We start from the raw sequence: 115,343 nt of genomic DNA on the forward strand, positions 1-115,343 counted from the left end.
CGGGTGCCGTTTCTGTTGTAAAAGTGGCAGAATTAACCGAGCAGCCTAACTCAAACCTTGCCAACCAGTTACAGGGACGTGCTTCCGGGGTAACCGTTTTGACGTCAGGACAACCAGGACAGGCGCCTCAGGTTCGTATCCGCGGTATTAACTCATTTGGAAATAATACACCTCTTTACGTAGTCGACGGTGTACCTACACAGGATATCAACAATCTTAACCCAAATGACGTTGCAACCATGCAGGTGTTGAAAGATGCGGGTTCTGCTTCTATTTATGGTTCTCGTGCATCCAATGGTGTTGTGGTTATCACTACAAAACGTGGTTCAGGTAAAGTGAAGGTGAACTACGACATGTATTATGGTACGCAGGTTGTAAGAAAAGGGAATGTATACGACATCCTTTCCTCTCAGGGAATGGCCGATCTTAAATTTCTTGCGCTTAAAAACTCCGGCGTTACCATCAACGATCCACAATACGGAAATGGCGCAACACCAGTTTTGCCAGACTACATCGTACCAACAGGTATGAAAGAAGGATCCGTTGATCTTTCCAAATATTATGTAAACCCGAATTACACCGATAAAGCCGATATGGATTCGTTTTACCGTATCGTAAAAGCGAACAAGCAAGGAACAGACTGGTTTCATGAAGTATTCAAAAATGCTCCTACGCAAAGTCATAATCTTTCTGTAAGTGGCGGTGGTGCTGACGGTGGATATTTCTTCTCTTTCAGCCATTTCAACCAGCAGGGAAACTTGAAGAATACTTACCTGAAACGTTATACCCTTCGTTCCAACAGCCAGTACAATGTAAGCAAACACATCCGCGTGGGTGAAAATGTCATTTTGCAATTGGTTGATAACCCAAGAACTGACATTTTGCAGGAAGGCGGCGGAATCGGGATGGCTTATCGTATGCAGCCGATTATTCCGGTTTACGACGTTCAGGGAAACTATGCAGGCTCCTTCGGAAGCGGGTTGGGTAACGCAAAAAACCCGGTTGCGATCCGTGACCGCGCCCGTAACAACAAAGGTCTTTCCAACGGTGTTTTCGGAAATATGTTTGCCGAAATCGACTTCCTGAAAGACTTCACAGTTCGCTCTAATTTCGGAGGTAGTTATTACTCTCAAAGAGGAAACTCTTTCAGCTATCCTGAATGGGAAAATGCGGAAAACACAACCACAAACTCCTACACAGAGTATACCAACACGGGTTTTAACTGGACATGGACCAACACGATTTCTTACGAACATTCTTTCAACGATAAACACTCTATCAAAGTCCTTGCAGGAACGGAGGCCTATAACAATTCAGGCAGAGAAGTGGGTGGTACCTCTCAGAGTTATTTCTCTTTTGATCCTAACTACACAATTCTTTCTACGGGATCAGGTACGCCAACAAATTACAGCGCCAAATTTGCGGATGCTTTATTCTCTTACATCGGACGCGTTGACTACAATTTCAGAGATCGTTATTTGTTAAGTGGTACAATCCGTCGTGATGGTTCTTCCCGTTTCACGAATCAGTTCGGATGGTTCCCGGCTGTCAGTGCAGGATGGAGAATCAAGGAAGAAAACTTCATGAAAGGTATTGACTGGATTACTGACTTGAAAATTCGCGGGGGTTATGGTATCATGGGAAACCAGTTTAACGTAAACCCATCTAACGCTTTCACTACTTTCGGATTAAACAGAAGCAATTCTTTCTATGATATCAAAGGAACTGGCAACAGCACCGTACAAGGATTTCAGAGAACCCGTGTAGGAAACCCGAATGCAAAATGGGAAAGTAACATCAACTCGAATATCGGTATTGATGCGACGTTATTTAACGGTGCGGTTGACCTTACTATTGACTACTACCAGAAAAATATCAACGACCTGCTATTCTCTCCTGAACTTGCCGGAACAGTTGGACAAGGAACTGCACCAGCCGTTAATATTGGAAAAATGGCCAACAAGGGTATTGACATGTCAGTTTACGCAGAGAAAAACATTACGAAAAATTTCAAGCTAAATGCGACTGTTACCCTGACGACCTACAACAACGAAATCAAAAAAATCACCGACGGTGCCACTTATTTTGATCAGGAAGGCCGTCGATTTAATGGTAGCAACATTATCCGTAATGCAGTGGGCCACTCGATCGGTCAGTTCTTTGGCTACAAAATCGATGGTTTCTGGAACTCGCAACAGGATATCGACAAAGCTAACGCAAGCGCTATCGAAAGATCAGGCAACGCTGATGCGGTATACCAAAATGAAGTTAAAGTGGGTCGTTTCCGTTATGCAGACATCAACGGCGACGGAATTATCACATCTGATGACAGAACTTTCCTTGGCAATCCTAGTCCAAAATTCAGCTACGGCTTGAATATCGGAGGTAACTACAAAAACTTCGATTTTGGTATTTTCTTCTACGGTGTGCAGGGTAACGAAATCTGGAACAACCTTAAATGGTGGAATGACTTCTATACCAACTTCCAGGGTGCAAAAAGCAACACAGCGTTGTATGATTCATGGAGACCTGATCACATGAACGCTACTGCTCCGATTCAGGAGAATACTGGTTCATTCAGTACCACCAACGTTCCAAACTCTTACTATGTAGAAAAAGGATCATACCTGCGTGCAAAGAATGCTCAGCTGGGTTATACATTACCAAAAAGCTTGACGCACAGCCTAAAAATCGAGAAACTGCGTGTTTACGTACAAACTGCGAACCTGTTTACAATCACAAAATACTCAGGTCCGGATCCGGAAGTTGGACAAAGCCAGGTTGATGGTTCCACAGCATTTGGTCTTGATGAAGGTGTTTATCCTAACACACGTCAATTCATCATTGGCCTAAATCTGACATTCTAATAACTGTATCCTTAAACAGAAAAGAGATGAAAAAATTAAGATTTTCCAAAATAGCTTTAGTAGTTGCTTTCGGTCTGCTTTCGTACGCATGTCAGGACAGTTTTTTAGAAAAACCAGCGTTAGGCGCGCTTAGTGACGCACAATTAAGTACAAAAGCGGGTGTTGATGGGCTTCTCATCGGCGCATATGCCGCACTGGACGGAAACGGAGTGGGCGCAGCAAGCGCATGGGACGCAGCGGCAGACAACTGGATTTACGGAAGTATTGCCGGTGGTGATGCAAAAAAAGGCAGTGATGGTGCCGATCAGCCAGGTATCAACTCGATTATGATTTACAGTCATGGCCCTAGTAATGGTTTCTTTAACAGTAAATGGAAAGCCGTTTATGAGGGAATTAACCGGGCAAACACCGTTTTGAAATTCGTTCCGCTTGTTACTTCAGGTATTACCGATGCCGAAAAAGTAAGCTTCACGGCTCAGGCACGTTTCCTGCGTGGACATTATTATTTCGAATTGAAAAAAATGTTCAACATGGTGCCCTGGGTTGATGAAAAGACAGTGGACCCTGCGGCTGTTAAAAACGATGTAGACATTTGGCCAAATATTGAAGCAGACTTTAAATTTGCGATGGAAAACCTTCCTGCGACGCAGGCCGAGGTTGGAAGGGTGAATAAGTGGGCTGCCGCTACTTACCTGGGCAAGGCCTATCTGTTTGAGAAAAAATTCACAGAAGCAAAAGGAATTTTTGATCAGGTGATCAGTTCAGGTACTACCAGCAATGGACTTAAATATGAGTTGCTGCCACAGTATCAGGATAATTTTGACGCCGCCAAGAAAAACCTTGCAGAATCGGTTTTTGCAGTACAAATGGCTGCCAATGATGGAACAAACACGATCGACAACGCCAACACCGGAGGTATGCTGAATTTTCCGTATAACTCCCCTTTCCGTTGCTGTGGATTTTATCAGCCAAGTCTTGACCTGGCCAATTCTTTCCAGACAGACGCAAGCGGACTTCCTTTGGTTGATAACTACAATGCTTCAACGTTGAAAAACGATATGGGTATCAAATCTGATGCAACCTACACGCCGGACGGAACCGTTGCCCTGGATCCACGTATCGACTGGACAGTTGGACGCCGTGGCATTCCTTTCCTTGATTGGGGAAATCACCCGGGTCAGGCATGGATTCGTGACCAGGGATATGCCGGTCCGTATTCTCCAAAGAAAAACATGTACTATCAGGCAACACAGGACAAATACTCAGATCAGCACTCCTGGGCACCCGGAACGGCAATTAACGTTCAGGTTATTCGTTTTGCTGATGTTTTGCTGATGGCGGCAGAAGCTGAGGCTCAGGCTGGAAGTCTTGAAAAAGCACAGGAATATGTAAACAAGGTTCGTGCGCGTGCTGCAAAACCAGAAAGCTGGGTTTACACTTATGCTGACCCTTCAAAACCAATGGCAGGGTACACTAAAACACCCGCCAGCAATTACAAAATTGCGATTTATCCTGCGGGAGCTTTTGCTGCAAAAGGTAAGGACGGAGCACTTAAAGCAATCTATTTTGAGCGCAAAATTGAACTTGCAATGGAAGGACACCGTTTCTTCGACTTATCGCGTTGGGGCGTTGCTGAGCAAACACTTAATGCTTACGTGACTTTCGAAAGCAAAATCACACCTGATGTCAGTGGTGGAAAGTTTCTTAAAAACAGAAACGAATATTTCCCGATTCCACAAACACAGATTGATTTAAGTACCAGAAACGGCGTTTCTTCACTGAAACAAAATCCAGGATATCAATAACAAACTATAATCCGCAAAAAAGAGGCAGTTTCGCGACTGCCTCTTTTTGTTTATCATTGACGAAATAACCCAAGTTATGCGCCCGAAAAACCGACATTTTAAACACATCGGGGTATTTTTTTCTCTCATTTGCTGCGTCTCATTCATTAGCTGTAATGCTAAAACCGGAGATGAACCAAATGAATTGACCGGCGAACTGGCAGAAGGACAAAAACTGGCGGGCAAATATTGCAGTACCTGCCATTTACCGGTTGAACCTGAACTCTTGGATAAGGAAACCTGGAAAAATCAGGTTTTACCTGCCATGGCCAAACAACTGGGATTAGAAGTCTGGCAAAATAATCACTATTTCCAAAATGAGCGGTCGGCAATTTCACAAAGCGACTGGTTTAAAATCGTAGCCTATTACGATTCTCTGGCACCTGTTAGTCTCCCGCAAACGGTTGCACCAGTGAAACCGATTCATGACTGGTCAATATTTTCATTAAAAACACCTCCGAAAGACACTGATTTTATTGCTACTACTACGCTCGTTGCCATTAACAAAACCGATCAGCACATTTATACCAGCAGTGCCGAAAACCCGGATTTGGTTAAATGGGATAAGAACTTCAAATCATCGGTCGCGGCAAAACTGCCATCACCAGCCGTAGATATCCATTTTTCAGACACACACCACCTCATCACCTCCATAGGCGAAATGAAAGCGGTTGATTTGGCTGGCGGGGCATTGTTACAATTCGATAAACAAAAGGGGGAAATTCCAACGAAACCCATCACTTCTGACCTGATCCGGCCTATACAAACTGCAACCGGAGATTTTAACAAGGATGGTCTGGCTGACTACATAGTTTGCAGCTTCGGCCACAACAAAGGCGGGCTTTATCTGATCAAACAATTGGCTGATAAAACATTCGAAAAAACAGCCATCAGAGAGGTTGCCGGCGCAACGCAGGCTATCACCGGCGATTTTAACCACGATGGCTGGACCGACATCATGGCTTTATTTGCCCATGCCGATGAAGGAATCTGGTTATTTCTCAATAATCAGAAAGGTGGATTTGAAACAAAAAACATACTGCGTTTTCCACCTGTGTACGGATCAAGCAGCTTTCAGCTGGTTGATGTAAACAAAGACGGCAAACCGGATATTGTGTATACGGCCGGCGACAACAGCGACTATTCCAGAATCCTGAAACCTTACCACGGCTTGTATATTTTCCTCAACAAGGGGGATTTAATTAACGCAGATTTTCGGTTTGAAAAGACCTTCTTCTACCCCATCAACGGTGCTACCAAAGTTATCGCAAAGGATTTCGATCTCGATGGTGATATTGATTTTGCAACCATCGCATTCTTCGCTGATTTTGAAAAAAATTCCTCTGAGAGTTTCCTCTACTTTGAGCAAAACAATGCAAAACCATTCCCAAACTTCATTCCTCACGCTATTCCTGTCAGCCAATACGGACGCTGGATCTGCATGGATGCAAATGATCTCGATGGAGACGGGGATACAGATATCGTGTTGGGAAATTATGCCAAAGGCTTTTTAAATCAGGATTATTTCAAACCCAGCTGGAATATGCATCTACCTTTCTTGATTTTAGAAAACAAGAAAATAATGGTTAATTATTAATGGTAAATGGTGAAGCCTGAGAGAGAAGTAAGCTTTTCAAAAGTTGACTTCTCTTGCAAATTACGACTACTGGCAACGCCGATTGACTATTGACTATTGACCATTAACAACTGACAATTACCCATTAAAAATCCCCCTTTTTCCAGTCAGCCGGAAGCAGTGTTGAATAGCGATCATTGCCCAGGTAACCGGCAATTTCGAAGCCCATTGGCATTACCACCCAGCCTTGCGGCGTGATCACGCAATAACCCTGCGGGAATTTTAGCTGGGTATAAACATAGGGCATATCCGAATACGGCGAACTTCCCCTTTTTTTCGTATAAAAAACTTCCAGCATCGTTTTGGACACAACCAGCCGTTCTGTCATCAGTTCTCCCGGACGGATCAGTCTGTTTCCAAGAATCGGTTCTATCCGGTTGTGGACATTATTGGCAATGCTGTTATAGCCATTCATGCTTCGTACAGATCGGAACATCCGCATAGAATCAGGAATCTCCTGATAAACCTTAAATCCTTCTTCCTGCAAACTATCCGCAACCATACTGGCAAGCAAATGTTTTAAAGAACCCTGATAAGCGATCTTCTGGTTAGTCCTCCATTGCTTTTTCTGAACGCTGTCTTTGGGTGTCAGCAATTCGAAACGCGTACTTCCACCGTATAAAACCCTTCCCTGATAATAATCGAAATCATCCAGGTCCTGATGAATTTTATACCCCAGCGCATTATTCTCAATGATCAGAGGCGCGGATGTTTGCGCACTCAAATGCCCGTTATCATCCAGTGAAATGCGTAATACTTCCGGGTTCAGGATACGGCATTGTTTTGAAAAAGGTGTTTTTCCAAGTAATTCTCTCGTAATGATCGCCAGATGTTTTTCCCGTTTTTTATTCTTTTTGGAATAAATGGTAACTCCCGTCAATTGCATCCCTTCGATAAGCTTGAAATGCACCGTTTTTGCACCGGGCTGTTCAAACCGTAACGTTTGCTTCACCGTTTCATAACCCAAAAATGACACGGCCATTTCAATCGTACCGATCGTCAATCCGGATAATTTATAATTTCCGTTTTCATCGGCATTGGTTCCAATTGTAGAGTTATTGACAAATACGTTAGCAAAAGGAAGCGGTTTGCCGGTTTTTCCGTCTGTTACTTTCCCCGAAAGCACCACTGCACCACCTTGCTGCCCAAAAGAAAAAGAGGCGGTACCGACTAAAATACAGACTGAAAAAAGAAATTTCCGGAAAAAATTGGCGTAACGAAACATTATTTGACGGATAACTAAGGGGTTAAAGGCTTTCAGCCTCAAAGATAAATGAGGAGTTTGGAATCTTCACCCTGATACTGCTAATGTTGCGGGTCTGTTGCAAAAGAAAATTCCGACCGGAAAATATTTCTCCGATCGGAACGTCATCGTAGGTTGCCAGGAATTAATGATCGTTTCCGAGCTGATGCTCAGATTATTTATTTGTTGTCAGCGTCGCCGATTTTTGGAGCGATACCAGTCCGTTATCCGTTGTTATGGCAGCAAAGAAAATCCGGGTTGTCCCTTTGGTGTCCTGCGCCTGAACCGGAACCGTAAGCACATAACTTCTGAGCGTTGCATCATATTTTTGCGTCCCGGCCGGAATAGTAGCTACCAGCGTTTGGGTGCCGGTGGCCGTAGCCGCCCAATAAACTTTAAATTCTTTTACCGGAATTTCTGAGTTAAACTCGATATTAAATGTCGTTGCAGCGCCTGCATCGACCGTTTGCCCGGTTACCACCGCACTGCTCGAAGTAGTCTGCCTGACGGTCCCCAGCCAGACGATCGAAACCTGGGCCACCTTTCCGACGCTTGTTGAAATGTCGCTGATCAGATCCGGCTCGTCATAACAGCCGGTCAGAAAAATGCTCATGGATAAAACCAGGGAAACCAGTACTTTATATATCTTCTTTTTCATGATAATTTGTCTTAAAACTTTCTGAAAACTATTTGGCGATGTACCACATCGATGTTTCGGGTGTCTTTGAATTAGCCTCCGCATTCCCCGAATTCCTGGTCAGTTCGGAAGACGGATATTTCATGCGCTGAATCCGTTTTCCTCCCAATTCCACGTTCATATTTTGCGGTAATGGAAAATCCCAATAGTCGTATTTTCTAAGGTCCGTCCAAATATCCCCGATCAGGAACATCGCCTTGTATTTTTCACGGAGGATATGCAACAGTGTCAGTTGAGAAGCACCTACATTCACAGCGGCAGATGTCAGATAGGTGGTGATATCCGCGTCAGCTACCCCAAGTTTTACCATGTTAGCCCGGGCAATTTCCAGATAGGCCAAATGCGCGTTTTCGGTACTTCCTTTGGAGGTAAATGTTCCGTTGCCCGATAAAAATCTTGCCTCCGCCTCTATCGCCTTTACTTCTGCATAGGTCATCAGCAATACCGGCGACGTAATGGACGAGTGCCATGATTTCACCGTAAAGTCAACCGTTGAACCTGCGTTTGAACCAGGAAAAACGCCGTTGTAAGCAGTCTGACCGGTTTTCAGCGTCACTACTTTGGATAATCGCGGATCTGTGATACCCTGCACTTTTCCATTCATCAGGTCTACAAAAGTGCTTCCATAGGTTACCGAAAGATTTCCGGTGCTATTCGCCAACGCCACACGGCTGTACCAGGGACTCAAATTTTTAGTATTGTATGGCATTTGAAAATCATCCGCGTTGCTTTTCATACCGTTCTGTAAAGCCAGCAATGCGTTATCCGCCGTCTGTTTAGGATTTTTCGCGGACAGATGCATGAGATATCTTGCCTTCAAAGAATAAGCGAGACGCGTCCATTTGCCTAGATCGCCTCCATAAATCAAATCGTCGGTACCCGGTTTTGCTCCTGTATTTTTCGCCAGATCCGTAATACCTTCATCAAGGAGTTTCTGAATGCTGTTATAAATTTCCTGTTGCGAATCATATCCAGGCTGGAAGTTTTTTGGTTCCTGGTCCGCTTGCGAAAACGGAATATTTTCCCAGTTTGCCGTCGCCAGTCCCAAGCCATAAGCCATCAGCGTCTTCGCGATTCCGGTGTAAGCCGGTATATCGTCCGTCTTACCTTTGAGAATGATGGTATTTAACTGCGGCACTACGTACAAATAGAAATTCGACCAGCCAATTGCATTTTCTGATTCCGCATAGGTATCGGTCCCGTTCGTCCCCAGATTACTGCTGATCTGCTGCGCATACTGACACGCATAATAGGCCTGCTGATAACTCGCTTCGCTGACATAAAACTGCGCCGTAGGCAGTAACTCCTGCACGGTTGCATCCGGCTTCAAAGTCGGGTCGACGTTCACATCCAGATAATTGTCACAGCCGAAAGTCAGTGTGCCCAGTATCAGGAAAAAATATATCTTTTTAATCTTATTCATAATCATACAAATTGAAATGATGGCTCTGTTGATGATCTGTTAAAAATTAAGGTTGACGCCAAACTGAAAACTACGGGTGGAAGGATTATTTCTTCCGACAAAACCGATCAGGTTGGTACCAGAGCCAAATGTGAGCGCTTCCGGATCATATCCGCGGAAAGGCGTGCTCAGGAAAAGATTGGTAGCCGTTAAACTAAGCCTCACACCACCCTTGAAAACCGAATTTCCCAGCATCTTTTTTGGCAATGAATAATTCAGGCTCACCGTCCTGATCCTTATCCAGGAAGCATCCTGAATGTTCAGTTGCGACCAGCCATTAAACCGCGTCGAAGTGGAAGGATTGTATAAAAGATCATCAAGATAAACGGCCTTGGTATTCGGAGTGTAGGAATTATCCGCCTGATTGAGCACCACGCCTTTGAAAATCACCTGCTCATTGCGTCGTTCCGTCAGTTTGATCGAACCGCTTCGGAGGGCATTCCGCTCTCCCAGATCGATCGCATCACCTCCGTGCCGCCATTCTGCTAAGATGGACAATGACAGCCCTTTGTAATTGAATGTATTGGTAAGGCCGCCAATCCAGTCCGGTTGCGCATTGCCATATTGCGTCAGGGTGGTACTGGTTTCAGGAAATCCCGTGGTGGCGTTGATCAGCATCTGGCCATCGGGAGCCCTTTTGTAATCATAACCCCACAAATCTCCTATTTTACTTCCTTCCCGGACTTTCAGCGAACCAACGGTATTGTCGTAATACGAAATCTCCTGCAAAGCATCAGGCATGTCAATAACCCTGCCGGTTAATTTTGACCAGTTTACAGCAATATCCCAGGAGAAATTCCTGACCTGAACAGGTTTCACATTTACCAGCAATTCCACACCCTTATTCCTGATTAAACCAATGTTGGTGAAATAGGTCGAGAATCCCGACGCATTGGAAACGGGTGCCTGTACAATCTGGTTTTTGCTGTCCATGGTAAAGTAGGTCGCGTCAACCATCAGCCGGTTTTTGAAAAAGCGGAGCTCCGTTCCAATTTCAATTGATGTGGTTCTTTCCGGTTTCAGGTTCTGATCAGCGGCGGCCAGTTTTCTAATATAACCGGGGGTAGTATTTCCATAGGGAAAATTGTCCGTGATGTCATAGTAAGTCCCCACCAGATAAGGCGTCGTCGCTTTTCCCACCTGTGCCCAGGAAGCTCTCAGTTTTCCATAGGACAGGATATCATTCTTCGGCAACTGTTCCGTGAAAACGTAGCCAGCGCTAAACGAAGGATATACAAAGGACCGGTTTGCGACCGGAAGTACGGAAACAATATCGTTTCTGACCGTAGCATTTAAATATAAAATATCACGGTAGCTGAGTTTCGCATCTGCAAAAAAGCTGACGATCCTGAACTGCGCCGGTGAATAAAATCTTTTTTGCTGATTCTGATAACTGGATAGATCGTTGGTAAAAGGGGCATTCCAGTTTTCTCCGCGCTCGTAATAGCTATCCGGCCTTTTGCTGTCAACCACGGCATTACCGACCATTAACGAACCGGCCCAGTTTTCACCGAAATTCTTTTGCGCTGTTACGTATAAATTGGAATTAAGCTCACGATAATTCAACTTTTCATTGATCAGAAAGCCTTTTACCTGTATCCCCACGTCAAAGGTGCTGTCGACCTGACGATGCCTGGTTTCACGATACGTATCGTAAGTAATCTGGTACTTCGCAGAAAGCCAATCGGTGAATTTATAATTTAAAGTAATGTCTGAAATATAACGGTTGATCTTGTCGACGCGCGGGCTTTTTTCAACGAGGTAACGCGGGTTGTCCGTAAACCCGGGAAGAATGTTCTTTTGCGTACCATCCGGGTTGAGATAATCATTGACATCATACGTATTCGGCCAATAACCCAACGCACTAAAAATAGACTTGTCGCCTGCTGGCGGCCGCTTCCCGCCCGAATTGATGTAATTGAACGATCCCGAAATATTGAAGTTTTTTGTCAGGTTATAAGCTCCCGCAACTTTTGCTGAGGTCCTGTTAAAATTGGTATTAGGGACAATCCCGCTCTGCGTATTTCTACCGAAAGAAACGTAGATATTCCCCTTCTCATTGCCCTTCGTCAGTGTCAGATTATTATTGTTACGATAACCTGTCCGGTAAAATCCCCGGAAATTATCATAAATCCTGTCCGTTGAATTCTGCGGGTCCAGCACCGGGCCAAAAGACTGATAAGGGGTTCGCCCCGGACCGAGCGGAATAAATTCGCCGAGCCTGCCCTGCAAAAACGTTGTTTGAATATCCGGCGACTTGCCAAGTACATCCATACCTACCGACGAAGAAACCGAAATATTCAGCTTCCCGGCTTTGCCTCTTTTGGTCGTAATAATAATGGCCCCATTAGATGCTCGCAGCCCATAAAGCGCCGTAGCCGCAGGGCCTTTTAATACAGAAACACTTTCGATATCGTCCGGATTGATATCTGCCGCGCGGTTCGTATTAGCAAACTGCTCGGAAGCTCCCGGAGAATTGCTGCCTGCGCTTGGAAGTGGATTTCCGGCACTGGTAGAGTTACTGATAATGATACCGTCAATCACAAATAAAGGCTGGTTATCTGCCCCGGAACTCAGTGAAGTTACACCCCGGAGAACAATGTTAACCCCCGCCCCAGGTGCTCCACCGGATCCTGTAATAATGGCACCTGCAATTTTTCCCTGCAAAGCACCAACCACATTCGAGTTACCGGAATTTCGGATTTCCTCCGATTTGACCGACTGAACCGAGTAACCAATGGCTCTTTTTTCCTGTGTCTGTCCCAAAGCGGTAACCACGACCTCGTTCAATTCAGAAACCTCGGATTCCAGCCTGACGTTAACGACTTTCTGATTTCCAATCTGTACTTCAATCCGTTTGAAACCGATAAAACTGAAAACCAATGTTCCGCCGGAATTAACTAAGATGCTGTATTCGCCCTTCTCGTTGGTGGTGGTCCCGAGCGAACTGCCTTTGACGGCCACGTTTGCTCCGGGAATTTCAGAACCGGCTTCATCCGTGACCTTTCCGGAGACAGAAATATTTTGGGCCATTAGTGCCTGACAGCAGAAACAGGCCAGAAAAAGCAAAATGAAGAATTTGTTGTGAAGTATTTTTTTCATCATAAGTGGAAGTTAGGTTATAATGACCAGAGCCAATAAAAAATATTCGCCCCAATGAATATAATATTTTATTTATTAAATATAAATAAATGAATTAAAGTATACTAACGACGAACCAATAAAACACCCTTGCTTCTAAAATCCGATCATCGAATGATTATAAAAATTAAGTTTTTATTTTAATTACTATAAAAATAGTTTGTTAACTACAAAAATAGTTTTAACTTTATTGCATGGAATCAGAGAAGCTCACCAACAAGGAAGAAGAAGTCATGCAGGTGCTTTGGACCTTACAGCATGCTTTTGTAAAAGATATGTTGCCGCTTTTTACAGAACCCCGGCTTCATTACAACACGCTGTCGACGATCATCCGCAACCTGGAAGAAAAGGGTTATGTGGCGCACCGGCAATTTGGCAATACCTACGAGTATTTCCCCGCCATCAGCAAGGAAGATTATCAGAACAATTTTGTATTGAAAAAGGTCGTCGGAAACTATTTCAATGACTCTTACAGGGATCTTGTCGCGTATTTTGCCAAAAACGAAAAAGTAAGTCCTGACGAGTTGAGAGAAATTATCAGGATGATTGAAGAAGGAGAGTAAAAACGATGTCTTAAAATTTAAATTAAAGACCAATGCTCATCACTTATCTGCTTAAAGTCAGCCTCTTGCTTGCTGTCCTCACGCTCGGATATCGCTGGCTTATCCAATTTGAAACTTTCTCAAAAATCAACCGGGCCCTGTTATGGCTTAATGTCGTCGCGGCCTGGTCGCTCCCTTTCATGCCGCTTCCCAACTGGGGACCGGTGACAGTGCAGCAGGAATTCCACCACAGGATTCCGGAAATCGTAAAGGCAGCTCCGGTAATACAGGAGAAAATAGTCCAGGCGGGTTTTCCGGTTTCCACTGTTCAAAATCTGCAATCGACAAACTGGCATTGGATGGACTGGATTATGGCTCTATACCTTTTGGGGGTCATCGTCCTGACTGCACGGTTTTTATTTCAGGTAGGAAAACTGCTGTTTGCTTTATGGAAACTGCCATCGGAACGACTGGAAAACGGTATTATTTTAATCCGAAATGCTGATAACTCCGCGCCTTATTCCTTTTTTCGCTGGATCATCTGTAATCCTGAAAAACACGCCCCGGATGAAATGGATCATATTTTAGCCCATGAGACAGAACACGTGCATCAATGGCATAGTCTGGATCTTTTGCTTGCGGAAACCCAGCGAATACTGCTTTGGTTTAACCCGGTTTCTTGGTTTCATCAGCAACTAGTCCAGGAAAACCTGGAATATCTGGCTGACCGTGCGGTACTTGAAAATGGTTTTCACAAAAAGCAGTACCAGTTCAGTTTACTCAAAGCGGTCATGCAACAGCATGAATTACCGCTAACCAATTCCTTTGCCCAGTCACTATTAAAAAAACGCATTAAAATGATGAACAGAAAGCCATCTGCCGTTTGGGTTTTGGGAAAATACGGAGTTTTGATCGCTTTGATCTATCTATCCTCTGCGTTTGTGGCGCCTTACAAAAATAAGCTGATAAGTACTTTCCCGAAGGCCTTGCAACCTGTGTTAACTTCTTTCAGCCAGACTTCCCATTTTTCCGACAACGCTCAAAACCAGGGAGAGACAGCTGTTAATAGTCCGCAAAATGTTCCCGTGGTAAAACCGAAAATTACCTTAACTCCTATTATCGACAGTTCTGAAATCAGTTCTGTTGCCAGTAAGTGGGTTATAAAAACCGACAAAAGTCTTCATTGGGCCATTTCTCCGCTTGCCACAATAACCGACATTGCAGCAGTCAAAAGTGCAATCGAGGATTTTGGCGGTTCCTTTTCGGTTTACACGTTACAGTACGATGCGGAGCAATCATTTATAACAAATCTCGTTGCAGCCGTCACCTATCAACGAGGCATGGGCGTCACCGACATTCCAAAAGAGGTGGCATTAAATGAACCTATGAAAGGAATTGCCGGGGTACTTTACAAGGATTCAGGATTAAGTATGGGTTACAATTCCGTTGAAGGACAAAAATCACTTTCCAATATGCTGAAAGAAGATTACGAAAAGGCACTCCACAGAAAAAAGCTTCACAAAGCAACGTACATCCGAAACGCCATATTGGAAAAATTTGATAAGGAAAACACAGGAATTGAGCGTGAAGTAAGTATCGGTTTCCCGCAGAGTTCCTTTGGATACGGCCCCTCGCGTCAGCCGTTGGAGGAATTGGGAATTGATAAGACAAAGGAAAATCTTCTACTGATCAGGAAAGAAAATTGGAACACTCATTATTATCGAAACGACCAAGCTTCGAGTATGGAAGCCCTGAACTCCATATCGGTCAGCGATATCCATGAAGTACACTATGTTAAATACAAAAATGGGAAAGAATATTATCTGGTGATCACAAAACAATAAAGGACCATCCTTTCGGGACAGTCCTTTATTGTATGACTTAAAATCTAATCGTTATTTCAACCCCAACTCCTCACCAATTGCAGTCACTTTTTCCTTCAAACCAGCATAAACACTGTCGAACTCTGCTTTGCCCTGAAGCTCCGCGCGGACACCGACATAGAATTTAATCTTAGGCTCGGTTCCGGAAGGACGGCAGGTAAACTTGGTGCCATCCACCGTAAAGAATTGCAATACATTCGATGATTCGATACCCATTTCTCCCGAAGGAATAGCGGTTGTAGTTCCGGTTGTGAAATCGGTTGTGGTTAATGCCTTGTAATCATCCATGCGGATAACATCAGAACCGGCCAATGTCTTAGGCGGGTTGGCACGGAAATCAGCCATCATCTGCTGAATTTCCTCTGCACCGGTTTTTCCTTTTTTCGTCAACGAAATCAGCCCTTCGTAATAGAATCCGAATTGCTTGTAGATTTCGATCAGCATATCAAAAAGGCTCAAACCTTTATCCTTCGCATAGGCCGTCAACTCGGCGATCATCGCACAGGAAGCAATGGCGTCCTTATCGCGAACAGCATCCCCGATCAGATAACCGTAACTTTCTTCACCACCGCCGATAAACTGCTCAACCCCTTCTTTTTCACGGATTACCTGCGCAATGTATTTGAAACCGGTAAGCGTATTATAACATTGCACGCCATAAGAGGCAGCCATTTTATCGATCAGATCGGTTGTAACAATGGTCTTACAAACAAACTGGGTACCCGTCAGTTTCCCTGCATCTTTCCAGGCGTTCAACAGATAATAGATCAAAACGCTGGCGGTCTGGTTACCATTCAAAAGCTGAATTTCGCCATGGTGGTTTTTTGCAGCAATACCCACGCGGTCCGCGTCCGGGTCTGTACCCAAAACAAGGTCAGCATCAATTTCCTTCGCTTTATCAACCGCTTTGGACATCGCTTCACTCTCTTCCGGGTTTGGATAAACAACCGTCGGGAACTGACCGTTTCCATTGGGTTCAGCCTGCTCCTCGATCACCGTCACCGACTCAAAACCCATTTTCTTTAACAATGGCGGCACGAGCGTTACACCCGTTCCGTGCAAAGGCGTGTATACAATTTTCAAATCCTTCTGGCGCGCAATCGCATCTTTCGAGATTGAAAGAGAAAGGATATGATCAAGATATTTTTCGTCAATATCCGCACCGATCTTAATTACTTTTGAAGGATCACCTTCAAACTTGATATCGTCGATCGATTTTATTGCGTTTACTTCGTCAATAATATTAGCGTCATGCGGTGCAACAACCTGAGATCCGTCGGTCCAATAAGCCTTGTAACCGTTATATTCCTTCGGGTTGTGAGAAGCGGTAACCACTACCCCACTGTGACAGTTCAACTGACGGATCGCAAAAGACAATTCCGGGGTCGGACGTAATGCTTCGAAAAGATAAACGGTAATGCCACTGGCTGAGAAAATATCCGCGATGATCTGAGAAAATTCGTCAGACTTGATGCGGCTATCGTATGCAATCGCTACTTTAATTTCTTCATTCGGGAATGCCTTGTTCAGGTAATTGGCCAAACCTTGCGTAGCCGTTCCAACAGTGTAACGGTTCATGCGGTTTGAACCTACACCAATTAATCCACGTAAACCACCCGTTCCAAATTCCAGATCCTTGTAAAATGCATCAGTAAGTTCAGTATCATTTCCTTCGTCAATCAATTTCTGGATTGATTGTTTGGTATCGATATCATAATCGCCTTCAAGCCATGTGTTTACTTTGGCCAGGACATTCGGATCTAATTGTGCGGTCATAATTAATTGAAAGATGGTTTTCAGAAACAGTTAGTTTTAAAAATTCAGCCTCGTTGCTGTAAAATCTTTTTACGGATCTTAGCAGCAAAAAGACTAAAAATATCGTTCTCGTTGAGTTATTAATTTTATAAAAGTAAAAATATACGGCAATTATTTACCTACCGGCAGTTCTTCTTTTGCAAAATCTTTCATTTTTTCCTGTGCGGTTTTATGAATAAGTTCTGCCACAAGGCCTGTCCAGCCCGTTTGGTGATTTGCTCCGCAACCCCTGCCATTATCTCCATGGAAATATTCATAAAATAAAATATGTTCGCTGAAATTCGGGTCGTTTTGCATTTTTTCATCATCACCGTTAAATGCCCTTCTTCCCTCGGCATCCTTTTTGAAGATGTTGATCAGACGGTTTGCAATCGCAATCGCTGCGTCTTTGATCGTAACCAGGTTGCCTGAATTCGTCGGATATTCGATCTGGAAATCCTCGCCATAATATGCGTGAAATTTCATCAGTGAGTCAAAAATCAGGTAATTCAACGGGAACCAGATCGGTCCGCGCCAGTTCGAATTACCGCCCATGATATCAGTCAAAGCTTCCCCAGGCGTATAATCTACCTGTAAAACCTCGCCGTTGATATAAAACTTGTATGGATTTTCCTTATGGTATTTTGACAAGGCACGCACGCCGAAATCAGACAGGAATTCATTTTCATCCAGCATCCGTTTCATGATCATTTTCATCCGGTGACCGCGCAGAATCGAAAGCAAACGATTTTCGCCTTTACCGGATTCAAACCAACGTGAGATCAAACGCGCCAGATCGGGCCGGTTTGCCAAAACCCACTCGACACGTCGCTTGAAAATTGGCATTTTATCAAGATTCTGAGGATCAAGAATTTCCACGGCAAAAAGTGGAATAAGCCCTACAATCGAGCGAACTTTCAAGAGTATGCTCTGTCCGTTCGGAATATGGATCACATCATAATAAAACTGATCCTCCTCGTCCCATAAACTGATCGAAGAATTTTTACCGCCGATGGATTCCATAGCGCCTGCAATATGCAGGAAGTGCTCGAAAAATTTCGATGCCATATCCTGATAAACCGGGTGTACGAGCGCAATCTCAACAGAAATTCGAAGCATGTTCAGCGTATACATAGCCATCCAGCCGGTTGCATCGGCCTGTTGCAGTTTTCCGCCAAAAGGCATAGGCGTCGACCGGTCGAATACACCGATGTTATCCAAACCGAGGAATCCGCCGCTGAAAATATTATTTCCGGTATCATCCTTCTGGTTCACCCACCACGTGAAATTAAGCAGCAATTTGTGGAATATCTTTTCCAGGAATTCGATATCGCCGACGCCGTTATTCTGCTCCCGGTCTATCTCATACACCTTCCAGGTAGCCCAGCCATGAACAGGCGGATTTACATCCGAAAAATTCCACTCATAGGCCGGAATCTGACCGTTTGGATGCATGTAATATTCCCGAAGTAAAATTTCCAGCTGCCGCTTTGCAAAATCTGCATCAACCCTTGCCAGCGGCACACAGTGGAAAGCAAGGTCCCAGGCAGCAAACCACGGGTACTCCCACTTATCGGGCATGGAGATAATGTTGGCCGAATACAAATGTTTCCAACCCGAATTCCTGCCCCACTTTCGTCCCTGATTCGGTTCCGGCTGGGCGGGATCGCCTTTCAGCCATTCGTACACATTGTAGTAATAAAACTGCTTACTCCACAGCATACCGGCATAAGACTGGCGCTGGATCGAGCGAAGGTCCGCATCGGTAACATCTTTTTGGATATCGTCATAAAACTCATCTGCTTCACGAATTCGTTTTGCAAAAAGGTCCTCAAATCCACCAAAAGGCTCAGAAATGGAGTGATTCACAAAACGAAGACGGAAGGTAGCACTTTCCCCGGCCTTGATCGTTTTGGTGAACCTGCCTGAGGCTTTGGTACCAATGTTGTTCGGATTAACCGTTGCGCTTTTCCGATCGCTTACGATGTAGTCGTTGATACCGTCTTTTGGATAAGCCGTACTGTTGGCCGTTCCATATAACTTTTTAAGATTCGACTCATTCTCACAGAATAAAAGCTCGTCTGCGTCATCCAGATAGAGATTATACTTTCCGTGTTTACGATGCGTTACCTCGATCAAACGGTTGGAAATCCCGTTCATCATCGGTTTGTAATTGAAGGCTTCATATCCCCACGACCAGGTATTTCTGAACATGATCGTCGGAAGTACCGTGATCGGAGCATCTTTCGGGCCACGGTTATGCACCGTAACTTTCATCATGATATCCTGTTCATCTGCCTTCGCATGCTCAATAAAAATGTCGAAATACTCATTGTTATCGAACACACCCGTATCCATGATCTCGTATTCCGGGTCCTCTTTCCCTCTTCTGCCATTTTCCTGACGTAATTTGTCATAGGGAAATGCCTGCTGGGGATATTTATAAAGCATTTTGGTATAAGAGTGCGTCGGCGTACTATCGAGATAATAATACATCTCCTTGACATCCTCACCATGATTGGATTCCCGGTTTGTAAGCCCGAAAATTCTTTCCTTCAAAAACTTATCACGATGATTCCAAAAAGCAAAGGATAAACAAATATGCTGTTTGTTATCAGAAAACCCTCCGATTCCGTCTTCTCCCCAGCGGTAAGTTTTGGATAACGCCATTTCATGGGTTATATAATTCCAGGCATCACCATTACCGCTGTAATCTTCCCGTACAGTTCCCCACTGACGTTCAGAGAGATATGGACCCCACTTTTTCCAACCTTTGTTTTCTTTCTGAAGGCTTAACCGTACTTTTTCTGCGCCATGTACCATTGGTTCGTCAAATTATCGGGGTCAAAAAATTCAATTAAAAGTTTGCATTGTCCCTAAATCCGGTTTTTTAAGGCCGGCGGGAAAATGCAGAAAATGAAATTTACTAAAAAAGAGCTTTACACAAGCTCTTTTTTATCCTTAAAAATGTGAAATTTATTAATTGTTAATTTTGACTACGAACCACTCTCGAATAAATTCGATTGATTCTATGTCGTTGAAAATGTGTACCTGATCGTCTACTTCCCCGGCAAAAAAATCGGTTAGTGACCGTGCTTTCTCAGCAGTTTCTAACAGTAAAGGATGCCTTCCCTCACTCAGCAAAATTTCAACATCGGCAATATATTCCTTGAACATAAACGGGTTTGGCAACTGGTAATATTTGCCATCAGCTCCATGTAAAACCGGAACAGGTTTTACAATACCTTCGGCATTTAAACGGCCGTATTGCTGCCTGGCCAGAACATATTGTTCATCGGTAGCTTCAAAAAGAATTCCTGTAACCGGCTTGGGAGTTGTTTTAGCCGAGGTAATTTTATCGTCCAGGCGTTCCAGTAAATGTCTGAGATTCCAGGTATCTTTCCCTAAACGAATTCTCTCACGAATTGACTGTCGGATAAAATAAGTCAATGCCTGAGTAACATTCAGCCCGATTTCAGCCATTTGTTTAAAAATGAAAGAAGTAGGCGACATACCAGGAATGGTGTTAGGGTCATGCAATAAAATAGTACCATCCGGTGTCAGGAATCCATCGATACGGACACATACCGTAATACCCAGCTGCTGGAAAACCTCAGCGATCACTTTCTGAATTTCCTGATTTTTTTCAAGTGAAGCATCCACAGGAATTCTTTTACGGCTTGCTCCCGGCTTGTATTTAGCATTGAAGTCAAACACGTCCACCATCTTGATCACTTCGCTTGGTGGCAGCGCCAGTGGCTTTCCGTTGTCAAACTGTATACAGCCGCAAGAAAACTCCTGACCTTCGATAAACTCTTCCAGCAAGACCTGATCCTCGGCATTTGAACTGCTTAAAACGATAATCTCATCCTGCGTTGCGAAGATATTGTCCAGCTGTTCGATCAAATCTTTTGGATGGTTAATGATTTTTTCGCCGTTTACAACAACAGGAAAACCAATACCTTCATCCAGATTAGCGATACGCTGTGCATAAGTGTGCTTACCGGCAGCGTCCAGTGCTTTCCATGTTTTACTTTCAAGTTCAACCTGGAAAAAACATTGGTTAATAGCGGCCACAAAAGCATCAAGCGAATCTTCCTTTACAATCGCAACGCCGATAGAAGAGCCCTGATGCGGCGCCTTCACCACCAATGGCAAGCCCAGATGTTTTTTCAGCACCTGGAAAAGAATGGAGTATTCACGCGGGACCCACTGTTCATGGCGTAAAGTCCAGCTTTTCTTTTGCTGGTTATTCACCAAAGCGATCATTTCATTTTGGAGGATTTTGTCAATTCCTACCGCAGAACCCATTAGTCCCGGTCCACTGTATGGAATTTTAAACCATTCAAGCAAACCCTGGATGGCTCCATCCTCACAGTCGGGCCCGTGCATGGCAAGGAAAGCGAACTCAAAATGATCCTTAAACTGATCCGGCGATAACAGGGTACCGATTTCCGGCGAAACGGTCTCCTTTGCCAAATGTGGAAATGACTCTATATAAGTATTAAAATCACCTGTCTGATTACTTTTTGCAGGATAAAAATCTCTGATTTCCTTTGAATACATCAGAGCATGTTCCAGTTTTATAAAGCGACCGAAGCTGTCAACAAAAATCGGAACGGGGGTGAAAAGTGATTTATCTAAGTATTCGAAAGCGGTTTTCCCACCCGCAAATGAAATTTCCCTTTCGCGGGAGGGACCTCCAAAAAAAACTCCTATGCGCATATTATTGCCTGATTAATGCATTTAAAACGTACCTGCAATATAAGCAGTATTTAAAATGAATCAATTGCAACGAATGGTGCATAGGAAATATTTATTTCAATTAAGCCTGATACAGCCCGATTGAATTGCGTTTGTTTACCGGATAAACAAACGGTTATGCTAATGATGGCACGTTGGACGCTACCACACGGTTGATATGAGGAACCGCTTTACGAATCGATTCTTCAAGTCCGGCACGGAAAGTCATTGCGCTCATCGGGCAGCTTTGGCATGAACCCATCAATTCAAGTCTCACAGTAAGGTCATCTGTCAATTCCACCAGCTTCACATCACCGCCGTCTGCATGAAGATACGGACGAACAGTTTCCAACGCCTGCTCAATTAGTTCTAATGTTTTTTCTCTTGAATCCATTATTAAAAAAGTCTATTCGGTAATATGCAAGAATTTATTGATAAAGTCAAACTAAGTTCAATATCTAAGCCTGAATTTCTACCATTTGCGTCTTTTCCTTTGTCGCATTCCGGATAGCAACCTGTTGTGCCAATCCTTCCGCAGCATTACGAAACGCCTCATTTACAATAGAATTTGTATCCATAACAGCCGGACGTCCTCCATCACCAGCCTCGCGAATGCCTTGTACCAAAGGAATTTGTCCTAACAAAGGTACGTCAAATTTGTCAGCCAACGATTGTCCGCCGCCTTTTCCAAAAATATGGTATTTGCTTTCAGGAAGTTCTTCCGGCGTAAACCATGCCATGTTTTCAATAACACCTAAAATCGGCACATTGATCTGCGGCTGCCTGAACATCGACATCCCTTTTACTGCATCTGCCAGTGCTACTTTTTGTGGTGTCGTTACAATAATTGCGCCGGTTACCGGCACCGTTTGTACCAAAGTTAAGTGAATATCACTCGTTCCCGGCGGTAGATCGATCAAAAGATAATCCAGATCGCCCCAGTCTGTATCACCAAAGAATTGCTTCAAAGCCTGGCTCGCCATCGGGCCGCGCCAAACCACTGCACTATCAGGAGGCGTTAAAAAACCGATGGATATCATTTTTATTCCGTACTGACGAATCGGATTGATATAGTTCTTTCCGTCTCTCGGCGTGATGGTCGGCTGCATATTTTCAGCACCAAACATCAGAGGAATGGAGGGTCCCGAAATATCGGCATCGATGATACCTACCGACGCTCCCGAACGATGCAGAGCCATCGCAAGGTTGGCCGTAACGGTAGATTTCCCCACCCCACCTTTACCCGAAGAGATGGCAATAACATTTTTCACACCCGGGATCAAAGCAGCCCCCAAAGGCCTGATACTTGTTACGTTAGCTGTCAGGTTGATGTTAACTTCAACGTCAGGATTAAGATGTGTGTGAATTGCCTCAACACACATTCTGCGTATTAATTCTTTCAAAGGGCAAGCAGGTGTTGTCAATACAACCGTAAATTTCACCTGGTTTACACCAATTTCGATGTCCTGAATCATGTTCAGCGTCACCAGGTCCTGTTTTAGGTCCGGTTCCTGAACAGTACTCAAAGCCTGAAGTACTTTTTCTTTGTTAATTGTAAATTCGCCCATTGTTATTATTTCGCACGAAAACCCGTAGCGGTACTGGATATGGACCGGGAAAATATCCCAGGCCTTGTATTTAATTACCTGATACAACTGAACACCAATTACGGTGAATGAGTTTATCAATTGGCAGGAAATTCGTTAATTCTTCTTTTTATCTCCGCAAGTTCAGCCGACACGTCCGTGACAACCGACAATGCCGCTAATTTATTTTGAAGTGTATTGAGCAATGCAAAATGACTCTCTGTCAATCCATGTTGCGGTCTGTGGTTTATCATTTTCAAAACCCCATCCCACTCTTTCATGAATTCAAGTGCCGGCGTATCAATCAATTCATCCGCAAAAGTACGAAAGATATAGTCCTCTGCCATACTGTTTGGGTGAATAAGGTCAGATTTGTAAAAACGGTAATCCCGCAATTCGTCAATCATGATTTCGTAGGACGGAAAATATTCAACCTGGCGAAACTTCTCCGATAAACGATGACAAACCAAACGCAGCGTCGACTTACTCACCTGATTTAATGGCAGCGTATCCTTGGTATGACGGACCGGACTCACCGTCAGGATGATTTTCAGATCCCTGCGCAGCGATTGCAGTTTGAATAAAATTTGTTCAAGACTAATGTTGATCTGGTCCGTGTGCAGCAATTCCTTCACAAACCGATCCGAAGGCACCTTATGACAATTACCGACCAGTATATTGCTGCCACGATGACGGTAAGCATAAGCCGTTCCAAAAGTCAGGACCAGCACGTCGGCATTTCTGATAAACTGATTGACTTCCCTGAGTTTGCCGATCAGTTTTGTTTCCAGCTCTTCTCTGGTATTTGCCCAAAACGAAGAATGAAAGTCGTGATGCAGCCAGATCTTATCCGCATTTTGATGATACAAGCTTGTATTTGGCACTTTCCCGTCGAGTGCCAGATCAATCAGCTTCGCAATTGACAACGGATTAAAAACGGTTCCAAAAGGATTATTCAACACGGAAAATTTGTAGCTATCGAGCTGACTGCCTAATACTTCCGCAAAACAGGAACCAATGGTTAATATCTTCGAACTGTGATTTATCTTCCAGTCATGAGGTGCAAAACTGACTTTTGTATTCAATGCTAATGACTTCATTCTATCTGTATAATTGGGGCACACAAAATTAATAAGAATTGACCAGTTGGTCACAAGTATGCAGAGGAGGATGATTTTAATAATCGGTATATAAACGTTAAATTTGAGATAATTACACACACTGATCAATAAAATGAATGAGAATCCTTATCCGTTTACGCTTTCGCGTACAGAATACCGTTATGAATTTGTAAGTATAAGTCCGAAAAAGCAAGTCCGGAAAATTGTGCTTTTGAGCCAGACAGAATGGATTGATATCTTTAATTTGGCATTGCTCGACATGTTAGAAGATGGCGAAACAAGCGACTTAACAGAGACAAATAATGAAGATTTGAAAACCGTTCTGGCCACCGTCACTAAAATCATAGACGATTTTTTAACTAAAAAACCCGCTTGCTATATCGTTTTCAGAGGTAGCGACGAACGCAGACAGCGACTTTACCGAATCGTTATTTCAAGAGAGTTGATAGAGATAAATAAATTTTTTGATGTTTTTGGAGGAATAGGAAAAACCATTCACCTGTTTGAACCCAATAAACCGTTTGATTACTTTTTAATTCAAAAATTATGAAAACTAAAAAAGTCGGTGATAATACACCAAAACTATCTGGTGAGCAGATCGTTAACAAAAAACTAAAAGAGATCAATGAGCTGTTAAAAGGCGCGGACTTTACGAATCTTCCCAAAAGGCCAGGAAAGTGATTCGAAGGAAAGCATTGAAAAACTGCAGGCGCCGATACTCCCTGGCGAACAGACCGTGTAAAAATGGACTAACTAAACTTTTAAACTGATCTTCTGTAAGTACAGAATAACGAAATATATGCAAAACTCACCCGGCCTAAAACTACTGTTCTCAACAATTTTCCTGATCGGATTTGTGGATTGTTCTCAATCACAAACGGTCCCGGCACCGCCAATTTCGGAGAAATACAAATTTGACTCCAAACCAATCTGGCAGGACGAATTTGACTACTCAGGAAAGCCGGATGCAAAAAAATGGGGTTATGACCTTGGCGGCGATGGATGGGGAAATCATGAACTGGAAAACTACACCGAGAATTTAGAAAATGCCCGCGTTGAGAATGGCAATCTGATTATAGAAGCCAGAAAAGAAAAATCAGGAAAACAGAATTATAGTTCAGCCAGGCTGGTAACAAAAGGTAAGGCTGATTTCCTGTACGGAAAATTTGAAATCCGTGCCAAGCTTCCTCAGGGCCGCGGAACCTGGCCTGCGATCTGGATGCTGGGGACTGACCAGGCCTATGGTAATAAAAGCTGGCCCGACAATGGCGAAATTGATATTATGGAGCACGTCGGTTTTGACCAAAACCGCATCCACGGCAACATACACACCAAAGCATTCAACCACGTCCTGAAAACAAATAAGGGAAACCAGATTGTGTTAACCGATGCCTCGACCGCATTTCACATTTATTCCTGCGAATGGACTCCGGGATACATATCCATAGCGGTCGACGGGCAGGAATATTTCAGATTTGCGAAAGAATCCGGCTATTCCTGGGAACAATGGCCTTATGATAAATCTTTTCACCTATTATTAAACATGGCTGTCGGAGGCGACTGGGGAGGACAGAAAGGTGTGGATGACAGCATTTTCCCTCAAAAAATGGAGGTTGACTATGTCCGTGTTTACCCGTTGGTCGTGAAAAAGTAATTTGAAATTCCACCGCACGGAGCTAACTTGCACCCATGGATCATTTCGTTGTTTCGGCCAGAAAGTATCGTCCTGTCACTTTCGACTCGGTGGTTGGCCAATCACATATTACTACTACGCTTAAAAATGCAATTCGTACCAATCACCTGGCGCAGGCTTTTCTGTTTTGCGGTCCGCGTGGCGTTGGAAAGACGACTTGTGCCCGGATTTTGGCAAAAACAATTAACTGTCAGAATCTTGGCGACGACGTAGAAGCCTGTGGCGAATGTGAATCCTGCATCAGTTTCCAGAATAACGCTTCTTTCAACATCCATGAGCTGGATGCGGCTTCCAATAACTCTGTTGAAGATATCCGTAACCTGATCGATCAGGTACGTTATCCGCCTCAGACCGGAAAATATAAAATCTATATCATTGATGAGGTTCACATGCTTTCTCAGGCAGCTTTTAATGCCTTTTTGAAAACATTGGAAGAGCCGCCAGGATATGCGATTTTCATTTTGGCAACAACTGAAAAACATAAAATCCTGCCGACGATCTTATCCCGTTGCCAGATTTTTGATTTCAACCGTATTCAGCCCAAAGACATTGCTTATCACCTGGCCGATATCGCCAAAAAGGAAGGTATTGAAACGGAAAAAGAAGCACTCGAACTGATCGGTCAGAAAGCCGACGGTGGTTTGCGTGACGCTCTTTCGATGTTTGATTTGAATGTCACCTTTTCAACCGACAATCACCTGACTTATGCAGCCGTTTTGGAAAACCTGCATATTCTTGACTATGATTACTATTTTAAAATAACCGATGCATTAACTGCCGCCAGCGTCGCAAGATCACTGGTTTTGTTTGATGAAATATTAAGAAAAGGTTTTGACGGACATTTATTCATCGTAGGGTTGCTCGAACATTTCAGAAACCTTCTGGTTTGTAAAGATGCCGCAACAGTCTCGCTCTTGCAGGTTTCTGAGTCTGCGGAGAGAAAATATGTCGACCAGTCCAGGAATGCGGACATGAGCTTTCTGTTATCTGCGTTAAGTGTCGCCAGCCAATGTGATATCAATTACAAAGCGGCAAAAAACCAGCGGTTGCATGTGGAGTTATGCCTCATGAAACTCGCAAATCTGCCCAATATTCTTCAACTTAATTCTCTTGCAGCCGTTGATGAAACGGCAAAAAAAAAAGTTGAGCCTCAACAGCAACCTGTAATTCAGGAGCCAAAGGCACCAGCTTATGAAGCACCCGTAAGAGAAAACAATGGTGGTTTTGTACCGAACGGGGCACAGCCGGTAGCGCCTGTTGCGGCCAGACCTTCGAAATTACGCAGTACCACGCAGCTTGTTCCCTCTACACCATCGGCGCAAACTTTGCCTGCAAAGGAAGTCGCGGCATTGCAGGAAAACAGAAATCCGGAACCGGCACCAACGGCAACGCTGGAGCTAACCCTTGAAAATCTGCAACAGGTTTGGCAGGAATTTGCTGAACATAGAAGAAAAACCAAAGATTCTACAACTGAAGGCATTGCACTTAACAGAGCTGTTGATCTGGTAGATTTCACTATCCAGATTGCGCTCGACAATGACCCGCAAATGGATGCGATCCAGGGCATGCGTTACGACTTACTGGGTTTCCTGAAAAGCAGGTTTAATGCGCCTAGACTGGATATTAACGCGCGTGTCGCTCCGCATGAGGTGCAAAGGTTACCTTATACTCCGGCGGAGAAATTCAACTATATGGCTGAGAAAAATCCTTACCTGTTGCAGTTAAAACAGGCACTGGGACTTGATGTTGATTTCTAGTTTACTTTGCTCCGCCAGCTTGCAGAAATAATTGATGAAGATGTAAAACCTGAGGAATCAAGGCAACATTTTCATCATTATTGATCGTAAAGTCAGCGATCGCCTGACGTTCCTCATCGGAAATCTGCCTTTCGATAATGGCTCGAATCTCTTCTTCCGAGCGGTTTTTATCCCGTTTTTTTACTCGCTGAATCCGCAGTTCGATGGGTGCCTGCACAACGATCACATAATCCAGGTTGTTATTAACACCGGCTTTATTCATGATAGCCGCTTCCTTGATCACATAAGGCGATTCACTGTTTCTTGCCAGCCAGTCGGCAGTATCTTTACCCACCGCAGGATGGATAATGGCGTTTAGCTTTTTAAGAAGATCTGGATTTTTAAAAACCTTGTCAGAGACATAAGGCCGGTTATATTCACCAGCCTCGGTATAAGATTCCTCGCCCAATAATTCCACAACGGCCTTACGTATCACCAAATCATGATTGGTGAGCCATTTTGCGCGCGTGTCTGCATCATAAACGGGAATATCAAGGCAGGCAAATAATTTACAGACGATGCTTTTACCGGAGCCTATTCCACCTGTTACGCCTATATTCAACTTTATTAATTGTTAATGGTAAATTATCAATTGTTAATCCCTGAGCGTTAGAAATCCCAGAACCAGAAGTCAAGACTGGGGCACCCTCGTTTCGAAAACTTGACTTATCTATCTTCTTCCAAAATCTGCCAATCTCTCCAAAAAACCCGATCAAGCCACCATTAATAATTAATAATTAACAAAACCGGCCGCCCGGCATTAACAATTACTTTATACTTCCCAGCACCTGCGCCACTTCGAAACTCACGTAAACATCCCGGTGACTGACTTCCACCAAAGGCGTTACAGGAAGCGGGATCGGCAGACTTTCGTCAAAATTATTCTGAATTTTCTTCGTTGGGATGCCGATACGGATTGTATCCGGATACCCGCGTACCAGAGAAATGGGACCGTCAATTGAAATCAGTGACGGAGAAATGTTAATGATACTCGAAATTACATACCCTTCACGCATATTGATCCCCACGCTGTCAATGCGGATGGGGATAATTTTACGGATCTTTCTTTCAAAACTCAGTTCAAAAGTATCAGAAACGACATAGTTAACCTTTACGTCCGGGAATAACTCCGTGATCTGATCGGTCAGTGAAGTCGAATTAATAAAACTCGCTTTGGTAGGATTAAGTACTTTATAAACCACCGGCATGGCATTGAAATTCAGCCAGGATTTTCTGAGCAGATTCCATCCGTCTCCCGTCACATTCACCGAAATTCTTTTAGGCAAGGGCTGTAACGGAACGAAGGCAGCGGCATCGTACTCAACCGTAAGCGGATAGCTGAGTCTTATGGAATAATCGTCTTTGTTCAGCACATTCATCAACCAGAAAAATGTAGCCGCCAAAAGACATCCTATAAAAGTTTTAATCTTATTCCGACCTGAAGGAATGTTACTCACAGCTGGTTTTTAAAATTGTACATCAAAATGTACAGTTAAGTATTATACAAAAATAGCGGTGTCAGGGATTTGATGTAAATACCTTAATATCAACTATAAAGGCCACCCCTGACACCACTATGAATATTTTCTCAAATAGATAACGTTCTTCTGTTAATTCTATTATTCTGCAACCGTACGGGCAATCGCCGATTTGTCCACAGTTAATTTTACACCTTTATCCAGTTCAAGTGTTACCAAAGTTTCCTCCACCGTGTAAACTTTTGCGTGAATTCCGCCGATTGTAACTACCTGATCTCCTTTTTTAATGCTGTTAAGAAGCTCTTTTTGCTCCTTTTGTTTCTTTTGCTGAGGGCGGATCATGAAGAAATAAAATACCCCTATAATCCCAACCCACATCACGACCTGATAAATCATGGCTTGTGAGCCACCTGCTGCTTGTAATAAAATTGAAAGTGTCATTATTAAATTAGGGTTATTGAGATAATTAAAACGAGATCAATTCAGATCAATAGCGGGGAATAAATTCCCGTTTTATTTCACTGCTTCGGGTTTTGGCTCTGAATTTACAATACCTCTCAGCCTCAGTTCCGAATAAGCAGGATCTGTATTGGCATACACCGTTACAGTTTTCACCTGCGGGCCTGATTTCCCTTTGCTGTTAAAACGAACTTTTATGCTCGACGCAGCATTCGGACTGATCGGCTCACGGGGCCATTCCGGCGTTGTACAACCGCATGATGATGTAATATTGTTCAGAATCAGCGGATATGGGCCATCATTTTTAAAATGAAAAACATGTTCCACAATCTCCCCTTCCTGAATGGTACCGAAGTCGTAAGACGAGCTGTCTGTCAATGTGAAAACCGGAAGTTTAATATCTCCGTTTTTCGTTTCAGCCTTTTTTTCGGAACCCGAACAATTAACAAGCATTAAAGCAATCCCCGAAAGAACTACGAATGCGGCAATTTTTTTCATACGTTAAGTTAAATCAGTTCGTCTGACCTTTTATCTGCGCCATCAGACGATCAACGTCTTCAAGCAATTTTTCTGCTTTTTCACGCGCGTCATTTACAACACGCTCCCCTTCGGCTCTTGCATAGCTGTCAGGCTGATTTTTTCCTTCGATCAGGTCTTCAATAACAGCCTGTAACTTTTCACGGTATTTCGACAACCGGTAAGTCAGCTGTGTACGAAGTACATTTCCCTTATCCGGCGCGTAAAGAATACCCAACGCTGCTCCTGTGGCACATCCTGTCAAAAATGCAATTAAACTACGGCTTGATTTACTCATGGCATTGTAATTTATAGCGGTTAGCCGCAAATGTTGGTGGTTAGCTTTTAAATTATTTACAATAAACAAATTTTTCGGGTTTCCCCTCTGCCCTTCAGCCTAAAAATTCTGTGCCTATTTATTATCTATCAATCCGCGGCCGCTTTTTCTGACAATACCTTGTGCTGCAAGTTTCACCGAAAGCACATCCAGTACACCATTTATAAACTTGCCGCTTTTTGGCGTGCTATACCTTTTTGCAATTTCAATAAACTCGTTGATCGTCACTTTCACTGGTATCCCCGGGAAGTGAATAAGCTCTGCCAAAGCAGTTTTGAGAATGATCATATCAACCAAAGCGATACGGTCGAGCTCCCAGTTTTTCAGCTGTTCGTCAAGATAACCATCATACTGGTCACTTTCCTCGATCACCGTTTTGTATAATTCTTCAACAAAGAAACGATCTTCTTCCCAGTCTTTTGTCAACGGTGCAAGGCTGAAAGTATCAGCACTGTCAGCTGACTTAAGCGTTTTTATCGCAAGTCCGCGGATCAGTTCACTGTGGTCTGCCCAGTACAAATCACGTTGTTCCAGGAAATCCAGAGGAACTTCGTGTTTCAAAATAACCTGACGTAAAATGTATTGGATGATCAGTTGGTCTTCTTCTTCGGTGTGTTCCTTTTTGTGGCAGTATGCCTCATACTCGGCATTCTTACGTAATGCTTCACGATAGGTCTTACGTATCATGTTCATGTCATTACTCCAGTTGATACCGTTTCTGATGATTTCTTCTTCCAGCGTTTTATCTGCCTGAAGAACATTGATTACACGATTGGTGTTCAAGCCGCCATCCTTTGGAAAAGGGGCTTCGGGATCATCATATCTGCGCTCACGGTCCATTTTCGCCTGATGAGCCAGTTCCAGCAACATCGACAAAACCCGGATAAAATCAACGTAAATAGATTCCGTCTCATTCAACACCCGGCGAACCATCTTCTCTCCGTCTCCCTCAGTCTGTCTCTTATATGCTCTGAATGCGCTTTCGGCAACTTTCAGCACGTCAGAAGTAAATTCTTCATTTTCCTTCACTTCGCCGCTTTTAATAAGTTCGTCCAACGCTAGTCCCGCCAAACGCTTATTGTTGTTTAATTTCTGCTTATCCTGAAACTCCATAGAGTTCAAATCAGGGGCAAATGCTTCCTCAATCTGATCCAGGGCAAGTAATCGGTTGGCATCAGCAGTTAATTTGCGCGCATAAAGAGCTTGAACAGCTTTTGTTCGTAATAATCTTCTATTCAGCATAAGCCGGAACACTAATTGGATAAAAGGTACAGTAAACCAAAGAACGTATCTGCGTGTTAAGCAAGGTTTTTTATTTTACAATACCCCGCGTTAATATTAAAATTGACCGCAAAATTAGACTATTTTGTTTAGAAATGGAAAAATGCAAGTCAGGCTTTTTAATTTTGCAACGTTTTAAAACGTTTGAATGTTGGTATTTAAACACACCAGAATCAGACAAAATTTTAATGACCGACGAAAAACCGGAATATTTAATTTTAGCAATTTCTTCATTGCGGATAATCGTTTTAGTGTGAAATGGCTATCAGCCAAATAAATCACTGAAGAATAACGCAAAGACCAAATCAACCACATTACCACGTGAAAGCACTTAAGTACCTCAATAAGTACCTCTTGAAGTATAAATGGTATCTTATTTTAGGAATAATTTTTACCATAATTTCTAATCTTTTTGGAATTATTCCGGCACAACTTGTTCGTTATGCACTGGATTTGGTTGGCGAGACGCTGGACGTCTATTATTTATTTGACGGTGCAGCCTTACAATCGGAGCTCTATGACAGCTTCGCTTTCACCATTTTGTTATATGGACTGCTTATTCTCGCCATGGCCTTACTTAAAGGAATATTCTTGTTTCTGGTGAGACAAACCATTATCGTCATGTCAAGACATATTGAGTATGAGTTAAAAAATGACGTTTACAACCATTACCAGACTTTACCGACCAGTTTTTTCAGAAGTCACAACACGGGTGATTTAATGGCGAGAATCTCCGAAGATGTCAGCAATGTGCGGATGTATGTCGGTCCGTCTTTGATGTACGGAATCAACCTGATCGTGCTTTTTATCCTTGTTATTTCTTACATGCTCACGGTCAACGCGAAACTTACACTTTACGTACTGTTGCCACTTCCGTTGCTTTCCATCAGTATTTACGTGGTGAACAGCATGATGATGAAACGCTCTCAGGAAATTCAAAAACAGCTTTCAGCGCTTTCCACCTATGTCCAGGAAGCTTTTTCTGGTATCAGGGTTATTAAATCTTTTGTACAGGAAAAACATTCTTTTACCAATTTCAAAACAGAAGCGGAGGATTTCAAGGACAAGTCGCTTCGGCTGGCCAAAGTCGACGCATTCTTTTATCCTGTTATTGTGCTGCTGATTGGAATCAGTAACATCCTTGTCATCTTTGTCGGTGGTAAGGAGATCATGAACGGCAACCTTACGCCGGGAAATATTACGGAGTTTATCTTGTATGTCAACATGCTGACCTGGCCCGTTATGGCGCTGGGCTGGACAACCAGTCAGATCCAGCGCGCGGCTTCTTCTCAAACCCGAATCAATGAATTCTTGAATGTAAAAAACACCATTGTTTCCGACAAGAATATTGAGAAACCACTCGACGGGATTATCTCTTTTAAAAATGTAGGATTTATATATCCGGACTCTGGCATTCAGGCGCTGGAAAATTTCAATCTCGAAGTCAAACACGGTGAGAGTGTTGCCATTTTGGGAACGACGGGTTCAGGAAAAAGCACACTGGCACATTTACTTTGCAGGTTATATGATCCAACCAGTGGTGAGATTTTGGTTGACGGCATCCCACTCCGTGACTACAATGTGCACGCCTATCGCCGCCAACTGGGTTATGTGCCGCAGGACGTATTTTTATTCTCTGATTCGATCGCCAATAATGTCCGGTTTGGAAGCACCGATATGTCTCAGGAACGCATCGAGCTGGCCGTTAAGGATGCCGATTTGCTTCGTAACATTCAGGATTTCCCGCAAGGTTTTGAAACCCGATTGGGCGAGCGTGGCATCACATTATCAGGCGGGCAAAAACAAAGACTGTCAATCGCCCGTGCCATTGCCCGCGATCCCAAAATCCTTATTCTGGACGACTGCCTTTCCGCTGTTGACACCAACACGGAAAACATTATTCTGACAAATCTGAAACGCATCATGGACGAACGTACTTCGGTGATTATTTCTCACCGGGTGTCGTCTGCTAAGCTGGCTGATAAAATCGTCGTGCTGGACGAAGGAAAAATTGTAGAGACGGGCACCCATACCGAACTGATGGCTAAAAATGGCGCTTACAAGGAATTGTATGAAAAACAGCTAATGGCGGAAGAGGTTTAAAATTAGAAAAGTATAATAATGAAATGGTCCTGAAAGAGTATTCACTCAGTCAGGGCCATTTCATTATTATCGATACTCCTGATCACGCTCTGTGAATCCAGCAGTTGACAGCGAAACGCCAATCCTCAAACTCAACTCCGGGAGCAACGACCGGCAACACTTCATGCGGTGAAAAAGAAGGAAAGGCCAGCAATGAGTTATTGTCAGGTGAAATATCTTTGGGCTGAATATCTTCGTCACCAATGGCAATCGTGTGAAGCCTCAAATCACCCCCTTTGAACTTTTTTGGTATGCTGTGAAAATAATACACGGCACTTATTATTCTTGGATTTTCTGTTTTTTCGTGAACCGCCGTATCAATATGTGTCGCAAAAAGAGCACCGTCACCATGCGCAGCCAACTGGACTTCGATTTCGCCAATCTCAAACTTTGAAATCTGAAGATTTTCAATCATCGAAGGAATCAGCTTGCGTATATTTTCCTGAATTATTTCACGGTAAGGCCCGCAATCCATTAATGTCTGCGAAATACGGGAGTCTGAAACTTTTTGCACGCCCTTCGAATACACAACAGACGGCTTAAAATTTTCTTTTTCTTTTATAGCATAAGCCAATATTTCAGTATTCAATTCCTGACTAAAAACGTCATGAATGTGCATGTAAGGGAATAATCTAGCCATCAAAATCTGATATTTAATAAAACCAATGTGTGACTTATAGTAAAAATAGATCAAAATATCTGATCACCAATTTCTACTTCACCAGTTTTCTTACTTCCTCCTTCAACTCCCTCATTTCCTGATGCAAATTTTGCAAGCTGACAGAGGTTGAATCCGTTTCCATGTCAAAAGTGAGCTTGCTATGGACCTGCCAGATTTCTCTGACCTCACTCCTGTCAACAGCAATCGGACTGTATTCGGGATTAAGCGAAATCAGGTTTACAAAAGTCGTTTTATCGTCCTTTTGAATCTTTTTTACCAAAATACTGTCGGCCGTCACAATCACATACATCCGGTTGCTTTTTACATGATCCCAGCCTTCAACGGCCTTGCCCACGATCCATTCATCCGACTGCAAAACCGGCGTCATGCTGTCACCGTCAACCTGAAACCCCCTGAAAGTCGCATTCCGGAACTCGGGCAACGGAATACCAAAAGCCGGCAGATTCTCAAACCAGTTTGCATCACCAAGGTTATGAGGATAACCGGCAGCAGCCTTTGCACTGACAAGTACGATATTCTCCTTACCTGCATTATCGACGGTCACTACTTTCGGGCTCATCACCGGCTCTCCTATCCGCAGATACTTTTGCCCGCTTTCTCCGAAAAGCCAGAGCGGATTGATATGATGCTGCTTTAAAAGCTCCTTCACAACCTGCCCGGGAATCCTGGTTCGCCCGCGTTCAATATCCGCAGTAGTGGCACTGATACCCAGCTGCTCGGCAAATGCAGCCTGGGTAAGATTCAACTCCTCTCTTATTTGCTTGAAACGTTTGCTTTCGTCTTCGATCGGCATAGGTCTGAGAAACTTGGGGTTAACGGGCTAATATTGTCAAAGATATAATTTTTTTGGAATATTTCCATTGTTTATTCAGGAATTAATCCATAATTTTGGAAATAATCCATCAACTAGTAAAAATTCCAAATGAACATGGAGCGAACTATCCTGCATATGGACCTCGATACATTTTTCGTCTCTGTCGAACGTAAGATTGATAATCGTTTGGAAGGAAAACCCATTTTGGTAGGAGGAATTGGTGACCGTGGGGTCGTGGCGGCATGCAGTTATGAAACCCGTTCATTCGGTGTACACTCAGGGATGCCCATGAAAATGGCAAGAAACCTTTGCCCTGAGGCTACGGTCATACGCGGTGAAGGCGGTGTGTATTCAGAGCATTCAAAAGTCGTTTCTGAAATTATCCGGCAAGCTGTTCCGGTTTTTGAGAAAGCCAGTATCGATGAATTTTACGCAGATTTATCAGGGATGGACAGATTTCAGGGATCGTCTTACAAAATGGCGCAGGAGCTCCGGATGCGGATTAAAAAAGAAGCAGGACTTCCAATTTCATTTGGACTCTCGGCCAATAAACTGGTTTCGAAAGTAGCAACCGGTACTGCCAAACCAGATAATGAAAGAAAGATTGAATTTGGAACAGAAAAAAGTTTTTTGGCGCCGATGTTAGTCAAAAAAATTCCGATGGTCGGTGATAAAACAACGCAAATTTTATACAATCTGGGTATTAAACATGTAAAAACGATACAGGAAATGCCTGTTGAAATGATGGCAAAAGTGTTGGGTAAAAACGGTTTCGTATTATGGAATCGTGCCAATGGAATAGATGATACACCGATTATCCCCTTTCACGAGCGAAAATCAATTTCCAATGAGCGCACTTTTGGCAAGGATACGGGAGACGTGAAACGGATGCGTGAAATGATCAGAGCTATGACTGAAAACCTGGCCTATCAGCTTAGAAACGGTGACAAATTGACGTCTTGTATTTCGGTAAAAATACGGTACTCCGATTTTAATACTTTTTCAAAACAACTAAAAATCCCGTACACATCGGCAGATCACATGCTGATACCGCAAATTGAAAGGTTATTTGACCAACTTCATAACCGCAGGATGATGGTTCGACTTGTAGGTGTCACGTTCAGTGATTTGGTAAATGGAAACTATCAGATCAATATGTTTGACGATTCCGAAGAAAAACTAAATCTATACCAGGCCATGGATCTTTTACGAAACCGCTACGGAACAGACAAACGAGGCAACTCGATTGTAAGCTGGGGCACCACACTGGGCATTGCCAATATATCGAGCATGGGAAACCCCTTCAACGGAGAGCCTCCGATCATTCCGGCACACAGGAATGCTTAGGGAAAGATGATGGAGAAGTTTGCCGGTAAATTTCAGGCTGCATAGTGGCTACTTGTTTATGGCCAAGGTCAATAACAAATTTACAGGCTCGATCGGAGCATTTTATAACGGATAGTAAGCATAAATCACACGAACTAAAACGCTTACATCCGTTCCGGGTTGGACCAGCAATCTGTAATATTTTCACTGTAAAACTTTCATCCCTTAGGGATTCCTCAGCGTCCCCCAAAAGATCATGTTACTCAACTGCCACTCTTATTTCAGTCTTCGCTACGGGATGATACCGGAGGAAGAATTACTTAAACTTTGCGTGCAGCATGATTATCATACCATCGCGCTTACCGATATCAACAATACTTCCGGTTGCCTGAATTTTGTGCGCACGGCTGCTAAATATGACGTCAAGCCCATTCTGGGTATCGACTTCCGGAATGGTATGCAGCAACAGTTTATAGGGTTGGCAAAAAACAATACCGGTTTTCAGGAATTGAATGCCTATTTATCCGGGCATTCCCATAACAAAACCAGTTTTCCAGATCAGGCTCCGCCCCTCGAAAATGTGTTTTTCATTTATTCATTTGCGCAGCTTCTGAAGACAAAAAAAGAATCGTTTGCCGACAACGAATACATCGGGATCGCTATCAAGGACTTAAATCGTATCCGGTTTTCACCACTGGCGAGGCACGAAGAGCGCTTTGTCATATTACATCCGGTGAGTTTCCGGCACAAGAAGGATTTCAGTGCGCACCGGCTTTTGCGTTCCATTGATGAAAATACATTGCTGAGTAAACTTTCAAATTTTACCATTGGTGAAGAAACGGAGCAGATATTGCCTGCTAAAACGCTCGAATATCAATTTAAAAACCTCGACACCATTGTTTACAACACCGAAAAGCTGATGGATCAGTGCAACATCCATTTTACTTTCGGGGAGGAAAGGCAGCACCAGAACCTCAAAATATACAAGGAAAACGAGGCTGAAGATTATCAACTGCTAACGTCTTTAACCTATAAAGCACTCGGCTATCGGTATGGAAACGATATTAATGACAAAATTTTTGACCGGATATCATCAGAACTGGAAATTATACAGAAACAAAATTTCGTCCCGTTTTTCCTCGTCAACCACGACATTGTAAGTTATGCAAAACAGAAAGGTTATTATTACGTCGGACGGGGAAGCGGGGCCAACAGTATCGTTGCTTATTTGCTAAGCATAACCAACGTCGACCCGATCGAACTGGATCTTTATTTTGAACGCTTCATCAACATTCATAGAAAAAACCCTCCCGATTTTGACATCGATTTTTCGTGGAAAGACCGGGAGGATATTACCCGTTACATTTTCGAGACGTTTGGTAAAAAAGGCCAGGCCGCGCTTTTAGGTACGTACAGCACCTTTCAGCATAGTGCTGCGGTGCGCGAGCTGGGCAAAGTTTTTGGTTTGCCGGCCTATGAAATCGATGCACTCAGCGACGGAAAATATGATACCCAAAAGCTTGATCAGTTGTCAGCTCTGGTGATCAAATATGCAGCGTATTTTCAGGAAAACAAGCAACCCAATCACCTGAGCATTCATGCCGGAGGAATTCTGATTTCCGAGCGGCCGATCCATTATTTTTCAGCGACCGACCTTCCGCCGAAGGGTTTTCCCACAACCCAGTTCGACATGGTTATCGCCGAAGATGTAGGGCTGAACAAATATGATATTCTCAGTCAGCGCGGGCTGGCGAAAATCAAGGAGACTTTGGAAATCATCCGTTACAACAAACCCGAAGCTCCGGAAATTGATATTGACGACGTAAAGCAGTTCAAGATTGATCCCCGGATCAACGACCTCATTAAGCAGGCGCAGTGCATTGGTTGTTTCTACGTAGAATCACCTGCGATGCGTATGCTTCTGAAAAAACTGGAAGTGGATAACTATCTGGGTCTGGTGGCTGCAAGCTCCATTATTCGTCCGGGTGTTGCCAAAAGCGGCATGATGCGGGAGTATATTTTGCGGCATCAGGACCATGACAGAGTGCAAAACGCTCATCCGGTTCTGCTCGATTTAATGCCGGAAACTTATGGCATCATGGTTTATCAGGAAGATGTGATCAAGGTTGCCCATTACTTTGCCGACTTAACACTGGGAGAAGCCGATGTGATCCGCCGTGGTATGAGCGGAAAATTTCGCGGGCGGGACGAATTCGAGCAGGTTAAGGCCAAGTTTTTCAAAAATTGCAGAAACAAAAAATATGATTCCAAGATCACAGAGGAGATCTGGGGGCAGATCGCCAGTTTTGCCGGTTATGCTTTTGCGAAAGGACATTCCGCATCCTACGCGGTAGAAAGTTATCAGACACTTTTCCTGAAAGCCTATTACCCGCTCGAATTCATGGTAGCCGTGCTGAATAACGGCGGCGGCTTTTATGCGCCCGAGTTATATGTCCATGAAGCGAGAATGCACGGCGGCAATGTGCTTGCACCTTGCGTCAACCACAGCCAGGCCCAGGCCGTGATCAAGGGAAACGATATTTATCTGGGCATGCAGTCTTTAAATGAAATTGAAGAAAAAACCATTCTCCGGATCATAGAAGCACGTGAAGCCGAAGGCCACTTCACTTCATTGAACAATTTTCTGGACCGGGTGGCGATTTCCATTGAACAGCTGACCATCCTGATCCGTATCAATGCGTTCCGGTTTACGAAAATCGATAAAAAAACGTTGTTATGGAAAGCACATTTCCGGCTAAACAAGGCTGTAAACAAGACTCCCCAAAAACAATTATTTCAGGTTGACGTAAAAGAATTTGCTTTGCCGACATTTGAGACATCTTCCACCGACGAGGCGTACGACCAGATCGAACTGTTGGGTTATCCGCTTTGCAGTCCGTTTGAACTTCTGAAAAACCCGATGTCGAAAAGCGTGATGTCAAAAGATCTGTACAAACATATTGACCAGGAAGTTATTCAATATGGCTATCTGGTGGCCGTCAAGAACACCCGTACCTCAAAAGGCGAACGGATGCAGTTTGGTACGTTTCTGGATCAGGAAGGACAATTTATCGACACTGTACATTTCCCGCCGGTCGCGGCAAAATACAATTTCTCCAACAAGGGTGTGTACAAGATTTATGGCAAAGTGATTGACGAGTTTGGCTTTCTGAGCATTGAAGTGACTGAGATTATACGGATGGATTTAGCCTTGCGATAACGGATACGATAATTTTATTTTACATTTTTCTGTTGTACCTGTGACATTTACCCTTTCAAATGATACTAATGTTCTGTCATTAAATGAACAGCGATGAATTCTGTAAACAAAACGTATTTCGTGCAAATCATTCAGGAGCATCAGGGCATTATCAACAGCATCTGCCATATCTACTATGCCGACTATGAAGATGTAAAGGATGCGCGGCAGGACATTATTTTACAATTGTGGAAATCACTGCCGACCTTTCGCGGCGACTCCAAAATCAGCACCTGGATTTACCGGGTAGCGTTGAACACCGTGCTCGTCAAAATCAAAAAAGACAGGAAAAACACACTGAGTGATCCTTTGTCGGACGTTCATCTGAACACCGGCTCCCACACCGATGATCCGCCAAATGATGATGTGGAGCAACTCCTGTTCCTCGTCGATCGACTCGAAGCAACCGACAAAGCCGTTATGATCTTACATTTTGAGGGTTATAACCATAAGGAAATTGCTGAAACACTGAACATGACGGCTACCAACATCAGCACCCGTATGAACCGGATCAAGAACAAACTTAAAGAAACTTTTAAAGCGGCCTATCATGAAATCAGATCCATTTAATGCTTCCTGGAACAGGTTCAAAAGTTCAAACAGCCTGATCCAAATCAGTCAGGATGAAATTCTTGACATTATTGAAAATGCCGAGAAAAACTCCTTCCATTTTTCGTCAGCGCGTATTTTCCGCAACGCTGCTATTTTTTCTTTCCTGATCATATTTTGTCAAAATTGTTATCTGTAAATGGATCTCGCACCGCTTTCCTACATACACTGGGACGTAAACCCTAATGTATTTCCAAATCTTGAAATCCCGAAATGGTATGGTTTATGTTGGGCAACAGGCGTATTGCTGGCCTATCAGGGTATGCGCTACATCTATAAAAAAGAGGGAAAAGGACTCAATCAGCTTGATATCCTGGCAACCTATATCATGGTCGGAACTTTACTTGGCGCCAGACTGGGGCATATTATTTTCTACGATCCGACGTATTACTGGCATCACCCGATTGAAATTCTCCCGATACGTCTGACACCATCTTTTGAATTTACGGGCTTATCCGGACTGGCAAGTCATGGCGGTGGTATCGGCGTTTTCTTATCCATTTATCTCTATTGCAGAAAATATCAGGAAAGCTTTCTGCAAATCGCAGACAGACTCACCATTGCTGTTGCTTTAACGGGTGCATTTATCCGGTTTGGAAATCTATTAAATTCTGAAATGATCGGGGTACCGACAAATCTTCCCTGGGCTTTTGTTTTCACTTCAACCGATAACATCCCAAGGCATCCCGCACAACTCTACGAATCCCTTTTTTGCCTTTTCCTCTTCGCTCTTTTATTTTCATTATGGAAAACAAAAGCAGACAGGATCCGGGACGGCTTCCTTTTAGGCGTATTTCTAACCACACTTTTCAGCTTCCGCTTTGTTGATGAATTTTTCAAAATCAACCAGGAACCGTTTGAAGATGAACTATTGCTGAATATGGGACAAATACTGAGCATACCCTTTTTCCTGACCGGTATCATTTTAATTTTCAGATCAAACAGACGCCAAAATTCCGCTTTTCCAACCCCGGGTTCAGGACCTCCAGGAAGCGTTTAAAATCAAAAAATGCTTGTCAATTTTCCGGTTGCAGCCGCTTTGGGCGACACCTATTTTTGTAAGAAAAAACACCATGCTTACAAACGAAATCATGTACCAGGCCCTGGTCGATAAAGATGTTTCCTATGAAGGGAGTTTTATTGCGGCCGTTAAAACTACCGGAATTTTTTGTCGTCCTACCTGCACCGCCAGAAAACCGAAACCGGCAAATGTTGAGTTTTTTAAAACTACCAAAGACGCTATTCTCCATGGTTACCGGCCCTGCAAGGTTTGTAATCCGCTCGACAAAATGGGCGAAACCCCTCATTACGTACGCGAAATCCTAAGCGCATTAAGCCTTAATCCGTCTCAGAAATTCAAGGACTGGGATTTGATACAGCGAGGAATTGAACCCAGCAAAATCCGCCGGTGGTTTTTAAAAAATCATGGGATCACTTTTCAATCCTATCAGCGCATGTTCCGGATCAACTCTGCTTTCAAGAAAATTCAGGACGGACATAGCATTACATCCGTGGCATTCGATTCAGGTTATGAATCACTGAGCGGTTTCAACGATTCCTTCAAATCCATTTTTGGCGTAGCGCCCACACTGAGCAAAAACAAACGGATCATCAACATAACCCGGCTGGAAACGCCACTGGGGCCTATGTTTGCCTGTGCCGTCGAAGAAGGTATTTGCCTGCTTGAATTCACAGACTGCCGGATGCTGGAAACCGAGTTCAAAACGTTGGCAAGGTTACTTAATGCCACGATTGTTCAGGGTGAAAATGTCCATTTTGATCTTTTACAAACAGAACTAAACGCTTATTTTGAAGGCAGGCTGAAACATTTTTCGGTGCCGCTGTGCATGCCCGGAACAGATTTTCAAAAAGCGGCCTGGAAGGAACTGCAAAATATCCCTTACGCGGGAACACGGTCTTACAAACAGCAATCCATCGCACTTGAAAAACCGGAAGCAGTTCGGGCAATAGCCGGCGCCAACGGCATGAACAGAATATCAATACTCGTTCCCTGTCACCGGGTTATTGGAACAAACGGCGACCTGACGGGTTATGGCGGCGGTATCTGGAGGAAGCAATGGCTGTTGGATCTTGAAAATAAAAATCGGTGAATATCGCCATTTCCTCAAAATTGAATGATACCTTGATGCGTTAAGAAGGGGACTTATCCCGTTTCGTTTAACCAACTCATCAACGTATTCTTAATGAAAAAGCTATCTTTTTTTGTTCTCGCCATCAGCGCTGCACTGAGTTCCTGCAACCAGGAATCGGGCTCCATTTCAGGAAGTTGGACCACCCCAATCGAAGGCCAGACACAACATCAAAGCGGATTTACACTAAAAGACGACGGAACCGCCGCGGGCATCAACCTGGGTGATAAGCGCTTTGAAAAATGGGAAAAATTCGGAGACCGCCTTATTCTTTACGGCACCGGACAGGATGAAAATAAGGCAGTCGGTTTTACGGACACGCTCAAAATCGTATCCGTCAGCGACAGTGCATTGATCCTGAAGATTACGGGTGGAAAAGAAATAACTTATACAAAAACGATAACACCCGACAAGCTGATCCGGGATTTTGAGCATTACGACTGCTACGCCTATGTTGCCAGAAAAGACACCGCTTTTCTGCACATCAATACTGCCAACAATATTGTGGCAGGTGATCTTGAATACAGATTATTTGAAAAAGATTACAACAAAGGGACAGTGAGAGGCAAAATGTCGGGCGACACGTTGCTGGCCGACTATATTTTTTCATCGGAAGGGCATGAATCTGTCAGAGAGATTGTTTTGATCAAAAAAGGGAATGATTTCATTGAAGGATTTGGCGAGGTAACGGAGACAAACGGAAAATTCAGCTTTCAGGACCGATCGAAGATTAACTTCAAAAATGGATTGACATTCAGGAAAATTAACTGCCCCTGAGCATCGTGCAGGTATGATCTTTTCAAAAAAACAAGAAATTTAAATTTGACTCACTTATGTTAAATCCAAAATTCGGAGCTTCCATATTATCCTGGATTCCACCTGTATGGACGCCGGAAGCGGGGCTGCATGCGATAAAAAAGACGGCAGAAGCAGGATTTGATATACTGGAAATTCTGCTGCCTGTTTCCATGGATTTTGACGCGGCGATCGTCAAAAAACAACTCAGAGACCATCACATCGAAGCAGTTTGCTCCTTAAACCTGCCCAAAAGCTGCCATATTCCGTTTCATCCCCTCGAAGCAACAACGCTGATCAAAGCAGCACTGGATAAAACCGCCGAACTGGGCGTTAACTTTCTGGGTGGTGTTTTGCATTCAGGCATCGGCGTTTTCACAGGACTGCCAAGAACCAAGGAAGAAGAAGTGATCATTTGCCAGGTGTGGACGGAAGTTGCTGCTTATGCGCAAAAACTTGGCATAAAAATAGGTGTAGAGCCTGTGAACCGATATGAAAGTTATATCTGTACGGCTGCCGGCGAAACATTGCATCTGGTAAAAAAGACAAACGCCGCGAATCTCGGTCTGCATCTGGATACCTTTCATATGAATATCGAAGAAGCGAATTTTTATGACCCGATCGTGCAGGCTGGTGATAAACTTTTCCATGTACATATGACAGAAAGTGACCGCGGGATGCTGGGAGAAGGCAACGTACACTGGGACGAGCTATTTAAAGGTTTGTCGGAAATTGATTATACCGGCGCACTGGTTCTTGAAAATTTCTCTTCGGAAATCAAGGAGCTGATCGGCCCTACGTCGCTCTGGCGGCCATCAAAATATAATGCCGAAGATCTGGCAAAAGGCAGCCTCGCCTTCATGAAAAAAATGGTTGAAAAATATTCCTAGATTGTTTTCATGAAGACTAAATGCGGCGCAGTGTTTTTACAAATTTCACTCATATGATTTTTGTAAAACCATTGCTCCGCATTGATCTTGCTATATCATCCGTCTTATAGACATGCATTCTTCAAGCCGATTTCCAAATCATTGCGACTCTGTGTCAAATCTTTAATCTTCCAGGCAACGAAAATATTTTAACCGTGTCTCTTTGCAATCGAAGCGATTAACTATATCTTTCGTTTCTCATACATTCTATCAACTTAATATAAGTGAAATGAAAAAATCCTTCATGATTTTGTGCATGTCTGGTATGTCGCTTGCGGCTATGTTACCGTCAATGGCACAAGACCTGCACACACAGAAAGTCCCGCTTGACCCCTCCGTTAAAACCGGTAAACTTAAAAATGGCATTACATATTATATTAAGAAAAATGCCGAACCCAAAAACCGCGCAGAACTAAGGCTGATCGTGAAAGCGGGCTCTGTTCTTGAAACCGATGCTCAGCAAGGGCTGGCTCACTTCATGGAACACATGAATTTTAACGGAACAACCAACTTCCCGAAAAATGAGCTGGTTAACTTCCTTCAAAAAACGGGTGTGCGTTTTGGCGCAGATCTAAACGCTTATACCGGCTTTGATGAAACCGTATATATGCTTCCGATTCCGACGGATTCGGCAGGATTGCTGGAAAAGGGGATTCAGGTTTTGGATGACTGGGCACATGGCGCGCTATTAGACCCTTCTGAAATCGAAAAAGAAAGAGGTGTTGTTTTGGAAGAATCACGGATGGGCCGCGGTGCGCAGCAGCGTATGCGTGACAAATATCTGAAAATGATCCTGAACAATTCACGATATGCAGACCGTTTGCCGATTGGAAAAGACAGCATCCTGAAATCTTTCAAACCGGAAACGATCAGAGCATTTTACAAAGACTGGTACCGTCCAGATTTGATGGCGGTAGTCGCCGTGGGTGATTTTGATGTGGCGAAAGTAGAAGCGCTGATCAGCCAGAAATTTGGTAAAATACCGGTAACAGCAAATCCTAAAAAACGTACCGAATATGGCATTCCGTTGGATGGCACAACCAATGTAGCCATTGTAACCGATCCTGAATATCCTCAAAATGTCATTCAGGTTATCTACAAACAACCGAATTCGAAGGAGAAATCGTTGCAGGATGTACGTGATAACATCGCCCAGGGATTGTACAATGCCATGATGGGCCAGCGCATGCAGGAACTTACTCAAAAGGCAAATCCTCCGTTCCTATACGGTGCCAGCAATTACAGCGATTTCCTGGGGAATCTTGATTCTTACACGTCCGTGGCATTGGCTAAGGATCCGGGATCCGTTGAAACGGCACTGGTAGCCTTGCTGGAAGAAAATGCACGCGTTCAAAAATTCGGTTTCACCGCGCCTGAGCTGGACCGTGCAAAAAAGGATTTTATGAATCAGATGGAGCAGGCCTTTAAGGAAAAAGATAAGACCAAGTCGGCCAATTACGTTTCCGAATATCTGAATCACTTTCTGCATCAGAAACCTTACATGGGTATTGAGGCGTATTATGCTTTTTTACAAAAACATATTGATGGTGTAAAACTGGAAGAGGTTAACGGTCTTGCCAAAAAGTATATCACCGACAAAAACCGCTCTGTGGTGATCATGGGCCCTGAAAAAGCGAAGGACGCGTTACCAACAGAGGCTAAAATCCGTACATTACTGACAGAGGCGGGCAAAAATGTTACTGCCTATGTTGACGATGTGCTGGATTCTCCATTGCTTGCTACCGAGCCTAAGGCCGGGAAATTGGTCAGTGAAAAGAAAAATGAAAAGTTAGGGATTACCGAGCTCGTTTTATCAAATGGCGTAAAGGTTTTGCTTAAACCTACGGATTTCAAAAACGATGAAATTTTGATTCAGGCGACTGGGAAAGGCGGATTTTCGTTATTCCCTGGCGAGCGCGAAACCGGAATTTTCACGAGTTATATGATCCAGTCAAGTGGTGTTGGTCCTTACAATCAGACGCAACTGCAAAAATTCCTGGCAGGCAAAACAGTAAGCGGTGGTCCATTTGTAACGGAGCTAAAAGAAGGCGTCGAAGGCAGTACCAGTCCGAAAGATCTGGAAACTACATTGCAACTTATTTACGCCTATTTTACAGAGCCACGTAAAGACAAAGAAGTGGTGAGCGGCATGCTGGCGAATCAAAAATCTTATCTGGAAAACATACGTAAAACCCTGACTCCGGATAAAGTTTATTCCGATTCATTAAATGCCGTGCTGACGAGCAATAACCCTGACCGTCGCCCGCTGACACCGGAAAGTATTGATAAGGTAAGTCTGGATCGTGCGGTTGAAATTTACAAAAACCGTTTCGCGGATGCGTCTGACTTTGTTTTCACGTTTGTAGGTGCATTCAAGGAAGATGCCATCAAGCCTTTGCTTGAAAAATATCTTGGCGGATTACCGTCCACCGACCGCGACGATACTTACAAACATCCGAATATATTCCCGCCAAAAGGCCGTATTGAAAAAACGATCTATAAGGGACTTGAACCTAAAAGCAAAGTAACCCTGATCAACAGCGGCGAATACGATTACAGCCCTGAAAACAATATTCAGATCGAGGCATTGCAGGAAGTTTTACAGATCAAACTGATCGAAGCACTTCGTGAGGAAGAAAGTGGCGTGTATGGCGTAAGAGTGTCCCAGGATGTCGATAAATTCCCTTCGGGACATTACCGTTTCACGATCGGATTCGGCTGTGCGCCTGAAAATGTTGAAAAACTGGTAAGCCGCAGTGTGGCTGAAATGAAGAAAATCAAAGAAAACGGAGCTGATCCTAAAGATATTGAAAAGTTTGTAGCAGAAACCAAACGTAAAACTGAGGTGGCGCTGAAAACCAATAATTTCTGGATTAACTATATCGACGAAAATACTTTCCTTGGCGATGATCTGGACGAGATTCTGAAAGAAGATCAGCTCTTGAAATCGATCACCGTCGCGAGTACAAAAGCTGCTGCCGCCAAGTATTTTTCGGATGATAACTTCATCAAAGTAGTGCTGATGCCCGAGAAAAAATAATGCTCCGGGCTAAAGCCCGACTGGCCGCGGTGACTCATCGCCCAAGGCTAAAGCCTTGGGTTAATCAATTGAATTCCCGGAATGGATAAACTTTTTGACCCAGGGCTAAAACCCTGGGTTATTTTTTTGTCTGATTAGTTTGTAAATAAAATGATTTTGCTGGTATGCTTACCCATCTCCCCAAGTATTCAGCCCTCGGATCTGGGAAGCCTCTCTAACATCGTGCTTCGGCAAAAGTCTTCGTCCAACTCACGCCACCTCAGAAAATCCAAACTCCGCTACTAATAACCGCATTAAACCAAGGCTTTCGCCTTGTGTGCTCGAAAGCCTTTCTAATATCCGGCTTTATTAACCCAAGGCTTTAGCCTTGGGAGCGTAGCAGCTCTCACCATACATCCGGCTTTAGCCAAAGCCCTCTTCCACCTCACCTCACTCAAGAAACTCCAAACTTGGCAAGCACCAGCACATTAACCCAAAGCTTCAGCCTTGGGAGTCCAGCATCTCTCACTGTATATCAGGCTTTAGCCAAAGTCCTCCTCCAACCGACCTCATCCCGGAAAATCTAAACTTGGCAAGCAACAGCACATTAACCCAAAGCTTCAGCCTTGGGAGCCCAGCAGCTCTCACCGTATATCAGGCTTTAGCCAAAGTCCTCCTCCAACCGACCTCACTCCGGAAACTCCAAACTCCGAAAGCGCAACCACATTAACCCAAGGCTTCAGCCTTGGGAGCTCCAAAGCCTCTCTAACATCAGGCTTTAGCCGAAGTCCTCTTCTGAATATCCTAAACTATTAACGAAGATCCTGTACTCCTCAGCGAAGGTTTGTTTTTGATGATGCGTTTGTTGGTTATCAATGTACCTTCTGACAAAATCAATTTTGTCATTGCTCACCGAAGCAGCAAAGTATTTGTCGCCCCAATACAACCTGTCTTTTGTCAAATGCGTTTTGTTCGCCCAGTAAGTGCTTTCACCTTTCAGGAACTGCATTTGTTTCGAAATCCCAAAGTCTGGATTAAGCAACATCAGTACATGAATATGATCATCATGTCCATTGATCCTGTCAATAAAAATCCCCTTTTCCTTTGCATTGACGAGAATGTGGTTGCACAGACTCTTTAATATGACTGGTTTTAAAACCGCTTCCCTGTTTTTTGTACCCCAAACCGCATGAATCCAGATTTTAACATATGACATAACTTCGGCTGTTAAATACTTCAATATCAGTTAGACTAAATATTCCTTTCGAAGTTTCCATCACAACCCAAAATCTTTTATCCAAAAACAGCTGCGATTATCTTTTGTAAATTTTCTTTAACCCGTCAATCAAAAACATAAGATCATTCAGTCTGATTTCATACATCGTGCTCAGCATCATCCCCAGTTTACCTGCCGGAAAACCCTCCCGCTCAAACCATTCAAGGTAAGAAACCGGCAAGTCTGTTATCAGCCAGTCTTTATACTTACCGAATGGCATACGGTACAATATCAGCTCTTTTAAAATCTCGGTATTAGGTTTTGGAATCTCGTCACTCATTTTTTCTATATTTAAAGCGCTCACTTCGCTGCTCTTAACTTCACAATCAGATCCGTTTTCAAATCAAACAGTTCTTTTTCAAGGCCAACCGGATAGGTATGCGGATTGACAAAACGTTTGATTCCCGGATGAAAATGAGCAAGTTGCTGTTCAACACGCTCCCTGGTTTCATGAATGGTTGGTAAATGATATATCAAAACACCCTTCGCAAAAACCGGCACCAGCAAGTCTTCATAAGAAATCGTTTCTGAAAACGATCTGGTTTTCGTAAAATCGTACGGGTCCACCATCGTCGATTTTCCAATGAGTGGCGTTTCGATATTAAAAATCATATCGGAAATAAAACCTTTCGAATCCTTAAACCTGCGTACCTGCTGAATTCCCGGCGTCGAAACTTTAATTGCCTGCTCCGACAATTTCAGCTTATAATCCCACTCACCCGACTCACTTTTTATCGCCGCCAGTTTAAAAACACCGCCTAATGCCGGCTGATCAAAAGCAGTAACCAACTTCGTTCCTATTCCCCATACGTTGATTTTTGCGCCTTGAATTTTCAAGCTGTCCATGATGTATTCATCCAGATCGTTACTGGCCACAATATTTGTTTTTTCAAACCCAGCGGCATCCAGCAGCTTGCGTGCTTCGATACTCAAATAAGCAAGGTCACCCGAGTCAAGACGGATACCGCCCAACGCATATCCCCTCTCGCGAAGCTGTTTTCCGACCACAATGGCATGTTCAACACCTTGAATGGAGTCATAAGTATCCACCAGCAGCGTCACATTGTTCGGCATGTAACGTGCATAAGTTTCAAATGCTTCGAGCTCAGTTTCAAACGACATTACCCAGCTGTGTGCATGTGTACCCTTTACAGGAATCCCGTAAAGTTTCCCTGCAAGTACATTCGAAGTAGCGTCGAAACCGCCGATGTAAGCTGCACGACTCGCCGTCATGCCACCATCAGGTCCCTGCGCTCTTCGTAAACCAAACTCCAAAAGGGCATCATCGTTTGCGACAAGGCGCATTCTCGCGGCTTTGGTAGCAATCAGCGATTGAAAATTGATCAGGTTCAACAGCGGCGTTTCCAGCAACTGGCACTGCAAAACCGGTCCCTGAATACGGAGCAATGGCTGATTCGGAAACACGACCGTACCTTCCGGGATAGCATCTACGCTGCATTTAAATTCCATGTTACGCAGATAATCCAAAAATGCTGGTTCAAACAGCGCCTTCCCGTCACTGCCGGTTATCGATCCGATATATTCCAGATCTTCTTCATCAATCCGATACTCATTCAAATAATCAATCACGCTGCTTAATCCGCAGGCAATCGTAAAGCCGCCCTGAAATGGATGTTTTCTGAAATAAAGATTGAAAACCGCCTCCTGCTCTGCCTTCCCGGATTTCCAGTAACCATAGGCCATGGTCAGCTGATACAGATCGGTAAGAAGACTCAGGGAAGTATCATATAATCTATTAATCATTTCAATTTTGTTTTGTTAAAACAGAACGACTAATTACTAAAAAATCCTGGCTTTTAAGACTAATAGAGGTCAACTTTTGAAAAGGATGGTGCGCGGTTCTGACTTTTCACCTTGTTTTCAGTCATTACTCCCTTCCATTCCCGATCAATTAACATTTTTTCAGCCCGGATAAATCTTTTCAGCAAGTAAAAACCGTATATGTTATAGTCAGGCTAACGTTAGAATTTTAACAAGGTATATCATGGAAGTTGCAGTAGAAACGAAAACAAGGGCGGTAGCTGCAAATATTCGAAAGATAAGGGAATACAGAGATTATAGTCAGGAATACCTCGCTATGAAACTCGGCATTTCCCAAAACGCATATAGTAAAATAGAGCTCGCATACACTAAAATTACCCTGGAACGACTAATTCAGATCGCAGCCGTTTTGGAAGTTAATCTTATAGATCTTTTAAATTATACCGGTGAGGATCTGGTACAATTATACGAATCGGCCGTTCGCAGCAGGTAACCGCTGAATAATTTTTGATTAAAGTGAGATAAGTGGTGAGTAGTGTCAGAAGACAGGGTGTTTCCGAATTGGAAACTCCCTGTCTTTCTCTTTTTCAAACAGTTAGCATTTCCCTTTTTCCAACCCGTTTATCATTTTCAACTTATCGGATTTCCATAACCTACACCGGTTTCAGGCCAATTCATCATAGAAATCCTACCATTTAAACTTTTTTTCTTTCCTCGTGCAACATTCTTGCGTCTATTTGTATCTATCAAAAGCAAGCCGGTCACCTGGATTTCCGTTCATACAACATAATTACCATTTGTGTAATCTAAGGTTCTATGTTATACCAAGTACTTATCTTTGCAATGTAGTCGATACTCAGAGAACAACAGAATCTTAAAATTCCGGGAAGACTCCACCAGTATCGCTTGAAAATATAACGATCTATTAGCCATGAAATTCTTTATTAATCTAACTGTAGCCTTGCTACTGAGCGCTAGCTTTGTGCTTGCTCAATCCCCGCCAACAAAAGGAAAGGTTTCAGGATCTATCCAGGATGAAAAATCTCAGCCATTTCCTTTTGTTAACGTTTTGCTTCTGAAAGCAAAAGACTCTACCCTGTCCAAAGGACTTGCGGCAGATGAAAACGGAAAATTTATTTTCGACCAGGTTGACGCCGGAGACTACCTCACATTGGTGTCAATGGTAGGTTATCAAAAAATTTATAGTAAAATTTTTTCTGTCTCAGAGAAAACCGTAAACCTTCCTTCTTTCAAACTTCAACCCGAATCTCAGGCACTGAATGAAGTAACTGTTACAGCCAAAAAGCCCTTTATTGAGCAGGAAATCGACCGTACGGTTATTAATGTTGAAAACAGCATTGTCTCCGCAGGCGCTACCGCACTCGAAGTTTTGGAGCGTTCTCCTGGTGTAACCGTTGATCAACAAAACGACAAGCTGCAACTTCGCGGAAAAGATGGTGTCATTGTGCAAATCGATGGCAAACAGACTTACCTGACTCAGGCAGAACTGGTCAATCTGTTGAGAAATACACCCAGCGATAACATTGAAAAAATTGAACTGATCACCAATCCATCTGCAAAATATGATGCAGCCGGAAACTCGGGGATCATCAATATCAAGTTTAAGAAAAATAAAAATTTCGGAACCAATGGTAATTTTTCAATCGGCGGCGGTATTGCATCTCCGGGATATGGACGGGGCAACGCATCGCTTGCGCTGAACAACAGAAAAGGAAAAATCAGCTTGTTTGGAACCGGAAGTGCATTTGAAGGCGAAGGATTTAATTCCCAGGATATCTACCGGGCGATCCCATATGAAGGTAAAACAACCACTTTCAATATGATATCCAAAAGTGACTGGCGTTCAAGAAACTATAATTATCGGGCAGGAATGGACTATTTCGCTACGGACAAAACGACAATCGGAGTTCTTTTTTCAGGGTTTTACAACTCGTGGAAAAATCCATTGCGCGCAACCAATGCTGAAATATTGAACGACGACCTGAGCCTTCGCCAGACCTATCACACCGATACCAAGGCACACAATAACATGAATAATATCAGCGCCAATGTTAACCTTAAGCACCAGTTTAACGACAAAGGGAAAGAACTGACTTTTGACGCCGATTATGTCCGTTACGACAGCAAAGGATTCAATTCGCTGGACACGAGATATTTCACACCCGATGGCAAGCCGGACGGCACACCGGATATTATCCGCAATAACATGCCGGCGCTGATTAACATTGGTGTAGCCAAAATGGATTATGCGCAGCCTGTTGGCAAAGGAAAATTTGAGGCTGGTTTGAAATCAAGTTATGTAAAATCTGACAACAACATGATTTTCGAAACGTTTGACGACACATGGCAACTCGATCCGTCGCGTACTAACCAGTTTAAATATACTGAGAACATCAACGCGGGATATGCCAATTTCAATGGCCAGATTAACTCAAAAACCAAGTACCAGCTGGGTTTACGTGCGGAACATACGCATGCCATTGGAAATTCGGTAACATTGAACAGCATACGTGACCGTAATTATTTTAACCTTTTTCCAAGTGTTTTCTTATCGAGAAACCTGGATAGCAGCAACGTGTTGAATCTGTCTTACAGCTACCGTATCGATCGTCCGAACTATCAGTCGCTGAACCCTTTTGAGTATTATCTGGACCCGTATACATTCCAGAAAGGTAATCCAAACCTTCGTCCACAGTATACGCATTCGTTCCAGCTGGTGCACGTTTATAAGAGTTTTCTGAATACAACGCTGGCATACAGCCGCATCAAAGATATGATTGCCGATGAGGTTCCGATGCTGATTCCGGAAGAAAACAAAACTTATGTGACAGCTGAAAACCTTGATCATCAAAACTATGTAAGCTTAACCATTTCGGCTCCGATACCGGTAACAAAATGGTGGAATGTGCAAACCAACGTAACGGGAGCCTATAATCAGTACAAAACGTTCTACCGTAACGCCCAGTTTAACATGAACATTTTCACCTGGAATGCTTATGTGAACAACACATTTACTTTGCCGAAAAACTGGACGGCGGAGATTTCAGGTTGGTTTAACAGCCCGGCCATTTACGGACTTTTATCATCAAAGTCACAGGGTGCCATTAACCTGGGTTTGCAAAAATCTTTAATGGACAAAAAGGCAACTATTCGTCTGAGTATTCAGGATCCGTTCTGGTCTAACAAATTCAGAGGAACTACAAAATTCGAGGATATCGATCTGCGAGTGAAAAGTACATGGCCAAGCCGCCAGGCCCGGATCACGTTTACCTACCGTTTTGGTAACCAGAATGTGAAAACCAGACAACGTAACACGGGTTCTGACGACATCCAGTCGCGTGTGAAAAGCGGAAGTTAAAAAAGAAAAATACAGGTCAGGTTGTGACTTTATTTATAAATTAGTTAGGTTAATAATACAGACAATCCATTCTTCGTTTGAGGGATGGATTTCTTTTTTTAAGGCTTTCAGCGGTCGGCAGTCGGCTTTCGGACTGTGGATAATGCCAAAATTTTACGAAAACACAAGCCCACACCCTATCCAAAATAAATACTAAAATCTATTTTTTCTGAAACAAAAAAAATTGAGAACCAAACGACAAACGTTCAATTCTCAATTTTAATCCTTAACAATTAATCCTTAACAATTAACCATTAACACCTATCTATTTTTCCAAAGCAGCAACGCCTGGCAAAACTTTACCTTCCATATATTCCAGCAAAGCACCACCGCCAGTTGAAACATAACTTACACGGTCGCCATAACCTGCATTGTTCACAGCAGAAGCAGAATCACCACCACCGATCAATGAGAATGCATCGTTATCTTCCGTAGCAGCTACTACCGATTCAGCGATCGCGTTCGTACCAATTGCAAAGTTCGGGAATTCAAAAACACCCATCGGGCCATTCCAAAGAACCGTTTTCGAAGAGGCAATGATACCTTCAAACAATTCAACAGTCTTAGGTCCGATATCCAAACCTTCCCAATCTGCCGGAATTTCAGCAGCCGGTACAGTCTGACGGGTTGCGTCGTTACTGAATTTGTCAGCAATAACGGTGTCGATCGGCAATACAATATTTACACCTTTTTGTTTTGCTTTTTCAAGCAATTCCAGTGTCAAATCCAACTTATCAGCCTCAAGTAATGATTTTCCAATATTTCCACCCAACGCTTTTGTAAATGTATATGACATCCCACCGCCGATGATCAGATTATCAACTTTATCCAATAAACGTTCGATGATCAATATTTTATCAGAGATTTTGGCACCGCCCATGATCGCCGTGAAAGGACGCTCAGAGTGTTCAAGAAGTCTTTCTGCGTTATCAAGTTCAGCCTGCATCACATATCCACAAACTTTATCAGTGAAAAACTTACCGATAACCGCCGTAGAAGCGTGGGCACGGTGAGCCGTTCCAAATGCGTCCATTACCCAAACATCACCCAGTTTAGATAATTTCTCAGCAAATTCTTCATTTCCTTTTTCTTCTTCTTTATAAAAACGAAGGTTTTCCAAAAGCAAAACTTCACCAGGCTGTAATGCTGCGGCCAGCTCAGTTGCGCTTGCTCCGATACAATCGTCAGCAAACTTTACGGTTTTACCTAAAATTAACGAAAGCGGGTTTACAAGGTGTTTCAATGAATATTTTTCCGTAGGCCCATCTTTCGGACGTCCCAAGTGGGACATCAAAATCACAGATCCTCCTTCACTAAGAATCTTGCTGATGGTAGGTATGGTCGCACGGATACGGGTATCATCCGTGATCTCAAACTTGTCATTAAGAGGTACGTTGAAATCAACGCGAACCAAGGCTTTTTTGCCGGAAAAATTGTACGAATCTAATGTTGTCATGGGCTCTAAAAGTTGTTTTCCATTGGAAACAAATGTAATTCAATTCTCCATAAAATACTACGTTAATGAAAAATGGGCAATGTTTGTATTGTCATAATGCAATTTATCCTATTTATTTTTCCAAAAATCAGCCAATTACCATTAGAAATGTATATTCCGGAAGTACCTTTTAATTAAAAACAGCTATAAAACCGGATCGAAAACATAAAAGATTGTATCGGACAAATATTTCAATGATTCACTCGTTATATTTGGATAAACTTTACCAGCATTCAGCCTCAACAATCCTCTTTAAGTACTGTGCAGATTAACGAGTTCCCGAAGGATCTTCCCCCAAAATATTACCACGATTACTTTGGCTATGTGCTGGATTTTGTACGGAAAATGTACGAATCACTGCTTAATACCTCTGAAATAGCTTTTTTGAATGAATATAATGCCCTGTCAGAGGACGCGCAATGTCTTTTTATTCGTTTCAGCAACAGGAGCAAATCGTTTTTCCGGGTTAACACCCTTTCGTACTCAGAGATCACAGACATCCCGGCGGCGCTTAACGAACTTCACGACAAACAATTCATCCAGTCGCTTTGTGAACTGCATGAGGACCGGTTTGAAGAAGTAATGGATCTTTTTACAAAACCGGAACATCTGGCATTTACCAAAATTCTTGAGCCGGAAATCATGCCTTCAAAATCGATACGAAAACCTGATCTGATCAGATGGCTTTTGTACGAATATGATTTTAAGATTATCTGCGAAATCATCCAGGAGACCGAACCGGTTGTAAAAGTCGGTTACGAAATGGAAGTGATGATGATGAAATTCCTGTTTTTTGGAAACCGTTATGCTGATATGACGGAATTCGTGGTAAGGGATTTGGGTCATGTCCGGTTCCAGTCATTCGACGAAGAACATCTGGCTATTCAGTTTGAAAGCAGAAAGGATGTGGACGATACGCTGATGGTTTCGCTGATGAAAGAAACTTTTAACGTATTGAAAAATGCAGTTCCACCGGAGGAAGTTTTCGACTGGTTTATGAACTGGCAAACCGGATTTTCAGCAAATCTGAGTGCTAAGGCTCTGCCATCCTATCATCTTTTTATTGTGAAAGTTGGCGCATGGCTCGAACGTAAAAAAATGCTCTCACAGGCCCTGACGATTTATCAGCTGACCAATGACGCCCCTTCCAGGGAGCGCCGCGTGAGGCTTTTGTACAACCTCGGTGAAATTGAAGAGGCGCTCGCACTTTGTGAAGAGATAGCTGAGAATCCACAAAATGCTGATGAGCGTTATTTCTCGCAGGATTTTCACGAAAAAATTATCAATAAGAAAAAACGTGCTGTAAAACGTACAACCCAGGCACTGAAAGATGCCAGCAGCATTGAGATTCCGGTGTCTTATCGATTTCGTGTGGAAAGGGGGGCTATCGACTATTATCAGGAATTGGGCGCTCAGGCAGTATTTAGTGAAAATGAGCCCTGGCGCGCGCTGTTCGGCCTGTTATTCTGGGATATCATTTATGACACCAATGTAAAAGCTATTCATAATCCGTTGCAGCGAGTACCGTCAGATTTCTTCCTGCCCGATTTCTACCTGAAAAGATCAGAGCAGCTATTGGCCGGAATGAAAAATGCTGACACAACCGAAGCGATTTCACAAATTGTTGAAAATACGTTTCATGAAAAATTCGGGATTACCAATGTACTGGTGAGCTGGTACCCGGGCATGCTCGAAACTGTTCTGAAATTAATCTCGCTGCTGACACCTCAGCAGATTCATGCCGTTTTGCTGGAAATGGCCTATAATCTTCGTGAAAATACCCGCGGTTTTCCCGACCTGCTCGTCTGGGACGAAACCGAATATTCCTTCATTGAAATAAAATCACCAACGGATCATTTGTCTTCCCGTCAACTTCACTGGCTGCATTTTTTTGCCAACCATGGTATTAAAAGCCGGATCGTACGGGTGAAATGGATCAAAGACGAAATTTAACAAAAACAGGCTCCCACAAAATGAGAGCCTGTTTCACTACCGAATAACCCTTTCCCTATTTACTTTTTCTGATAAGCTCTGTTGAACACGCCTACTTTTCCTTTTTTCACCGGAGCGGAATAATTGATCTTATTTTTTCCTTGTGGTATGCCGTCGCAATCACCTGCAACAACAGTCTCAACCGAGGTATAAATGGTAGTCGCCCACTTAGGTATCTTGATATTGGCAGTTTCACTGTTAAGATCAAGCTTGGAAGCGTCGCAATTGTCTTTCTTGACCGTACCCAATAAATGATATTGTGAAACTGTTTTGGAAATTGTATCAACAGGACAAATACAACCTACACAAGACGTTGGCGACTTTCCGTATTTAACCCGTTTAACCTTAACCTTTTTATAGGCATATACTTCCAGGAAACACTGTTTGAAACAGTTAGGCTCTTTAATCTTGATCACGTCCGGCTTCTGCACCGAGAATCCGGTTGTAGCCGGCTCACTGATACAGGAGGCACAAGAGGAAATTTGCTGGCTTTGAACGGTAACATAGTATTGTCCTTCAACCGGGCGACCCGTTGCCGGGTTCAGATAGGCTGCCGGCCAGGCCATTTTCGTTTCTTTCTGACAAATCACCTGCGCAATCACATTATCCATGCCACCGTTCAACTGATGCAAACGCGCTGTAAATGTTTCACTTTTCGTACTATCCAAAATACTGCGGCTTTTCCAGGTGATCTGAATACTGTCAGCCTTTGTAGAATCCAGCGTACTGAAAATAAGCCCTTTGATAGACTTCCCGTTCATCATCAGTTCAAGCTCAGGCGCTTCACACAATAATGGTGGTGTCGGGTCTTTCTTAACCGGGATATCACGAATAAAATTACGGCGAAACGCAAGTCCGGCCGTGAATCCGCCATGTTTTCTCTGATAACTGTAAATGGTGGCACCTGGAAAAATGTAGTCAACTTTCGTCCTGAATCCGGCCGCTTCGATACCCCATGACCAAAGCCCTTTTTTACTTGGGAAAAATACACCCAGTGTAGCCAACATACCCGCATGATAACGCTTATCCGTTGCAGTGACAGAATAAATATTGTTTGAGGTAGCCTCGTCGTACACAAAAATAGCGGCTGGCGTTGTACGAAAAACTCCACCACGCACCGATGCTTCAATAAAAGGCGATCTCGGTTTCTTGCCAAAGGCATAACTGATTACCGGTCCGACTGCCAGATAATGATCTTCCGAAGCCCCCTTGCGGATAACCGCATTGCTGGATCCCGATTGGGCAATGACATTATCCAGAAAAGTATCCAGATCATTTCTCAAAAAGAACATTTGCAAACCTGCAACGGCTCCTACCCCGAACTTGAACTGCTTTTTCTTTTTAACATTGAAAAAATAGTCCGCATTTAAACCTGCGTGAAACCCGATTCCGTTGAACAGAGATTTGTCACGATATTTTGATGAATTAAATGTACTCGACCACTTTCCGCAGAACGCCACGGCAGGCCCGATAAAACCTCCTACCCGCCAGGGGCTTATTTTTTGTTCTATTGCAATGGTGTCACATCCGCCAGCCGGATTGGGACAATTGGCATTTTTAACTTCCTGAGCATAAGACACTGATCTTATCAGACAAAATAAGAGCAGCGGAAGTACCGTGAGTAAAATGTGTTTCTTCATAAACCAATGAATAAAAGTGAGTGAATAGTGCTCCCTGGCATTTTGCCTTTTTATTAAAAGACAGCACATTAACATTACAGACGTACTAACCTTGCTTTGGTAACAGGCCTTTGAATATTTATTTTATCCAAACCGATAAATATTCCAAATCCGGCTATGTCGTACGTAAAAAGTGGGTTAACACACGAAGTATTTGTCGTTTCACAGGGATTGAGACGACTTTTCATTACCATTCATCAAATTGCTGATTCCCGTTTCAGTTTTTTGGTTATTATTACAAAAACAAAAAATTTGACTCCTATATGAGGCTACGTAAACTATTGTTCGGAGCGGCGATGATGGCTGGTATTGGTTTGTCCAATGCCCAAAGCAAGCCCGAGGACGTAAAGACATTTATCCTTGCAAACGGCATGAAATTTCTGGTGTTGGAAGATCATTCCATTCCTAACGCCAATATGTATCTGTTCTGGAAAGTTGGATCCCGAAATGAAGTGCATGGCATTACCGGCTTATCCCATTTTTTTGAACACATGATGTTCAACGGCTCCAAAAATTATGGTCCCAAACAATTTGACCGGGTTATGGAAGCAAACGGTGGGTCAAACAACGCTTATACCAGCGAAAATGTGACCGTTTATACAGACTGGTTTCAGAAAGATGCACTGGAAACAATTTTCAAGCTGGAATCGGATCGGATTGCCGACTTAACCATTGACCCGAAAATGGTTGAGAGCGAGCGCGGCGTTGTACTATCGGAGCGCAGTACCGGTTTGGAAAACAGCAATTACCGCATGTTAAGCGAATTGGTACAGTCGGTTGCTTTTCAGGAACACCCTTATATGTTCCCGGTGATCGGATTTGAATCCGATATCAAAAGCTGGACGCAAAGTGATCTGGAAAATTATTTCAAAACCTATTATTCGCCCAACAACGCGACTGTCGTTGTCGTTGGCGATATTACGGTGGATCAGGTAAAAAAGTTTGCTGACCAATATATGGCGCCAATCCCGGCCAGAGGATTACCTCCAAAATTGCGGACGGTTGAACCGGAGCAAAACGGAGAACGCCGGGTTAACGCTTACAAAGATATCACGACTCCAAACGTGTTGCTGTCATACCATACGCCGCAAACGGGTCATGAAGATTATTATGCACTTGATTTGTTAAGCAGCCTACTGACTTCGGGGAATTCTTCGAGACTAGTTAAATCGCTGGTGATGGACACAACCATTGCGTCGCAGGTATATACTTTCATGAGTGAGGATTTTGATCCCGGTTTGTTTAACGTTTATGCCATCGCGGGGGATAATATTTCTGCCGGTGATCTTGAAAAATCCATTCTGGCGCAAATTGATGCCGTCATAAAAAGCGGAGTAACCGATACCGAGCTTCAAAAAGTAAAAAACCAGAAGCTGATGGAGTTTTACCGGAGCATGGAAACGATCAATGGAAAGGCCAACAGTATGGGCACCTATGACGTATTTTTTGGCGATTACCGCAAAATGTTTGACGCGCCGAAATTGTACGAAAAAGTCACGATAGAGGATATCAAACGTGTGGCAGCCAAATATTTTACTGAAAGAAACAGAACGGTAGGTTACCTGCTGCCTGAGAAAAAATCTTAGCCGCGATTCCAGTTCTTTTTCAGTTAATCCAAGACTTAAAAATTCAAAGATGAAAAATATACTTCTTTTGCTCCTGGCCCTGACAACCTTGTCTGCATCGGCGCAGAATAATTTCAAAGTACCGAAATACGAAAAATTCAAACTCAAAAACGGACTGACTGTCTACCTGATGGAACAGCATGAGGTGCCTTTGATTAATGTTTCGGCTGTATTCGACGCCGGATCCATTAATGATGGCGACCAATATGGCCTGGCTGCCTTAACGGCCGATGCGGTTGTTTTTGGCACACAGAAATACACAAAGTCGCAGATTGAAGAGATAACGGATTATGTGGGTGCCAACCTGTCAACCATGGCAGGTAAGGAGGGTGCAAGTGTGCGGTCCTCGTTTGCAGTGAAAGATCAGGATAAACTTTTTGACGTAATACAGCAGGTTATTATGTACCCTGTTTTTGACGCAACTGAATTTGACAAGCACAAGCAGCGTACTTTGCTGGAACTTGCGCAAGCCAAGGAAAGCCCGCGCAGCGTTATCGGTAATTATTTCAACGGATTTGTATTTGATAAACATCCTTATGCCACACCAACAGGCGGGACAAAGTCTACTGTCGATAAGATCACCGTTCAGGATGTGAAAAAGTTTTATCAAGGCAATTACACAAGCGGTAAAGGTGCGATCGCTGTCGCAGGTGATTTCAAAACGGCTGATATGAAAAAAAGGATCACAGCCCTTTTTGGTGACTGGAAAACTGCCGAAGCAAGAATGATCAAACGTGCAGTTCCTGAACTTAATTTTGACAAAAGCCGGGTTTTGCTGGTTAACAAAGACGATGCCCGCGAAACAACGTTTTATATCGGAGGCAAAGGAATTCCTTACAGCTCTCCGGATTATATTCCTGTTCTGGTTGTCAATACGGTTTTGGGCGGCAGGTTTACTTCCTGGTTAAACGATGCACTCCGTGTCAACTCGGGCCTTACGTATGGTGCAAGCAGCCGGTTTAGCCGTTATAAAATGGCAGGTACCTTTGTGATCAGCACCTTTACGAAAAATTCCACCACGGTACCTGCCGTTGATATGGCGCTGGATGTTCTGGACAGTTTACATAAAACCGGGATCGATGATAAGGTTCTGGCTTCGGCAAAAGCGTATGTAAAGGGTGATTTTCCTCCTGATTATGAGTCTTCCGGCGCGCTCGCGGGTTTATTAACGGATATGTTCATTTACAATTTTGATGAAAACTTCATCAATACCTTTCAGGCAAAAGTGGATGGATTGACCACGGCTCAGGCCAAATCAATTATCGAACAATATTTCCCGAAAGACAAACTACAATTTGTAATGGTAGGAAAATCTTCTGAAATAAAAGAACAGGTTAAAAAGTACGGAGAAGTGTCTGAAAAGCAGATTAAGGCAGACGGATATTGAGCGGGGGGACATCGGCAGTCGGCTATCAGCTGGGTTGCCGGAATGAGTTTGATGTCAATGTAAAATCATCGGCTTTCGATGGTCAATTTTTAGGCCAAAATGTCCCATCGCCATTTTGCCGACAGCTGACCGCCGAAAGCCGATGTCCACTTAAATCATCGGCTTTCGATGGTGAATTTTTAGGCCAAAATGTCCCATCACCATTTTAGCCGACAGCTTACCGCCGAAAGCCGATGTCAGCTTAAACTATCTACTTCCGATGGTAATTTTTAGGGCAAAATGTCTCATCACCCCTTTTTTCCGACAGCTGACCGCCGAAAGCCGATGTCCACTTAAATCGTCGGCTTCCGATGGTAATTTTTAGGCCAAAATGTCCCATCGCCATTTTGCCGACAGCTGACCGCCGAAAGCCGATGCCCCCTTATTAATTCCTGTAATCCAATGCGGGTTTCCGATCTCCCACCATCGCTTCATATTTAAAATTGGGACCTTTTGCTTTGACCCAATCAGCATGTGCTTTTTCGATTAAAGCCGGGTCTTTGAAGAAGTCAATGGCTGTCAGCGCAAGCGTTTTCGACGCTACCATCATCCCTTTTTTCCCGATTNCCAATGCGGGTTTCCGATCTCCCACCATCGCTTCATATTTAAAATTGGGACCTTTTGCTTTGACCCAATCAGCATGTGCTTTTTCGATTAAAGCCGGGTCTTTGAAGAAGTCAATGGCTGTCAGCGCAAGCGTTTTCGACGCTACCATCATCCCTTTTTTCCCGATTTCAGTACCCCCGGCTGCAACTGCCTGCCAGCTATGTGCAGGCGTGCCCGGGACCCATGTTGCCGTTCCCAGTCCCACAGTTGGAACTGCCCAGCTCACATCGCCCACATCTGTTGAACCTCCCATTCCCTCTACTTTTGTTGAAAAAGGAGGAATCATTTCAGCATCGCTGTACTTAGGTTTTGTCTCGGTAGATGCCGGCAGTGTGGAGATAATTTTTTCGGAGAAAGCGATTTCCTCGGGTGTATATTTAACACCGCCAACAGCTTCCAGATTCCTATACATAACACGGGAAAGCGACTCGATTGGTAATAAGTCATAAGCACCGCCGGTGACTTCCATTTCCACCGTCGTTCCAGTGCCCATGGCAGCTCCTTTTGAAGCTTCAACAATTCTTGACCAGACGTCCCGTACCACGTCACGGTTTTTATGACGGGCGTAATAATACACCTCGGCAAAAGCCGGCACTACGTTGGGTGCTTCACCGCCACGGGTAATTACATAATGGATCCGAGTCTCCTGTGGTATATGCTCCCGCATCATGTTGACCATATAGTTCATTGATTCTACACCATCCAAAGCGGAACGGCCACGTTCCGGTGCGCCCGCAGCATGTGCCGCGACACCGTAAAAACGGAATTTTGCCGAGACATTGGCCAGCGACGACGACGGATTCGCTGAATTATGATCGCTTGGATGCCAGTGCAAAACGATATCCGAGTCCTTAAATACACCTTCCCTGACCATGTATACTTTTCCCGACCCACCTTCCTCCGCAGGACAGCCCATCAATTTGATCGTACCCGTTTTTCCATTTTGTTTCAACCAGTCTTTTACCGCAATAGCAGCCGCAACAGAGCCCGTTCCAAACAGATGATGGCCGCAAGCATGACCCGCCTTTTGCCCTTCAATAACCTTGCGTTCAGGAACAGCTTCCTGAGCCATACCTGGCAATGCGTCATACTCGGCCAAAATGCTGATCACCGGTTTTCCTTGACCATAAGTCGCCACAAAGGCCGTAGGAATTCCGGCAACGCCTTCCTCCATTGTAAACCCCTCCTTTTTCAACTCATCTTTCAGGATTGCTGAACTTTTGTACTCTTTATAGCCCACTTCCGCCAGATCCCATATCTGTTTCGACACATCTCCGTAATGATCTTTTTTCTTATCCAGGCCGGCAATCACTTCCTTTTGTTCTTTGGTGACTGCTGCTTGTCCATAGACTGTAAAAACATTTAAACTCAGCAAAGCCAGTATTCCTAAATTGCTTCTTTTCATCGGTATAGGTTTTCGGTTAATGATCTGTAAAAATAAGACAGGAAGGCAGTTTCCCACCTTCCTGTCAAGTATTTGACTATAAACAATGTGACATCTTTTCAGATTGTTAAAAATTCGGGTTTTTCGTAGCTGCACCGGTCGATGGATTCAACTCAGATTCATCGGCAGGCACATCCCAATAATCAAGGAAGTTATAGTTGATTGTAACGTTTTTATTAACAACACCAGCTGAGGTCACGATAGTATTTCCATAACTTCCGCCACCATTGGCAATGTCGTACGTCCAGCCCCATCTCCTGTTATCGTAGAAAGACAAACCTCTGTAAATAAGTGCAACTCTTCTTTCCTTGACAAGTTCAGTCAACGCATCTGCCAGACTTAAACCCGTACCGGCAACTGCTGTAAGGCCAGCGCCCATGTAGGTACGCACGGCATCTACATAACCAAGGCCGGTTTCAATATCACCCAAACGCATACTTGCCTCCGCCAGCATCAGGGTATTTTCCTCATAACTTCCCGCAATGTAAAGCTCATAGGCACCGACAGTTTTGTTGCCATAAACATAAACACCCGCTGCTCCCGCACCACCGTCGATAACGTTATAGCGCGTCGTGAAGGTAAAGTTGTTTTTGTAGGTTGTAGCGGTTCCGAAGTTATTTGTAAACCTTTTGTCTCCTGTTTTAAAATTCTGGATAAACCGCTCGCTGATCTTAAAGGTAGAACTCGTGTTAACACCGGTTGTTAAAGCCGCAGCTGTACCGCCTGTTGCAGAGAAAAAATAGTTATTTGAGGTACTTCTCCCTGTAAATACAATATCCCCTTTTTGAATACCAGCCTTCGAAAGTGTCAGCACATTGTTCCAGTCAGCGGTTGTCATGTTCGATGTCGATGATTTGGAAATCGTGGCAGCCGGGTTACCTTTTACAAACGGAGATAACTTGTTCAGCAAAATATTCCGGGCAAGCATGGTATTGATATTCCTCTTCCACATTGCTTTGGTAGGGACACCGCCATTTCCAACCTGGTTGAATTCTGGAATCAATTCTCCTAAAATTGCTTCGTAGTCAGATTCACTGGAAACTGCGTCAATCGTAGTGGAAGCCAGTTTGAAATATTCATCTGATTTGGCCAGGATTGCGTCGTGCAGTACGTAGTTGGGATTTTTGGTTCCAACCGGCTGTACTTCATCAATGATCAGTCCCGAATAATACATGGAACCGATTGAAGCGTAGGCATAGGCCTTCCACCAGTAACACCAGGCTTTCACAGTAGCCGCTTTCGATGCCTGATCGCCCGAAAATTTTATGTTATCAACAAGGCTCAGCACATTGTTACAGGCATTGTTAAGGGCATACATATTCAGCCATTGATAATATATCGGATTATTTCCCGCACCCGTGGAAGCACGTGTATTGTACGAACGGATAATTCCGATTGACGGAGAAGCATTGGATACTTTCGTACCGTCGTCCATAATAATATAATTAGGCACACCAATCGTGGTGATCTGGTTATTGGAAGCATCCGCACCCAGATTGTCGGCAAGCAGTTCGTTGTATCCCCATGGCAGAGAGAAATAACTGTTCCCTAACCAGCCGTCTCCGTTGTAAAAACCGTTGATATAAACACCTCCCTGCGCAAGTGACACAAGCCCAGACTCTGTGTTCACGTTCAGATCTATCTGTGGCGCATTAGGGTTTCCAACGTCCAGTTTATCTTTACAGCTAAAACTTCCGAAAGCAAGCGTCGCTGCCAAAGCTATCTGAACAAATTTATCTTTATTTCTGATTATCATTTTTTCCAATTTAAAAGTTGACAAAAAGCAGAACTTCTCATTTCCTTCTGCTGAATCCTGTGTTTACATTTTAAATCATGCTATCCGCAATCATTAACTCCGGCAATACTTAAAATCCGATATTCAAACCAACCTGATATGACTTTGTATTAGGTAAAGTACTGTGATCCACTCCCCTGTCGAATGAAGAGTTTACCGATCCCGAACTTACCTCCGGATCATATCCTGAATAATTGGTAAAAGTCAGAATGTTTCTGCCTGTGAATACCAGCTGGCATTTGCTGATGCGGGGCATGTGGAAAAGTTTGGCAAAATCAAATGCAAGCGATAAGTTTCTTAATCTCATAAAAGAGGCATCTTCAAGGAAAAAGTCTTTCGTAGCATTGTTTCCTGATCCGCGCAAACTACCCCAAAGTCCGTAATAAGCACTTGACCAATACGCCGAATAAGCGCCGGTTTTACCATCAATGGTTACCGGTTTTTCAAAATCGCCGCTTATCCCGTCACGATACATCCACTCCTTTGTCTGGTTGTAAAGATGGCTTTTGTAAACCCAGTCAAACTGGAAACCAAATGTGATAAAATTTTTGATCGTAAAAGAGTTGATAAACGAGGCGTTGAACTTTGGATTAGGATTGGCCAGCGCATATTTCTCGTCGGTGAACTGTATCTGATATGTTCGTTTATCCACCACACGACCATCAACAATTTCATAGTTGGCAGCATTTGCTTCACTGATATAACGTGTACCATCCTTACGTTGAAAATCGAGACTTGTCATGGCTTTATAACCATAGATCTGTCCGATCTGCTGACCGCCCGTTAAAACCAAAGCGGCATCACCCGCTCCCGAATTTGTGATGATATCAACACCGCCCGCCACTGCATCAATTTTGGAAATCTGATGTCCGAAGTTGGTTGTGAAATCCCACTTGAAATTTTTGGAGTTATAAACAGGAAGATTTAACGAAAACTGAACACCGTTGGACGACATATCGATCGCATTGGTCAACTGGCCTGTTGAGCCACTCGAAGGCGCGACGCTAACAGTATAAATCACATTCTCGCTCTTGCGTTTCCAATAAGTAAAGGATCCGTTGATGCTGTTGAGCCATGGACTTTCATTGAATGCACTGACGGTAAAATCTGTCCCCACTTCAAACTCCTTTGAAACCTCCACTTGCAGGTTCGGGTTTTTGGGAGCTGTCGGTATTGTGTAAATAAGTGACGAACCCAGATTTTGCTGACCAATAACAGGATATCTGTCAAAAGCACCAGGCTGGATACCCGCCTCACCATAAGCCGCACGAAGTTTAAAATACGGTACTGCGTCGGTCAGCGCCGAATTAGTAAGGAAAGAAAACGGAAGAATGTGACCATCAAAGTGAGGGAAGGTAAATGGTTTTGAACCGCCACCAAATGCCGACGACCAGTCACTTCTGAAACCTGCCGTGATTCCACCATAATCTCCGAAGTCAATTTTCTGATTGATCAAATATCCATATGTTACAAAAGGTTCTTTGTAATCTCTCGCAACGGCCTGTGAAGATGTCGCCGAAATGTTGGTAGGAGGCGATAATGATAAACCTACACCGTAAGTATTATATTCCTTGTACATTTTATTACGATAGTCAAACGACACCTGCGTGCTTGTCTGAATAGGTAATTTAATGTGGAAATCCTTTTCAAAATCTGTTCTCACATAAGCGGTCGCCAAAAAGTTTTGAAAAACAGAGCTATACGACCAGTCATCAATTTCTCCCAATAAATCCGGTGCATTTGTTCCAACCCAGTTGTCGTAATAAACAGAATTGGCATTTTCAGACTGGTTTTTATAAGTCCATCTTGCGTTTTCAGTACGGTAATTGATGCCATATTTAGCATTCAGCTCCAAGAATCTGTTGATGTTGTAACTGGCGTCAAAATTCTGAATAACATCAATTTTATGATCTATACTGGATGCATAAGTCTGGCGATAAAAAGGGTTACCCGCGTTGATACTTAAAAAGTCTGCGGTTTGATAACCCGGATAAGAGCCATCCGCATTTTTTCTTGTCAGATCAAAAAACGGAGACGTGTTAAGGAAACTGTAAACCCCACCGTGCGTACCCAGGGCAGTGCCCTTTCCGTAATCCTCGCCACCGGCACCACCTAAACCTGGCACCAGATTATTTTTCGTATAAACCAGCTGCGTCGTTGAGCGAATTTTAAACCCTTTAAATAACTCTGTACCAACATTTACCGAAAGATTACTTCTGTCCACCGAGCCGTTTTTCATTACCGGACTCACCGTGTGATTGTTGGCCGCAGATATCGCGAAGTCGCTTTTATCGGAGCCACCGGAAAGACTAAGGCTGTTATTAAATGTTGTACCTGTTTTGAATACCTGCTTGAAGTGATCGTAATACCGGAAATTGGCATTGTAGGGTTTATCCGCAACATTCCGGATATCCTGAATCGCATAACGGGTAGCGCCTCCATACGTATAAGATATACCCTCGATGGAACCGATATCATTGTAATCCAGTATTTTCCCAGCTGAATTGATGATATTGTTGTTTGCGTCCGTCAAATAAGGATGGAGCTTCGCTTTGTGTACATCACCGTTGTTCAAAAATGTGTTAAAGGAATAACTGGTTGAAAAATTTACAGCGAGAGCCCCTTTTTTCCCTTTTTTTGTAAAGATCTGAATTACGCCATTGGCACCCTGGGCACCATAAATGGCAGCGGATGCAGCTCCCTGTACAACTTCAATTCTTTCCACATTACTAAGATCAAGCGAGTTGATATCAGTGCCTGCAAGCTGTACACCATCAACCATAATCAAAGGCTGCGTACCTCCCTGAACCGTGTTGATACCCCGCAGGACAATATTCACGGGATCGCCCGGGTTACCGGAAACTGAGGAAATCTGAGCACCGGGAATCTTTCCGATCAAAGCCTGATCAATAGAAGCTGTTGGCGTCTGCGGAAGGTTTTTAGCTGAAATACTCTCCACCGCGATACCAAGTTTCGCTTTGGTGGTGGCAACCCCGCTACCCGTGACAACTACTTCGCTCAGGATACGCGCATCCGAAACCAGTTTTACGTCAATAACAGAAGCGCTGCTAATTGTAATTTCCTGGGAAATCATACCAACAAAACTAAAAACTAACTTTCCTTTGTTTGGAACCGAGATTTTGTAGGTTCCGTCCATGTCTGTGGTAGTACCCACATTGGTTCCGCCAACCAAAATGTTGACACCCGGAAGCGGCGATTCGTCATCAGCAAAGGTAACCACACCTGTTACTTGTCTGTCTTGCGCCCATAGAAAGGATGAGCAAGAGCATACGCATAGTATGCTCAGGAGTAAAATTTTCTTCATTCAAAATAGTTAGTTAGGTAGAAATGTCACTGCACTGAAAACTAAATTTAAATAAAGATATTACTAATACAAACTTCTTAAAAAAATTAATTAACTAATATATAATTTGCCACAACAGTTATTTTTACAATATTTTATTCGTTAAATATTACTTTATACATTATATCCTATACATTAATGATTAGAGAATAAATCGGGTATCTGATTCGATTATTTATATGATATTTTTTATTTATATATTTCAATAAAAAAAATTTACACGGAAAGAATATTTTTTCTCAGACTAAGAATTATTTCGACGTTTCATAAAAAAACAGCCAGCAACTTATTCTTCCGATCATTCGAAAACAATGCAGCATATCAGCTAATTAACTTTCAGTAACTTAATTCTGTCAGATTATCGACCAGGATTAGGCAAGACTAATTGCAGTATTTTTGTAGTAGTAATTTCTTTTATCATTTTCATTACATTTTCCCGACCAATACGACGAATCCCCAATTTTGTGGACCTTAGTATGAATCGGTGCATTTAATCATTTAGACATAGAAGAAATGAATAAAATCTCCTGCTTTTCCAAGATTTTGATCGCTTTGGCACTGGCACACAGCGCTTCTTTTGCTCAATCGGGCAAGCCGTTATATACAAAGCCTATCGGTGCCCAGGCTTATACTTTCAGATCCAGTTTTCCGAAGGGAATTGAAGCGACACTCGATTCAATACAGGCCTTTGGAATAACCGAGCTCGAAGGCGGTCCTCAAAAAGGTATGTCTGCCGAGGAACTCAGAAAGCAACTGGACAAAAGGAATATCAAAATGCCGTCGATCGGAGCGGGATATGAGGCACTGATAAAAAATCCGCAGGAAACGATTGATAATGCAAAAATCCTTGGCGCAAACTTCGTGATGGTCGCCTGGATTCCGCATGAAAAAGGCAATTTCAATATCGCAACTGCGAAAAAAGCCGTTGAAGATTTTAATAAGGCAGGCAAAATCCTGAAAGAAAGTGGGATTACGCTTTGTTATCACAACCACGGTTATGAGTTTGTGCCATACGAGGGAGGAACACTTTTCGATTATATTGTTAAAAATACGGATCCGAAATACGTGTCTTTCGAAATGGACGTGCTCTGGACCGCATTTCCAGGCCAGGATCCGGTAGCATTGTTAAACAAGTATGGAAACCGCTGGAAACTGATGCACCTAAAAGATTTACGCAAAGGGGTAAAAGGAGATTTATCTGGCGGAACGCCGGTGGAAAATGATGTCGCGCTCGGAACCGGGTCAATCGATATTCCAGGTGTTTTGAAAGCAGCCAAAAAAGCTGGTATCAAACACTATTTCATCGAGGACGAAAGCCCTTCTTTCATGAAACAAGTGCCACAAACCATCGCTTACATCAAAGGTTTGAAGGAGTAACGGTTATTTACAAAATATTTTTCTACCACCTGAGACATATTAGGTTCACCTCAGTTTTGTATGTTTTCTGTGTAAACAATTAAGTCAAACTGACCTATTTTATCTACCACCTAAGACATATAAGGCAACCTAAGGTGAATCTCATATGTCTAAGGTGGTAGCTAAAACTAATATTTTCTCAATCAAGGTCGCGATAGAATTCGTTGACGTATGGTTTCTTACCGGTTTGGATAATGTTTGTGCAATTAAAATTTATCAAAAGTCCCTTTGGCGCCTTTAATAACTTCATGTAGGTAAGAATTTGCGCTTCGTGAATAGGCAAAATGGAGTCAACTGCTTTTACTTCGATAACCAGGCAGTTGTTGATATAAAAATCAACACGCAGGGCGGTATCCAAATGAAATTCCTTATAGATCACGTCAATATGATGTTCGGAAGAAAACACCATGTTTCTCAACCGTAATTCATGAGCAAGACATTTCTGGTAAACACTCTCCAAAAGGCCAGGGCCAAGATGTTTGTGCACATCGATGATCGCGCCGGTAAGCTGATATTCCAGCTCATTCAAATACTTTTTTGTCAGCATGAGGTAAATGAGTTAAACCATCTAAGACATATTAGTTTCACCTAAGAAAATATTCAACAGTCTTTTAGACACCGAACGACTGCTCAGGTAACCGATATTTGTTCAGAATATCAAATATGTCCCAGATGGTTTAGATCGATATTTACCAGCCTGGATTTTGAATCAGCGTTGGTGTCCTCTGAAGCTCATCCTGCATGATTGGGAAAAGATAATGTCGGGGTGCCTGAAAAACCCTGCTTTCTACAAAAAAACGCTTCATTTTGTATTTTTTACCGTCGACGACGATCTTTCCATCCGGATCTTCAACTGGCCTCATGCCATTAATCATTCTCTGACTTTTCGGATAAGGCCAGGCTTTCTGCGAGCGGTCGTCGTTTGTACTTCCTGCGGACTGCCACGCTTGTTCTTTCGCTAATTCTTTTGGAGAACTGGCATCCAGATATAACCTTGTACCCCAGATCCTGTTATTTTCATAAAACAACTCAACACGTCTTTCACGTTTGATATACTCATCCATCAGTGCTTTGTCGGCGCTGGCTGCCGTGGGAATTGGTGCCATAAAAGAACGCTTGCGGACCTGATTGATCAGTTCATAAATCTCAGCATTGGGACCGGCCGTTTCGTTGACAGCTTCACAATAGATGTAGATAAATTCAGGTAGACGCCATACCGGTGGCCCGCTGATAGCAAAGCTTTTATCCCTGTTCCATGATTCTCTAAGAATTTTTCTCAAAAAGTATCCGGTGGTAGAAGAGTTTGTAGCGCCCACCCTGTCGGCACCGGTTGCCGTATTGATTACTTTTCCTTTAAATGTCGAACCGTGGTAAATGATATCTCTGTAAAAACGCGGATCTCTTTTTACGCTTTCATATGGATTGGCATCGTCATAACCATCTGTTTTAGCGCGAGAACTGTAAACAGGATAACCAAAACCATCCGGCGCGATGTATTCATATTCGTCAACCTGCTCCTGAACCGGCATTTGCCGTGAACTACCTCCCCAGCTTGGCGGATAAATATCTCCCTGCCAGTTGTTATCTTTATCCCGTGTCACCAGAAAAACCGCCTCCTTTTGAAACGCCTCCATGTTATGATACAAATCCCAAAGCCGTGCATACACCTTTGAATTATTGTTATTTGTACCCGCATCATCTTTAAAATCGGACCCATCATGTCCTGTATAAAGACTGAACCTTTGTGCCCCGTCGGCCTTATATTCCATCACTGCTTTGGCGGCATCCCTCGCAGCAATCCAGCGTGACTGGTTATAAGCATATTCAGCTTTAAACTGACGTGTATCATTGGGAAATGCACCGCCATTCCACATGGGTGTAGCAGCCATCCAGGAAATAATAGCTTTCAGGCCCAGACAAGCTCCTTTGTCGATTCTTCCAAAATCGGAACCACCCCATGTTGCCGGCACCAATGCCATGGCTGAATCACAATCCTGGATAACCTTAGCCGCGATTGCGTGAAAAGATTCCTGCTTGAAATCCATTGGGTCCGTCGGCTGAATGGTTCTGTTGATATACACAACTTCGCCATACATCCGTGCCGCCAAGTAATGCAGATAAGCCCTCATAAAATATGTTTCGCCCTTTCTTTTCTGCAAATCTCCGGCTTGCAAAGGATTATCCGGCGTATTGTACTTTTTCACACCTTCCAAAATCACATTGGCTTTTCTGATCCGTGCATACAAATCCCACCAATACTGACCCTTGCTGCTTCGGTCGGGCATAGCGCTCGGACTCCAGTCGCCGTTGTTAAATTTATTGGTAAGACTCCCTTCTGCCGTCGAGCCTTCCGCCTCGTCAGTAACAGGGGCAGACGAAAAGTGATTAAAGAATACCAACGGACTGTTAGATCCCTTCACGTTGTCGTATAAATCTGTTACCAACTGATTAACCTTGTTATAACGTGTAAAAACCTGCTCTGCATCCAGCTGATCATCCGGCTTTCTATCCAGAAAATCCTCCTGACAAGCGGTGAGTAATGCCGCGCAGGTCAGTATCAAGCAATAAATCGTTTTAGCCTTCATAGTTATTTCAAATAAGATTAGAATGAGATATCTACACCAAAATTCAACACCTTCTGGATCGGATACCAGTCCCCGGAGCCTTGCCTGGTTTCAGGATCCATATCCACTTTATCGAGTCCGTCCCAGGTAAAGAGATTCATACCCTGCGCATAAAACCTGACCTGGCTGAGACCTATCGTTTTGATCATTCGCTTCGGCAGGTTATATCCCAATTCTATTGTTTTCAAACGAACATATTTTGAATTGTAAAGAAACAAGCTGCTGTTGTCATTCTTGTTGTTGGTATAATCACCGTAATGAAGTGCAGGATACGTAGCAGTTTCGGCAGTTTCAGGTGTCCACCGTTCAAGGTGCATCGGTTTGACCTTTCCATATTTGTCTTGCGAGAATAACGGAAAATCATACACTGCTGCGCCGGATAACTGTACCGAAGCACGCGCAGCTCCCTGAAACAGCATACTGAAATCAAAATTCCTGAATTTGACACCAACCGGAATACCAAACATAATTTCCGGATTTCTTGGATTTCCGAGACTGGTGCGGTCTCCAAGATCATCCACTTTTCCGTCACCATTAAGATCTTTATACACAACATCTCCCGGTCGCAAAGAGCCCCAGGTTTGGAAACCGCCGCCATTGTTCATCGCATTCAGCTGGTCGGCTTCTGCCTGGTTTTTCACTAAATGATCAAAAATATAGGAGAAGTGCTCTCCAATTCTTTTTCCAGTGTTTGCCCTACCCGCAGAAGCATAAGGAATTTCATTCATGAAAATGATCTTATTCCGTGCGAAGGTGAAGTTCGGTTTGATAAAATAGGTAAAATCTTTCCCAACCGAGCCGTTGTACCCAATCTCAAAATCAAAACCTTTGTTATTCACAATACCCGAATTAATGTATGGCGCATCTTTCCCCACGATATCTGAAAAACCGAGCTTGTTTCCGCCGCTCATATCCGTGATGATATCATAACGATGCTCACGGAACAGGTCAAGGGATAAGGTGACGTGCTTAAAGATTGTTGCATCGATACCAATATTGGTTTTCCGCGCTTTTTCCCAGGTTAAGTCAGGATTTGCCAGATCACCTTCAAAGAGATAACCGCCAGCACCGGAACCAAAATTATCGGTACCAAAATTGTAATCATAGTCTCTGCCGCCAAAGTATTGCAGGTAGATAAAACGTTTGTCATTAGGAACCTTGTCACTCCCGACAAGCCCGAATGAACCCCGAATTTTCAAACTATTGATAACCGTTGAATTTTGCAGGAATCCTTCTTTCGATAAAACCCAACCCGCAGAAACCGACGGAAAAAATCCATATCTTTTGCCTTTGGCAAAGTTTTCAGAACCATTGTACGCAGCATTGACTTCAAACAGATACTTGTCTGCATATCCGTAAGTTGCCCTGGCCGTTAGTCCCTGATAACTGAACGGAACCTGATTTTTGATAACCCGTTTCGACCTGTTACCAAGAACCATTGCCGTTACTCCATGGCTTCCAAAATGACGCATATAGTCCAGTTTGACCTGAACATAAGTCCGGTTATCATTGTCGTTGTAGTTATATCCGTTGCCAATCGTTTGATCGATATTATACTTATTCCCCGTTTTATACGCACCGGTGTAGTGTCCCGGATTCATATAGATGTCGCTCCCGCTGGTGGGGACAAAGGTTGCATAACCCGGATATTCGCGGTATCCTTCTGAGTAAGTATTAACCTTCCGGTCGATCCAGCCGCCGGTTGAAGCATCGTAGGAAAAGATACCATCCAGGGAAAGCCCTTTTGTAATAAAATCAAGCTTGTGTCCCAGTGAAAATGATCCGTTCAGGTAGGTATTCTTTTCATTCAGGAAACCGGTACGGCTTAATTCTCCCAGAATATTGAAGCGGTAAATCTGGTCTCCGTAAAGCATTCCCAACGGGTTATTGATCTGATAAACGCGGTTAGCCGGATCATCGTTACTCTCAACCACAATCGGCAGAAAAGACGGCTGCGTATTGGCCATTTCAACAATCCTGTTTGCCGTTGTTCCCGGCGCGGTGCGGTCAGTTATCCTTGCACCGATATCCAGTTTTGCATAAAAATTGTCCGTGATATCAATGTCAATATTCGAGCGGAAGTTGTATCGTTTAAACACCGCCTGCGTATTGTTACTTCCAAGATCCGTGTGTTTGTAATTTCCATCCTGCTGAAAATAATTGGCCAGCACAAAGTAACGGGCACGCACAGATCCGCCGCTGATCGAAAGGCTGTAATCTTTCTGAACACCAGGTTTAAAAGCATAGTCAAAATAATCCCAGTTATAACCCAGACCATCAGAATTATCACCCTTTGCCTTACGGAAATTGGCTATTGCGGTTTCTGAAAAAAGATTGAGCGTAGCCGGATCCGTATTGGGATGATCATTTCTTTTAGCCTCATTGTACAACATGGCGTAATCAGCAGAGCCCAGATATTTTGGAAATTTCACCGGCTGATTTGTCCCGACAGAAGCTTTGAAGTTTACCGTTGCCTTATCCTGTACCTTCCCTCTTCTGGTCGTGATCAAAATCACCCCATTGGCACCTCGCACACCATAAGGTGCCGTCGCCGAGGCATCTTTCAAAATTGTAAAAGTTTCAATCTCTGACGGAGCCAGATAATCCATACTTCTTTCCAGACCGTCGATAATGACGATTGGAGCCGTATTTCCGTAAGTTGCCGTACCTCTTATAAAAATATCGCTGCGGTCCACGCCAGGCTCCCCACCACTAAACTGGTTTGCAAACAAACCCGGAAGCCTCCCCGCCAGTGCATTGGTAATGCTTGCCGTCGGGCTTTGTTTCAAATCCTCCGTTGTAATGGTAGAAATTGCTCCGGTTATCGTCGCCTTCCTTTGCGAACCGTACCCTACAATCACCAACTCTTCAAGCCCTCCGAGATCCTCTTCAAGCTGAATCGTAAAGGTTGTCTGGGCACCGACCAATTGTTCCTTCCCAAGATAACCGATGTAAGAAATAACAAGCACATCGCCCGGGTTGGCCTCAATTTTAAACTTTCCGTTTACATCAGACGAAGTGCCCTTGTCAGTACCTTTCACAATAACCGTGGCACCCGGCAAAGCCGCTCCCCTGGCATCCTGAATAAGCCCTGAAATTTCTCTGATTAAAATCTCTGGCTCCATCGCCGTCGACATGTTAAGCATCTTAATCCCTCCGGAAGTAGCTCTGGTATCCCTTTTTTCAAAAACAGCGACCTGCTTCCCGACCAACTTATAGGTCAGGTCAGTACCCCGCAGTGCTTTATCCAAAATGACCGGAATTGTTTCGTTTTTTAAACTGATTGTGAGGTTATTCTGCTCTCTGCCTAAAAAAAGATCGTCTTTGTAAAAAATGTGGTAGTCTGTTTTTTCCTGGATCTGTTCGAAGAGCGTGTTCAGATTTCCGTTTTTGATCTGAACATCCATTCTGTTCTTTTGAGAAAAACCGTTAGCATGCACGCCCATCATAGCGACCCAAAACAGAAACATGGTTAGTTTCATAATTCGCAACAGTTTTTGATGACGAAACCCAATGACTGGGCAATACCATAAATGGTCAAATTTTTTCATAAATTTGAATCAGCTTTTGTGTATACAATTGTTTAAGATTAACCTGCTTGCTGGCAGGTTTTCATTGACGGAAGGCGTTGCTGCGCCTTCCGTTTTTTATTCTTTAATAGTATTTTTCTCTAAAATGAACCTCCTTTCCGTTTGGTGATAGTTAAGTGAATTACTTGCTGCAATGATATCGATGATCTCCGGGAGCGTGTTCCGCAAATCCAGATGCCCCTTAAACTTAACCGAACCGAGTTGCTTATCGCCAAGCAAAAGTTCGACGTTGTAATAGCGGGAAAGTCGTTTTAAAATATCGTTTAGAGGTGCTTCCTTTAAAATCAGATAGCCCCTTTTCCAGGAGGTATATTCTTCTATATCTACTTCGGTTACGTTTAACACTTTATTGGCAGGATCATAACTGGCGCGGGTGCCAGGTACCATTTTTCTTTTAGAAGATCCCAAAAACGATTTTTTATTCGTCGTCAGCTCAATACTTCCTTTTGCCAGCACGGCGTGGGTTTGACTATCGTCGTTGTAAGCGCTGACGTCAAACTCCGTCCCCAGTACCTCTACTTTGATATTTTTGGTATGCACATAAAAAGGGATTTCATTACGATGGCGTACCGAGAAATAAGCCTGTCCTTCCAGATAAACCTCTCTTGCTTTTTCTGTAAAACGTGATGGATAAACAAGCTTGGAGCCGGAATTAACCCATATTTCCGTTCCGTCCTGCAAGGTTAAAAAAGCTCTTTTTCCATAGGGAACGAGGAGGGTATTGTAGCTGCTTTCAAGGTCTGACAACGCCTGATTAACGACGGCTACCGAGTCGATCTGGATTGCTTCTCCGGTTTGTTTGTAAACAAGGGAGGAATTTTTCTTCGTTAGCTGAATTTTCCGCTTATCAGCCAGTATCAGCTGCGTTGCTGCGCCGCTGTCTACGATTGCCGCAGCCGTTCTTTCCATAGCGGATTCTGTATTTTCCCGCAACGCGTAGTACCCTATACCCACTGCAAATAGGATGGCTATCGTCGCAGCAATTCGCAGCCATATAGGCCTTACCGACCTGGCCGTTTCCTGTTTTTCAGACAGCAGGTTCTCTGAAATCCTGTTCCATAAATCAGCCTTTTCCTCGGCTGGTAATTTTTCATTGCCAACAGATTTGATAAGACGCCCGGTGTTTTCAATGATCTTCCGCTGTTCCGGGGTAAGATCATTTGATTCTTCCGAGAGGAATTTATCCAGCTTATCTTTTCTTCTATTCTTCATGTGAGGTCGTATTTAACCTACAAGAGAAAGGAATCAGAAAAACATAGACTTATATTTTGTTTTATTTTAACTAAAAAAAGAAAAAAAGTTTTTTAGCTCAGCATGGCAAACAGGATGTAGACGATTTCCAGTCGGCCGCGCAGTTGTTTGAGGGCTCTGTAAATGAAGGTCCGGCAGGTTGGAACGGAAATTTGCATAATAGCCGCAATTTCCTCGTAATCAAGATCATGATTAAATTTTAAATAAAGAATTTCACGCTGACGATCGGGCAGCTGATTAATCTCCAACGCAAGCGCCTGAAGAATATCCCGCTGGTTTTCATCCATGATCATCTCATGTTCAATGCTGAAAGTAAAAGTAGAAATAGGCAGCGTTTCATCAGAATTCCACCCCTGAAAACTGAAAACGGAAGCTTTACGATTAGCAGTATTGAGTTTTCTACGTAATGATTTCAGCAGATAAAATTTGACATTAACCTCTTTTGCCAACCGGCCTCTATAATGGTGAAGATCGATAAACAGATCGTGGATGCAGTCTTTGATTAGCTCGTTGTCAGAAGTATAACGTAAGCCGAAACTATAAAGGACATCAGAATACTGGTCATACAGACTGGCGAACGCCGACTGGTCGCCCAGGGTGAATCGTTCCCACAGCGTGTTTTCCACTTCCGTTTCCTTCATGCGGACAAAATTTAGTTAGGTTGCTGATATGCCGGCAAATATGCAGGAAATTTCTTTATCGCAATATAAAAATTATATCTTGAGAAAGTGACATACCAAAAACGAACAGCTCTGTCGCTGGAAAAATAGGATTGGGCGAGAATTAAAATCAAAATATCAGATGAGACGCTGGTACTATTGGATAGCCTCCTTTGCGTCCCACTGCCTGACAAGCTCGTTTACAGTTTTGAGCCAGTAACGCTGTCCTTTTACTGTCCAGTGCCCGTCCCCCAGGTGATACCATTCAGGATGGCTCCGGATTGTATCCTGAATAGAAAGTACCGGCGTTTTCAGGGCAGGATGTTTTTCGATGATTGAGATCTGATTATTGTACGGATAACGGTCATTTTCACAAACCGTTACCTTATTTGGGACAAAACAGAAATACACTTCCTCAAAACCCGCTGCCTTGTAATAATCCCGGATGTTGTTCATGTTTGTAACAACCGTATCCACGGATTGCGGAGTAATTTTATAAAACGGTGATAACCCGATTTTGGGATCGGCCTCAATATTATAAAACAAATATTCATGATTTCTGGAAATGATGGCGCCCGTATGCGTACGGTCAAACCAGGATAACATGATATTCGACTTTAATTCTTTTAACTTTAAAAATGGGTCGAAATTAAAAAGGAGAAATTCAATCCGCTGATTGATCTGATCGCCAAATTTGTCCCACCAGAATGAAGATTCTTCTTCATGTTTTTCGGCAACGGCCGGTTTAAGTCTTCCTTCAATCTGAAAACCCTTATCAAAATATAGAGACTTGTAATCACTCCGCAGACGTTCCTGAATGGTTCTCTCTATAACTTCAATCACAAGAATGGATTTCCTGGAAGTATCCAGCTTCACCGTGTCAACATAAGCACCCAACCAGATATGAAAGTTTTTATGTCCCGCATAAAAGCTCGTGTCCATAGGCGTGAAACTGTCGCCGATGGTGTAAAGGTCAATATTTGAGTACTTTTTTTCAGGTTTATCCGAGGGAAGCAACGTAGCATTCTGGTTATAATCCAGCTCCTTGAATTTATTCAGATTTGAAGTATTGTAAAGATCACCAAAACGATATTGATCGGGAATCCACCCTTTGGCAACTATTTTTCGCTGTAATGCAGGAGACAAACTGATCACAAAAACAATTCCCGACAAAAGCAGAACGATATAGCGGATTAACGTATTCATATAACCCATGGCCTAAAATTGGAAATAAATAAACTGGTTGCTGGTAAAAACACCGAACAGATAACAGCACAAACAAACCAGCGGGAATAACACCCAGAACAATTTCGTTTCCGGGATGAATTTGGCAAAATATTTATCCTTGATGACGAGCAGCAGCAGCAACCCGAGAGAGAATAAAAACTCACCATGATTCATAGCAATTTCCGGGACAGCGTAATCCGAGAAAGTGAAGATTTTTCTGATGATTTCGAACGCCTCTGACACACTGTTCGCACGGAAAAATATCCAGGCAAAAGCAACCAACAGGAATGTCCAGAAAATATGGAATAAGCGTACAGGAATCGATCCGCCTTTGCCGGCATGTTCGGGACGGAATATGGCATGGGTATTGAAAATCTGTGCCAGAATTAAATAAACACCGTGAATACAGCCCCAGATGATGAACTTCCAGTCGGCGCCGTGCCACAAACCGCTGAGCAAAAACACGGTAAGCGTATTAAAATAAACCCTGCTTTTACTCCTCCGGTTACCACCCAATGGGATGTAAACGTAGTCTCTGAACCAGGTTGACAAGGAAATATGCCAGCGTTTCCAAAACTCGGAAATCGATTCTGCGAAATAAGGCGCGTTGAAGTTGGTCATCAACTTAAAACCCATCACCCGGGCGGTCCCAATGGCAATGTCCGAATAACCCGAAAAATCACAGTAGATTTGAAAACAATAGAAAAACGTGGCAATCAACAGCGCTGAGCTGCTTTGGTTCGCGACGTCACCGTAAGCGGCATCGGTCACCAACGCAAGCCGGTCGGCTATAACCACCTTCTTAAACATTCCCCAGGCGATTAACGTGAGCCCGGATTTCATGTTTTCCCACTCGTATTCAAACTTTTCGCGAAACTGCCAGAGCACGTTTTGCGGTCTTTCAATAGGGCCGGCTACCAGCTGTGGATAAAAAAGCACATATAAAGAATAAATCCCGAAGTTATATTCCGCCTTCTGATTCCCACGATACACCTCAATGGTATAACTCATGGACTGGAAAGTATGAAATGACAACCCGATCGGCAAGATCAGTGACGGGAACATTTCACGCAGCGGCGGCATTTCATTCTTCTGCCCGATCAGTTGAAGGGCATAGGTAATGTTGTTATTTAAAAAGTCGAAATATTTGAAAAAAGCCAAAAATCCAACGTTAGCGACAAGACTGAGGATGAGCAAAAACAATCGTTTTGGCCCTGATGCGTTCTCGATCCAGATCCCGGCGAAGTAATCAATGACAATGACGACACCCAGAATGACCAGGTAAACGGGAATGAACGACGCATAAAAATAGGCACTGGCAGCTAATAAAAGTACCCACCTGAACTTCCAGGGAAGTGTGTAGTAAAAAGTGGTAACAAAAATGAAAAATAGTAAAAAATGTAAAGAATTAAAGAGCATTCGCTTGAAAAGTAAATGGTAAAATTTTAAGCCAAATCAGACCAAACTGCGCTAAATTCGGGTTTTTCGTGGCGGTAAAGATAGAACCTATCTCGCAATTCGTCATACTTTTCAACGATATTAATAGTATGATTTCTATTCAACGGCTCCACCAAAGCAAAAAAGCAGAGCGCTGATCATAAGGATTATTAAGGCAGATTTATCCTGATAACACAAAGTCGAGCGGAGAAAAAGACAATAGCCCAATGCTTAGAAATATGACTAATGTTAGTCGAAATTAGTTGCATGAACAACAGATTGTTTTATACTTTGCATAAAAAACAAATATGGAACCTGCATTATTAGACGAAGTACCGTCGCTGGACCTGGCAGATTTCACCTCGGGTGATGCCAAAAAGAAAGAAAAATTTGTAGCAGATCTTGGTTCTGCTTTTACCAATATAGGTTTTGTTGCGATTAAAAATCATGGACTTAGTGATGATTTAAGGATCAAGCTCTATGATACCGTTCAGCACTTTTTCTCATTGCCTGAAGCTGAAAAGAAAAAATACGAGTTCCCCGAGTTATTTGGACAACGTGGATATATCGGCAAGGGAAAGGAAACTGCCAAGGGTTTTAAAGTTGCCGACCTTAAAGAATTTTATCACGTGGGCCAGCCTGAGCCAATAGGCGATATGGCCAGGAATGTTTTCCCGGGTGAGCTGCCGGAATTTGAGCAATACACGGTTGAAGTATACAAAACTTTTGAAAATGCCGGAAAAACGTTGTTAAAAGCCATTGCCATTTACCTGAACCTGCCGGAAGATTATTTCGAGGACAAAGTAAAAAACGGCGACAGTATTCTTCGTGCTTTGCATTATTTCCCGATTGAAAATCCTGACCTTGTGCCGGATGGCGCTGTGAGAGCCGCTGCACATGGAGATATCAACCTGATCACGCTGCTGATGGGCGCCAGTGCCGAAGGACTTGAAGTTTTGAGACGGGACGGAAAATGGATAGCAATAACTGCTTTGCCAGACCAGATTGTCGTGAATGTGGGCGATATGCTCGACAGGCTTACCAACCATAAATTAAAATCGACCATTCACCGTGTGGTTAATCCGCCGCGCGAAAAAATGGGGACTTCCCGTTTTTCGATTCCTTTTTTCATGCACCCGCGTGCAGCCATGGACCTGACGAGCCTGGAAAGCTGTGTCAACAGCGAATATCCTAAAATGTATGTCAATATGACGGCTGGCGAGTTTCTAGATGAGCGTTTACGCGAATTAGGATTAAAAAAATAAAAAGCCACAAACCGGCCCAAAACGTAGTAAATGGTCTAACGACTATTTACTATGAACCCTCAAACTTATCCCAATTCTCTTGAACCACCCTATCCGGCGATTTCGGTACATCATATATCTTCTGGACATCCTCTTGCTTTCTTTTACGGCATTCGGAGGCCCACAGGTACATCTTATGATGATGATTGAAAGGCTGGTAAAAAAGAGAAGATATATTACGGAGGAAGAATTACTGGAATTACAGGCGCTCTGCCAGGTTTTACCCGGTCCCACTTCTACGCAAACCGTTACCGCCATCGGATTAAAGATTGGCGGACAGCCGCTCGCCTATCTGTCGCTTTTAATCTGGTCGTTGCCTGCGATGATCCTGATGACACTGGCCGCGATAGGAGTTCATATGCTGGAACAAAAGCAAATCTCACTCTCATTTACAAGGTTTGTCGGGCCAATGGCCGTCGCCTTTCTGATGCACGGGGGCTATGCAATTGCCAGAAAGGTAATCCATAACATCCAGGGCTGGTCGTTTTTAATCATCTCGACAATCCTTGCGTACCTGTTCCCGTCGCCATACATGACTCCCCTGCTGATCGTTTCCGGAGGTGTGGCGGCTTCCTATATTAATTTCAGCAAACATGAAAAAATGGAGCGTGGGCCACTCAGAATTACGTGGCGACCGCTGATCTTCTGGATATCCGTTTTGCTTGTCGCGGCCGGTATCGGTACGGTCACCAAATCTTTACCCGTTCGTCTTTTTGAGAATTTTTACCGTAACGGAAGTCTTGTTTTCGGAGGCGGGCAGGTTTTGATTCCCATTCTGTACAATGAGTTTGTGGAATTTAAACATTACCTCACCGATCAGGAGTTTCTTTCCGGCATGGCATTAACACAAGTGGTACCAGGTCCGGTATTTTCCGTTGCCACTTATGTAGGCAGTTTGTCGATGCAGGATTACGGGATCACGGGGCAGATTATCGGCGGATTCGTAGCGACGGCCGGAATTTTTCTTCCGGGAACATTTTTTATCTTTTTCGCCTACCCGATCTGGGATCAGTTAAAAAAATATCGCGGCATTAGAGCCTCTCTGGACGGTATCCATGCCACGAGCTGCGGGCTTACCATCGCAGCAGCTGTGTCCATGTTCGAACCGATGGCTATAAGCTGGCAACCTGTTTTAACCGTTGTCGGAACACTGTTATTACTTTTCTTCACTCGCATTCCGTCTTACGTTCTGATACTTGCAGGACTTCTTCTGGGACTGGCATTTGCGTAGGCATCCTAAATCCCTGGGTTGCTTCATTCTGCTGACTAAAAACACCAGTCTTTGTTTTAGTGCATTTGTTTTCCAAACTTTGGATACTTGATACTATTTCTGTCCCAATTCATGAAAAAAGCTATAATTTTCTTTGTTTTTCAATTTTCTTTATTGGCCTCGCTGGCAGTAAAGGCGCAAACAACAACACCCCCTCAATTTTTAAATAAAAATCGTCAATGGGTTGATTCTGTTTTTGCAACATTAACCCCCGATGAGCGCATCTCCCAGCTGATCATGGTCGCTGCCATTTCTGACGTAAAGCGTGCACTGATTGATCCCAAGACGAGCAACCCTGCTTTTATTGAAAAGCTGATTCGTGAAAACAAGATCGGGGGAGTCGTATTTTTTCAGGGAGGGCCGGTGCCACAGGCAAGGCTGACGAACTATTATCAATCGATTTCAAAAGTCCCCCTTCTGGTGGCGATGGACGCCGAATTTGGCCTGGCCATGCGCATCGATAGCACAGTTCGCTACCCCTATCAGATGACGATGGGCGCGATTCAGGGGAATGATAACCTGATCTATGAAATGGGAAAGCAGGTTGCGCAACAGGCTAAAAGACTGGGTATGCACATCAACTTTGCTCCCGTTGCCGACATCAACAACAATCCCAATAACCCGGTGATCAGTTTCCGTTCGTTTGGAGAAAATAAATATAAAGTTGCTGAAAAAGCGCTTGCCTACATGAAGGGCATGCAGGATAATGGGCTGCTGACCAGCGCAAAACATTTTCCGGGACATGGCGATACCGGTGTGGATTCTCACTACGACCTGCCACTTATTAACCATAACCTCACCAGACTGGATACACTCGAATTATATCCTTTCAAGGTACTGATGAATAACGGACTGACCGGGATGATGATTGCTCACCTGAGCATTCCGGCGCTTGACAAAACACCAAATTTACCCTCGACGCTTTCCAAACCGATTGTTACAGACTTGTTACGCAGCAAACTGGGTTATCAGGGATTAATTTACTCTGATGCGATGAACATGAAAGGCGTAACAAAATATTTTGCCGATGGCAAAGCCGACGCAATGGGTATTGAAGCAGGAATGGATATTCTTGAATTTACCGAAGACGTTTCAAAAGCGGTTGCGGAAATCAAAAAGAGTATTTCGGAAGGACGAATTTCGCAGGCTGAAATCGATTTTCGTTGCAAAAAGGTATTGGAAGCAAAAGCCTGGGTTGGTCTGAATCATTACAAACCGGTAGATCTGAACAATTTGTATGAAGACCTTAACCCAAAAGCGGCAGAGCTTACCAATCGTTTATTAACAGAAAAAGCGCTGACCATTTTAAAGAATGATAATAATCTGCTTCCGCTCCGCGAACTGGACACGTTGAAAATCGCATCCATCTCACTGGGTGCTGACAGCATCACGACTTTCCAGAATACGTTGGACCTTTACACCAAAATGGATCATTTTTCGATTCCTGCCAAAGCAACACCGGCACAGCTTGACGCAATCCGTACGAAGCTGAAAGACTATAATTTGTTGCTTGTTGGGCTTCATTTGAGCAGTATTTCTCCGCGTGTGAACTACGGCCTGACCGAGCAGATGAATACGTTATTACAGGATCTCATTGCCACACAAAAGGCAGTCGTTTCGGTTTTTGGCAATCCGTATGTCCTGAATAAAATTCAGAAACCGGAAAACGCGAAGGCACTTGTTATGGCTTATCAGCTCACACCATACACCCAGGATTTGTCAGCCCAGCTGATTTTCGGAGCGATACCTGCCAAAGGAAAACTGCCTGTAACGGTTAATGCGCAATTTCCCTACCAGGCTGGCATTGAAACCCCGGCACTGGAACGTTTGAAATATACGATTCCGGAAGAAATCGGACTGAATTCCAAAGAGATCACATTCAAAATTGATTCGATTGCCAATCTTGCCATTACACAAAAAGCGACACCGGGCTGTGTTGTGCAGCTGGCCAAAGACGGCAAAGTATTTTTCCGCAAGGCTTACGGGAAACATACCTACGAAGGTGCGGCCACAGTCAAACTGACCGACTTATATGACCTGGCTTCCGTAACGAAAATCACGGCTTCGACACTGGCCCTGATGAGTTTGTATGACCAGAAAAAATTTGATCTTGATGCAACCATGAAGGATTATCTGCCTGACTTTAAAAAGTCAAACAAAGCAGACCTGACCTGGCGCCGCGTATTGACACACAGCGCTCGTTTGAAATCTTATATCCAGTTCTGGCGTGAAGTGAAAAATCCGGACGGAACCCTGAAAGAAAAAGTTTTTCATACCAAACAGTCGGCGAAATATCCGACGTCTGTGGTTGGCGACAGCCTTTTTATTCGTAAAAACTACAACAAAAAGCTGTATAAGGAAATTGCCGATTCTCCCCTTAATCCTGAGGAAGGTTATGTGTACAGCGACCTTTCCTTCATCCTGTATCCGCAGATCGTTAAAAGCCTGACCGGCGTTGAGTTTGAAGATTATCTCAAAAATAACTTTTACAAAAAGCTGGGCGCAACTTCGCTGACTTTCAACCCGAAACGCTTTTACAAACTCGAAGAAATCGTTCCTTCCGAACGCGATACTTTCTTCCGCCAGACGTTGATCCACGGCCAGGTACATGACGAAGCCGCTGCCATGCTGGGTGGGTTAAGCGGCCACGCCGGGCTTTTCGGTAACGCAAATGATGTGATGAAAGTTTGGCAGATGTATCTGCAAAATGGCTTTTATGGCGGAAAACAACTGTTAAGCAAAGATGCTTTGTTTGAATTCACACGCTACCAATATCCGGAAATGGGCAGCCGCCGTGGATTGGGATTTGATAAACCGACGTTCAAATATTCGGGTAATGCACCAAAATATGCCCATCCGATGAGTTTCGGACATACGGGTTTCACGGGGATTATGGTCTGGGCGGATCCATCCGTTAACCTGAACTATGTGTTCCTTTCAAACCGAGTTTATCCGACCAGAGAAAACCCTAAAATATCAACACTGAATATCCGGACGGCGATTATGGATGTGGTATATGAAGCGCTGAGGAAAAAATAGATAATAAAATATTTTAAAAATAAAATCGGGGAGGTCTTAGCGGGCCTCCCTTTCTGTTTTACCTTTGCCACGTTATTTATCAAACTCAATCCAATGAAGTACGCAGTTTCGTTATTCTTACTATTTTTTGTTGTAAAAGCATCGGCACAGAACGCCGCGCCGTCTCCTGAAATGATCTCAAAACACGTTTTCAAACTCGCGTCCGACAAAATGAAAGGACGTGGTACAGGAAGTAAGGAAAATGCCAAAGCAGCCCAATATGTGATCAGGCAGTTCAAAAAATATAACCTGAAACCCTTGGGCACCGATGGTTTCAAACAGGAATTCATCGCCAAAGTAAGACGCGTTGTCGTTCCTGACAGTTTGCGCAAAGCACAAAATATTATCGGGTTTCTGGATAATGGTGCAGAGTTCACCATCGTTATCGGTGCGCACTTTGATCACCTGGGACTTGGAAAACAGGGAAGTTCAAAAGATGAACATCCTGAGGGAAAAATACACAACGGCGCCGATGATAATGCATCGGGTGTAGCCGGCTTACTCGAACTGGCACGTTATTTTTCAGGAAATGGGGTGAAGGAACCTTACAATTTTCTCTTCATCGCATTTGGTGCAGAGGAACTGGGACTTTTAGGATCGAAACATTTCGTAAATAACCCTACGTTGCCATTGAACAAAATCAGTTTTATGAGCAATATGGATATGATCGGCCGTTATAATCCGGATCGAGGCGTTGGTATAGGCGGACATGGAACCAGTGATCAATGGCCCGAAGTTTTCAAACCGGTAAAAAGTGATATCAAGTTTTTCACCGATGCTTCGGGAAGCGGCGGATCGGATCATGGCTCGTTTTATGCGAAACAAATTCCCGTGTTATTTTTCCACACAGGAGGCCACGACGATTATCACAAGCCATCTGACGACGCTGAAAAAGTGGATACCAAATCAGAAGCAGGTATTCTGAACATTGAAATTCAGATTATTGAAAGCGCGATGAAGCTCCCGAAGCTTCATTTCACGGAGGTAAAAAACTGATTATAAAAAGTTTATAAACGAATTCGATCCGAAAACTTTGCTGGTTATGTGTTATATTTACCATAACCAGCGTCGTTGAGTTTAAATAATTGTGAACCTTAAATGCCACAAGATTTGTTCGGATTCATTGCCCCCTCAGTCACGTTTGGTCAGGCCCTGACTTCTCCCGAAGAGTTGTTCGGAAGCCTGTTTAATGATATACAAAACAGTCATATTTTCAGTGATTCCAAAACTTTTGCCGATTGTATCCCCCTGGACGACCCGCTGTTTATCATTGAAAAATATTATCATCATAAAAACGAGCCCGGCTTCGATCTTGCCGGTTTTGTGCATGAACATTTCAGAATTCCGGCAGAAATAAAAGTCGATTTTGTCGCCGACACAACCCTTTCAACCGAGGAGCACATCCGAAAACTCTGGCCTTATTTAACCCGACAGCCTGAAAACCAGGAACGAGGAGGCTCATTAATTCCCCTGCCCAACCCCTATGTAGTGCCTGGCGGCCGCTTCCGTGAAATTTATTACTGGGACAGTTATTTTACCATGCTGGGGTTAAAAGAGTGCGGGCGTGTCGATCTGATTGAAAACATGATCAATAACTTCGCTTATCTGATCAATACCTTCGGGCATGTGCCAACCGGCAACCGGACTTATTACCTGAGCCGGTCACAACCTCCGTTTTTTTCGCTGATGATTCGACTGTACAGCGAAATGGAAGGTAAAAAAGTACTAAAAAAATATCTTCCGCAAATGCAGCGGGAATATGACTACTGGATGGATGAAGGCAATTCCGAACCGGAAGATTTCACTGCGCACCGCCGTGTTGTCCGTCTGCCAAACGGTGTCCTACTGAACCGATATTGGGATGACAAGTGCTCACCAAGACCGGAAGCGTTCCGGGAAGATGTGGAACTGGCCGCCGAAGCGGTTGAAAGTTATCCCGTTTCGGCGGAATGTGTTTATCGTCATCTTCGGGCGGCGGCAGAATCGGGTTGGGATTTCAGCAGCCGGTGGTTTGAAAACGAGAACGACTTTTCATCGATTCAAACCACCGACATTATCCCCGTTGACCTGAATTGCCTGATGCATCATCTTGAAAAAACACTGGCCGAAGCCTATTTGCTCAACGATGAGTACGAATGTTTTCAGCTTTATGAAAACAAGGCAAAAAAAAGGTGCGAAGCCGTGGAAACGTACTTCTGGGACAGCAACCGGAACTATTATATGGACTATAATTTTGTAAAAAAAGATTTTACCAATGCCATCACGCTGGCTGGTACCTTTCCGTTATTTTTCAAATTGGCAAGAAAACAGCAGTCGCATTACGTTAGAAAATACATTCGTCTGAACTTTATGCGTTCGGGAGGGCTTCTTACTACCGGCATTAAAACCGGCCAGCAATGGGACGCGCCGAACGGCTGGGCACCTTTGCAATGGATTACCTACAAGGGCCTCAGAAATTACAATTTTCATAAAACCGCCAACGAGCTCAGCGCCGAATGGCTTTCACTAAATGAAAAGGAGTTCAGGAGAACAGGAAAAATGATGGAAAAGTATAATGTTTCAGACACGAATCTGGAAGCCGGCGGTGGCGAATATGAGGTTCAGGAAGGTTTTGGATGGACCAACGGTGTATATCTTCGTATGAAAAACAGGAAAAGATAGCCATGCCCATTGTTTTCAAATCCAAAATCGATTGCCTCGATTACATGGCCAATATGCGGTATCTGCTGATACCCAATGACATTGTTATGCAGCTTGGCGGATCATTTTCACTCCGGCTTTGGTGCACCGCCAATGAAAAAGTAAAATGGCAGTGCGGACTTACTGCGCTCGGAAACGGAGACGCCTACATCAGCTTAAACGCCCAACGGTTAAAACAACTCAAAGCAAAACCTGGCGACGAGGTGCTGATATCCCTGGAAAAAGACGACAGCGAGTTTGGACTCGAAGTCCCGGAAGAATTAAAAGAACTGCTTGAACAAGATACGGAGGGCAGCAAGCGTTTTCATCAGTTGGTTGCAGGAAAACAGCGATACATCATCCGCGTGATCACAGGTGTAAAAAGTAGTCAGCTGCGTGTAGAACGTGCCGTAACGCTAATTGAAAACCTGAAAAGATTAACCCCGGGAAAAGAAAGTTTTAAGGATATTCTTGGCAAGTATTCCTGAGGTTTGGGAATCGCATAATTTATCAGATTTTAATAACATTCTTGAAAAATTACAGCCTTGACTACGTTTTATCGAAAAAAAAATTAATACCTTGGACTAAATTAACACCCTGAGCCCAATTCAATGAAACTAAATATATACCAAATAGACGCATTTACCAGCCAGCTTTTTTCTGGCAATCCGGCCGCCGTTGTCCCCCTGGAAAACTGGCTGCCCGATGAGGTACTTCAGAACATTGCAGCGGAAAACAATCTGGCAGAAACCGCCTTTTACGTTCCCAATGAAACAGGTTATCATATCCGCTGGTTCACGCCTTCGGTTGAAGTGGAACTTTGCGGCCATGCGACGCTTGCCTCTGCCTATGTTATTTTTAACATTCAGGGATTTGAGGGAGACCTGATAACATTCGCGTCGCTGAGCGGAGAGCTGACCGTACTCCGCAAGGACAACTGGCTTACGCTAAATTTTCCGGTAGACCAGTACCATATTGCCGTCCCCCCTCCCGCCTTGATGGAAAGTCTGGCAGCGGCTAGCATACTCGAAGTTTACAAGGGCAAAACCGATTATATGGTCGTTCTGGACAGTGAAGCGGAAGTGCGCGATCTTGATTTTGATATTATCGTCCTTTCTACTATTCCGGCAAGGGGGATCATTATAACGGCGCCTGGTGACGAAGTGGATTTTGTTTCCCGCTTTTTTGCGCCACAATCGGGTATTGATGAAGATCCTGTAACAGGTTCAGCGCATACCACTTTAATCCCTTATTGGGCCGAAAAACTTTCTAAGACAGAACTTACCGCGAAGCAGCTTTCAAAAAGAGGAGGTTACCTGAAATGTGAACTCGACGGCGACCGTGTAAACATTGGCGGACAAGCCAGAATATATCTTCGTGGAGAAATTGAAACAGAGTAAGGCAATTCGTTGAAAAAATAGGTAGCGACCTGGTGTTTGGAAAACCCGGATCGCTATTTTTTTGTCGCTGGCTGCCCGCTTAATTTTGCTCTCTGCCCGGCATAAAGGCCGATGATAACAAACAATGTTCCGGCGACCGTGTACATTGTAACAGGCTCATCCATGAGCCACCAGGCAAAGAAAAAACCAAATAACGGACAAAGAAAAAGCCACAGGGATGCCCGGACGGTATCCAGCCTCAGAAGATAAAACCAGCAGATCAACCCCAGTATTGACACCGCAAGGCTCAGCCATAATACCGATGCCCAAAACTGCGCATCCCAGTGGGTGACAGAAAAATCTCCGAATATCATCGTGACAGGAAGCAGAAAAATTCCGCCCAGCATCACCTGCCAGCCATTAATTAACAGATTAGGAAGCTCCCATTGCACCGTCGCGTAATACACGCTGGCAGCCGAAACCGCGATCATACTCACCAGGAGCAACAGTATGCCCAGCATCGTCGTGTGACTTTCACGTAACAAGGGGTACGTTGCGATGGCGACGCCCAGCATACCCAGGACAATCCCCAACCATTCAGCCTTGGCCGGTTTACGCCCAAGCCACCAGGCAGACAACAGTACAATAATCAAGGGATTAATCGAAACGGCCAGACTACCGATTCCCGCAGCCGTGTATTTCATGGCATACACATAAAGCCCCAGGTACAAAGCCGTATTTAACAAACCAAACAAACCCAGCTGCGTAAATTCTTTCCTGTTTGGAAGCCGGTAGGCCGCATCTTTACCAAAAGTGTAAGAAAAACCCAACAATAATATACCTGCAATAAAAAAACGAACGTTTGCTAATATCAATGGAGAAGCAGACTGAACACCGAACTTGGTTGCAACAGAAGCCGAGGCCCACAGAATGGAAAAGACGAGACCGATTAAAATATTTTTCACTTCAAAAAGTAATTATGTTTCAAAAATACAAGAAGCATTTCGGCTTCGACCTCTCTTTTTCATATTTTTGAAGATGATTAGTAAAAAAAATATAAAGTGGCTTATTGTTATTCTTCTTAGTCACTCCTTTTATTCCGCTTTTTCGCAAAACCAGTGGACTTATGACTTCAATAACGGCCTCTCTCCCATTGAAAAAGGAGGGCCGGTTTTACATAAATTAGGGCAGCCAGGGCAGTTTATTCAGGAAAAAGTACCGGGAAGCGGTGAGAAAGGCGTACCGGAACTAATCAGGACTATTTACCAGTTCGAAAAAAATTCCGGGTTACAGTTTGACAACAAGGAAACCAAGGGTTTTCTCAATAAGTCATTTACCGTAGAAATTTATTTCAAACTTACAGAACTCGATAGCTGGAAACGTGTCCTCGATTTCAAAAACCGCAAAAGTGACTACGGAAGTTATATTTATGACGGCAAGCTGAATTTCTACGATTTTGCAATTGGTGAAAAAGCGCCTGTCAGGGCTAACCAATATATTCACTATGTATATTCCAGGGATTTTGAAACGAAAACCATCAAAATGTATGTGAATGGTTTGTCAAAAGTAGAATTTAAGGACCCCGGAACGGAGGGAATGCTGGATAATGATCAGGTATTAAATCTTTTCCAGGATGACCTTGTTGCCAACCATGAGGCAAGTGCCGGATCCGTGGCGCTGATTCGCCTGTATGATCGTGTTATGACACCTGTTTTCATCCGTAGAAGTTTTCAAACGATCAGCAGATTACCGAAGGAATCTGTCGCGGAAATTGAGAAAGTCAGAGAGGAACCTGACGCCGTTGAAAAAGAAACACCGACGATTAACAAAAATCTGGTTCAGGTTACCGGAAAGGTTTTTGACGGAAAAAATCTTAATGCAGTTGAAAATGCAGAGGTTTCGGTCAGGAAATCCGTTAACGATTCACTTGTAGCCAAAAGCACGGTACAAAAGGGCACCTATTCTTTCGAATTGAAACCACATGAATCTTACAGGATAACGGTGCAGGCGGCGGGTTTTCAGCCAAAAATTATCCCGGTAAGAACGACGGCGCGCGCCACTGAGGTTAAATCACTTGTAAGTCTCAGTCCTGAAACCTTTGAAAGTCCGTTGGTGACTGTCTTGTTCAATCAAAGTAACGACACCCTGCAAAGCCATGCGAAGTCCCAGCTTGACTACATTGTTTCCTACTTTCAAACCCGCACGGATCTGAAAATCATGCTGAAAGGGCATACCGATAATATTGGGGATTTTGACAAAAATCTGGTATTATCCGGTCAGCGCGTTACCGTGGTAAAAAACTATCTTATGGAAAGAGGGATCAGTGCGGATCGTATTCAGGGTGTAGGTTATGGATCAACCAGGCCCAGTCAAAAGAATTTGTCGGAAGAACTCAGAAAACTAAACCGCCGTGTAGAAGTTTGGGCCGAGCCTATAAAAAGATAAAGCCATCTCATGAAGACGGCTTTATACTGACTATTCCTAAACCCTTAACCTTTTCTTATCTTTATTTGCCCGAATTACAGACTGATAGCTTTAAAAATTTGTATCAGGTGTTAGACCGTTCAGGTCAAAATTATTTCGTTGTAATTAAAATCCTCTGTTAATCATTCCTAACATTGGACTAAGATTATTCTATAAAGTCACAATCCTGTCAATAATACTTTAATTTTCTTATTTTACAAAATTGAAATTTATCTGATCAATATACGATCCGAATTTAAATTCAGATTGATCAAAAAAACCATTCCTCAATCTTTCTCCACTAAAACTTAAGTAACCCTAAGCCTTATAAAATTAAATATTCCTTATATGAATACAAATATAATATATATTTAATTCAGCGTCATGGATTTATTCAATTTTTATTTCAGTCTTTCAATATACAAATGTCAGTATAAATTTTGATATTACAAATTATTACAAAAGCACAAAACAGAATATTGTTTGGAATTTTATAAAATAAAAAGCATTAAAATAACAATTAACATCTGATTATCATAAACATTTAAAAATTATATTCTAAGTATTTTAAAATAACCAAATAAATTACAATCTTGAAATATTTATATATTCTTTAAAAAGTACAATCATTGGTTGTAATTATTCATCGCATATTGTATACCCAAAGTACAAAACGAAATCACTATATCACATCCTGTGTCCAAAAATATGGGCAGCTCATCCATTTCTTCCTTGGAAAAAGGTTTTAGAACATAATCTACTTGCCTTCCGCGAGGAAAATTATTTCCGATACCAAATCGTAGTCTGGGATACTCAGAAGTGCCCAAAATTTCCTCAATATTCCTCAATCCGTTGTGTCCTCCGTGGCTTCCTTTGGGTTTTATTCTTAAAGTCCCGAAAGGCAACTGCAACTCATCGACAATCACCAGTAAGTTCTCTTTTGGTATTTTATACTGATCCATATAGTAGCGGATCGCTTTTCCACTCAAATTCATGTAGGTGGTTGGCTTAATAAAATAAAACTGCCGCCCTTTGTGCTTCCACTCGGCAACAAAAGCTAGTTTTTCAAAAGAAAATTTAAAATCGTTCTGCGCGGCCAGCCGGTCCAGAACCATAAATCCTATATTATGTCTTGTAAATGCATATTCCGGGCCAATATTTCCCAGGCCTGCTATCAGGTATTTCATCGGTAAGTAATTGTTGTCTTCGTCTGATATTTGTCTGATCAAACATCAGTTTATTAATTTAAGGCTCAAAGTTACAGGAATCTGTGTCTGGAAGAAAATTAGTTATCGTTTGGCCATTCTCCTGAAGAATTAACAGTACCGGCGATGAACGAAATCCAGCCGCTTTTCATCAGAGAATAATACTTATTGCAGGGAAAAGTTTTACATTTCACAAATGTGAGCTTAATTTAGGCTAAAATTCAGGAAAATAATACCATGTCTATCAAACGACTTATTTTAAGCAGCCCTCTGTTGGAGATCATGACCAGCCGGTTATGTCAGGAACTTATTGAAAATCATCAGGATTTTGACAATTCCGTTATTATGGGTTTACAGCCCAGAGGGATTTTCTTTGCAGAGCGCGTTGTAGCTGAATTACGGGAACGTACCCGAAAAGATATTCCACTGGGGCATCTTGATGCAACTTTTTATCGCGACGATTTCCGTCGCCGGGATTCCCCCCTTTTACCGAACAAAACGAACGTACCTTTTCTGATCGAAGGAAAACGGGTAATCCTGATCGACGATGTACTGGCCAGCGGACGCATGGTTCGTGCCGCTCTGGATGCCATGACAGCCTTCGGACGCCCTAAAATGGTAGAATTGCTCGTACTGATCGATCGCCGCTACAACCGCGAGTTACCGATCGAACCGGATTATTTTGGCATGAAAGTCAATACCCTTGAAAGTCAGCGCGTACTTGTCGAATGGAAAGAACAAGGTTTTGAAGCCGACCATATCTGGATGGTGGACTAGATAATGAAGAATTAAAAATGAAGAATACCGGAAAAGCGAACTTAATTCTTAATTCTTAATTCTTAATTCTTAATTCTTAATTCTTAATTCTTAATTCTTAATTCTTAATTCTTAATTCTTTATTCTTAATTCCTCATCTCGGAATATCCTTCCCGTCGCGATTTTCCGCTTTGTTAATGCTTTCTGTTTTGTAAGTAAGCTTGTTGATATAAAAAACTTCCCGGCCTTGTCCGATAGATGACGGGCCAACGCGCTGCATGCCATAAGCCAGAAAGTACTGACCATACCAGGGAGCCAGGTAAGCATTTTCATTGTTAAGTACCTTATCAGATTCAGATTTGGCACTGATCTTGAATTTTTCATTTTCCACCACCACCTTGCTGCGGTTGATCACTTCGGTGTGTATGGTACCCTCCTGCGGATAAGCGAGAATAAAATAATCATTCACCGGCGTCAGCTGAACCATTTCCTGAAGCTCGAAACTGGTCAGATCCTTGATCGGAATACAGTTATCCCACTTAAATTTCCCATTCCTGTCAAACCCGCAGACGATTGCGTGGGTGTACCGGTATCCTTCCAGCGAACGGGCGTAATACGGCCGCGTGATCCCATTGGTCACCATCGGCGAGCCAGCGCGCTGATTGGGATAATAAACCTCCGCCACAAGCACAATTTCATCGTCGGTTTGTATCAGCTCATGAACCAGCAGACGATAACGGAACCGGTTTTCTTTCCCCATACTTTTTCTTTTTCCAATGCGCTCCATCATACGCTCGCGGCGCTTCGGCTTCATGAAGTTGAAAAAATTCTGAAGTTCCGAAAATTCAATAAAAGCAGGGCTTTCCGGCTCATTGTCCTTAATATGAGTAATGTATAAACCCTGAGAATAAGGCGTACACCCTACGGAATAATTCCCGATAAGGTAGGAATCATCCGCATTCAAAGGCACGATCTGTCCGGATATCAGGCTGTTTTTAGGATCGCTCAGGGAAGTTTTCTTCAACATTTTACCTTCATAAGAATACGTTTTTATCTCAAAAACGCAGTTTTTCTTACGATAGGCATACGTGATGACATTGATGATCCCGTCACGCTCGTTGATATCTACGTTGTTCAGCTCCGTATTTTTTTCATAAAGTCCGGGTAAAACCCTTGTGGTATGATCAAAAAAGGAATGTACCAGCACAACGGGGCGCGAGCGGTGATATCCCGCAACCAGCGCCTTACTGCCGATCACTTTAAACTGATTGACGTCAATACCAGACAACAGATTCCCCTTATAAGTCTCAACGGCTCCATCGCTGAAATTTACCTGAAGAAAAAGAAAATGATCCGTATCGGGTTGCGCAAAAAGCCAGTATCCGAAATGCTCGCCCTGATAGGCCATCACGGGGATATAGCGGTAATCAAGCTTAAAACTCATTCTCCAGACCGGATTCAGCGAAGTATCATACCGCGTAAACTCCCAGCTTTCATTTTTATTTCCAAAATTTTCATCCCCTCTGATCAATGACAACAATCCGGAATTACCCAAAGTAAAAACTTCAAATAACTCCGAGCGCGATGAATTTACAGGAATCTCCAGACGATCTGACTGCTCCAATTGTGCCAGAACTTTCGCCGGTACAATAAGGCAAAATTGTATGATCAAACAACTTTGTATGACAAATAGTAAACGCTTCTTCATAACTTCTTGGGGCCGGGTGTGAGTGTGTTCAATATTTACCCTAATTTTGCGTCAAAAAGAGTAATACAGTCATTAATGTAAAAATATTTTTAATCAAATAAAAACTTAGAGAAATGTTATTTAATAAACATTATCACGATTTCTTTTGTAACGCTATCGGCAGTCGGCTTTCGGCTGTCATGCTAATCCAAGAAATGATATTTTAGCCGGGGCGGCCCCGCCGATTACCAACGGCTGACCACTGACAGCAAAGGTGGTTTTAGAATATAATTCGTGGTAAGGTATTATCTGATTAACACTTCCATAATTTTATAAAAACAATATTCATGACGATTGAAGCAATACTGAAAGCTGACATTCAAAAAGCGATCCAAAAAAATTTCGACATTACCGTTGAAGACATCCTCTTACAGCCCACCAAAAAGGAATTTGAGGGCTTTTACACGTTCGTAACCTTCCCTTTAACCAAAACAACACGACGTGCACCAGCAGAAATCGGACAGATTATCGGTGCTGAACTCGAAGCCAGTTCTTCGGTTGTTGATCGTTGCAATGTGGTTCAGGGATTTTTGAATATCAGTCTTCGCGATACAACCTGGCTTGAATTGTTCGGAGGCATTTTCTCTGATGCAGATTTCGGGATTGCTCCTGCGAACGGGAAATCGGTTATGGTGGAGTTTTCTTCACCCAATACCAACAAACCGCTTCACCTGGGTCATTTGCGTAATAATTTCCTGGGGGATTCACTTTCACGGATTTTAAAAGCAAACGGATATGATGTGGTAAAAACCTGCCTGGTCAACGACCGCGGTATTCATATCTGTAAGTCCATGCTGGCTTATCGTGAGCTGGGCAATGGTGAAACACCTGAATCGTCGGGCATCAAAGGCGACCACCTGGCCGGCAAATATTATGTGAAATTTGACATTGAATACAAAAAGCAGATTGCCGAACTTGTTGAAAAAGGGATGACGCCCGAAGAGGCGGCCAAAAAAGCACCCTGGATTCTGGAAGCACAGCAGCTTCTGCTGCTTTGGGAAAAAGGAGATGCTGAAACGGTGGCCTTGTGGCAAAAAATGAATAACTGGGTTTACGCCGGTTTTAATCAGACATACAAACAAATCGGTGTCGGTTTTGATAAGACCTATTACGAGTCAGACACGTATTTGTTAGGAAAAGACATCATTGAAGAAGGTTTACGAAAAGGTGTTTTCTACAAAAAAGAGGACAATTCTGTCTGGATAGACCTGACGTCCGAAGGCCTGGACGAAAAACTGGTACTCCGCGGCGATGGCACATCTGTGTACATCACGCAGGATCTAGGCACAACCGAGCTAAAATTTGGTGATTTCCATAATGACCGTTATTTATGGGTGGTGGGAAATGAGCAGGATTATCATTTCAATGTATTGTTTGCCATCCTGAAACGCCTGGGACGCCCTTATGCAGAAGGGTGTTACCATATCAGTTATGGTATGGTAGATTTACCTTCGGGTAAAATGAAATCCCGCGAAGGTACGGTTGTGGACGCGGATGATCTTGTCAACCAAATGATTCAGACGGCTGCTGCGCGTACACAAGAGCTTGGTAAAATTGACGATTTCGAGAGTGAAGAAGCTAAAAATCTGTATGATTTGCTTGCTCTCGGCGCGTTGAAATACTTCCTGCTGAAAGTAGACCCGAAGAAGAGAATGTTATTCAACCCCGAAGAATCAATTGATTTCCAGGGACATACAGGACCGTTTATTCAGTATACTTACGCACGTATCCGCTCCATCATCCGCAAGGCCGAGCAGTCGGATATTGCCATTCAGTTACCGGCAGCTGCCTATCAATTACAGCAGGCAGAGCGTGAGTTGATCTTTACATTGTCACAGTTCCCGTCACGTGTGCTGGCTGCAGGTAATGAATTTGCTCCTTCTGTTGTTTCCCTGTATGCCTATGAATTGGCAAAGGTTTACAACCAGTTTTATGCCGAAGTATCGATTTTCGCAGATCCGGATCCGGAAGCTGTCAAATTCCGTGTGGCCTTGTCAAAGGTAGTGGCTGAAACGATTCATAAAGCTTTGGGGTTGTTAGGAATAAATGTACCTGAAAGAATGTAAAAGCATATTTTTGCGTTAATTTTATAGTTAGAATTCAATCTGTTGAAGATCATTTATCGTAACTCACATTTTTCACCTATTGCTTAACCAAATCGATTTGTTATGGACTTATTAAAATCAGTATTTATTATGATTACGTCGCTTATCGCAGGCCTTTTTGCCGACAAAAGTGAGATTGCACAGAAACCTGCCGAGCATATTGTTGCCAAACAATCCCTGTATGATTTCAAGGTTAAATCCCTTGTGGGCGACCAGGTGGTTGATTTGAGCAAATACAAAGGGAAAAAAGTGGTAATTCTGAACGTTGCTTCAAAATGCGGTTATACAAAACAGTATGCTGACTGGGAAAAATTCAACAAAGACCATGGTGATAAAGTAGTTGTGCTGGGTTTCCCTGCCAATAACTTTGGTGGCCAGGAACCAGGTACAAGCGAAGAAATTGCAACATTCTGCTCAAAAACATATGGTGTTTCTTTCCCGATGTTTGAGAAAGTTTCGGTTCTTGGCGACGACCAGGCACCTATCTACAAATGGCTTTCGACAAAAGAATTGAACGGATGGAATGATAAGGTGCCAACCTGGAATTTCTGCAAATACGTAGTGAACGAAAAAGGAGAGCTTACAAACTTCTTCGCTTCAAAAATATTGCCAACGGATCCTGAGTTCCTGAAAGCGGTAGGAATATGATCGTAAAGAAATAATTCTTTATTCACCACACACACATTAATTTATGAAAGAGTTACTGGAAGCAAAAAGACACCTTACCAATGCGAGGGATATCCTGAGTGACAAGGCCCGGAAAGAAAACGGGTACTATCAGGATAGGAAGTATGTAAAAATGGCAGGCCACACGGCCTATGCAGGCGTACTCGTAGCATTAGATTCTGTTTTGGGTGATAAGAAAAGAGGGCGTAAAAGTGTAGAATGGTATAAGGAGGAACTGGGCAGACAGGATAAGAAAATCCTTTCAGCGTTCCTTGCCGCCTATGATACACTGCATCTGGCGATGAGTTATGATGGAAATCTTAATTCCAAAGTAGCAACAGCCGGCCTCGAAGATGCCGAAAAAATAATTGCCTGGGTTGAACAAAAGGCTCAGGCCTAATTTAAGTATATCAGTAAAAATGAAATTCTGGATAGAAGCAGCCCGACCACGTACGTTGCCTTTGGCGCTTTCATGTATTTTAATGGGCTGTTTTTTAGCAGCATCAACGGGTCAGTTCAGCTGGCCCGTTGCTTTGTTAAGTGTTTTGACCACGACGCTTCTACAAATACTTTCCAACTTTGCCAATGATTATGGCGACGCTGTAAACGGAAAAGACACGGAGTTACGCGAAGGACCGCGCAGAGCCGTTCATTCCGGAAGTATTCCGGCTGCAACGATGTTAAAAGCAATTATTTTGTTTTCGATTCTCTCGCTGGTTTCAGGTCTGTCGTTGTTGTATATCGCCTTAAAAGATGCCCCGGCAAATACTTTCTGGGTATTTCTGGGAATCGGGATTGCTTGTATTATTGCGGCGATCACTTACACAGCCGGAAAACGTCCTTATGGGTACGTCGGACTGGGTGATTTGTCTGTGCTGATTTTCTTTGGCTGGGTGGGCGTTCTTGGAAGCAGTTATCTGCACACCCATGTCTGGAACTGGGATCTGTTGCTGCCGGCCACGAGTTGCGGACTATTTGCTGTCGGTGTGTTGAACATCAACAACATCCGCGATATTGAGTCCGACAAAGCGACAGGTAAAAATTCGATTCCCGTCCGTTTGGGAAGAGAAAAGGCCATTATTTACCACTGGACAATCCTGTTAATCGGCATGTCCTGCGTCCTTATTTACACGGTTCAGCACTTTTCAAGTTATACCAGCCTTATCTTTTTGTTGAGCTTTCCGTTCTTCATCAAAAACGGCCTTGCTGTTTCAAGATTACAAAAAGCCAGCGAACTGGATCCTTATCTTAAACAAATGGCGTTATCGACGCTCCTGTTTGTGATCCTGTTCGGGATCGGCGTGATTTTATAAAAGAAGCTTATGAACCATTTATTTAATGAATGGCTCATAAGCTTTTCCAAGAACCTGATATCCTTTCGCATTAGGGTGCAGACCGTCCGAAAATAGCGACTCGTCGATCTTGCCACCTTTCCCCGCCAGTACCAAGCCCGGATCCGCATAACCCACGTTTCCCATTTTAGCAAGCTGCTTTAATTTGGCGTTTAATTTAGCCACACGCTCTTCCTTTTCTCTTCTTGGGTAAATGCCCACCATGGTCACAACCGCATTGGGCTGCCTGAATTTGATCGCTTCAATGAGCAATTGCCATCCGGCTACGATTTCCTCATCGGTATTTAAATGAAGATTATTCGTGCCGATGTTGACGAATATCTGTTTGGCATTAAAACCGTCCAGCTCGCCATGATAAACCCGCCACAGAACATTTTCAATCCTGTCCCAGCCGTACCCCAAATTTCTTGATCCGCTTACTCCAAAAGTCTTATTCCAGGACTCCTCTCCCGTCGCTCTTGGCCCTTTCGGCATTCCTCCCCAAAAGTGTGTGATGGAATTGCCTATGACAAGCAGTTTCGGTTGTTCGGTTTTATTCAAATTGAGAATTTCTTTGTGCCGATGCTCCCAATCATAATTATAAAGTTCCCGTAGTTGGGTAATGGGTTTGGTGGTCGAAACAGTACCTACGGGCTCGTGTAAAATGTTTCTGATATGTTTTTCATAAGCTTCCGCATACCGCATCATGCCCAGATCCGTGGGATGAACTCCATCCACCATCGTCTCGATGTCCTGCTGAAAATCCTCTTTCGGCAACAGGTAGATATCTTTTACACCTTCTGATTTCAACTGGGCGAATGCCTCGCGAATTACAACATTCACATCCTGATAACTCTTGCGACTTACCGGATTTATGGCCTCGTCGGTATATCCGTCGTGTTCTGCCAGTAAAATAGGCGTCCCAGGCCGCTTTGTCCTGATCCCGTTCACAGCATCTAAAATACGTTTTTTTACCTCTTCCATTGTAAAATTGATGCTTGAAACAAGATTGGGAAGACAGTCCAACACATAGATTTTCGCATCAATTTCGGAAACCATATCTACCACCTCTTTTTCAAGACGGCCATTTCCTGAAAAACCCAGGTTGATGAGCGGATCGTCAAGTTTGCGGCTTAAAATAGATGTCCATGCCATACCGGGACGCGAAGCACAAGCTCCCTGAGCAATGGAGGTACCATAGATAACAACCGGCTTGTCGGGACGAACAGGCAATGGCTCAAACCTCGTTCCTTCCGCTACACCTATCTCCAGCCATTTTACATTATTGTACAACGGCAAAAACAAGCGATACTCCCTTCCCAGCTTATGTCCTCCATCAACCGGATCTATATTTTTAAAATTATAAGTAATGGTATCGCCAAAAGCATATTTTCCCGCTGACCAGCGCCAGTCGCCATCGTTGGTAATGGCATACAAATCCACGCCACTTACACCGGTTGACGGCATATGCGGCAAAGCATGTTTACCTCCCACCTGATATCTGACTCTGATTTCTCCGGAATTCGACCTGAACCGTATCATCAGTCCTGCTCCCTGTGTCGATAAATTCCAGACCTGATCTCTTACCAATTTTTCTGCACGGGCGGGCAATCTGTCGTAGCGGTTTTTAACGTCATTCCGCCAGGCCTGTCCTTCAATAACGGGAAATGTGCTGCTGGCAGGGTTCCACCATGTGAATTGAGTGGTTTGCGCAAACGATAATCTGGTGGTGAAAATAAATAGAAAGAGGTAAAAAAATCTGGTTTTCATATAGGGAGACTTGAACACTGATGTATGGTTACAAAAGTGTTCAAGGAGGTATTTCTTACTTAACCATCAATTATTTTATCGCGTTTTTATTGGAAAATAATCAAACAAGCCGGTTTTCAGATCCATTATCGCTTCCTGTGGATAGCAAAAAATAAATATTCAACGCCAGGCGACTCCTACGGAGTCTTGAATAGATAATAACAAATTTTTGGCTAGAAACAGGAGGCGGCAATGCCGGCGGTCGCGGAAACAAGTTGGTTACTAAACAAGAAAACCCGAAAATTGCGGCCAGCGAGAATTTAAGGATAACATCGTTTTTGACTAGATTAACAAAAAAAGCCTATTCCTGAATTCAGCTCCGCAGGAGCTCCCTGTTTATAGAAAACAAAGGGAATAATTAATATTACGGCTCCATAGGAGCCTCCTGTGAATAGCAGGAAATGAATTATTTCAAAAAGGTAACTCCTAAGACGTCTTAATTAAACACAAAAACAACTGGCTAGAAACAGAAGGTAGCCATGCACCCAGCCCGCCAATTCATGAAATCATATTCAAATAACTACTTTACGATTACACCATCCGCTATGAAAGTCAGCTCTTTTTTAGGTTCTGTGATTTTGGCAATTTCCTCATTGCTTTTTCCTGCGTCTTTCGCGTAATGTTGCAAATGTTCAACGGGCACGGTTTTCACTTGCGCTTCGCCCTCAAAAACAACTGTTTTTCCGGCGATGTCTTTCGGTACAAAAAAGGCGTAATCTTTGAACATCACGCGCATCGTCTCACCATTGTCCATTTTCACCTTCATCCAGCAACCCTTAACCTGGCAGACAGACTCAACCGTTCCGGTAACTTTTGTATTTAATTCGTCTTTCACACCCATTGTTTTGGGCAAATCACTGGCTGCTATCGCTTTTTTGTCATTGATCTCCTTTCCAAAATGCGCAGCCGATTGTCCGAATGAAGTATAGGAAGCCGTCAAAACAAATAGCAGAACAAATAATTTTTTCATACTTTATAACTTTGATTTTTAATGCTTTAAGAATACTTAAAGCTAATTATTCCTACCGGAATAACTTCATCATTACTCCAAAACTTCAAACCACCCTTTGCAATGATTTCCACCCGGTGTGTCTACCACATAAAAATAAGTTCCGTTGGCCACTCCCTTCCCCCAGTCGTCTTTATAATTCGTAGCCTTGAAAATGCTTTTCCCCCATCGGTTGTAAACTTCCAGAGAGGAGCCTGGCATGGGTATTACAAAAGTGTCATTTTTCCCGTCTCCATTCGGTGTAATTACATTGGCGATCACCAGCGCCGGCTCGGCAACCAGCTCTCTGGACACAGAAAGCGCACAGCCAGAAGTATTAAATGAAGTTAAAGTGACAACATATTTCCCGGGAGTTTCATAAATATAATCGTCAATATTGGTCGTTGTAATCCCGCCCGAAGCGCCAAGATTCCAGTCATATCGCTGAGCATTTGCTGTTTTATTCAGCATCGAGTATTTCACAGGTTTGTTGCATTCTCCGCCAGACCTTACAATTTCAAAAGCCGGTGCATGCGCCTTATCGACCGTGACAGTAATCTGTCGTTTCGGATGACAACCCTCTGAATAAATCCCTTCAATCGTATAGGTTGTCGTTTGTGCAGGGCTAACAGTAACCGATTTACCGGTTGTCGCGCTTAACGTTGAATCTCCCGTCCAATGATATTCCGAAGCCTCTCCCGAAACCGTGAGCGTAACCGGGCTGCCGGCGCAGGCCGTAAGTCCGGATTGCGCAACAAAATCTTCATTTTCATCAACACGGACAGTCACCTTTTTAATTACCGAGCAACCATTCGCTGTACTGATCGTCACACTGTATTCTGTCGTTTTATCGGTGGTTACTTTCGGCGAGGCACTTGCAGGATTATCCAGTCCTGCGGCAGGGGACCACTGATATTTTGTGCCGCCACTTGCAAAGAGACTTATCGTTTTATTCTCACAAACCGTTGTGTCCGGGATCACTTTCGCATTGACACTTTCAATCCTGATTATTTTTTCGGCCATGTCCATGCGCTTGCAACTTAGCCTGTTATAAGCTTTGAGCGTCACCTTGTACTCTCCGGCTTCTGTAAACGTGTAACTTCCCCCATCTTCCTCTCTGGATATGCCGTTCCCGTTGATCTCCCAAAAATATTCCACTCCACCTTCACTCGCATTGATAAAATCCAGGGTTAAGGGCGCGCATCCGGCCAGGACATTTTTTTTCTCTCCTGCATACACATCAAAATCCGCTTTCAGCCGGTCGATATCTATTTTAAATGCCGCGTTATTGCAGTTAGGACTTTTGTTTGTTTTTGACCAGGCCTGCGGCGTTATCGGGAAATTACTTCCACCACAAGAGCAGGTTGCGTGATAGATGATCCCATTTTTATCAAAACGGCTGGTTCCGCCATCCACATGATCACCTTCCGCCTGGCGGTCGCTGCTGCCGAAAAATGTTGCATACAAAAGCGATTTCGCACCCTCTTCCAGTATCGCGATATAGAAATTATTGCCGGTGGTTATGGGCTGCATCGCATCCTCGGTTACCGGCAACCCCAACGTACTACTTGCCATATTATATCGGGTAGTTATGTTCACGTCACCGCCCCAACCGGCAATGTAAATATTGCCACACTCGCTAACGAGAAAGGCGGTAGGAGAAATGTCTGGTACACCCCGTCCCGCACCTATTGTCGTCGAAAAAACAGACTTGGAAAGCGAGTGGTCCAATGCATGAATAAACTGATTACTTTTCGCATTGCTGTACACGCCCTTGCTCACCGGATAGTCTCCGAGCGTTAGCCCATAAACAAAAATATTTTCATTCGGATCGAGATCCAGAAGATAGGCACCATCGGCGGCACTGGTACCCAGATATGTCATTCCTTTCAGCTTTCCATTGGCATAAACTGCCACAAAAGCATCCTCCACTCCGTTTAGTTTGGGCTGATAAGATGTGCTGCCCGTTGGTAAATTGTTACTCTGGGTTATCCCCGTCAGATAAACGTCCCCGTTTTGAGCCGGTTTAACGGAAAAAACTGCATCAAAACCATTTCCGCCAATGTATGTTCCCCACAACATTGCATTTAGTTCCGGGGAAAGTTTAATCAAAACACCATCCTGAATACCGGAAAGCTTATTTTGATCCGGGTTTTGCAATGGAAAATTTTCGGAATTTGTTGACGTAACTACAATCACATTGTCCTGATCGTCAAGCTCGATTTCACCCCGGAAACTATCACCATAATTTCTGATTTTAACAATATCCGTGTTACTTAATCCATCATTGCCACTTCCGCCAACGTAAGTAGAGGCTGTCAGTTGTTTTCCATCTGCACTTAATTTTGACACAAAAATATCACTTCCGTTCCCCAGTTCAATACCTCCAACCGGCTCTATAGACACGCCTCCGCCAAATGTTTTCTGATAGGCTGCGGTACTTGTTGGGAAGTTGGTGGAAGAGGTTGTACCAAAAATCAGCAGCTCATTTTTACTGTTTACGATCAGGCTGTTTGGAACTTCTGTGTTATTTCCACCGAGATATGTTGCGTAAAGCAGCTGACTTCCATCCGGACTGAATTTAAGAATTCCTACATCGATCAACGCCGAAAATCTCACCTGAAACGCGCCGGTAGTCGCCGGGAAACCGACACCAAAAACGGTACCACCGGAGTACAGATTTCCTCCCGCATCATACGTCGCGGTGTGCCCCCAGTTGTCTGCCGTTGAACCCGAATACGTTGAAAAGATCAGTTCCGGATCAATGGTTAGTGTTTGTGACTTGTCATATCCTTTGGGCAAGGAAAACTGAATGTTATTCTTTTCAGAAAGAACAATCCGCGACGCTACGTCCTGCGTTTTTTTATTGATAATCTGGTAAGAATAAGGCTGAGCCTCCTTAAACTGCCCAACGGACGTTTTGATAATTGTCTGCCCCGACTCATTTATGCTTACATCGCTGGCTCCCTCATATTTCAGACGAATCCGGGAAGCATCGGCCTGCGGATGAACAATAAATTCGTATTTCAGTGTGCTGTCGTAAATATAGATACGCAGATCAATTCCGGGATAAACACGCTGATAAATCACTTCTTCATAGGCTCCGGCATCGCCAGCGGGAGATGCATTCCCGCCGAGAAAATAATTAAAACGGGGCTTAACCTGATTTTTTGTAACGTATTTAATTTCAGCATTACAATTTTCAAACCGGACTTCCACACCATGTGCATCGATCACCGGACTTTTAGGTACAGGTGTTTTCGCTATTGAGGAAGAAGTTGTTGCCTTACCGTGCAGGGCGGATACCTTAGAAGCATCGTACAGGACATAAACCAGTGATTTGTTTTTCAGGAATAAGAATCCGCCGGGGATCTCGGTTCGGAACAAGATATCAGCGTCCCATTGGCCTTTGTTTTGGATAAAGTACATACCGGCACCGGACGATGTCGTAACCGCCGCACAAAAAACCAGTACCAAAATCAAAAGACATTGTATAGTTTTCCCCATAATCCAAACTTGTTCCGTTTCTATTTGAACGCAGAAACCGAGATGATATTTTCGCAAAACTCATATTCCTGCTTCACATTCGAGCCCAGTAAAACGAGCTGATTTTCAGTGGCCGAAATAACGTTGTCAAGATACCAGTTTATACCGGTTACATCCAAATTTGTCGTGGGTTCATCCAGAAAAATAACAGGAACATCCGACATAAATGCCAGCCCCAGTTTTACCCGCTGTTTCATACCTGATGAAAAATGACGGACCACTTTGCCACTGGCATGCGGCAATTGTATAAAATCCTCGAAATCAGCCGTGGAAATATTGTTTTTTAACGGTTTGAATTTCTTGTGAAAATCGACCAGTTCTCTTAACGTAAACTCTTCAATCAATTCGAGATAAGGCGCTGCAACCACCAGATGTTTGTACCATTTTTCAACGTCAATTTCCTTTCCCGATTGACCCAGATAACTAATCGTGCCTTCGGTAGCCGGGGTCATGCCCGTCAGCAATTGTAAAAGCGTTGATTTCCCGCTCCCGTTCGGGCCGACAAAAACATATTTCTGCCCTCCTTCCAACACAAAACTCGCCCGGCGGATGATCCACTCCTGAATGAATTTCTTACCTACGTTTTCTACTTTTATCTGCACAATTTAATCAATGAGTAAGCAGTGAATAACAATTAAGACACTACTTTTTAGCTAAAAAATAATCCCAGGCGGCTTTTGAAATTTGCGCGATCACACCATCGCGTGTTTTTTCATCTACCGGGGTATTGGACACAAAAACAACGATGGCAACATGCTCGCCGTTGGGAAGTGTCATAATTCCTGCATCGTTGGTCGCAGCCAGTATTCCGTCCTTGGTATCAGACAGACCGGTCTTATGCGCAACCTGCGCGTTCTTAGGCAACAAACCTTTGATTTTATTAGGACCCGAAGTCGTTTCCGTCATGATCTTTAAAAGAAAATCATTGCTGGTTTTTGACAGCGCCTTTCCTTTATACAGGATATCTAGCAAACGCAGCATCGCACGCGGTTTGCACCAGTTGGTAAATTGTACCTTCCATTCACTGTGCATTTCCTCTTCCGTCGCGGCGATAACGATACTTTTAACACCAAGATTTTGCACATAGGCGTCCACTTTTTTAGGGCCTCCCAGCAAGCGGAACAGGATATCACACCCGTTGTTATCACTTTGCGAAACCGTGTAAGCCAGTATTTCCGATAACTTTAAATCTACATTTCCTTTCGGATATTTTTCCCGGATGGGGCTCCATGTATTAGGCAGCAAGTCCTTCGGCGTAACACGGATTTTCTGGTTCAGCGACAATTTACCCTTGTCAACCTGATCCAACACGGCCATAGCAAGCGGAAATTTATATACACTTTGCATAGGATATCGCAATCCTTCATTGAACAAAAACGTCTCCCTGTCTTCCAGTCCCATAATCGCAACGCCAACCGTACCCTTCGCTTCCGGAATAATCTTTTCAATTTTCCTGCGAAAATCATCGGCCGGTTTCTGAGCAAAAACGCCGGCGCCAGTTATTGTCAGCAAAACAACTGCAAACGAAAAGAATACTTTAAATGGGTTACAGACAGTCATCGGAATAAGTTTCTGAGGTTGTTTAAATGGTTAAATTTCATTGTTTTCTACACTCACATGACCGCCTCCGTTTCGTACACGGGTCAGCTTTACCAATTCAATTCTGGTATCCTGCATGGATATAATCTGAAACGAATATGGCGGCATGTCAATTTCATCATTTACTTCCGGTAAATCTCCATGCACCTGTATCAGCATTCCCGCCAGGGTATCGTAATCCCCCTCAGGAAGTTCCCAGCCATATTTTTCATTGAGATAATCCACCTCATGACGCGCGCTCAGAATGTAGGTATTATCGTCAACCTTACGCTCCGTCCAGTCTTCCGTCGAGTCATATTCATCCTGAATTTCGCCAAAAATCTGCTCAACCACATCCTCCACACTGACAAGTCCCGAAGTCCCGCCAAATTCGTCCACCACCAGGGCCAGACTTCTTCTTTCTTCCAGAAAACGTAACATCAGATCGCTGGCAGGCATGGCTTCCGGCACGATCAGAATCGGCGTTACGATACCGCTGATTTCCTTGGGTTTACGAAAAAGAGACAAGGCATGGCAGTAACCCAGGATATCATCCACGGACTCACGGTAAACAATTATTTTGGAGTGTCCGCTTGTCAGAAACGCTCTTTTAAGATCTTCAATGGTATCATTTACATTTACCGCCGAAATTTCCGTTCTCGGAATCATGCAATCACGAATCCGCAGATCCTTGAAATCCAGCGCGTTGATGAACATCCTTTCCTCAATGCTGTGGTCATCGAAATCAGGATCATCAGCCGAAGCCGCTTCATCGCGCAAATAGTATGACAAGGCATTCTCCTTCACAAAAGGCTCGACAAACCAATATAGTGGTGTCATCACCCATTCGGCAAACCGGACAGGGAAAGATTGCAGGTCCAGAACTTTTGGAAAACTATGCCCGATCCGGACCCAGCAGGTATAACAGGATATCCATAAAACAGCCAATCCTACAAAAAGTACGGCAACGGTAAGCTCTTCTGCCAGGCCAAGCGAATCTCTGAGGATTGGAAAAACAAAGGTAACCGCATAAAAACAGCCGAGTGCCACAACCGCCAGCCGGACCATGCGCAAAAGCCGACGCCAATACAGCGTTTGAAAAATTTGCGATGCATTTTCATTCCTCAGTGAGTAGCGGTCAATGGACACATCCAGCAAAACCGCCCGGACAGCCCCGTAATAACCTGCCAGCACAAAGAAAAATACTGCAAAACCGACTAACAGAAGATTCATTTCTTGATGGTTTTAGATGCAACTGCCTTTTTAGCCGTTTTTGCCAGCTCCTCTTCTTCCGCTTTTTTCTTGGCGGTCAATGAAGATTTCAGCCGGTTAAACTGGAAAAACAACAGACAGGTTATACTCAATAACAAAAGCCAGTAGCTATCAAATAAGGTGGTGCGGCGAAATTCGAGAACCCATACAATTAAAAAACCGACGGTGCCGGCAAGAAGAATGGTTCGGGTTAATTTTGGAGACATGCAATTTTAATTTTGTAACTTAATAACGTCTGGTGACAATCAAGACGTTGTTATACGCTATTCTTTTTCAAATATACACAGAATGAATCAAAATGGTCAAGCTCGGTAAAATGATCTGCCGACGCTATAATATCCTCTACATATCCCTCCCGTTTTCTGTAAAATCGTTAACTTGCGGCAATTCCTGTACAATTGGGCATCAATACCCGAATTGTAAAATTATTTCTTGATAAAATATCTTATTTTACTATGAGCGAAACCACAAAACGCTTTCCTGCCGGTGTTATTACCGGTGACGGAGTTAGCGAAATTTTCCGTCATGCCAACGAAAATAATTATGCCCTTCCGGCTGTTAACGTTGTAGGCACTAACTCAGTGAATGCAGTATTGGAAACGGCTGCGGCTGTGAACAGTCCCGTTATTATTCAATTTTCGAATGGTGGCGGAATTTTTTACGCGGGAAAGAGTGTATCAAATACAAATCAGAAAGCTGCTATTGCAGGAAGTATCTCAGGAGCCCAGCACGTACATCTTATGTCTGAGGTTTATGGCGTTCCTGTAATTTTACATACAGACCACTGCGCTAAAAAACTTCTTCCTTGGATCGACGGTCTTTTGGATGCAGGTGAGCGTCATTTTGATCAATATGGCAAGCCTTTGTACAGCTCTCACATGATCGACTTGTCAGAGGAGCCTCTTGAAGAAAACATCGAAATTTGCAGCAGATATTTTGAGCGTATGTCTAAATTAGGCATGACACTTGAAATCGAATTGGGTGTAACTGGTGGAGAAGAAGACGGTGTTGATAACAGCGATGTTGACAGCTCGAAACTTTACACGCAGCCTGAGGAAGTTGCTTATGCTTATGCTGAATTGAGCAAAATCTCTCCTAACTTCACCATTGCAGCAGCATTTGGAAACGTTCACGGTGTTTACAAACCAGGTAACGTGAAATTGGAGCCGAAAATCCTTCGTAATTCTCAGAACTACATCCAGGAGAAATTCGGAACGGGTGAACTCCCTGTAAACTTCGTATTCCACGGTGGATCAGGTTCTTCACGTGAAGAAATCCGCGAAGCTATCGAGTACGGTGCGATCAAAATGAACATCGATACTGACGTTCAGTGGTCAACTTGGGAAGGAATTCTTAAATATTACAAAGACAAAGAAGGATACCTTCAGTCTCAATTAGGAAACCCTGAAAGCGCTGATTCTCCAAACAAGAAATATTACGATCCACGCGTTTGGTTGCGTAAAGGCGAAGAAAGCATGATCGCTCGTTTGAAAGTAGCTTTCGAAGACTTGAACTGCATCAACCGTTTGGCTTAATTTTTTTGTTGACCATTGACCATTGCCGATTGACAATGGTTAATGGTCAATAATCAATCGACAGACAACCGTCAACTCTCAACAACCTCCCGCCCCATCACCAGATTCCTGTGCTTGACACCCCACACCCTCAGCACATCAATTAATTCCCGCAGCGAGTGTCCGTGTTCTGTCAGCGTGTATTCCACCACCACCGGTATCGAATCGTAAACAGTACGTTTCACCAGCTCATTCGCTTCCAGATCTCTCAATTCTTTTGACAACATTTTGTCGGTTATATTCGGAATCTCCTTCGCAATCTGAGTGAAACGTTTGTTTCCAAACATCAGCGAAATGATGATCTGTAACTTCCACTTGCCGTTTAACGCATCCAGTGCATCACGAACAGGCAACAAGCTTTTCGCGCAATCACTGTGATTCAATCTTTCTTCCAAAAATGCTTCTTTCGCTTCCATGATGGTTGTCTAAAAACTTTATTACTATCCTTTTGTATAGCACTTACAAATGTATAGTATATTTATTTAAGTTTGCATCATCAAATTTAAATAAAATTTTGCTACAATGAATAACCTGATAGAAACATTAAACTGGCGTTATGCTACAAAAAGAATGAACGGCAATAAAATCCCGTCCGAAAAACTGGACGTGATTCTGGAAGCCATCAAACTTTCACCATCTTCGGCCGGTTTGCAACCTTATACCGTCTTTGTTATTGAAGATCAGGCAGTAAAAGAAAAAATTCACAAAGTGGCTTATTCGCAGCCACAGGTCATCGAAGCTTCACACCTTTTGGTTTTTGCTGCATACAATAAACTGACTGCTGAAAATGTGTCAGACTACATGAACCTGATTGCAGACACACGCAGCATACCGGTGGAGTCGCTTGATGGATTCAAAAATTCAATAAGCGCGGGTCTGTTAAGCCGCAGCGAAGAAGTAAATGCACAATGGGCCGCCCGTCAGGCTTACATTGCCCTGGGTCACGCGCTGGTTGCTGCTGCTTCCGAGCAAATCGACGCAACACCGATGGAAGGATTTGACGCAAAAGGACTGGATGAAATTTTAGGCTTAAACGAAAAAGGCCTCAACAGTGTTGTGATTATGACGCTGGGCTATCGCGACAGCGAAAATGACGCTTTGGCCAGTGCGAAAAAAGTAAGAAAAGCACATGAAGAGCTTTTTGTTACCATCTGATTTTCGATGGCAGACATTGCTCAGAACTTAAAACAAAACGACGATGAAAGTTGAAATATGGAGTGATGTAATGTGTCCCTGGTGTTATATCGGCAAGCGCAAGTTTGAGAAGGCACTGGAACAGTTTCCACAAAAAGACAGAATTGAAGTAGAATGGAAAAGTTTTCAGTTAAATCCTGACATGGAAACAGATCCTGACAGAAGTATTGTCGAATATCTGGTTGAAGCGAAGGGCATTACCCCTGACCACGCCACACAAATGCTGGACCACGTTACGGGCATCGCGGAAGAAGTAGGTCTGGAATATCACATGGATAAAACAGTGCTGGCCAATTCATTTGACAGCCACCGGTTTATTCAGTTTGCCAAGAAAAATAAATTGGGATCAGAGGCTGAAGAAGCGCTGTTCCATGCGTATTTCACAGAAGGAAAAAACACAGCGGATCATGGCGTTCTGGCTGACCTTGGAGCCAAAATAGGTCTTGAAGCGACGGATGTAAAAAATGTGTTAAACAGCAATCAGTTTGCGGAAGATGTCCGCAAAGATGTCTATGAAGCACAGCAGGTTGGCGCGAGAGGCGTTCCGTTTTTTGTTCTCGACCGAAAATATGCCGTTTCGGGAGCTCAGCAAACCGAAACATTCCTTGGCGCATTGCAACAGTCATTTCAGGAATGGGAAAAGGAAAACCCGGCCCCTCTTTTGACCTACGCCGAAGGAGATAGCTGCACAACGGACGGAAACTGCTAAAACAGCTTTCATACGACCATAAAACCAAAGCCCGGGTGCCTGCATTTTGTGCAAGACCCGGGCTTTTGCTACATTGCCGGCTTACATATCAATTGTAGTGTCATGGCAATAGATCGTAATTCGTTACGGGGGCAACTTTTTATCATCATTTTCGGAGCAAATACCAGAAAAGGACGACTGTTCGACGTTTTCCTGCTGTGGTTTATCCTAATCAGTATTCTGGTGGTCTGCCTGGAAAGCGTCCCCAAAATAAGAGCCAGTTACGAATCCACTTTTTTCTATCTTGAAACCTTCTTCACCATCGTATTCACGATAGAATATTTTCTAAGGATTTACAGTCACCCCAAGCCGCTAAAATACCTGCTGAGTTTTTACGGCATCATCGATCTCCTCTCGATCATCCCATTTTATCTTACCTATTTCATGCCGTCGGGGCATTATCTGATCACGATACGTATTTTACGGCTTTTACGCGTTTTCAGAATTCTCAAATTAAGCAGTTTTGTTCATCACGCGCAGGTTTTAAAGACGGCCATAGCCGCCAGTTTGCAGAAAATAACAGTCTTCATGCTCTTCATTGTTGCCCTGGTTTTGATCATAGGCACGATTATGTATGTAGTAGAGGGAGAAGAAAATGGTTTTACAAGCATTCCACAAAGTATTTACTGGGCAATTGTGACCATAACCACGGTCGGTTATGGTGATCTTACCCCGCAAACACCGCTTGGACAGGTCATTTC

At 43.5% G+C, this 115,343-nt stretch carries 85 protein-coding genes and 1 pseudogene (2 of these 86 cut by a window edge); 42 read left to right on the plus strand and 44 right to left on the minus strand.

Features of this window, described 5'->3' with window-relative positions; all coding sequences use genetic code 11:
* From M1L62_RS18790 to M1L62_RS18800, 3 genes are all read left to right on the plus strand, one after another.
* Positions 1-2,867, plus strand: partial view of a TonB-dependent receptor gene (locus M1L62_RS18790; RefSeq protein WP_254561161.1) — the 3' portion only. It extends 703 nt beyond the left edge of the window; 2,867 of the gene's 3,570 nt are visible here — the last part of the coding sequence; its start codon lies off the left edge, out of view; its stop codon occupies positions 2,865-2,867.
* A gap of 26 nt (positions 2,868-2,893) precedes the next feature.
* Complete coding sequence (locus tag M1L62_RS18795; RefSeq protein WP_254561162.1) at positions 2,894-4,672, plus strand: RagB/SusD family nutrient uptake outer membrane protein; 1,779 nt, start codon at positions 2,894-2,896, stop codon at positions 4,670-4,672.
* Between the two features lie 76 nt (positions 4,673-4,748).
* On the plus strand, positions 4,749-6,308 hold the full coding sequence (locus M1L62_RS18800; protein WP_254561163.1) for an FG-GAP repeat domain-containing protein: 1,560 nt from the start codon (positions 4,749-4,751) through the stop codon (positions 6,306-6,308).
* Between the two features lie 124 nt (positions 6,309-6,432).
* On the opposite strand, the gene M1L62_RS18805 is transcribed toward M1L62_RS18800, so the two are convergent.
* The 4 genes from M1L62_RS18805 to M1L62_RS18820 form a co-directional block, all read right to left on the minus strand.
* Positions 6,433-7,572 carry a carboxypeptidase-like regulatory domain-containing protein gene (locus M1L62_RS18805; RefSeq protein WP_254561164.1) on the minus strand — a complete coding sequence of 380 codons (1,140 nt, stop codon included), beginning with the start codon at positions 7,570-7,572 and terminating at the stop codon, positions 6,433-6,435.
* Between the two features lie 193 nt (positions 7,573-7,765).
* The gene (locus M1L62_RS18810; RefSeq protein ID WP_254561165.1) at positions 7,766-8,248 is read right to left on the minus strand and encodes a hypothetical protein; all 483 of its coding nucleotides are present in this window, start codon (positions 8,246-8,248) and stop codon (positions 7,766-7,768) included.
* Between the two features lie 28 nt (positions 8,249-8,276).
* Positions 8,277-9,710, minus strand: coding sequence for a SusD/RagB family nutrient-binding outer membrane lipoprotein (locus tag M1L62_RS18815; RefSeq protein ID WP_254561166.1), 1,434 nt, complete (start codon positions 9,708-9,710; stop codon positions 8,277-8,279).
* Between the two features lie 39 nt (positions 9,711-9,749).
* Positions 9,750-12,854 (minus strand): SusC/RagA family TonB-linked outer membrane protein, encoded by a 3,105-nt coding sequence (locus tag M1L62_RS18820; protein ID WP_254561167.1) that lies wholly within the window; start codon positions 12,852-12,854, stop codon positions 9,750-9,752.
* A gap of 230 nt (positions 12,855-13,084) precedes the next feature.
* Here M1L62_RS18820 and M1L62_RS18825 point away from each other — a divergent pair, with 230 nt between their 5' ends.
* Together M1L62_RS18825 and M1L62_RS18830 are read left to right on the plus strand one after the other, a co-directional pair.
* Positions 13,085-13,453 carry a BlaI/MecI/CopY family transcriptional regulator gene (locus M1L62_RS18825; protein ID WP_254561168.1) on the plus strand — a complete coding sequence of 123 codons (369 nt, stop codon included), beginning with the start codon at positions 13,085-13,087 and terminating at the stop codon, positions 13,451-13,453.
* A 32-nt stretch (positions 13,454-13,485) separates the two neighbouring features.
* Entirely contained in the window at positions 13,486-15,276 is a 1,791-nt protein-coding gene (locus M1L62_RS18830) for a M56 family metallopeptidase (protein WP_254561169.1), read from the plus strand.
* 51 nt (positions 15,277-15,327) lie between these two features.
* Here the strand turns inward: M1L62_RS18830 and M1L62_RS18835 are convergent, their stop codons facing one another.
* From M1L62_RS18835 to M1L62_RS18860, 6 genes are all read right to left on the minus strand, one after another.
* Positions 15,328-17,091: a phospho-sugar mutase gene (locus tag M1L62_RS18835; RefSeq protein WP_254561170.1), complete on the minus strand. Its 1,764-nt coding sequence runs from the start codon at positions 17,089-17,091 to the stop codon at positions 15,328-15,330.
* A 150-nt stretch (positions 17,092-17,241) separates the two neighbouring features.
* Entirely contained in the window at positions 17,242-19,932 is a 2,691-nt protein-coding gene (locus tag M1L62_RS18840) for an MGH1-like glycoside hydrolase domain-containing protein (RefSeq protein WP_254561171.1), read from the minus strand.
* Between the two features lie 156 nt (positions 19,933-20,088).
* Complete coding sequence (locus tag M1L62_RS18845; RefSeq protein WP_254561172.1) at positions 20,089-21,834, minus strand: D-alanine--D-alanine ligase family protein; 1,746 nt, start codon at positions 21,832-21,834, stop codon at positions 20,089-20,091.
* Positions 21,835-21,988: 154 nt separating this feature from the next.
* Positions 21,989-22,246, minus strand: coding sequence for a NifU family protein (locus M1L62_RS18850; RefSeq protein WP_235148998.1), 258 nt, complete (start codon positions 22,244-22,246; stop codon positions 21,989-21,991).
* A gap of 64 nt (positions 22,247-22,310) precedes the next feature.
* Positions 22,311-23,420, minus strand: coding sequence for an Mrp/NBP35 family ATP-binding protein (locus M1L62_RS18855; RefSeq protein WP_254561385.1), 1,110 nt, complete (start codon positions 23,418-23,420; stop codon positions 22,311-22,313).
* A gap of 116 nt (positions 23,421-23,536) precedes the next feature.
* On the minus strand, positions 23,537-24,538 hold the full coding sequence (locus M1L62_RS18860; protein WP_254561173.1) for a GSCFA domain-containing protein: 1,002 nt from the start codon (positions 24,536-24,538) through the stop codon (positions 23,537-23,539).
* 133 nt (positions 24,539-24,671) lie between these two features.
* On the opposite strand from M1L62_RS18860, the gene M1L62_RS18865 reads away from it, so the two are divergent.
* The 4 genes from M1L62_RS18865 (at position 24,672) to M1L62_RS18875 (ending at position 28,009) form a co-directional block, all read left to right on the plus strand.
* Positions 24,672-25,109: a DUF6934 family protein gene (locus M1L62_RS18865; RefSeq protein ID WP_254561174.1), complete on the plus strand. Its 438-nt coding sequence runs from the start codon at positions 24,672-24,674 to the stop codon at positions 25,107-25,109.
* On the plus strand, positions 25,106-25,240 hold the full coding sequence (locus tag M1L62_RS29415) for a hypothetical protein (protein WP_256527732.1): 135 nt from the start codon (positions 25,106-25,108) through the stop codon (positions 25,238-25,240). Before M1L62_RS18865 ends, M1L62_RS29415 begins: the two co-directional genes overlap by 4 nt.
* Positions 25,241-25,358: 118 nt before the next feature.
* Complete coding sequence (locus M1L62_RS18870) at positions 25,359-26,213, plus strand: glycoside hydrolase family 16 protein (RefSeq protein ID WP_254561175.1); 855 nt, start codon at positions 25,359-25,361, stop codon at positions 26,211-26,213.
* Between the two features lie 35 nt (positions 26,214-26,248).
* Positions 26,249-28,009: a DNA polymerase III subunit gamma/tau gene (locus M1L62_RS18875; protein ID WP_254561176.1), complete on the plus strand. Its 1,761-nt coding sequence runs from the start codon at positions 26,249-26,251 to the stop codon at positions 28,007-28,009.
* Position 28,010: 1 nt separating this feature from the next.
* Here M1L62_RS18875 and coaE read toward each other — a convergent pair whose 3' ends face one another.
* The 6 genes from coaE to nusB all read right to left on the minus strand — a co-directional run bounded on the left by coaE (position 28,011) and on the right by nusB (position 32,080).
* On the minus strand, positions 28,011-28,610 hold the full coding sequence (gene coaE / locus M1L62_RS18880; protein ID WP_254561177.1) for a dephospho-CoA kinase: 600 nt from the start codon (positions 28,608-28,610) through the stop codon (positions 28,011-28,013).
* A 205-nt stretch (positions 28,611-28,815) separates the two neighbouring features.
* Entirely contained in the window at positions 28,816-29,505 is a 690-nt protein-coding gene (locus tag M1L62_RS18885) for a hypothetical protein (protein WP_254561178.1), read from the minus strand.
* 162 nt (positions 29,506-29,667) lie between these two features.
* Positions 29,668-29,967 (minus strand): preprotein translocase subunit YajC, encoded by a 300-nt coding sequence (gene yajC, locus M1L62_RS18890; RefSeq protein ID WP_254561179.1) that lies wholly within the window; start codon positions 29,965-29,967, stop codon positions 29,668-29,670.
* 72 nt (positions 29,968-30,039) lie between these two features.
* Complete coding sequence (locus M1L62_RS18895) at positions 30,040-30,483, minus strand: DUF1573 domain-containing protein (protein WP_254561180.1); 444 nt, start codon at positions 30,481-30,483, stop codon at positions 30,040-30,042.
* Between the two features lie 13 nt (positions 30,484-30,496).
* Positions 30,497-30,799, minus strand: a complete 303-nt coding sequence (locus M1L62_RS18900; protein WP_254561181.1) for a YtxH domain-containing protein — start codon at positions 30,797-30,799, stop codon at positions 30,497-30,499.
* 114 nt (positions 30,800-30,913) lie between these two features.
* Positions 30,914-32,080, minus strand: coding sequence for a transcription antitermination factor NusB (nusB, locus tag M1L62_RS18905; RefSeq protein WP_254561182.1), 1,167 nt, complete (start codon positions 32,078-32,080; stop codon positions 30,914-30,916).
* 360 nt (positions 32,081-32,440) lie between these two features.
* Here nusB and M1L62_RS18910 point away from each other — a divergent pair, with 360 nt between their 5' ends.
* A complete protein-coding gene (locus M1L62_RS18910; RefSeq protein ID WP_254561183.1) occupies positions 32,441-34,222 on the plus strand; it encodes an ABC transporter ATP-binding protein in 1,782 nt (593 codons plus the stop codon).
* Positions 34,223-34,304: 82 nt separating this feature from the next.
* On the opposite strand, the gene M1L62_RS18915 is transcribed toward M1L62_RS18910, so the two are convergent.
* Positions 34,305-34,901, minus strand: coding sequence for a 2OG-Fe(II) oxygenase (locus tag M1L62_RS18915; protein WP_254561184.1), 597 nt, complete (start codon positions 34,899-34,901; stop codon positions 34,305-34,307).
* A 73-nt stretch (positions 34,902-34,974) separates the two neighbouring features.
* A complete protein-coding gene (locus tag M1L62_RS18920) occupies positions 34,975-35,736 on the minus strand; it encodes a LexA family transcriptional regulator (RefSeq protein WP_254561185.1) in 762 nt (253 codons plus the stop codon).
* A 129-nt stretch (positions 35,737-35,865) separates the two neighbouring features.
* On the opposite strand from M1L62_RS18920, the gene dinB reads away from it, so the two are divergent.
* From dinB to M1L62_RS18965, 9 genes are all read left to right on the plus strand, one after another.
* The gene (gene dinB, locus M1L62_RS18925; RefSeq protein ID WP_254561186.1) at positions 35,866-37,104 is read left to right on the plus strand and encodes a DNA polymerase IV; all 1,239 of its coding nucleotides are present in this window, start codon (positions 35,866-35,868) and stop codon (positions 37,102-37,104) included.
* A 235-nt stretch (positions 37,105-37,339) separates the two neighbouring features.
* On the plus strand, positions 37,340-40,303 hold the full coding sequence (locus M1L62_RS18930) for a DNA polymerase III subunit alpha (protein ID WP_254561187.1): 2,964 nt from the start codon (positions 37,340-37,342) through the stop codon (positions 40,301-40,303).
* Positions 40,304-40,396: 93 nt separating this feature from the next.
* Positions 40,397-40,912 (plus strand): RNA polymerase sigma factor, encoded by a 516-nt coding sequence (locus tag M1L62_RS18935; protein ID WP_254561188.1) that lies wholly within the window; start codon positions 40,397-40,399, stop codon positions 40,910-40,912.
* Complete coding sequence (locus M1L62_RS18940) at positions 40,893-41,090, plus strand: hypothetical protein (RefSeq protein WP_254561189.1); 198 nt, start codon at positions 40,893-40,895, stop codon at positions 41,088-41,090. Before M1L62_RS18935 ends, M1L62_RS18940 begins: the two co-directional genes overlap by 20 nt.
* A complete protein-coding gene (lgt, locus tag M1L62_RS18945) occupies positions 41,091-41,951 on the plus strand; it encodes a prolipoprotein diacylglyceryl transferase (protein ID WP_254561190.1) in 861 nt (286 codons plus the stop codon).
* A 13-nt stretch (positions 41,952-41,964) separates the two neighbouring features.
* Complete coding sequence (locus M1L62_RS18950) at positions 41,965-43,062, plus strand: bifunctional transcriptional activator/DNA repair enzyme AdaA (RefSeq protein ID WP_254561191.1); 1,098 nt, start codon at positions 41,965-41,967, stop codon at positions 43,060-43,062.
* A gap of 93 nt (positions 43,063-43,155) precedes the next feature.
* Positions 43,156-43,878: a lipocalin family protein gene (locus M1L62_RS18955; protein ID WP_254561192.1), complete on the plus strand. Its 723-nt coding sequence runs from the start codon at positions 43,156-43,158 to the stop codon at positions 43,876-43,878.
* A gap of 56 nt (positions 43,879-43,934) precedes the next feature.
* On the plus strand, positions 43,935-44,786 hold the full coding sequence (locus tag M1L62_RS18960; protein ID WP_254561193.1) for a sugar phosphate isomerase/epimerase family protein: 852 nt from the start codon (positions 43,935-43,937) through the stop codon (positions 44,784-44,786).
* Between the two features lie 268 nt (positions 44,787-45,054).
* Positions 45,055-47,865, plus strand: coding sequence for a M16 family metallopeptidase (locus M1L62_RS18965; protein ID WP_254561194.1), 2,811 nt, complete (start codon positions 45,055-45,057; stop codon positions 47,863-47,865).
* 757 nt (positions 47,866-48,622) lie between these two features.
* On the opposite strand, the gene tnpA is transcribed toward M1L62_RS18965, so the two are convergent.
* The 3 genes from tnpA to M1L62_RS18980 form a co-directional block, all read right to left on the minus strand.
* The gene (gene tnpA / locus M1L62_RS18970; protein ID WP_254561195.1) at positions 48,623-49,060 is read right to left on the minus strand and encodes an IS200/IS605 family transposase; all 438 of its coding nucleotides are present in this window, start codon (positions 49,058-49,060) and stop codon (positions 48,623-48,625) included.
* A gap of 97 nt (positions 49,061-49,157) precedes the next feature.
* Positions 49,158-49,400, minus strand: coding sequence for a DUF3820 family protein (locus M1L62_RS18975; protein WP_254561196.1), 243 nt, complete (start codon positions 49,398-49,400; stop codon positions 49,158-49,160).
* A gap of 20 nt (positions 49,401-49,420) precedes the next feature.
* Positions 49,421-50,884 (minus strand): nicotinate phosphoribosyltransferase, encoded by a 1,464-nt coding sequence (locus tag M1L62_RS18980; RefSeq protein WP_254561197.1) that lies wholly within the window; start codon positions 50,882-50,884, stop codon positions 49,421-49,423.
* Between the two features lie 241 nt (positions 50,885-51,125).
* Between M1L62_RS18980 and M1L62_RS18985 the strand changes: the two genes are divergently transcribed.
* Complete coding sequence (locus M1L62_RS18985; RefSeq protein WP_254561198.1) at positions 51,126-51,395, plus strand: helix-turn-helix domain-containing protein; 270 nt, start codon at positions 51,126-51,128, stop codon at positions 51,393-51,395.
* Between the two features lie 468 nt (positions 51,396-51,863).
* Positions 51,864-54,281, plus strand: a complete 2,418-nt coding sequence (locus M1L62_RS18990; RefSeq protein ID WP_254561199.1) for a TonB-dependent receptor — start codon at positions 51,864-51,866, stop codon at positions 54,279-54,281.
* Between the two features lie 304 nt (positions 54,282-54,585).
* On the opposite strand, the gene M1L62_RS18995 is transcribed toward M1L62_RS18990, so the two are convergent.
* Positions 54,586-55,776: a phosphoglycerate kinase gene (locus M1L62_RS18995; protein ID WP_254561200.1), complete on the minus strand. Its 1,191-nt coding sequence runs from the start codon at positions 55,774-55,776 to the stop codon at positions 54,586-54,588.
* A gap of 300 nt (positions 55,777-56,076) precedes the next feature.
* Between M1L62_RS18995 and M1L62_RS19000 the strand changes: the two genes are divergently transcribed.
* Positions 56,077-57,768 (plus strand): VRR-NUC domain-containing protein, encoded by a 1,692-nt coding sequence (locus M1L62_RS19000; protein WP_254561201.1) that lies wholly within the window; start codon positions 56,077-56,079, stop codon positions 57,766-57,768.
* Between the two features lie 59 nt (positions 57,769-57,827).
* On the opposite strand, the gene M1L62_RS19005 is transcribed toward M1L62_RS19000, so the two are convergent.
* The gene (locus tag M1L62_RS19005) at positions 57,828-59,447 is read right to left on the minus strand and encodes a hypothetical protein (RefSeq protein ID WP_254561202.1); all 1,620 of its coding nucleotides are present in this window, start codon (positions 59,445-59,447) and stop codon (positions 57,828-57,830) included.
* Between the two features lie 302 nt (positions 59,448-59,749).
* Here M1L62_RS19005 and M1L62_RS19010 point away from each other — a divergent pair, with 302 nt between their 5' ends.
* Together M1L62_RS19010 and M1L62_RS19015 are read left to right on the plus strand one after the other, a co-directional pair.
* A complete protein-coding gene (locus tag M1L62_RS19010; protein WP_254561203.1) occupies positions 59,750-61,072 on the plus strand; it encodes a M16 family metallopeptidase in 1,323 nt (440 codons plus the stop codon).
* A 49-nt stretch (positions 61,073-61,121) separates the two neighbouring features.
* A complete protein-coding gene (locus M1L62_RS19015) occupies positions 61,122-62,498 on the plus strand; it encodes a M16 family metallopeptidase (protein WP_254561204.1) in 1,377 nt (458 codons plus the stop codon).
* Positions 62,499-63,093: 595 nt separating this feature from the next.
* Here the strand turns inward: M1L62_RS19015 and M1L62_RS19020 are convergent.
* The 3 genes and pseudogenes from M1L62_RS19020 to M1L62_RS19030 form a co-directional block, all read right to left on the minus strand.
* Positions 63,094-64,548 (minus strand): annotated as a pseudogene (locus M1L62_RS19020) (M20 family metallopeptidase); the annotation flags it as partial.
* Between the two features lie 106 nt (positions 64,549-64,654).
* Complete coding sequence (locus M1L62_RS19025) at positions 64,655-66,343, minus strand: RagB/SusD family nutrient uptake outer membrane protein (RefSeq protein WP_254561206.1); 1,689 nt, start codon at positions 66,341-66,343, stop codon at positions 64,655-64,657.
* A 109-nt stretch (positions 66,344-66,452) separates the two neighbouring features.
* On the minus strand, positions 66,453-69,707 hold the full coding sequence (locus tag M1L62_RS19030) for a SusC/RagA family TonB-linked outer membrane protein (RefSeq protein ID WP_254561207.1): 3,255 nt from the start codon (positions 69,705-69,707) through the stop codon (positions 66,453-66,455).
* Positions 69,708-70,259: 552 nt separating this feature from the next.
* Here M1L62_RS19030 and M1L62_RS19035 point away from each other — a divergent pair.
* Positions 70,260-71,123: a sugar phosphate isomerase/epimerase family protein gene (locus tag M1L62_RS19035; RefSeq protein ID WP_254561208.1), complete on the plus strand. Its 864-nt coding sequence runs from the start codon at positions 70,260-70,262 to the stop codon at positions 71,121-71,123.
* Positions 71,124-71,301: 178 nt separating this feature from the next.
* Here the strand turns inward: M1L62_RS19035 and M1L62_RS19040 are convergent, their stop codons facing one another.
* The 7 genes from M1L62_RS19040 to M1L62_RS19070 all read right to left on the minus strand — a co-directional run bounded on the left by M1L62_RS19040 (position 71,302) and on the right by M1L62_RS19070 (position 81,932).
* Positions 71,302-71,709, minus strand: coding sequence for a GxxExxY protein (locus tag M1L62_RS19040; RefSeq protein WP_254561209.1), 408 nt, complete (start codon positions 71,707-71,709; stop codon positions 71,302-71,304).
* 142 nt (positions 71,710-71,851) lie between these two features.
* Entirely contained in the window at positions 71,852-73,723 is a 1,872-nt protein-coding gene (locus tag M1L62_RS19045; RefSeq protein ID WP_254561210.1) for a RagB/SusD family nutrient uptake outer membrane protein, read from the minus strand.
* A 41-nt stretch (positions 73,724-73,764) separates the two neighbouring features.
* Positions 73,765-77,268, minus strand: coding sequence for a SusC/RagA family TonB-linked outer membrane protein (locus tag M1L62_RS19050; protein WP_254561211.1), 3,504 nt, complete (start codon positions 77,266-77,268; stop codon positions 73,765-73,767).
* Positions 77,269-77,433: 165 nt separating this feature from the next.
* Positions 77,434-78,588: a FecR family protein gene (locus M1L62_RS19055; protein WP_254561212.1), complete on the minus strand. Its 1,155-nt coding sequence runs from the start codon at positions 78,586-78,588 to the stop codon at positions 77,434-77,436.
* Positions 78,589-78,680: 92 nt separating this feature from the next.
* Complete coding sequence (locus tag M1L62_RS19060) at positions 78,681-79,268, minus strand: RNA polymerase sigma factor (protein WP_254561213.1); 588 nt, start codon at positions 79,266-79,268, stop codon at positions 78,681-78,683.
* A gap of 174 nt (positions 79,269-79,442) precedes the next feature.
* Positions 79,443-80,492, minus strand: a complete 1,050-nt coding sequence (locus tag M1L62_RS19065; RefSeq protein WP_254561214.1) for a hypothetical protein — start codon at positions 80,490-80,492, stop codon at positions 79,443-79,445.
* A gap of 12 nt (positions 80,493-80,504) precedes the next feature.
* Positions 80,505-81,932 carry an MBOAT family O-acyltransferase gene (locus M1L62_RS19070; RefSeq protein WP_254561215.1) on the minus strand — a complete coding sequence of 476 codons (1,428 nt, stop codon included), beginning with the start codon at positions 81,930-81,932 and terminating at the stop codon, positions 80,505-80,507.
* A 326-nt stretch (positions 81,933-82,258) separates the two neighbouring features.
* Here M1L62_RS19070 and M1L62_RS19075 point away from each other — a divergent pair, with 326 nt between their 5' ends.
* From M1L62_RS19075 to M1L62_RS19105, 7 genes are all read left to right on the plus strand, one after another.
* Positions 82,259-83,215 carry an isopenicillin N synthase family dioxygenase gene (locus M1L62_RS19075; RefSeq protein ID WP_254561216.1) on the plus strand — a complete coding sequence of 319 codons (957 nt, stop codon included), beginning with the start codon at positions 82,259-82,261 and terminating at the stop codon, positions 83,213-83,215.
* A gap of 121 nt (positions 83,216-83,336) precedes the next feature.
* A complete protein-coding gene (chrA, locus tag M1L62_RS19080; protein WP_256527739.1) occupies positions 83,337-84,485 on the plus strand; it encodes a chromate efflux transporter in 1,149 nt (382 codons plus the stop codon).
* Between the two features lie 111 nt (positions 84,486-84,596).
* On the plus strand, positions 84,597-87,563 hold the full coding sequence (locus M1L62_RS19085; protein WP_254561218.1) for a serine hydrolase domain-containing protein: 2,967 nt from the start codon (positions 84,597-84,599) through the stop codon (positions 87,561-87,563).
* Positions 87,564-87,656: 93 nt separating this feature from the next.
* Positions 87,657-88,598: a M20/M25/M40 family metallo-hydrolase gene (locus M1L62_RS19090; RefSeq protein WP_254561219.1), complete on the plus strand. Its 942-nt coding sequence runs from the start codon at positions 87,657-87,659 to the stop codon at positions 88,596-88,598.
* Positions 88,599-88,700: 102 nt separating this feature from the next.
* The gene (gene treA, locus M1L62_RS19095; RefSeq protein ID WP_254561220.1) at positions 88,701-90,263 is read left to right on the plus strand and encodes an alpha,alpha-trehalase TreA; all 1,563 of its coding nucleotides are present in this window, start codon (positions 88,701-88,703) and stop codon (positions 90,261-90,263) included.
* A gap of 2 nt (positions 90,264-90,265) precedes the next feature.
* Positions 90,266-90,769 carry a YdeI/OmpD-associated family protein gene (locus M1L62_RS19100; protein WP_254561221.1) on the plus strand — a complete coding sequence of 168 codons (504 nt, stop codon included), beginning with the start codon at positions 90,266-90,268 and terminating at the stop codon, positions 90,767-90,769.
* A 123-nt stretch (positions 90,770-90,892) separates the two neighbouring features.
* Positions 90,893-91,681, plus strand: a complete 789-nt coding sequence (locus tag M1L62_RS19105) for a PhzF family protein (RefSeq protein ID WP_254561222.1) — start codon at positions 90,893-90,895, stop codon at positions 91,679-91,681.
* 53 nt (positions 91,682-91,734) lie between these two features.
* On the opposite strand, the gene M1L62_RS19110 is transcribed toward M1L62_RS19105, so the two are convergent.
* The gene (locus tag M1L62_RS19110) at positions 91,735-92,625 is read right to left on the minus strand and encodes a DMT family transporter (RefSeq protein ID WP_254561223.1); all 891 of its coding nucleotides are present in this window, start codon (positions 92,623-92,625) and stop codon (positions 91,735-91,737) included.
* A gap of 73 nt (positions 92,626-92,698) precedes the next feature.
* On the opposite strand from M1L62_RS19110, the gene M1L62_RS19115 reads away from it, so the two are divergent.
* The gene (locus M1L62_RS19115) at positions 92,699-94,105 is read left to right on the plus strand and encodes an OmpA family protein (RefSeq protein WP_254561224.1); all 1,407 of its coding nucleotides are present in this window, start codon (positions 92,699-92,701) and stop codon (positions 94,103-94,105) included.
* Between the two features lie 644 nt (positions 94,106-94,749).
* On the opposite strand, the gene pth is transcribed toward M1L62_RS19115, so the two are convergent.
* Positions 94,750-95,310, minus strand: a complete 561-nt coding sequence (gene pth / locus M1L62_RS19120; RefSeq protein ID WP_254561225.1) for an aminoacyl-tRNA hydrolase — start codon at positions 95,308-95,310, stop codon at positions 94,750-94,752.
* A gap of 255 nt (positions 95,311-95,565) precedes the next feature.
* Here pth and pyrR point away from each other — a divergent pair, with 255 nt between their 5' ends.
* Positions 95,566-96,105, plus strand: a complete 540-nt coding sequence (pyrR, locus tag M1L62_RS19125) for a bifunctional pyr operon transcriptional regulator/uracil phosphoribosyltransferase PyrR (protein WP_254561226.1) — start codon at positions 95,566-95,568, stop codon at positions 96,103-96,105.
* Positions 96,106-96,238: 133 nt separating this feature from the next.
* On the opposite strand, the gene M1L62_RS19130 is transcribed toward pyrR, so the two are convergent.
* Complete coding sequence (locus M1L62_RS19130; RefSeq protein ID WP_254561227.1) at positions 96,239-97,756, minus strand: hypothetical protein; 1,518 nt, start codon at positions 97,754-97,756, stop codon at positions 96,239-96,241.
* A gap of 362 nt (positions 97,757-98,118) precedes the next feature.
* On the opposite strand from M1L62_RS19130, the gene argS reads away from it, so the two are divergent.
* From argS to M1L62_RS19150, 4 genes are all read left to right on the plus strand, one after another.
* Entirely contained in the window at positions 98,119-99,897 is a 1,779-nt protein-coding gene (argS, locus tag M1L62_RS19135) for an arginine--tRNA ligase (RefSeq protein WP_254561228.1), read from the plus strand.
* 102 nt (positions 99,898-99,999) lie between these two features.
* Complete coding sequence (locus M1L62_RS19140) at positions 100,000-100,584, plus strand: glutathione peroxidase (RefSeq protein WP_254561229.1); 585 nt, start codon at positions 100,000-100,002, stop codon at positions 100,582-100,584.
* Between the two features lie 43 nt (positions 100,585-100,627).
* On the plus strand, positions 100,628-101,002 hold the full coding sequence (locus M1L62_RS19145) for a DUF5618 family protein (RefSeq protein WP_254561230.1): 375 nt from the start codon (positions 100,628-100,630) through the stop codon (positions 101,000-101,002).
* 19 nt (positions 101,003-101,021) lie between these two features.
* Positions 101,022-101,915: a 1,4-dihydroxy-2-naphthoate polyprenyltransferase gene (locus M1L62_RS19150; RefSeq protein WP_254561231.1), complete on the plus strand. Its 894-nt coding sequence runs from the start codon at positions 101,022-101,024 to the stop codon at positions 101,913-101,915.
* Positions 101,916-101,933: 18 nt separating this feature from the next.
* On the opposite strand, the gene M1L62_RS19155 is transcribed toward M1L62_RS19150, so the two are convergent.
* The 7 genes from M1L62_RS19155 to M1L62_RS19185 form a co-directional block, all read right to left on the minus strand.
* Positions 101,934-103,703 (minus strand): SGNH/GDSL hydrolase family protein, encoded by a 1,770-nt coding sequence (locus tag M1L62_RS19155; RefSeq protein WP_254561232.1) that lies wholly within the window; start codon positions 103,701-103,703, stop codon positions 101,934-101,936.
* Positions 103,704-104,262: 559 nt separating this feature from the next.
* Positions 104,263-104,712 (minus strand): DUF4920 domain-containing protein, encoded by a 450-nt coding sequence (locus M1L62_RS19160; protein ID WP_254561233.1) that lies wholly within the window; start codon positions 104,710-104,712, stop codon positions 104,263-104,265.
* A gap of 72 nt (positions 104,713-104,784) precedes the next feature.
* Positions 104,785-108,237 carry a T9SS type B sorting domain-containing protein gene (locus tag M1L62_RS19165; RefSeq protein ID WP_254561234.1) on the minus strand — a complete coding sequence of 1,151 codons (3,453 nt, stop codon included), beginning with the start codon at positions 108,235-108,237 and terminating at the stop codon, positions 104,785-104,787.
* A gap of 20 nt (positions 108,238-108,257) precedes the next feature.
* Positions 108,258-108,878: an ABC transporter ATP-binding protein gene (locus M1L62_RS19170; RefSeq protein ID WP_254561235.1), complete on the minus strand. Its 621-nt coding sequence runs from the start codon at positions 108,876-108,878 to the stop codon at positions 108,258-108,260.
* Between the two features lie 40 nt (positions 108,879-108,918).
* Entirely contained in the window at positions 108,919-109,836 is a 918-nt protein-coding gene (gene bla / locus M1L62_RS19175) for a class A beta-lactamase, subclass A2 (protein WP_254561236.1), read from the minus strand.
* Between the two features lie 30 nt (positions 109,837-109,866).
* Positions 109,867-111,087 (minus strand): hemolysin family protein, encoded by a 1,221-nt coding sequence (locus M1L62_RS19180; RefSeq protein WP_254561237.1) that lies wholly within the window; start codon positions 111,085-111,087, stop codon positions 109,867-109,869.
* The gene (locus M1L62_RS19185) at positions 111,084-111,332 is read right to left on the minus strand and encodes a hypothetical protein (RefSeq protein WP_254561238.1); all 249 of its coding nucleotides are present in this window, start codon (positions 111,330-111,332) and stop codon (positions 111,084-111,086) included. Before M1L62_RS19185 ends, M1L62_RS19180 begins: the two co-directional genes overlap by 4 nt.
* Before the next feature lie 249 nt (positions 111,333-111,581).
* Between M1L62_RS19185 and fbaA the strand changes: the two genes are divergently transcribed.
* Positions 111,582-112,661, plus strand: coding sequence for a class II fructose-bisphosphate aldolase (fbaA, locus tag M1L62_RS19190; protein ID WP_254561239.1), 1,080 nt, complete (start codon positions 111,582-111,584; stop codon positions 112,659-112,661).
* 71 nt (positions 112,662-112,732) lie between these two features.
* Here fbaA and M1L62_RS19195 read toward each other — a convergent pair whose 3' ends face one another.
* Positions 112,733-113,116, minus strand: coding sequence for a winged helix-turn-helix transcriptional regulator (locus tag M1L62_RS19195; protein ID WP_254561240.1), 384 nt, complete (start codon positions 113,114-113,116; stop codon positions 112,733-112,735).
* A 106-nt stretch (positions 113,117-113,222) separates the two neighbouring features.
* On the opposite strand from M1L62_RS19195, the gene M1L62_RS19200 reads away from it, so the two are divergent.
* The 3 genes from M1L62_RS19200 to M1L62_RS19210 form a co-directional block, all read left to right on the plus strand.
* The gene (locus M1L62_RS19200) at positions 113,223-113,855 is read left to right on the plus strand and encodes an NAD(P)H-dependent oxidoreductase (protein ID WP_254561241.1); all 633 of its coding nucleotides are present in this window, start codon (positions 113,223-113,225) and stop codon (positions 113,853-113,855) included.
* 43 nt (positions 113,856-113,898) lie between these two features.
* Positions 113,899-114,603 (plus strand): DsbA family oxidoreductase, encoded by a 705-nt coding sequence (locus M1L62_RS19205; protein ID WP_254561242.1) that lies wholly within the window; start codon positions 113,899-113,901, stop codon positions 114,601-114,603.
* 102 nt (positions 114,604-114,705) lie between these two features.
* On the plus strand, positions 114,706-115,343 hold the 5' portion of the coding sequence (locus tag M1L62_RS19210) for an ion transporter (protein ID WP_254561243.1). It continues 184 nt past the right edge of the window; the window shows 638 of its 822 coding nt (coding positions 1-638); the start codon lies at positions 114,706-114,708; its stop codon lies beyond the right edge, outside the window.

Source organism: Dyadobacter diqingensis, from assembly GCF_024220585.1.
Taxonomy (GTDB): domain Bacteria; phylum Bacteroidota; class Bacteroidia; order Cytophagales; family Spirosomataceae; genus Dyadobacter; species Dyadobacter diqingensis.

What these genes read in the sequence shown, in the direction of transcription:
- M1L62_RS19140 (WP_254561229.1), top strand. Translation starts at nt 100,000, where the DNA reads ATGGACTTATTAAAATCAGTATTTATTATGATTACGTCGCTTATCGCA.
- yajC (WP_254561179.1), bottom strand. Translation starts at nt 29,967, where the DNA reads ATGACACTTTCAATTTTATTACAAGCAGCAGGTGGCTCACAAGCCATG.
- M1L62_RS19010 (WP_254561203.1), top strand. Translation starts at nt 59,750, where the DNA reads ATGAGGCTACGTAAACTATTGTTCGGAGCGGCGATGATGGCTGGTATT.
- M1L62_RS18980 (WP_254561197.1), bottom strand. Translation starts at nt 50,884, where the DNA reads ATGATTAATAGATTATATGATACTTCCCTGAGTCTTCTTACCGATCTG.
- M1L62_RS18845 (WP_254561172.1), bottom strand. Translation starts at nt 21,834, where the DNA reads ATGCGCATAGGAGTTTTTTTTGGAGGTCCCTCCCGCGAAAGGGAAATT.
- argS (WP_254561228.1), top strand. Translation starts at nt 98,119, where the DNA reads ATGACGATTGAAGCAATACTGAAAGCTGACATTCAAAAAGCGATCCAA.
- M1L62_RS19165 (WP_254561234.1), bottom strand. Translation starts at nt 108,237, where the DNA reads ATGGGGAAAACTATACAATGTCTTTTGATTTTGGTACTGGTTTTTTGT.
- M1L62_RS19075 (WP_254561216.1), top strand. Translation starts at nt 82,259, where the DNA reads ATGGAACCTGCATTATTAGACGAAGTACCGTCGCTGGACCTGGCAGAT.
- M1L62_RS18900 (WP_254561181.1), bottom strand. Translation starts at nt 30,799, where the DNA reads ATGAGTAAATCAAGCCGTAGTTTAATTGCATTTTTGACAGGATGTGCC.
- pyrR (WP_254561226.1), top strand. Translation starts at nt 95,566, where the DNA reads ATGTCTATCAAACGACTTATTTTAAGCAGCCCTCTGTTGGAGATCATG.
- M1L62_RS18955 (WP_254561192.1), top strand. Translation starts at nt 43,156, where the DNA reads ATGAAAAAGCTATCTTTTTTTGTTCTCGCCATCAGCGCTGCACTGAGT.
- M1L62_RS18930 (WP_254561187.1), top strand. Translation starts at nt 37,340, where the DNA reads ATGTTACTCAACTGCCACTCTTATTTCAGTCTTCGCTACGGGATGATA.
- M1L62_RS19030 (WP_254561207.1), bottom strand. Translation starts at nt 69,707, where the DNA reads ATGAAGAAAATTTTACTCCTGAGCATACTATGCGTATGCTCTTGCTCA.
- M1L62_RS19205 (WP_254561242.1), top strand. Translation starts at nt 113,899, where the DNA reads ATGAAAGTTGAAATATGGAGTGATGTAATGTGTCCCTGGTGTTATATC.
- M1L62_RS18810 (WP_254561165.1), bottom strand. Translation starts at nt 8,248, where the DNA reads ATGAAAAAGAAGATATATAAAGTACTGGTTTCCCTGGTTTTATCCATG.
- tnpA (WP_254561195.1), bottom strand. Translation starts at nt 49,060, where the DNA reads ATGTCATATGTTAAAATCTGGATTCATGCGGTTTGGGGTACAAAAAAC.
- M1L62_RS18835 (WP_254561170.1), bottom strand. Translation starts at nt 17,091, where the DNA reads ATGACCGCACAATTAGATCCGAATGTCCTGGCCAAAGTAAACACATGG.
- M1L62_RS19085 (WP_254561218.1), top strand. Translation starts at nt 84,597, where the DNA reads ATGAAAAAAGCTATAATTTTCTTTGTTTTTCAATTTTCTTTATTGGCC.
- lgt (WP_254561190.1), top strand. Translation starts at nt 41,091, where the DNA reads ATGGATCTCGCACCGCTTTCCTACATACACTGGGACGTAAACCCTAAT.
- M1L62_RS19065 (WP_254561214.1), bottom strand. Translation starts at nt 80,492, where the DNA reads ATGAATACGTTAATCCGCTATATCGTTCTGCTTTTGTCGGGAATTGTT.
- M1L62_RS18920 (WP_254561185.1), bottom strand. Translation starts at nt 35,736, where the DNA reads ATGCCGATCGAAGACGAAAGCAAACGTTTCAAGCAAATAAGAGAGGAG.
- M1L62_RS18860 (WP_254561173.1), bottom strand. Translation starts at nt 24,538, where the DNA reads ATGAAGTCATTAGCATTGAATACAAAAGTCAGTTTTGCACCTCATGAC.
- M1L62_RS18985 (WP_254561198.1), top strand. Translation starts at nt 51,126, where the DNA reads ATGGAAGTTGCAGTAGAAACGAAAACAAGGGCGGTAGCTGCAAATATT.
- fbaA (WP_254561239.1), top strand. Translation starts at nt 111,582, where the DNA reads ATGAGCGAAACCACAAAACGCTTTCCTGCCGGTGTTATTACCGGTGAC.
- M1L62_RS18895 (WP_254561180.1), bottom strand. Translation starts at nt 30,483, where the DNA reads ATGAAAAAAATTGCCGCATTCGTAGTTCTTTCGGGGATTGCTTTAATG.
- M1L62_RS18805 (WP_254561164.1), bottom strand. Translation starts at nt 7,572, where the DNA reads ATGTTTCGTTACGCCAATTTTTTCCGGAAATTTCTTTTTTCAGTCTGT.
- M1L62_RS19015 (WP_254561204.1), top strand. Translation starts at nt 61,122, where the DNA reads ATGAAAAATATACTTCTTTTGCTCCTGGCCCTGACAACCTTGTCTGCA.
- M1L62_RS19055 (WP_254561212.1), bottom strand. Translation starts at nt 78,588, where the DNA reads ATGAAGAATAGAAGAAAAGATAAGCTGGATAAATTCCTCTCGGAAGAA.
- M1L62_RS18935 (WP_254561188.1), top strand. Translation starts at nt 40,397, where the DNA reads ATGAATTCTGTAAACAAAACGTATTTCGTGCAAATCATTCAGGAGCAT.
- treA (WP_254561220.1), top strand. Translation starts at nt 88,701, where the DNA reads ATGCCACAAGATTTGTTCGGATTCATTGCCCCCTCAGTCACGTTTGGT.
- M1L62_RS19180 (WP_254561237.1), bottom strand. Translation starts at nt 111,087, where the DNA reads ATGAATCTTCTGTTAGTCGGTTTTGCAGTATTTTTCTTTGTGCTGGCA.
- M1L62_RS19115 (WP_254561224.1), top strand. Translation starts at nt 92,699, where the DNA reads ATGATTAGTAAAAAAAATATAAAGTGGCTTATTGTTATTCTTCTTAGT.
- M1L62_RS19035 (WP_254561208.1), top strand. Translation starts at nt 70,260, where the DNA reads ATGAATAAAATCTCCTGCTTTTCCAAGATTTTGATCGCTTTGGCACTG.
- dinB (WP_254561186.1), top strand. Translation starts at nt 35,866, where the DNA reads ATGAACATGGAGCGAACTATCCTGCATATGGACCTCGATACATTTTTC.
- M1L62_RS19160 (WP_254561233.1), bottom strand. Translation starts at nt 104,712, where the DNA reads ATGAAAAAATTATTTGTTCTGCTATTTGTTTTGACGGCTTCCTATACT.
- M1L62_RS18815 (WP_254561166.1), bottom strand. Translation starts at nt 9,710, where the DNA reads ATGAATAAGATTAAAAAGATATATTTTTTCCTGATACTGGGCACACTG.
- M1L62_RS19145 (WP_254561230.1), top strand. Translation starts at nt 100,628, where the DNA reads ATGAAAGAGTTACTGGAAGCAAAAAGACACCTTACCAATGCGAGGGAT.
- M1L62_RS18830 (WP_254561169.1), top strand. Translation starts at nt 13,486, where the DNA reads ATGCTCATCACTTATCTGCTTAAAGTCAGCCTCTTGCTTGCTGTCCTC.
- M1L62_RS19070 (WP_254561215.1), bottom strand. Translation starts at nt 81,932, where the DNA reads ATGCTCTTTAATTCTTTACATTTTTTACTATTTTTCATTTTTGTTACC.
- M1L62_RS29415 (WP_256527732.1), top strand. Translation starts at nt 25,106, where the DNA reads ATGAAAACTAAAAAAGTCGGTGATAATACACCAAAACTATCTGGTGAG.
- M1L62_RS18960 (WP_254561193.1), top strand. Translation starts at nt 43,935, where the DNA reads ATGTTAAATCCAAAATTCGGAGCTTCCATATTATCCTGGATTCCACCT.
- M1L62_RS18795 (WP_254561162.1), top strand. Translation starts at nt 2,894, where the DNA reads ATGAAAAAATTAAGATTTTCCAAAATAGCTTTAGTAGTTGCTTTCGGT.
- M1L62_RS18995 (WP_254561200.1), bottom strand. Translation starts at nt 55,776, where the DNA reads ATGACAACATTAGATTCGTACAATTTTTCCGGCAAAAAAGCCTTGGTT.
- M1L62_RS18800 (WP_254561163.1), top strand. Translation starts at nt 4,749, where the DNA reads ATGCGCCCGAAAAACCGACATTTTAAACACATCGGGGTATTTTTTTCT.
- M1L62_RS18875 (WP_254561176.1), top strand. Translation starts at nt 26,249, where the DNA reads ATGGATCATTTCGTTGTTTCGGCCAGAAAGTATCGTCCTGTCACTTTC.
- M1L62_RS18855 (WP_254561385.1), bottom strand. Translation starts at nt 23,420, where the DNA reads ATGGGCGAATTTACAATTAACAAAGAAAAAGTACTTCAGGCTTTGAGT.
- M1L62_RS19195 (WP_254561240.1), bottom strand. Translation starts at nt 113,116, where the DNA reads ATGGAAGCGAAAGAAGCATTTTTGGAAGAAAGATTGAATCACAGTGAT.
- M1L62_RS19040 (WP_254561209.1), bottom strand. Translation starts at nt 71,709, where the DNA reads ATGCTGACAAAAAAGTATTTGAATGAGCTGGAATATCAGCTTACCGGC.
- M1L62_RS19050 (WP_254561211.1), bottom strand. Translation starts at nt 77,268, where the DNA reads ATGAAACTAACCATGTTTCTGTTTTGGGTCGCTATGATGGGCGTGCAT.
- M1L62_RS18865 (WP_254561174.1), top strand. Translation starts at nt 24,672, where the DNA reads ATGAATGAGAATCCTTATCCGTTTACGCTTTCGCGTACAGAATACCGT.
- M1L62_RS19105 (WP_254561222.1), top strand. Translation starts at nt 90,893, where the DNA reads ATGAAACTAAATATATACCAAATAGACGCATTTACCAGCCAGCTTTTT.
- M1L62_RS18840 (WP_254561171.1), bottom strand. Translation starts at nt 19,932, where the DNA reads ATGGTACATGGCGCAGAAAAAGTACGGTTAAGCCTTCAGAAAGAAAAC.
- M1L62_RS19185 (WP_254561238.1), bottom strand. Translation starts at nt 111,332, where the DNA reads ATGTCTCCAAAATTAACCCGAACCATTCTTCTTGCCGGCACCGTCGGT.
- M1L62_RS19200 (WP_254561241.1), top strand. Translation starts at nt 113,223, where the DNA reads ATGAATAACCTGATAGAAACATTAAACTGGCGTTATGCTACAAAAAGA.
- M1L62_RS18825 (WP_254561168.1), top strand. Translation starts at nt 13,085, where the DNA reads ATGGAATCAGAGAAGCTCACCAACAAGGAAGAAGAAGTCATGCAGGTG.
- M1L62_RS18850 (WP_235148998.1), bottom strand. Translation starts at nt 22,246, where the DNA reads ATGGATTCAAGAGAAAAAACATTAGAACTAATTGAGCAGGCGTTGGAA.
- bla (WP_254561236.1), bottom strand. Translation starts at nt 109,836, where the DNA reads ATGACTGTCTGTAACCCATTTAAAGTATTCTTTTCGTTTGCAGTTGTT.
- M1L62_RS18940 (WP_254561189.1), top strand. Translation starts at nt 40,893, where the DNA reads ATGAAATCAGATCCATTTAATGCTTCCTGGAACAGGTTCAAAAGTTCA.
- nusB (WP_254561182.1), bottom strand. Translation starts at nt 32,080, where the DNA reads ATGCTGAATAGAAGATTATTACGAACAAAAGCTGTTCAAGCTCTTTAT.
- pth (WP_254561225.1), bottom strand. Translation starts at nt 95,310, where the DNA reads ATGAAATACCTGATAGCAGGCCTGGGAAATATTGGCCCGGAATATGCA.
- M1L62_RS19025 (WP_254561206.1), bottom strand. Translation starts at nt 66,343, where the DNA reads ATGATAATCAGAAATAAAGATAAATTTGTTCAGATAGCTTTGGCAGCG.
- M1L62_RS19090 (WP_254561219.1), top strand. Translation starts at nt 87,657, where the DNA reads ATGAAGTACGCAGTTTCGTTATTCTTACTATTTTTTGTTGTAAAAGCA.
- M1L62_RS18965 (WP_254561194.1), top strand. Translation starts at nt 45,055, where the DNA reads ATGAAAAAATCCTTCATGATTTTGTGCATGTCTGGTATGTCGCTTGCG.
- M1L62_RS19005 (WP_254561202.1), bottom strand. Translation starts at nt 59,447, where the DNA reads ATGAAGAAACACATTTTACTCACGGTACTTCCGCTGCTCTTATTTTGT.
- M1L62_RS18820 (WP_254561167.1), bottom strand. Translation starts at nt 12,854, where the DNA reads ATGATGAAAAAAATACTTCACAACAAATTCTTCATTTTGCTTTTTCTG.
- M1L62_RS18915 (WP_254561184.1), bottom strand. Translation starts at nt 34,901, where the DNA reads ATGGCTAGATTATTCCCTTACATGCACATTCATGACGTTTTTAGTCAG.
- M1L62_RS18870 (WP_254561175.1), top strand. Translation starts at nt 25,359, where the DNA reads ATGCAAAACTCACCCGGCCTAAAACTACTGTTCTCAACAATTTTCCTG.
- M1L62_RS19150 (WP_254561231.1), top strand. Translation starts at nt 101,022, where the DNA reads ATGAAATTCTGGATAGAAGCAGCCCGACCACGTACGTTGCCTTTGGCG.
- M1L62_RS19060 (WP_254561213.1), bottom strand. Translation starts at nt 79,268, where the DNA reads ATGAAGGAAACGGAAGTGGAAAACACGCTGTGGGAACGATTCACCCTG.
- M1L62_RS19155 (WP_254561232.1), bottom strand. Translation starts at nt 103,703, where the DNA reads ATGAAAACCAGATTTTTTTACCTCTTTCTATTTATTTTCACCACCAGA.
- M1L62_RS19100 (WP_254561221.1), top strand. Translation starts at nt 90,266, where the DNA reads ATGCCCATTGTTTTCAAATCCAAAATCGATTGCCTCGATTACATGGCC.
- M1L62_RS18975 (WP_254561196.1), bottom strand. Translation starts at nt 49,400, where the DNA reads ATGAGTGACGAGATTCCAAAACCTAATACCGAGATTTTAAAAGAGCTG.